This window comes from Tsuneonella sediminis (genome assembly GCF_051912845.1).
Classification (GTDB): domain Bacteria; phylum Pseudomonadota; class Alphaproteobacteria; order Sphingomonadales; family Sphingomonadaceae; genus Tsuneonella; species Tsuneonella sediminis.
Genome location: NZ_JBNCBU010000001.1, coordinates 166132 through 277007, shown reverse-complemented (window position 1 = coordinate 277007; position 110876 = coordinate 166132). Strand labels below are relative to the sequence as shown.

Here is a 110876-nt window from a genome sequence, read left to right as displayed (position 1 = left end):
GGATCGCCGAGGAAGCCGGTCATTTCGATTTCGACGCGGTCGCGCGCTCGATCGCCGACAAGCTGGAGGCGCGGCATCCGCACATCTTCGCCGACGCCGAGGCACCGGGCGCGGATCGCGATGCGCGGTGGGAGGCGATCAAGGCAGCCGAACGCGCGGACAGGGGCGCGACGAGTGCACTGGATGGCGTCGCCGTCGCGCTTCCGGCCCTTATGCGGGCCGACAAGCTCCAGAAACGCGCCGCCCGCGTCGGTTTCGACTGGCCCGATCGCGAGGGGCCTGCCGCCAAGGTTGCCGAAGAGATGCGCGAACTTGCCGATGCCGGCGAGGACGAACAGTTCGAGGAAGCGGGCGACTTTCTGTTCGCGGCCGTCAACCTGGTACGGGCCTACGGGATAGCGCCCGAGGAAGCGCTGCGGTCCGCCAACGCCAAGTTCGAACGCCGCTTCAGGGCGATGGAATCGGATGCAGACGGCCATTTCCCCTCGCTCTCGCTCGAGAGCCAGGAAGCGCTCTGGCAGGGGGTCAAGGCCAGGGAAGCATCCGAACGGTCATAGGGTTTCGAACTGGCCGAGTTCCTTCGGGTTCAACCGCACGGCAAGACGCCGCAGCGGGCCGTCGGGCCCCGCACCTGCGTCGCTTTCGTCCAGAACCTCGCCGTGGGCATGGAGCCATGCGATCCGGCGCCCGGCGCTTGCCGGAAGAACAAATTCGTGAACCCGCGCGCCTTGCGTCATAAGTTCGCCGAGCCTGGTCAGCAGGGTTTCGACGCCCTCGCCCGTCTCGGCCGAGAGGGCGACTGTCATGTCGTCAGCTTCGGCAGCGGACCGCAGATCGGCGGCTTCGCTGTCTGGAAGCAGGTCGACCTTGTTCCACACCTCGAGAATGGGGATTCCGCCGCCCTCCTCTCTCTCGGTCACGCCGAGATCCCCCAGCACTTCGAGTACCTGCGTTTTCTGGGCCTGGCTCGAGGGGTTGGCGATGTCGCGGACGTGCAGAATAAGGTCGGCGCCGGTAACTTCCTCGAGCGTGGCACGGAAGGCGGCGACGAGCTGGGTCGGAAGGTCGGATATGAAGCCGACGGTATCGGACAGGATCGCCTTTTCTACCCCCGGCAGCGAAATCGCGCGCATGGTGGGATCGAGCGTTGCGAAGAGAAGATCCTCTGCCATCACATCCGCCCCGGTCAGGCGGTTGAACAGCGTCGACTTCCCGGCATTGGTGTAGCCCACTAGTGCAATGACGGGCCAGGGCGCCCTGCCCCGCCGGTCGCGATGGAGCGCACGCGTCTTGCGCACACTCTCCAGTTCCTTCCGCAGGCGCGCCATTCGCTGCCGGATCATCCGGCGGTCCGCCTCGATTTGCGTCTCGCCGGGGCCGCCGAGAAAACCGAAACCGCCGCGTTGCCGCTCAAGGTGCGTCCAGCTGCGTACGAGACGGCTCTGCTGGTAATCGAGGTGGGCCAGTTCGACCTGGAGACGTCCCTCAGCGGTTGCCGCGCGCTCGCCGAAAATCTCCAAGATCAACCCGGTGCGGTCGATCACCTTGCGCTTGAGCTTGTCTTCGAGGTTGCGCTGCTGAATCGGGCTCAGCGCACCGTCGACAACCACGAGTTCCGCCTCGTTCTGTTCGCAGGCGACAGCGATGTTTTCGACCTGTCCGGCGCCGAACAGCGTCCCGGGGCGCACTTCGCGAACGGGCACGACCTGCGCTTCTGCCACGACAATGCCGATCGCCAGGGCGAGACCGCACGCCTCCTCGAGCCGCGCCTCTGGCGCGAGATCGTGGTGACGGCCGCGGATATCGGGGCACACGACGACGGCCCGCGCCCCGCGCGAAACCTCGCCCATCAGGTTGTCATCGAAACTCAGTCGCTATCGCCTTCGAATTCATCCGACAGGTCCACCGGGCTGGCCGGCTGGATCGTCGAGACTGCGTGCTTGTATGCCAGTTGCACGTAGCCCTCGCGTTCGAGCAGCATGCTGAACAGGTCATACGCGGCGATCTTGCCCTGGAGCATCACGCCGTTGACGAGGAACATGGTGACCTGAACGCCCGCCTCGCGCACGCGGCTGAGGAAGACGTCCTGAAGCAGGCGCTGGCGCGCGTTGGAGCCCTGGCTGGAAAACTGCGCCGCATCCACCGGGTTCGACGGCATGATGGTGGATACCGCGTGCTTGTAGACGAGCTGAGACTGCCCGTCCCGCCGCAACAGGATCGAGAAGTTGTCGAACCAGGTCACGATCCCCTGCAACTTCACTCCCTTGACGAGAAACATCGTCACCGGGACCTTGTTCTTGCGGAGCAGGTTGAGGAATGCGTCCTGGAGGCTTTGCTGCTTGCCACTCGAACTCGGGCCGGAAGTTTCAGCTTCCTCGCTCGGGGGCTTGGGGCGCGCGGACAGCGTGCGGGATGTGGACACTTTACACGTCTCCTCTTGTTGGCGGCCGCTTCTGCGGTCCGCAATCTGGCGCCGTAAAAAGGACCGCCGGAATCGCTGCCGAATATGGCGTGCCCGCCTCAATTCGCAAATGCTTTTGCTGCAAGTGCGTTCCGCGCCCGCGCGTCAATCGTCGTCGCGGCGATCGCCCATGCCCAGCAGCTTGAGCTTCCGGTGAAGCGCCGAGCGTTCCATGCCGATGAAATTGGCGGTTTTCGATATGTTGCCCGAGAACCGCCTGATCTGGACTGTCAGGTACTCGCGCTCGAAACACTCGCGCGCCTCGCGCAACGGTACGCCCATGAGTGACGACGCCGCCCCTCCCCCGCCGATGCGGCTGCCGGTAACCTCGCCTGGCAGCATGTCCGCCTCGATCGTGTCGAGCTTTTCGCGCGGAGTGAGAATGATTGTCCGTTCCACCACATTGCGCATCTGGCGCACGTTGCCCGGCCAGTCGTAAGCCTGAAGCGCGGCGACGGCTTCCTGGCTGACAACCGGCGCGGGAATGCCCTGCTCGGCAGCGTAGCGAGTGAAAAAGTGCTCGGCCAGCGCGGGAATGTCGTCACGCCGCTCGGCGAGCGAGGGGATCGTCACGGGCACCACGTTCAGGCGATAGAACAAGTCCTCGCGGAAGCGCTTTTCCTCCATCTCCTTCGCCAGGTCGCGCGAGGTGGACGAGACCACGCGCACGTCGACCCCGACCTGTCGGTTACCGCCCACGCGAACAAAGCTCTGCTCGGTGAGGACGCGCAGGATCCGCGCCTGCGTCGAAAGCGGCATGTCGGCCACTTCGTCGAGGTAGAGCGTGCCGCCGTCCGCCAGTTCCAGCAAGCCCGGGCGCACAAGGCTGCCATCGGATTCCTCGCCGAACAGTTCCTGTTCGAAGCGCTCGGGCGTGATGCGCGCCGAATTGACGATCACGAAAGCGTTCTCGGCGCGAGGACTCCAGGCATGAAGCAACCGCGCGGCGACTTCCTTGCCCGCGCCCGCGGGGCCGCTGATCAGGACCCGGCTGCCGGTACTCGCCACCCGCTTGAGCGTGGCGCGAACCGCATTGATGGCAACCGAGTTCCCGGTGAATTCCTCGCCTCGGGCAAACCCTTCGCGAAGCCGCGTGTTCTCGCGCCGAAGGCGCTCCGTCTCGGTCGCCCTCTGAACCAGAAGCAGCAGCTTTTCCGCCTCGAAAGGCTTTTCGATGAAGTCCATCGCCCCGCGGCTCACCGCACTCACGGCGGTGTCGATATTGCCGTGACCGGAGAAGATGATCACCGGCAGTTCCGGTTCGCGTTTCTTGATCTCGTCGAGCACTTCGAGCCCGTCCATCGGGCTGCCGTGCAGCCAAACGTCGAGCAGGACCAGGCTGGGCCGCCGCTCGTCGACCGCGGACAGCGCAGAGGTGCTGTCCCCGGCAGTACGGCATTCGTAGCCCTCGTCGGATAGAACCCCGGCAACGAGCTCGCGGATGTCGCGTTCGTCATCGACGATGAGGATATCGAGCGCCATCAGGTCTCCGTGGATGTCATCTGAAATTTCTCATTCGGCTGCTACCGTCCCGCCCTGGGCGAGCGGATCCCGCGCGAACCGCAAGGTCACCCGCGTACCGCCCTCGGCATTCGGGACCGTTCCAAAGGTCATGTCGCCCCCATGCTCCTCGACGATCTTGTTCACGATCGCCAGCCCCAGTCCGGTCCCCTTCTCGCGCGTCGTCACGTAAGGCTCGACAATCCGCTCGCGGTCCTGCGGCAGACCGACGCCGTTGTCGTCGACGCTGACCGTCACGAACTCGGGCGTGGCCCTCATCGTCACGACGATGCGGCCGCGATAGTCCGGCTCGGCGGTACGGGCGCGGGCATCGATCGCCTCGACCGCATTCTTGAGCAAGTTCGTCATCGCCTGGCCGATCTGGTGCCGGTCGGCGGCGATCGTCAGCGGGGCGTCCGCGGAGGCCGAAAATGCAAAATCGATGGCTGGATGAGCCACTTCCTGGAGGAACAGAGCCTGCTTGACGAGGTCCTGCGCGTCCTCGGGACGGAACACCGGCTTGGGCAAGCGCGCGAAACTGGAGAACTCGTCGACCATCTTGCGCAGGTCGCCGACCTGACGGACGATCGTATCGGTAAGCTCGTCGAACAGCTCGCCATCGCTTTCTATCTGCTTGCGGTAGCGACGCTTGAGCCGTTCGGTCGCCAGCTGGATCGGGGTAAGCGGATTCTTGATCTCGTGCGCGATGCGTCGCGCAACATCGGACCACGCGGCCTGCCGCTGGTCGAGAATCTGGCGGGTGATGTCCTCGAAGGTGATCACCCTGCCGTCCGGCGCATCGGCGACCTTGACCGCGAGCGTCAGCAATTCCCCGCCCTTGGTCCAGTTGACGATACCGCTCGCCAGGCGCGCGTCGGCAAGGTTGGCGAGCTGGGGCGCAACATCGGACAGCGGCACGGCCGCGGGAACAGGCCCCTTCTCTCCCAGCAGCAGCTCCTGTGCTGAACTGTTCATCAGCAGCACCCGCCCTTCTCGGTCGAGCGTGACGATCCCGGCGGAAATCGATTCCACGACCGCTTCGATGAACGCGCGCCGCTCGTCGAGCTGGCGGTTGGCGCCGAGCAGCGCGGCGGTCTGTTGCTCGATCTGCCCCGCCATGCGGTTGAATGCGCGGTTGAGCATGCCGATCTCGTCCGAGCCGGTTCGCCCCTCGACGCGCACGAAATCGCCCGCGCCGATCCTGCGTGCAGCTCCGACCAGTTCGGTCAGGGGTTCGACCTGCCGGTCGGCGAACCGCAGCGCGAACCACACGGCGAGCCCGACCAGCGCGAGGCTGACGAAGAACAGCGCCAGGTTGAAGCGCAGTTGCAGCGCGCGCGCCCGCTTGGTCAGAACATCGTACGCGCCCACCACCGACTGCGCGGTCGACCACTGGCTGAAGCCGAGCGATTCGGTGTTCCGGGCATTGTAGAGGTAGATCCCAGTCTTTGGGTCGATCGGCGCAAGGGCCTCGATCCGCATCGGGTTGCCGCTGACGACCACCGGCTCCCCGCTCGTCAGACGGCGGGCGGCGGCCTGGGCGAACATCGCGGGCTGGTTGCCCTCGTTGAGATCGAACACCGCGGCGATCCGCATCGATCCGTCGGGTACACGCTGGAGAATGGCGGATTCGTTGATCTCGCGCTGTTTCACCTGAAGAAAATAGATATCGGCGAGGTCGGGATCGGTCAGTTTGAACGTCTGCAGATAGTATTGCATGTCGCTGGCCATCGCGACCGTCTGGTTGGCCACCTGGACCTGGTTCTGTTCGTAATATCCGCGCGCAAGGTTGTTCGCGTTCTGCATCAGGCCGCGCGAATTATCCGAGAACCAGAAATCGACGCCGGATTGAAACAGGAACGCAGCGAACGTGGCGACCAACAGCGTCGGCACGGCGGCGACCACGGAAAAGAAGAACACCAGCCGCACGTGCATTCGCGCGGTAGTGCCGGCCGCCCGCCGCAGCGCGAGCCTCCTCCCGAGGAGCACGAGAAGCGCCATTGCCGGGAGTAGCGTGGCGATCAGCAGGCCCGCGACCTTGCGCGACGGCAGCAACTGTCCATCGGGCGGCGCGCTGGCAAAGGTGTACCAGGTCGTCCAGACCATCGCGCCGAACACCACCGCAGCGACGACTTCCAGGATCAGATAGAAATTGGCCTTGCGGCTGGCGACGACGAAGCGCCGCCACCATCGCGGACTGCGACGAAGGGTGACGTCGGTCGTTCGCTGATCCGCGAGTGCCATCGTGGCCGGGTTACAACGGCACTGTTGCAAATTTGCAAGTCAAATCGGACGAAACGTCTCAGTTCTGCGAACTGGAGCGGTCCGGTTCGATCCGGAGGTCGTTCAGTCGCTTTCTTAAGGTGTTCCGGTTTATCCCGAGCAGCCGCGCGGCGCGTAACTGGTTCCCGCCGGTCTTGTCGAGGGCGTGAGTGAGGAGCGGCCGCTCGAACTCGGCAAGGGCATCATGGTAAAGCTGCCCCTCGCGGCAGGGTACCACCCGGAGCCATTCCTCCAGCGCCCCGGCAAAACCATGGCCGGCAGGTGTGCCGGTCGCCGGTTCCGGCTTGCCCAGAACGGACTCGACGGTAGCGGCGTCGATGGTTTCATCGCGCGCCATCAAGGACAGCCGATAGACCGCGTTGCGCAGTTCGCGAACGTTGCCGCGCCAATCGAACTTTTCGAGCAGCGCTATCCCGCTCGCATCAATTCGCCGCCGGGGCAGCCCCTCGCCAACCGCCTGTCCGAGAAAATGCCGTGCCAGCGCCTCGATGTCGTCGCGCCGTTCTCGCAAGGGAGGCAACTCGATCGGCACGACGTTGAGCCGGTAGAAAAGATCCTCGCGGAACGTGCCGGCGGCAATCATCGGCGCGAGGTCGCGGTTGGTCGCCGCGACGATGCGAACGTCGACGGCGATTTCCTGCCGTCCGCCCACTCGGCGGATCCGACCCGACTGGAGCGCTCGCAACAGGCGGGTCTGCGCCTCGATCGGCATGTCGCCTATCTCATCCAGGAACAGCGTGCCGCCGTTCGCCTGCTCGAACTTGCCGATGGCCTGCGCAATCGCGCCGGTAAAGGCTCCCTTTTCGTGTCCGAAGAGCTCGCTCTCGATGAGGTCGTGGGGAATGGCGGCGGCGTTGACAGCAACGAACGGCCCCGATTTGCGATGTCCCAGCTGGTGGATCGCCTCGGCGACGAGTTCCTTGCCAGTTCCGGATTCGCCGAGCACGAGGACGGTGAGATCGTTGCGCAGGACGCGCGTGATCATCCGGTAGACGCCCTGCATCGACTGGCTTCGTCCGACAAGCGGCAGGCCCTCTCCGGTTTCGTCGATCGGCGCGCCGCCCGGCTCGCTGCGCGGACCTGCCGCCTGCCGCACCGCACGCACGAGATCGTCGAGATCGAACGGCTTGGGAAAGTACTCGAACACGGCGAGGTCGCTTGCGCGGACCGCGGTATCGAGCGTGTTCTGCGCCGAGAGAACAATGACAGGCATGTCCGGATTCCGGTCGCTAACCCCGGGCAGGCTCGACAGGCCGTCGCCGTCGGCGAGAGCCACGTCGGTAAGCATGACGGCGTATGGACCGCGGGCGAGCAGCGCATCCCGTCCAGCGATCCCCTCGGCCCGGTCGACGTCGAAGCCCTCGTCCTCGAGGGCGGCTGTGATCACTGTCGCGATACCGGGGTCATCCTCGACCAGCAGGATGCGTTCGGCCATTTCTATCCCCGTCTCGCTACCGGCAGGTGGATGCGAAAATGCGTGCGGCCGGACCTTGCGTCGCGTTCGTGCGCGATGCGGCCATCCATGTCGTGCACCAGCCTGCGAACGAGCGCGAGTCCAAGGCCCTGCCCGCTCTTCTTGCTGCTGACGAAAGGTTCGAACACGTGATCGACCAGTTCGGGATCGATGCCCGGACCGTTGTCCGTAACGGTAAGCTCGATCGGCAGCCGGACCGAGCGGCCCGGGCGGATCGCGTTATAGATCAGCCCGCTGACATAGCGCGTTCTGACCGTGATTTGCCCATCGTCCTGTTCCGCGCACGCGTCGCGCGCGTTGACGAGAAGGTTGATCACCACCTGCTCGAGTGCGTTCTCGTTGCCCATGACCGCAGGCAGGGACGGATCGAACTCCTCCACGATCTCCACGCCGCGAAGCCCTCCCCCTCGCACCGTCCCGATCGCCCGCCGGATCGCTTCATGAAGATTGAGCGGACCGTTCGGTTCTGCCCCGCGCGCACCCAGGCGCTGCATCCGGTCGATGAGCGAGGCGATCCGCGCGACCTCGGTCGCGATGAGATCGGCGAGCGGGCGATCCCTTTCGTCGAGCTTGCGCGCGACCAACTGACCGGCGCCGCGGATCGCGGCGAGCGGGTTCTTGATCTCGTGCGCGAGGACGGCCGGCGCGCTCAATCGGCTTGCGCGGGCCTCCTCTCCCATTTCGTCCTGCCCCGCATCCGACAGCGTCACCACCCGCCAGCCGGGATGGGACGAAAGCGGCGAGACCGACAGGTTCACCCGGTGCTCGCGGCTGCCCGCCCGTATCCTCACCCCCCGGGCGACGAGCGGGACGGTTTCCTCGCGTGAATGTGCCGTGACGCGCCCGTCGTCGATCTGCACGACATCGAAGAGCGGCTGTCCGATCAGCCTGTGCGCACTTCTTCCGAGCATTTCCTCGCTCGCCGGGTTCGCCTCGACGATGGTCATTTCGGGATCGAGCAGCACTGTCGCGAAGACGAGGCCGGCCAGTTGCTCGCGCGCGCCGGGTGGCCCGCCGGATCCGCTCACGCAGCCTTCCGCAGGCGCAACGGCTCGTAGAAGCGGTCGATCTCGCCGAGCACCCGGCTCGCATCGTCGATGAAGTTGACCTTGTTGCGGAACTCGGCCGATCCATGGAGGCCCTTGGTGTACCAGCCGATGTGCTTGCGGGCCATTTTGACGCCCGTGTCCTCTCCGTAGTGATCGAGCATCGCACGGTAATGCTCGACCAGCGTCTCGTGCTGCTCGTCCAGTGCGGGATCCGACAGGGCCTCGCCCGTCTTCCACCAGTGCATGACCTGGCCGAGCAGCCAGGGGCGGCCATACGCGCCGCGGCCGATCATCAGCCCGTCGGCGCCCGACTGTTCGAGCGCCTTTGCCGCGTCCGGGATCGAGCAGATGTCGCCGTTCACGATGACCGGGATCCGCACGGCCTCCTTGACCTTGCGCACGAAAGCCCAGTCCGCCTCGCCCTTGTACATCTGGTTGCGGGTGCGGCCGTGGACGGTGATCATCCGCACTCCGAGGTCTTCCGCGATACGCGAGAGCTCGGGGGCGTTGAGGCTGTCGTGATCCCAGCCCATCCGCATCTTGACCGTGACCGGCACGTCGACCGCTTTGACGCAGGCCTTCATCAGCTCGATCGCCAGCGGGACCTCGCGCATCAGCGCGCTGCCGGCGTACTGGCCAACGACCTTGCGCACCGGGCAACCGAAATTGATATCGACGATCGCCGCGCCGCGGTCCGCCGCCAGCCTGGCCGCCTCGCCCATCGACACCGGATCGCAGCCGACGAGCTGCATCGACACCGGGTCCTCGATCGGGGCCCAGGCGGTTTTCTGGATCGATTGCCGGGTCTCCCGGATGGCTGCCTGGCTAGCGATCATCTCCGTCACGTTGAGGCCGGAACCGTACCGACGCACGAGCGCTCGGAACGGCATGTCGGTCACGCCGGTCATCGGCGCAAGGACGACAGGTGTGTCGATCGTGACCGGGCCGACCCGGATCGGCGCCATCGGCGGCGGGGAAGGAAGGGTGCTCAATTGCTGGGTGCCTAAAATTTGGGCAGCGCATAGTGGATTGATGGCCCGCACGCAAGGCGGTAGCGCGCCGCGGGCATGACAACCTCCATCGCCTTCGCAGCCATCGTCGTCGCCGCGGGACAGGGTCTGCGGGCTGGCCAGCCGCTGCCCAAGCAGTTTGCGCCGTGGCGCGGAAAGCCGGTCGTGCGCCATTCGGTCGAAGCGATGCTGGCTGCCGGCGCAGCGCCGGTCGTGGTCGCAATCCCCGAGGGGGCCGACACCCTGGCGGCCGAGGCGCTGGCCGGCCTCGACGTCCGGTTCGTTACCGGGGGGCACACCCGCCAGCGCTCTGTCGCGCGGGCGCTGGAGGCCGTCGGACACGCGGATCGCGTCCTGATCCACGACGCCGCCCGCCCCGGTCTGGCGGCAGACGTGGTCGAGCGCCTGCTTGACGCCCTGGGCACGCACCCCGGCGCGATCCCCGTTCTTCCCGTGGTCGACAGTATCGCGGTGGAGCGGGACGGGATCATGGCCGACAGCGCCGACCGCGCGGTGCTTCGCCGGGTCCAGACCCCGCAGGCCTTCCGTTTCGCCGACATCCTGGCGGCCCATCGCTCGTGGACCGGGGAGCCCGTCGCCGGCGACGATGCGCAAGTCCTCCGCGCAGCTGGCGGTAGCATTGCCATGGTCCGCGGCGATGAGAAGCTCAGGAAACTCACGTTCGCAGGAGATTTCGTGTCCGATGCCCTTCCCGTCCGGACCGGAACCGGGTTCGATGTTCACCGGCTGGTGCCGGGCGAGGAACTCTGGCTCTGCGGCATCAGGATCGAGCACCACCTGGGCCTTGCCGGCCATTCGGATGCCGACGTCGGCATCCATGCGCTGGTCGACGCGCTGCTCGGCGCGGTCGGCGCGGGCGACATCGGGCTGCACTTCCCGCCGAGCGAACCGCGATGGAAAGGCGCGCCATCGTCGCGCTTTCTCGAACACGCGGTGACGCTGGTCGGAGAGGCCGGTTACCGCGTGGGCAATCTCGACGTAACGCTGATCTGCGAAGCGCCCAAGATCGGACCGCATCGCGATGCGATGCGCCAGACGATCGCCGCACTTGCGGGGATCGATGCATGCGCGGTAAATGTGAAGGCCACTACCACCGAAGCGCTCGGTTTCACCGGTCGCGGCGAAGGGATCGCCGCCCAAGCCGTGGCTACCGTGATCCGCAACTCGTGAGGTCTTCTTGAAACGCACTTATTCCGTGATCGCCGCCACCGCGCTGGCATCGCTTGTCCCGGCGCAGGTGCAGGCGCAGACGACCGCCGCCTGCCTCACCGAGCGCGAAGTCGCGCAGATGGCGATCTATGCGGTGCCGTCGCTCGTCGAAGGCGTGCGCGGAAAATGCGCTGGAAGGCTCGCTTCGACCGGCTTCCTCGCCACGAGGGGCGATGCGTTTGCAGCGAAATACGCCGCGCTCCAGGGCGAAACCTGGCCCGTCGCCAAATCGGCGATCCTGAAGTTCGTGTCGGGATCTGCCAAGGGTCGCAATGCCGACACCCTGGCAATGGTCGCCGCCCTGCCCGACGAATCGGTCCGTCCGCTGGTCGACGGGATGATAGCGCAAAAGATCGGCGAATCGGTCCAGCCGGACCATTGCCGAAACGTGGAGCGCGGAATGCAGCTGGTCTCGGTGATGAACCCGCGCGACAGCGGCGCGATGGTCGCGTTCGTCATGGCCATCGCCAAGCCTAAGTCTTCTCCGATCTGTCCGGCTTCCTCGTGAGCGACCTGCTACCCCCCGAGATCGTCGAGCTTGCCCGCCGCGTGGTCGAACAGAACACGCGGATCGGCCGCCGGGTTGCCCTGGCCGAAAGCTGCACCGGCGGTCTCGTCGCCGCCGCGCTGACCGAAATCCCCGGTTCGTCGGCGGTGCTCGATCGCGGCTTCGTGACCTATTCCAACGACGCCAAGCAGCAGGAGCTTGAGGTCTCAAGCGAACTCATCGAGACGTTCGGCGCGGTGTCGATCGCGTGCGTCTGGGCCATGGCGCAGGGAGCGCTCAGGCACTCGAACGCCGACATCGCGGTCGCTATCAGCGGTGTCGCCGGACCGGACGGCGGAACGCCGCTGAAGCCGGTGGGCACTGTCGTGTTTGCCCGCGCCTGCCGCGAAGGGGACGGCGAACCCGAAGGCGAACTGAAGCAGTTCGAAGGGAAGAACCGAACCGAAATCCGCCGTCAGGCGACGCTCGCCGCACTCGAGCTGCTGCTGCCGTAAAGCTGGTGTGCGCGCTGCTCGAACGCAGCGACCATCTTCCGAAAGGCCCGGTCGAAGTACTGTCCCGCAAGGGCTTCGAACACGGCGTTGCGGAAGGTAAAATCGACACAGAAGTCGACTTCGCACCCGCCTCCATCGAGGGTCCGGAAGAGCCAGCGATTGTCGAGATCCTTCATTGGCCCGTCGAGGTAATGCACCTCGATCCGGTCGGGCCGTTGCTTCACCACGCGCGAAGTGAACTTCTCGCGCAGTTGTTTGAAACCGACCAGCATGTCGGCGACCATCTCGGTCTCGCTGCTTGACCTGACCCGGGTCGCGACGACCCACGGCAGGAACTCGTGGTACCGGCCGACATCGGCGACCAGGTCGAACATCTGCTCCCGCGAGTACGGAAGCCTGTGCACCTCGTGAATGCCCGGCATCAGCGGTTCTGGCGCGCCAGCTTTTCCTCGCGCGCGGCCCTCATCGCGGCGAAGTCGTCACCCGCATGATAGCTCGATCGGGTCAGCGGGCTGGAGGCGACCTGCAGGAAACCCTTCGCCCGCGCGATCGCGCCATAGGCGGCGAACGCCTTGGGGGTGACGAACTCCTCGACCTTCGCATGGCGTGGAGTTGGTTGGAGGTACTGGCCCATGGTCATGAAATCGACGTCGGCGCTGCGCATGTCGTCCATCACCTGGTGCACCTCGAGCCGCTGTTCGCCCAGGCCCAACATGATGCCCGACTTGGTGAAGATGAGCGGGTCGTGCGCCTTCACCTCTTCCAAAAGGCGCAGCGATGCATAGTAGCGCGCGCCCGGGCGGATCGTCGGATAGAGCCGAGGCACGGTCTCCAGGTTGTGGTTGTAGACGTCGGGTCCAGCCTCGCAGATTGCCTCTACCGCGGGCCGCATCTTGTTGCGGAAATCCGGAGTCAGGATCTCGATCGTGGTGTCCGGGGTTTCCCGGCGAAGCGCCTCGATCACCTTGACGAACTGTCCCGCGCCGCCGTCCGGAAGATCGTCGCGATCGACGCTCGTCACGACGATATGCTCCAGCCCCAGCTTCGCCGCGGCGATTGCCACATGCTCTGGCTCGAGCGGGTCGACGATCCGCGGCATCCCGGTCTTGACGTTGCAGAACGCGCAGGCGCGGGTGCACACATCGCCGAGGATCATGACGGTGGCGTGTTTCTTGGTCCAGCACTCGCCGATGTTCGGACATGCAGCTTCTTCGCACACAGTGTTGAGCGACAGGTCGCGCATGAGCTGGCGCGTCTCGTGGTAACCCTTGCTGACGGGCGCCTTGACGCGAATCCAGTCAGGCTTGCGCTGGCGGGCGGGCTCGTTGGCGGTCTTCGGGGCGGACGCGAGGTCGTTCATGCGGGCCCACCTAGCGATCTTGCCAGCAATTGCCAATCTGGCTAGCGCGCCGCCCATGGACGACCCGTCACTCCTTGCTCCTTTCACTTCGCCGGTCATCCTGTTTTTCATTCTCGGAGCCGTCGCATCGGCACTCCGTTCCGACCTGGCGATCCCCGAGGCGATCGCGAAGGGCCTCTCGCTCTACCTCATGGCCGCGATCGGGCTGAAGGGAGGCGTCGCGGTCTCCAAGTCGGGCATCGACGCGACGGTTGCCGCCGCGCTCGGCGCCGGCCTCGTGCTCAGCCTGTCGCTGCCGTTTCTCGCCTATGGAGCGCTTCGCGCGCTGGGTCGCCTCGACAAGATCAATGCGGGCGCGGTTGCCGCTCACTACGGATCGGTCAGCGTGGTGACCTACGTCACCGCGACCGAGCTTCTAGGCGCAGGTGGGCTCGTCGTCGCAGGGTTCATGGTCGCGGTGCTGGCGGTGATGGAAACGCCCGCGATCCTGTCGGGCCTGTTCCTCGCGCGGCGCGGGGAACGCCCCACGGGACAGAGCCGGGGCGAGATGATCCGCGAGTTGTTCCTCAATGCCTCGGTCGTGCTGCTCCTCGGCAGCTTCGCGATCGGGCTCATTACCGGGCCCGATGGCTTCGAGGAAGTGAAGCCCCTGTTTGAAAGCGGGTTCAAGGGCGTCCTGTGCCTGTTCCTGCTCGACATGGGCCTGATCGCGGCGCGCCGCCTGATCGATTCGCGCGCGCTGACTGTGCGGCTCGCCGCGCTGGCGATTGGCCTTCCGCTGGTGAACGGCACGATAGCCGTCGCGCTCGGTACACTGCTCGGTCTGTCGGTCGCCGATGCGGCGGCGCTCGGCGTCCTGGGAGCCAGTGCCAGCTATATAGCGGTGCCTGCGGCGATGCGTCTTGCCCTGCCCCAGGCCGATCCGGGCATTTACCTCACGATGTCGCTCTCGATCACTTTCCCTTTCAACGTCGTTTTCGGCATCGCGATCTACGCCGCGATGGCCCGGGCGCTTTCCGGCATGTAAGGACCCGCCATGGTCGAAACGGTCACCCGCAAGCGCCTGGAAATACTCGCGGACACGCCGCTGGTCCGCGTAGTGACCGATGCGATCGAGGAAGTCGGCATATCGGGCTGGACCGTGATCCGTGTCACCTCCGGCCGGGGCCGCGAGGGGCGCTGGCACGAAGAGCGGGTGACCGGCGCGGACAAGTCGCTCGTCCTGGCCATCGCCTCGGAGGAAAAAGCCAGCGCGTTGATCGACAGGCTTGCCCCGATTCTTACCAGTCACGGCCTGTTGCTGACGGTGGCCAACGTCCAGGTCGTTCGCGGGGAGCGCTTCTGATGCCCGAATTCGCCCAGTTGCTCGAGGGATACCGGCGGTTTCGCGAGGGTACGTTCAATGTGCAAAAGGAACGGTTCGACCGGCTCGCCAACGAGGGCCAGTCCCCCAAGCTGATGATCATCGCCTGCTCCGACAGCAGGGTCGATCCGGCGCAAATATTCGACGTCGACCCAGGCGAGATTTTCGTCGTGCGCAACGTTGCGGCACTCGTGCCCCCGTTCGAGACCACGCCCGGCCAGCACGGCGTATCCGCCGCGCTCGAATTCGCGGTCCAGTTTCTCAAGGTGAAACAGATCGTCGTCATGGGCCACGGCCGCTGCGGCGGATGCAAGGCCTCGCTAACTCGCTCGATGCACGGCGAGGAACCCGGCCGCGGCGGTTTCATCGCCGACTGGATAAAGCTGCTGGACGATGCACGCGACGAAGTCGCCGCGAAGTTCGGCATCGATGGCCGAGAGGCGGAGCGGGCGATGGAAATGGCCGCGGTCAAGGTCAGCCTTGCCAACCTGCGGACCTTTCCTTGCGTGTCCGAACGCGAGGCTGCTGGCAAGCTTCGCCTGCGCGGCGCGTTCTTCGCAATCCTCGACGGCGTGCTGCACGTGCTCGACGAGGACAGCGGCGAGTTTGCGCCTGTTGCCTAATGAGGGCGCGCTGCCCATCTAGCCGCGATGGAAAGCAACAACGAAAATCTCAGGAACATCGCGCTCCTGATCGACGCCGACAACACCCAGCCCAAGGCGATCGATCCGGTGCTGACGGTCATGGCCGAACTCGGTCAGGTCAACATACGTCGCGCCTATGGAAACTTCGCCAAGGGCAACCTTGCCAAGTGGGACACGATTACCAACCGGTACGGTATCCGGCCGCAGCAGCAGTTCGATGTCTCCAAGGGCAAGAACGCGACCGACATGGCGATGACGATCGATGCGATCGACCTTCTCTACCAGGGCAAGGTCGACGGTTTCGGGATCATGAGCTCGGACAGCGACTTCACCCCGCTGGTTACCCGGCTGCGGCAGGACGGAATCGTCGTCTACGGCTTCGGCAGCGCCAAGACCCCGCAAGCTTTCAAGTCGGTGTGCACGCGATTCATCGACATCGACCAGCTGATCAAGACCGCCGCAAGCGAAGGCAACTCGTCCGCGGATTCGGCCCAAAACCTTGCCGAGGACACCGAGCTGATCGAGTTGATCGGCGCGGCTTACAAGGAGGCGAAGCGTGACGACGAAGGGTGGGCGAAGGTCCAGCAGGTCGGTCAGATCGCCGGAAACCGTTCGAGCTTCGATGTTCGCAACTACGGCTTCAACAGCCTTTCGGCGATGTTCCGCAGTCTCGGCAACTTTAAGGTCGAGCGGCGCGACGACGGACAGCTATGGGTCAAGCGCCTGCGCTGACCAAAATCGCCCCAAAGCCCCGTCCACGAAAAAGGGCGCGCCTCGCAAGAGACGCGCCCTGTTCTTTTCGCAATCGCGCAGGACTTACGGCGTGGTCGAAGCCGCCGCACCGCCCTTCTGCTGGGCATAGACGCCCCACAGACGGGCGATCGCCGCTCGCGCGCCTTCGACCTTCGCGAAAGTCGCCTGCGCCTCGGTGGCCTTGCCCTGGTCGAGTTGCGCGATGCCGAGGCGCGTGAGCACCCGCGGGGTATCCACGCCGGGGCGCGACAGAGCCAGGGTATAGAACTCCTCGGCCTTCGCCGGCTGCTGATAGCTCAGGAACGCATCGCCCGCGGCGGTGGCCGTCGCGGCGGTGGCGCCCGAAGCCCGCGCGTCGCGCTCGAGCCCCGGCAGGTCAGCAAGGTCCGCCTTGACCCGGCCCGACGCGATCGTGCGCGCCTCGCTTACGAACACGTCGTTGCCCTTGAGCAACCCGGCTGCGATCCCGGCCTCGATGATCCGCTGGGTTTCGCCCGGCAGGCGGCGCGCGTCCGCTGCAGTGATGTAATCCGCATAGTCGCGCTCGTAGCGCAGGGCGCCGGCACGCTGGGCGAGCCGCAGCAGGTCGAGCAGTTCCTGCCCCTCGTAATCGGACAGGTTGCGCTGCACGGCAATCGCATCACCCCAGCTCGTCGCCGACGGATAGTACTGCGCATACATGGCCGCATACTTGAGCGATTCGGGCGTGAGATCCGCCTGGTAGGCCTGCGACAGGCCGCGCTTGATCCACGCTTCGGGAACGGCCTCGCCGGCAGACACCTTGCGGGCGATCGCCTTGTCGAGGATCTGCACGCCCGCCTGGGCCTGATCCTGCGCGAAATAGGTTTCCGCGATCAGCAGTTCCGCATCGCCCTTGTAGCCCGCCGCGACCGCTTGTTCAGCCCGCGCGCGAGCGGTCGCCCAGTCCTTGTCGTTGTATGCCAGCTGGGCGGCCGCGAAGGTGTTCGACGGAAGTGCCTCTGCACTGAGCTGGCCGCTGTCGAGCATCATGTCGAGTCCCTGGCGCTGCAGGCTCACCGTGTCGGTCTTGGCGCCGATGCTGTAGATCAGCTGTCCGGCCGCAAGCTTGTCGTCCGGCGTGGTCGCAGCGGCAACGAGTGCAGGGATCTGCGCGCTGAGGGAAGCGACATCGCCGTTTTCCTGCACGACCTTCGACATCGGCTGGTACGCCGCGATGAATTCCTTCGAGTACTTCGCCTTGGCCGCGGGCTGCTCCTTGCCCTTCTTCTGGGCGACGGCCGGCGTGGCGGTGGCGGTCAGGCCGACAGCTGCCGAAGTGGCGAGCGCGACCGCAAAGGCAAGCCGCGAGGGCGCGGCACGAAACTTGGGCATAGAGTGGTCTCCCATGAGTGGACTGCAGGCCCGTCAAAGGGCCTTCTGCCGGTACAACGGGCGCTAGTGGCCAATCGTGCCGGACATTGCAATGACGACTAGGGATCCGGCGCTGAACCCGCTTTGAACAGCGGTTTCAGGGTGCGCTCAGCGGTTGTGCCTGCGAGCGGTCATTCTTATGTGGAAAACGGCGCGCGAAGGCCATGCGCGCGGACTTGCAAACTGGCGGTCCCGGTCCCCTTCCCCTAGGCCGGTGACAGCCCGCCGCGCGGCAATGCGCGCCACAGAAACGGCAGACCCTTGAGCGACGATACCGAAACCCTGACACCGCCGGCCTCGCCGGAAGATTACGCCCGCGTCGACATCGTCGACGAGATGAAGACGAGCTACCTCGATTACGCGATGAGCGTGATCGTGGCGCGCGCGCTGCCCGACGTGCGCGACGGGCTGAAGCCGGTGCACCGCCGAATCCTGTTCGCCAGCAACGAGGGTGGGTTCGTCGCCGGTCGCCCTTATCGCAAGAGCGCCAAGATCGTCGGCGACGTGATGGGCAACTATCACCCGCACGGCGACAGCGCGATCTACGATGCGCTTGCCCGCATGGTGCAGCCGTGGAGCTTGCGCGTCCCTCTGATCGACGGCCAGGGCAACTTCGGATCGATGGACCCCGATCCGCCGGCGAGCATGCGCTATACCGAGGCGCGGCTCGCCCGCGTTGCGAACAGCCTGCTCGACGACCTTGACAAGGACACGGTCGATTTCGCCGACAACTACGACGGCAGCCGCAAGGAGCCGACCGTCCTCCCGGCGCGCTTCCCCAACCTCCTCGTCAACGGCGCGGGCGGCATCGCGGTCGGCATGGCGACCAACATCCCCCCGCACAATCTGGGCGAGGTGATCGACGGCTGTCTTGCGCTGATCGACGACCCGCTGATGGCGCCCGAGGCGCTGATGGAGATCATCCCGGGTCCCGATTTTCCGACCGCCCCGCTGATCCTCGGCCAGTCCGGCGCAAAGTCGGCATACCTGACCGGGCGCGGATCGATCCTCATGCGGGCGCGGCATGCCATCGAGCGGACGCGCGGCGACCGCGAATCGATCGTGTTTACCTCGATCCCCTACCAGGTCGGCAAGGCGGGCCTCGTCGAGAAGATCGCGGAAGCCGCCAAGGACAAGCGGATCGAGGGTATCGCGGACATCCGCGACGAATCGAACCGGCAGGGCGTGCGCGTGGTCATCGACCTGAAGCGCGACGCGACCGCGGAGGTCGTGCTCAACCAGATCTGGCGGCACACCCCCGCCCAAGCGAGCTTTCCGGCGAACATGCTCGCCATCCGCGGCGGCCGACCCGAGACGCTCGGCCTCAAGGACATCCTGCAGGCCTTCATCACCTTCCGCGAGGAAGTGATCACCCGGCGCACGAAGTACGAACTCGCCAAGGCACGCGAACGGGCGCACATCTTGCTCGGCCTGGTCGTGGCGGTTTCGAACCTCGACGAGGTCGTCGCGATGATCCGCGGCTCGTCGAACCCGGCGGACGCTCGCGCCAAGCTCCTCGCCAAGGAATGGAGGATTGGCGACATCGCCCAGTACATCGCGCTCGTAGAAGCGATCGAGCCGACGGACGAGCAACACGGCGGAACCTACAAGCTTTCCGAACGGCAGGTCCGCGCCATCCTGGAGCTGCGCCTGCATCGCCTGACCGCGTTGGGTCGCGACGAGATCGGGGACGAGCTCAAGGAACTGGCGGCAGCGATCGAGGAATATCTTTCTATCCTGGGCGACCGGGCGAAGCTCTACGAAGTCATGCGCGCCGAACTGCGCGAGATCCGCGACCTCTATGCCACTCCGCGTCTCAGCGAGATCGCGCCAGCGTGGGACGGTCTCGAGGACGAGGATCTTATCGAACGCGACGAGATGGTCGTTACCGTAACGCTCGACGGCTACATCAAGCGCACCCCTCTCTCGACGTTCCGGGCCCAGCACCGCGGCGGCAAGGGCCGGGCAGGAATGGCCACCAAGGAAGAGGACGCGGTGTCGAACATGTTCGTCACCAGCACCCACAACCCGGTGCTGTTCTTCTCCACCGCCGGCAAGGTCTACCGCCTCAAGGTGTGGAAGCTACCCGAGGGCGGTCCGGCGACGCGCGGGCGTCCGATCGTCAACCTGCTGCCCGCGCTCGACGACGGGGAGACGATCCGGACGGTGCTTCCGCTGCCCGAAGACGAAAGCAGCTGGGGGACGCTCAACGTCGTCTTCGCGACCGCCAAGGGCAACGTGCGGCGCAACAGCATGGATGCGTTCGCGAACATTCCGTCGAACGGCAAGTTCGCGATGAAGTTCGACGAGGACAGCGATGATCGCCTGATCGGCGTGGCATTGCTCGAGGCGGGCGACGACGTGCTCCTCGCCACGCGCGGCGGCAAGGCGATCCGCTTCGACGGCGAGGACGTGCGCGAGTTCGTCAGCCGAACCTCCACGGGGGTTCGCGGGATGCGGCTGCGCGACGGCGACGAGGTCGTTTCGCTCTCGATCCTCCACCGCGTCGGCACCGAGCAGGAGGAGCGCGAACAATATCTGCGCTTCGCCCCGTGGAAGGCGGAGAAGGACGGCGAGCCCGACCTTCCCGTCGAGCGCTTCGATGAACTGGCGGCAAAGGAGCAGTTCATCCTCACCGTTTGCGCAAACGGCTACGGCAAGGTCTCGTCCGCCTACGAGTACCGCCGTATCAACCGGGGCGGCCAGGGCGTGACCAACATCGACAACATCGAGCGCAACGGACCGGTGGTCGCGAGCTTCCCGGTCGAGGACGGCCAGCAGCTCATGCTGGTGACCGACCAGGCCAAGCTGATCCGCATGCCTATGGCTCTGCGCCATCTCCAGCCCGACCCCGATAACGCGCCGCGTGCGTTCCGGATAATCGGGCGCGGTTCGGCGGGGCTCAGGCTGTTCGATGTCGCGAAGGGCGAAACGATCGTGAGCGCCGTCCTCATCGACGAGCAGGAGGAGCCGGAGAACGAGGCGGAAGAGATGATCGCCGAGGAGCGCGCCGGACGCGACGCGCAGACGACGGCGCCCTACACCCCGCCGCAGTCGGACGACGACATCGTGGACGAGCCCGACGCGGGATGAGGATCGAGCCGTCCGGAGAGGTATGTGGCGCCGAGGTTTCCGGCATCGACCTTTCCGAACGGCTTACCCCGCAGACCGTAGCCGAAATCCGCGCAGCCTGGCTCACCCACCGGGTACTCGCGTTTCCCGGCCAGCACCTCGACGACGATGCGCTCGAACGGTTTACGCTGGCGATGGGCGGCTTTGGCGTCGATCCGTTCTTCGCACCCATCGAGGGCCGCACCCACATCGCCGCGATCCTGCGTGAGGCAGACGAAACGACACCGCTGTTCGCCGAGAACTGGCACAGCGACTGGTCTTTCCTCGCCGAACCCCCGGCGGGAACGTGCCTCGCTGCCATCGAGATTCCTCCGACAGGCGGTGACACCTTGTTTGCGGATCAGGTGGCGGCATTTGCCGCGCTCCCGGACGCGCGGAAGAACGAACTGCGCTCGCTGACGGCGATCCACTCGGCCCGGCTCGCATATGCTCCCGAGGGGTCGTACGGGACACGCGACACGGGGCGCAGCATGGCGATCCGGCCAGACGAAAGTGCGCGCGAGACGCAGCGGCACCCGCTTGTCCGGCGCCATCCCGAGACCGGCGAGGAGGCGCTCTTCAGTACGCTCGGATACATCATAGGCATCGAAGGCATGGACGACGCGGAAGGCTTCGACTTCCTGCGCGAGCTATCGGAATGGCAGGTGCGCGACGAGTTCGTCCACCGCCGCAGGTGGACGCCCGGCATGGTCGTCCTGTGGGACAACCGTTGCGTCCTTCACCGCGCCACCGGCGGCTACGAGGGATACCGGCGCGAACTGCACCGGACGACGATAGCTGCGCCGCGTCAGGCAGCGTGATCGCGACGCACCGCGCGGATCACGCCGGTGCAGATCATGAACTGACCCGCATAGTAGAGCGGCCAGACGAACCACTCGGTCAGTCCCTGGTCGAGCACGCCGCCTAGCCGAGCGAAGATCAGCAGGTCGCTCGCGACGAACAGCAGCGCGCCCGCACCCACGTGATAGCGGCTGAACCGGCTGAGCCACGCGGTCGCCGCCATCGAACCCAGCGCGAGCGCATAAATCACCGCAAGCGGGTCGCGCGTTATAAGCCAGGCCCCAAATGGCACGCCGACGACAAGCGCGATGCCGGCCGCCACCTGGGTTCGGGCCGGTCGCGGCCGCCGGTTCTTCAGATAAAGCGCAATCGCGACGAGGTGCGAGAGCAGGAACAGCCCTCCCCCCGCGATCGTATCGAGCTCCATCCCGATATCGCCCGCGGCGCCGATTCCCATGACCGCCGCGATCGCCCGCGCCGCCGTGGCCCGGCTGCGCGCCAGCGCATAGGCCGCGAGCGCGGCGACCGAAGCCCCCTTCAGCGCGATGATGTAGAGGCCGCCGATCCTGGCATCGCTCAACACCCAGAAGGCAATCGCCAGGACGATGCCGGCAAGAAGCCAGGGCCGATGGTCGACCAGCGCACCCCTTGGCATCGGCATTCCCCTCCCCGCGTTCCCGTTCGGCCGTGCTGACTGCCCTTGAACTTCCCCCCGTGCAAGCACTAGGCGCAGCGTCAATGGCGCACGACATCCACATCATCGGCGGCGGTCTCGCGGGTAGCGAGGCCGCCTGGCAACTCGGGCGGCGCGGCTTCAGGGTCCGCCTGTCCGAAATGCGCGGCAGCGGAGTGACGACGCCAGCACACCAGGGCGCGGGCCTCGCCGAACTCGTCTGTTCGAACAGCTTTCGTTCGGACGATGATGCGAAAAACGCGGTCGGGTTGCTGCACCACGAGATGCGGCGGCTCGACAGCCTCGTGATGCGCGCGGGCGAGGAGGCACGCGTTCCCGCCGGATCGGCGATGGCGGTCGATCGCGATGTGTTCTCCGCCGCGGTCGAGCGCGAGCTTGCGGCGCTGCCCGGCGTCGAGATCGTCCGTGAACGGATCGATGCCCTGCCCGCGGCGGGTCCCACGATCGTCGCCACCGGCCCCCTTACCGCCGCTTCGCTTGCCGAGAGCATCGCCGGAGCGACCGGGCAGGACAGCCTGGCTTTCTTCGACGCGATCGCCCCCATCGTGCACCGCGATTCGATCGACATGTCGGTCGCCTGGATGGCCGCGCGCTGGGACAAGGGGGGGAAGGATTACATCAACTGTCCGCTCGACAAGGAGCAGTACGAGGCCTTCGTCCAGGGTCTGCTCGACGGCGAGAAGACGACGTTTCGCGAGTGGGAAAAGGACACCCCGTATTTCGAAGGCTGCATGCCGATCGAAGTCATGGCCCAGCGCGGCCCCGAGACGCTTCGTTTCGGCCCGATGAAGCCGGTGGGGCTCGACAATCCGCACGCGGCCACGCCCGAGCATCCCAGCGGTCGCTGGCCCCACGCGGTCGTCCAGCTGCGGCAGGACAACAAGCTGGGCACGCTGTGGAACATGGTCGGTTTCCAGACGAAGCTGAAGCACGCCGAGCAGGTGCGCCTCTTCCGGACGATACCCGGCCTCGAGAAGGCAGAGTTCGCGCGCCTGGGCGGGCTGCACCGCAACACCTTCCTCAACTCGCCAATCGTGCTCGATCGCGAATTGCGGCTGCGCGGCGCGGAGCACATCCGCTTCGCCGGGCAGATCACTGGTTGCGAAGGCTACGTGGAAAGCGCCGCGGTGGGGCTGATGGCGGGGTTGATGGCCGGCGCCGAACTCGGCGGACGGCGCTGGCAGTCGCCGCCTCGCACCACCGCGCTCGGCGCGCTGCTGGCGCATATCACGGGCGACGCTGAGGCCGAGACGTACCAGCCCATGAACATCAACTTCGGGCTTTTTCCGCCGCTGGCGGACGTGGCGAAGAAAGCTCGCAAGGAAGCCTATACCGATCGCGCCAAGGCCGATCTGGGCAAGTGGATCGCCGCGCTCGAGCCGGAACCAGCCTAGCAGCGGCAGGCCGGCTTGCTCTTTGCGCGGCGGGGCGCGGTGGTCCGGAATTCGGTCATGTCGAGCTGATTATCGCCATTGGCGTCGGCACCCTCGAACCGGTCCACGGTGGCCACCGCCCACTCCTCGAAGTCCAGCAGGTTGTTGCCGTCCTTGTCGAGCTTGCGAAACGCAGTGCTGCGGGTGGAAAGCATTTCGTTGCGGCTGATGATGCGGTCGCGATTGCGATCGTAGCGGAAGAAGCGCTGCTCCTCCCGCGTGAGTTCGGTCGCTTCCGGGGGGGCAGGCCCCCTCAGGTCGCGCACATCTGCGGTCGGCAGGCTATCGGGGGTCGGGGCTTCGGGTTGGACCATGGGCGGCGGTGCGCCTTCCTCGACCGCGGCGCGGCCCTGCCACCAGAACAGTCCCACGGCGGCCAGCGCCAGCGCCAGGACCCCGCCCAGAAGCAGCCTGTTCATCCGCGCTTCTCCCTGATTCTTAGCTTCATCTCCATAGCCTAGCGGCCCGTCAAGCCAACCCGAAGCGCAACGAGCGGTGCCGCGCGTCCGGCGAGCACGGGTTCGCGCCTCGCGATCGCACGATCGGCAAGCGCACCCAGAACCGCGATGCCGCGCAGCTGCCGGGGCATCAATCCGGCCGGTTCGGTCGAAACCGCTACGGCAAACGCCTTTTCCCGTTCGGCCTCGTCGCGCGTGTGGCACGCAAAGTCTGCCAGCGCCCAGCGCCGCCCCGCCTTCGACGCGCTCTCCGCGCCACCCGATACGGCCTGCCCCTTCCGGGCCGCGGCGCCGAATGCGACCGCCCTTCCATCGGCGAATGCGGCGAGCGCCCGCTCCGACAGGGGATGCTCGCCGAGCAGTTCCTCCCATCCATCGACCAGCGCGATCAATTCGGCCTCCATCCCGGCGAGGTGTTCCCCGAGTGCAGCGAGCAGAAGATTCCCCGCCGGGCGTGCGTTGGGCGGCTCGCCCAGACGGTCACGCCACCAGGCAAGCCTGACCTGCGCGAGCACGCCCTCGCGCGCCTGCGACACCACCCGCGCGAGGTGGGCGTCGAACGCGAACACCGTCTCCCACGCCTGGCGGGTGTGCGCCGGCTGCCAGGCAAGCGCGATGCGTAGCGCCGGCTGGATCGTCTCACCGGGCCCCATCAAGTTGTCTTTCGTCGGTGCGCCTTACCAAGCCGACCGATAGGCTGTGAGGGCTGCATTTCGTTAACCCTGTCGTTTCGCACTCCGCTTACCCCCCCTGGCTATGACACCTGTGAGAAACCCTATGCGTAACGAGGATTGCTGACCATGGGAGCGATCGCCGATTGCTACAGAAGGCTGCGGAAGGATCGGAGCGGAAACGCGACGATGCTCACCGCCGTCGCGCTGCCCGCGCTGATCGGCGCCGCCGGTTACGGCGTGGACACGGCGCAGTGGTACATGGTCCAGCGCGAATTGCAGCACGCGGCCGACCAGGGCGCGATCGCCGGGGCATGGACGCTGGCCTACAAGGATACCGGCTCGACCTACGACAGCCGGGCGCGCAAGGAATTCGCCAACAACCTCGGCATTGCCAAGAAGTATGCTACGACGATTACGCCCAACGTCACCCGCGGGAACTTCCAGGGCGGGATCAACAACTCGGTAGTCCTCAACGCCGAAGTCTCGGTCATGCTTCCGTTCTCGAAGATGATGAGCACCACGCCGACGGTCATCCGCGTGGCCTCGGAAGCGGCGTTCGCGGCGGGGACCGTGCACAAGGCCTGCCTGCGGACCCTGAAGAAGGGTGCCAGCGGCACCTTCCAGGTAGGCAACGGCGCTACCGTGATCGCGAACTGCGGCGTCATCGCCATCTCGTGCGAGCCCGAGGCAATCCGGATCGACGAGAACGCGACGATCGAGATTGCGAAGATCACCGCGTGCAACACCGATGCCGCCAAGTTGCCGTCCAGCTTCACCGGCGAACTCGTGGTGGACAGCTCCATCGGCAATTTCGTCAACGAACTGTTCGGCCCCACGCCCCCGTCGGACGCTCCCAAGCCTGCGTACGATTGCAGCAAGGCCCCCAAGAAGGGAACCTATACGGTCGCGCCGGGCGTCTACGAGCAAGGGATCAAGGTCGCCTGCAGCACGATCTTCTCCCCGGGCATCTACTACGTGAAGACAGAACTCGATCTCACGCATAACGCGATCGTCAGCGGCTACGGCGTCATGTTCGTCCTGATGAACGGCGCGACCCTCAAGCTCGGGGGCAGCGGCGCGAACGGCACGGGCGCCGGTGGTACCATCAAGAGCAGCCTCAACCTGACTCCTCCCACCTACGCCAAGCTGATCGAACTCGGTTATTCCGAAGACTTCGCAAAGAAGTACGAGAACGTCCTGATCATCGCGGACAACACGACTTCGGAAACCGATCACATCATAAACGGCAACGCCAACATGCACATCCAGGGCAAGATCCACCTGCCCAAGGGCAACGTGAAGGTGAATGGCGGCGCCAAGGCGGCCGACGGGGTCTGCTTCCAGATCACCAGCTATACGCTGGACGTCTCGGGCGGCGCGTACCTGTACACGCTGTGTTCGCAGGAGGAGACCCAGTCGCTCGAGAGCACGCCCGGCGTGAGGCTGATCTCGTGATGCGCGCGCTCTCCCGGCTCTTTTCCTGCACGCGCGGGACCGCCGTGATCGAGACGGCGCTGGTCGCCCCGGTTCTGGCCATCATGGCGGTTGGCACGTTCGAGGCCGGCACGATGGTCCAGAAGCAGCAGGAACTGCAGAGCGCCGCGTCCGAGGCGGAGGCCATCATCCTTGCCGCGGCAGCGGGCTCGGGCGTCAATTCGACCCAACTCAAAGACATGCTGGCCGTTTCGACCGGCTTGCCGAAGGCCAACATCACGTTGGCCGCCAAGTTTCGGTGCAACAATGCCGACAGCCTTGTGAACAGCGCGTCGAGCTGCGGCAGCGGGCAACGCGCGTACGAGTTCGTGCAGGTCACTTTCACTTCGCGCTATACCCCGACGTGGGCATCGTTCGGGCTGGGATCGGCGTTCGACTACACCGTCACCCGCACGATCCAGGTGGGCTGAGCGATGCCGGGGTTCTTCGGCCGCCTGCTGTCGGACCGGCGCGGGGCCACGCTCGTCGAATTCGCGGTGATCGCGCCGGTACTGATCACGATGCTGCTCGGCGTCGTCCAGGTGGGGCTGTGGATCCAGGCGTACAATTCCGTCCGCAACACCGTGAACGACACCGCCCGCTTCGCGATGGTTGAATACCAGCGCGGCAACAAGATTTCGGACGAGGCAATCGAGAACCGCGCCAGCCAGATCGCGGTCGGCGCCAAGTACAATCTCGATGCGGGGCTGGTGATCCCGGCGGTGACCGCCAAGACGACGCAAGTGAACGGCATCAAGCAGCGCCGTCTGGTAATCTCCTACCAGGCGCCGGAGTTCATGCCGCTCGCCTCGGTGGTGTCACCCAACATCCAGTATGGCCGCGACATCTACCTTTACGACAAGTCGGCAGTCGTCGGCGGCACCTGATCCTAATGGGGCAGGGTCGGGAAGCCCGCACCACCGGGGCGTCCGTGCCAGACTAATCGCGATAACAGACCTTTTTCGCCGCCGCGACGATACGCGGGGCGTCGATCAGCGCGAGCTTCTCGAGGTTTGCCGCATAGGGAAGCGGAACGTCCTCGTCGCAAACCCGGAGCACGGGGGCGTCGAGGTGGTCGAAACCGTCCTCCATGCAGACCGCCATCACTTCCGATGCGATCGAGCAGGTCGGCCAGCCTTCTTCGGCGATGACCAGGCGATTGGTCTTGGCGAGCGAGGCAAGGATCGCCTCCTTGTCGAGCGGACGCAGCGTCCTGAGATCTATCACCTCCGCATCGATCCCCTCGCCCGCGAGCGTTTCGGCGGCCTCGAGCGCGAGGCCCACGCCGATCGAGTAGCTGACGATCGTCACGTCGCTGCCTTCGCGAACGATCCGCGCCTTACCGATCGGCAGGACCCAGTCGTCCACGTCGGGCACGTCGAAGCTGCGGCCGTAGACCAACTCGTTCTCGAGGAAGACCACGGGGTCCTCGCTGCGGATCGCCGCCTTGAGGAGGCCCTTGGCATCGGCCGCGTCGTACGGCGCGATGACGATAAGGCCGGGCACGCTGGCGTACCAGGGGCCATAGTTCTGGCTGTGCTGCGCGCCCACCCGGCTCGCCGCGCCGTTGGGGCCACGGAACACCACCGGACAACGCATCTGGCCGCCCGACATGTAGTTCGTCTTGGCGGCCGAGTTGATGATGTGGTCGATCGCCTGCATCGCGAAGTTGAACGTCATGAACTCGACGATCGGCCGCAGGCCGCCCATCGCGGCGCCTGATCCGATACCCGCAAACCCGTACTCGGTAATCGGCGTGTCGATGACCCGCTTGGGACCGAATTCGTCGAGCAGGCCCTGAGTCACCTTGTAGGCACCCTGGTACTGGGCGACCTCCTCGCCCATCACGAACACCCGGTCGTCGGAGCGCATTTCCTCTGCCATCGCGTCGCGGAGCGCCTCGCGCACCGTGACCGAGGTCATCGACGTGCCGTCGGGGATTTCCGGGTCGCGCGCGGGCTGCGTCGTGGGGGTCTTCGCGATCGCAGGCTCGCCCGGCTCGTCGCGCCCGACGTCCTTGCCTTCGCCCGGCACGTCCTCGACCGCGGCGGACGGTGCGGCTTTCCCAGCCGCGTCTTCGCTGCCCTCACCCTGCATCGTGGCGATCACTTCGCCCACCTTCACGTTCTCGGTACCCTCGGGAACCACGATCTTGCCGATCGTCCCTTCGTCCACGGCCTCGAACTCCATCGTCGCCTTGTCGGTTTCGATTTCTGCCAGGATGTCGCCGGCCTGGACCTCGTCGCCTTCCTTCACCAGCCAACGGGCGAGCGTGCCCTCTTCCATCGTGGGCGAAAGGGCGGGCATCTTGAGTTCGAGGGCCATCAGTAGCTCTCCACCAGGACGTCGGTGTACAATTCGCTCGGCTCCGGTTCGGGTGAATTTTCGGCGAAGTCGGCGCTTTCGGACACCTGTGCCCGAATGCGCTTGTCGATGTCCTTCAACTCATCCTCGCTCTTGCCGCGCTCGAGCAATTCCTTTTTCGCGCGCTCGATCGGGTCGTTGTGCTCGCGCTGGTCCTGCACCTCCTCGCGCGTGCGGTACTTTGCCGGGTCGGACATCGAATGGCCCCGGTAGCGGTAGGTGTTGAGTTCCATCAGCACCGGGCCGTTGCCCTCGCGCACATGGCCGAAGGCGACTTCGGCGGCCTGGCGCACCTCCAGCACGTCCATGCCGTTCACGTCCATGCCGGGAATCCGGAACGCGGTTCCGCGGCGATAGAACTCGGTCTCGGCGGAGCTGCGCGCGGTGCTGGTCCCCATCGCATACTGGTTGTTCTCGATCGCGAAGACGATCGGGAGCTTCCACAGCGACGCCATGTTCATCGTTTCGTAGACCTGGCCCTGGTTCGCCGCACCGTCGCCGAAATAGGCAAGGCACAAGCCGCCATCACCGCGGTACTGGTGAGCGAGCGCCAGCCCGCCGCCGAGCGCGACCTGCGCGCCGACGATACCGTGCCCGCCGTAGAACCTGTGCTCGGTCGAGAACATGTGCATCGACCCGCCCTTCCCCTTGCTGATCCCGGCCTCGCGCCCGGTCAGCTCGGCCATGATGACCTTGGGGTCGATCCCGTAGGCCAGCATGTGACCGTGGTCGCGGTATCCGGTGATGACGCTGTCGAGGCCTTCGGTCAGCGCCGACTGCAACCCGACGGCGACCGCCTCCTGCCCGATATAGAGATGACAGAAGCCGCCGATCAGTCCGAGCCCGTAGAGTTGCCCGGCGCGTTCCTCGAACCGGCGGATGAGCAGCATCTGCTCATACAATTCCAGAAGTTCGTCGTCCTTGGCGTTGTATCGCGGGGATTTCGCGCGCCGTTCCTGGAGTGAGTGCAGAACGAAATCGGGGTCCTGGGCCGGCGACTTCGATCCCGCCGGCTTGGCCTGGGCCTTCTTCGCGGGGGCGGTCTTGGGGGCTGTGCTCTTGCTGGCTGACTTGGCCAATGGGAGGTCCTCAGATCTGGGCTGCCGGGGAGGTAGCGGGATATGCCGAGCCTATGGCGCAAGCCCCGCGCGCGCGCAATGCACGTGCATACGAAAACCCGCTTTCCGTAACGGCTGAGGCTTAATCCGGGCGCTTGTCGGCCGGATCGAGGAGGATGACCACCTCGTCGGGATGGACGACGTTGAGGTCGCGCCGGATGAGTTCGCCGACGAAATCGGGATCCGCGTGCCTGGGGTTGAGCGCATCGACCTGCAGTTTCAGTTCATCGCGTTCGTGGGTGAGCGCCGCGATCTGCGCCTTGCGCTGATCGAGGAGCCGAAGGTTGTCACCCCACGCGAGCAACCCGCTTGGGCCGACAATCGCCAGCCCGCCCAGGACAAGAAGCAGGACGAGGGCAATCCCCTGGGTCAGCCGTTCCTTCGGCGATTCTATCCGGTGGCCCTCGCGCGTCATGGCTGCGACAGAATCACAGTTAACCCTGCGGTTCAAGCAGTTTCGGCAACGCATTGCGACATGACGTGAAAAGCCCGGGCCGACCGAATGGTCTGCCCGGGCTTCCCTGATGGACCCCGCCGACGGGGGGGCGGGTCAGATGAGGCGGGGTCTCGGGGATCCTACTCGGCCGGCGCTTCCTTGGCCTGGCGGCGGGCGGTCTTTTCGAGCTTGCCCTCGCCCATTGCCGACACCAGCAGCGATCCTTCGCCGGTGAAGTTGGCCGCGGGCACCGTTGCCGGTCCGTCGTCGGTCATGACCACCAGCTGCTGGACGCGGCCGCGGCCGTCCGCGATGACGTCGGCAACGGTTCCGATCCGGTCACCGTCGTCGTCGCTCACCGGCATGCCCGGGGCGATGTCGAAGGTGCCAGCACCCTGACCGGCAAGGCTGCCCGCGAGAGCGAGCTGCCCGGCGGCGCCGGAGAACAGGGCATTCGCGCTGCCCGACGCGGCGCCCGTCGCCGACCCGGCAACACCCGCGGCAAGACCCTGCGCCCGGCCGGCTGCGCCGCCTGCGGTTTCGACCGCCGCGTTCGCCGTGCCGCGTACGGTTCCGGCAACGCCGCCGACGGCGCCGCGCACCGCGTCCGTGCCGATGAGCTGCGCGTCGCCGCTCACCGAGCCGCTGCCCTGCGCACTGCCCGAGCCAGACCCGCCGAGGTTGCCGACAGGGGAAGCGATTGCCTGGTCCAGCGAGCCGGAACCTTCCGCCGAAGCTTTGCGATCGGCCGAAACGCGGCCCGACTTGCGATCGACCCTGGTGGTTCCTTCGGTCGCACCACGCGCCGAACCGGTCGTGCGGGTGGCGGTCTCGATCGAACGCTTAGGCAGGTTCAGCGAACCGGCACCGTTCAGAGTTCCGCCGATGGCGCCGCCAAGGCCGCCGCCACCAAGCAGCTGGGCCTGCGCGGGTGCCGCGGCAAGCAGCAGCGCGGCGGAAGTGAGGAAGATGGCTTTCATCGGTCTGATCCTTTTTCGTTTTCGCGGCGGGGAGGCTTTTCGCCGTCCCTCAAACCGAAAACGGATCGCCGGCCGGGATCCATCCATCGACCAGGAAAAAAGTTTCTTACGACCTGATAATCAACGGCATTTCCCGCACACCAGACCGCGGCCATAGGTGTCGTCGGGACCCTTGCGGCCCAGATCGACGGCTTCGTCGTCGAGCTTGCGCCGCCAGTTCTCTTCCCCGGCTGCGGCTATCCGCGCCGCAACGAGTGGGGCGGCGAACGATGTCCCCCGCAGCTTGACCATCCGCCCCCTCGCGTTCGCCCCCGCTATGTCAGCCCCTGGCGCGGCGTAGTCGAGATCCAGCGCACGACCGGCCTCGATCAGCGCGCGATTGCGCCCGTCCACGGCGGTTACGGCAACGACGCCGGGATAGCTCGCCGGATAAGCGGGCGGCGCCGCCGGGCCGTCGTTGCCGACCGCGGCTACGATCGTCACGCCCTTGCCCTGGGCAGCCTTGATCGCGCGGCCGAGCAACGGGTTGTCGGGACCGACAAGGCTCATCGTGATTACCCGCGCGCCGCCCGCGACGAGCCAGCCCAGCCCGCGCGCCACCGCGGTAGCGCTACCTCCCGCCGGGTCCCTGCCGTACACGTCGGCCACAGCGACATTGCGTACGCCTGCCCGTCGCAACAGCGAAACAACCGCACTGCCGTGATCGCTGGCCACCGGCGCACCCGCCGCGAAACCCCTGGTGGCTGATACCGCCAGGCTGGAAGTCGCCGCCCCGTCAATCACTCCCACCCGGGTCGAGATCGCTTCCGCCTGCGAGCGGCTGGCAACCATGCCGCTCGAACGTCCGGCCTGTTCGAACACGTGATCCGGGCTCCACTCGACGCCCGGCGCCACCCGCTCGATGACGGCGCCGATATCGCGCAGGCGCAAGCCTGCGGGGACGGACAGGCGGGTTACCACGATATCGAGGCCTTCGATCTCCTCTTCACCGATAGTCCCGAAGCCGAGCGTCCCCAGCGCCCGCACCGCCGTGTCGGAAGGTCCGAAAAGCAGGATTTCGCCGCGCCTGGCCGGGTAACCCTCACGATCGAGTTCGAGCACCTCCGGGTTGGCGCGGACAAGCCGGTCGAGACGCACCTCGCGCAGCTCGGCGAGCCGGCGGCCGGCATCGGCCAATACCGGCTCGGCGGACCGGGTGACCCGATCGACCACGCCCTGGACCGGAGACGTCGGCAGCGGCAGGGCGGGCAGAGCAAGCTGGGCCGCTGCGGGAGCGGCGAGCAGCAAGACTGGCAACATTATCCTGAAAATCGGCAATCGCATCGTTCACCCGCTTACTTTTTTCCGCTTAACAGGGATGGAACGAGCGGGACCATCCGTTTCATCCATGGAAACCCGCCGAACAGGAAGGCCAGAACCAATCGCCAGCGGCTTCGAAGACGAGATGGTCGCACTTCTCCCGCGCTTGCGCCGGTTCGCAAGCGGGCTGACGCGCGACCGCGCCGACGGCGACGACCTGGTGCAACTAACGGTGGAACGGGCGCTCGATTCGCGAGCGCAATGGCAGCCCGGCACGCGGCTCGACAGTTGGATGATGAGGATCATGCGGAACATCTGGATCGACGAGGGACGCAAGACGACCCGCCGGGCTCAGACCTTCGTCAGCGAGGACGCCGGTCTTTCGGTTGGCGGCGACGGGGGGCAGGAAGCTGCCGCCACACTGGGCGATGTCGGGCGCGCGATGAACCGCCTGCCCGACGACCAGCGCGAAGCGGTCATGCTGGTCCTGGTCGAAGGCTACAGATATGCCGAGGCGGCGGAGATCGTCGGGTGTCCGGTCGGCACCCTGACGTCACGTCTCGGTCGGGGGCGCGAGGCGCTGATGCAGATGCTGGGAGAAGCGGCATGATCTGCGACGCTGACACGATCCGCGCGTTCGTCGACGGCGAACTCGACGATCTCCCGGCGGCGCGGATCGCGCGCGAGGCCCAGTCCGATCCCGAGCTTGCCGCCGCCATCGATGCCGAGCGCCGCCTGCGCGACACGCTGGGCGCCCATTTCGGCGCCGTGCTGGCCGAACCAGTGCCCGAGCGGCTGTCCGCGCCGATCGAGGCAGCCCGCAAGGTCGTATCACTGGACGCGGCCCGGGAACGCCGGAGCTTTCTCAGTGCACGAACGCTGCGCTGGGCCGGCCCTGCGATGGCTGCAGCGCTGGTACTCGCAGTCGCGATTCCAGCGATCCGGCAGGGCGGGCCGACCGAGACCCGCAACGGGCTCACCTTCGCCTCGAACGAACTTGCGCAGGCGCTCGACACCCAACTCGTCGAAGACCAGCGGCAGGGCAGCGATACCCGGGTCCTGCTGAGCTTCGCCGACGCCGATGGCACGCTCTGCCGCGGGTTCGCCCGGGCCGACCTGTCGGGCATTGCCTGCCGCGAGGATGGCGGGTGGCACCTGCGCATCCAGCGCGACGGGGTCGACGTATCGGCGAACGATTACCGCCAGGCGGGATCGGTCGATTTTGCGATCATGGCCGCGGCACAGGACATGGCGGCCGGACCCGCGTTCGATGCGGCCCAGGAGCGCGCCGCCCGGGCCCAAGGGTGGCATTCCCGCTGATCCGTTGCGGAACTTCAGGGGCGGCGGCGCATATCCTTATCGATGAGGGATTCCCGATGAGCGCCGCCCAGCCGTCCATCCAGCCCCTGGAAACGCTCCAGGTGCAGCTAGTCGAAATGGGCCGCGACCTCGTCCGCGCGCTTCCCAACGTCGCCATCGCGCTGGTCGTTCTGCTAATCACCTGGCTGGTTGCCAGATTCGCGACGCGCATAGCCAGCGTGCTTATCGGGCGGTCGGCGCTTCGCCCCAGCCTCCGAAATCTTATCGATACCCTCGTGAAACTGGTCATCTGGCTGGCCGGACTGATGATCGCGCTGGTCGTTGTGATGCCCGGGTTCACGCCCGCGAGCGTGATCGCCGGCCTCGGCATCGGCGCGGTCGCGATCGGGTTTGCATTCCAGGATATCTTCGAGAACTTCCTGGCCGGCGTGCTCATCATGCTGCGCGAGAAGATGCGCATTGGCGACGTCATCGAATGCGAAGGGATCGTCGGGAAGGTCGAGCACATAACCTTGCGCGAGACGCACGTGCGAAAGCTGTCGGGCGAAGTCACGCTGGTTCCCAATTCGATCCTGTTCAAGAACCCGGTGATGATCGTGACCGACGAAAGCCAGCGAAGGCACGAACTGGTGGCCGGGGTATCGTACGACACGGATCTCGACCGGGCTGCCGAGGTCATCCGCCGCGCGGTCGAAGGCGTCGATGGCGTCGATACCGACAAGGGTGTCGACGTGTTCGCCCAGGAGTTCGGTTCGAGTTCGGTGGACTTCAAGGTGCGCTGGTGGTCGGGATCGAAACCGCGCGACATGTGGGTAAGCCGCGACAAGGTCGTCCGCGCAATCAAGCGTGCGCTCGACGACGCGGGCATCGAGATTCCCTTCCCTTACGTTACCCACACCTTCAAGGAGCGCGTTCCGGTGGGGAATGAACCCGGCGAGGCAGCCTAAGAGCGATTGTCACGGTGCGGGGGTGCCGATATGGCGCTTCGCGGAAGCGCCCGTAGCTCAGCAGGATAGAGCACCAGATTCCTAATCTGGGGGCCACAGGTTCGAATCCTGTCGGGCGCACCAGACTTCCGGCGTGAAGTGATGAGATCGGGTGGCAATCGGGCACCGGCACCTTCCCGCTTCGTTTGACCGCCGAAGTGCCAACTGAGGAAAGTCCGGTAATGGAGCGCAAGGTCCAGGCCCCCATCGAGCGGATACAGGAAAACCTGCTCGCCCGCAGCGAGCGGCGCCTGCTCACTTGGATTTGCGCGCGCATGCCCGGGTGGGTGTCGCCGGATATGCTCACGTTCATCGGCATGGCGGGCGCATTCATGGTTTTCGCCGGCTACGTGGCGAGCAATCTGGACGAGCAGTGGCTCTGGCTGGCGAACGCGGGGTACGTGGTGCAATGGTTCGGCGATTCGACCGACGGCAGCCTTGCCCGGTTCCGCAAGATCGAGCGGCCGCGTTACGGGTATTTCCTCGACCACAGTTGCGACGGACTGGCCACGACGCTCGTGGTCGCAGGGATCGGCCTCAGTCCGTTCGTAACCCTCGAGGTCGCGCTGGTGGCGCTTGCCGGATACCTCCTGCTCTCGATCCACGCCTTCCTTTCGGTACGGGTTCTGGGAGAGCTCAAGCTGTCCTACCTTAACGCGGGACCCACCGAACTGCGCTTCGTGCTGATCGGGTTGACCCTCGCAATGCTTGCCCTTGGCACGGGACCCGGACTGTTCGGCCGGATCAACGGGTTCGACCTGTTCGTCGGCGGGGTCGGATGCCTGCTCATCGCGCTGTTCGTCCTTCAGACGTGGATCACGGCAAGGCGGCTGGCGCAGGACGAACCGTCGCGCAATTCAGAGTGGCGCGGATGAGGCGCGAGCCGCTGCGGGACGTCGCGGTCAGTTGATCTTGTCGGGCGGCGCGACCGGAAACGGCAACGGCGCCACCGGCACGCCCTCCTCCTGCAGGGCCTTCGCCTCTTCGGGCGTGGCCTCGCCATGGATAACCGCGTGTTCGCGCTCACCATAATGCATGGCCCGGCTCTGCTCCGCGAAATCCGGACCCACCCATGTACTCTTCTCGAGCGCTCTTGCCTGTGCCTCGGCAAGTGCGCGCATCGCGCTGGCAACCTCCGGAGGGATGCCGTTGGCGACGGATTTTGCCGGGTGCGCCGCACCGCCCGCGTTGCCTTTTACCGGCACGGCGGGGGCCATCGGGGCCTTGGTCACCTGGCTCGAGCCGCAGTTGGGGCATGTGACCAATCCCCGCGAAATCTGGTCGGCGAAGGCATCGGACGACGCGAACCACCCCTCGAACCGGTGGCCGTCTATACAGGCAAGGTCGAACACGATCATGATGGCTTGAGATCGGGTATGTCGCGCCGGTTAGCAAGGCTGGGGATCTGTGCACGCACTTCGACAGTGCGGGCCGCGTCGATCTCCGCGAAGCCGACACCTGGCGCTTCGCCCCCCATGTCGAGCACGATATCTCCCCACGGATCGACCACGAGGCTGTGGCCATAGGTGCGCCGGCCATCGGCGTGCGAGCCGACCTGCGCGGCAGATATGACCCAGGCGCTCGCCTCGACCGCACGGGCGCGCTGCAGCAGGTGCCAGTGCGCTTCGCCAGTGGGGACGGTGAACGCGGCGGGAATGGCGATGGCATCGCACCGGCGGCGGCCGAGCGCCTCGAATATGGCCGGAAAGCGGATGTCGTAGCACACGGTGAGGCCGAGTCGCCCCACCGGGGTGCCATCAGCGGTGACAACCGTGCGGCCCGCCGCATAGGCACTCGATTCCCGCCAGGTCTCCCCGCCGGCGAGGTCGACGTCGAACATGTGGATCTTGTCGTACCGCGCGGCGATCTCTCCGGCCGGATCGACCAGCAGAGAGCGGTTGGCCCACCGCGCCGCCTCTCCCGCAACCGCGAGCGAACCCAGTGCAACCCATATCCCGTGCTGCGCCGCGGCCGCGCGGGCCGCCGCGAGGACGGGGTCGCGCTCCTCGGTCCTGATGCGCGACGCGGCGCGGGAGCGATCGCGGTCAAGCAGGCCGCTCATCTCCGGGGTGAAGAGCATGGCCGCCCCGCCCCGCGCCGCTTCGGCGATGCCATCGCAGATCGTCGCTGCGTTCGCCGCCGGGTCGATGCCCGCGGTCATCTGCAGCAGCGCAACGCGGGTCATTGCCCTTGCAGCAAATGGTCCAGCTTGCCGGACGTTTCGAGCGTTTGAAGATCGTCCGACCCGCCCACGTGCAAGTCGCCGATGAAGATCTGTGGCACCGTGCGAGCTGCGGGTGCGCGCTGCATCATCTCGTCGCGACGGGGTCCACCCATCGTGATGTCGTGCTCTGTATAGTCGACACCCTTGGCGTCCAGGAGCCGCTTGGCCCGAAAGCAATAGCCGCAGCCGAACTTGGTGTAGATCACGACTTCGGGGTGGGCCATGAACAATCCTTCGATATCAACATCTTGCCGGGTCTTGACAGCGGAGGCCCGGCTCCTATCTCGGATGCGTTCCCGTGCCGCATCGCGGGCGGGAATGCAATCGCGGCGGTCGCCGGCCATCCGGGGCCGCCCACAAGGTCAAATTGCTCACAGGAGGATTTGTTTCATGTCTCGTCTTGATTTCACCCCCTATCGCCGAACCACCGTGGGGTTCGACCGTCTGTTCGACCTGCTCGAGAGCCAGGTCCGCAACAATGCCGGCGACAACTATCCGCCGTTCAATATCGAGCGGAAGGGCGATGACGAATACCGCATCACCATCGCGGTCGCGGGCTTCAGGCCGGGCGATCTCGACATCACCGCCCAGCAGAACCTGCTGGTGGTCCAGGGCAAGAAGCGGCCCGAAGGCTCGCAGGGCGAAATGCTGCACGTGGGCATCGCCAACCGCGGGTTCGAGCGCCGGTTCGAGCTTGCCGATTTCGTCCGGGTCGACAACGCCGACCTGTCCGACGGCTTGCTGACGATCGACCTCGTGCGCGAGGTGCCCGAAGCCATGAAGCCGAAGAAGATCCACGTCGGCGGACAGCCGACGCTGGAAGTCGTCAAGGATGAAGAGAAGCGCGACGAGGACGGTGACGCGGCGAACGCTGCCTGACGCTTTCCATCGTGTCAGCGATTCGGGGGCGGACCTCGCGGTCCGCCCCCACGACGACTGAACGCCGTCTCGTGCGAAACTGACCGTCCGGGTCGCAGAAGACGATCAACTTCGCGCCAAGCTTGTCTAGACCGGACCCCCCCAAAAACACCAGAGATAACTTAGCAAATGCTAAGTTTTTCAGGAGCGCCGCCCCTAGGCCCTCCATCAGAAGTGGGCAACATATAAACGAGTTCTAATCTGCCGGCTTGTAAAAAATGACCGCATTCCGGTGTTTGGCGACAAAAAAATGCCGAAAAATCAGACCAGACGTGCCTGTTGTAACGCAGCTGCGATGAAGCCGGCAAACAGCGGGTGCGGGTCGAACGGCTTGCTCTTGAGTTCGGGGTGGAACTGGACGCCGATGAACCATGGATGGTCCGGACGTTCGACGATTTCAGGCAGGAGCCCATCCGGCGACATCCCGGAGAAGACCAGCCCGTCCTTCTCGAGCGCTTCGCGATAGGCCGCGTTGACCTCGTACCGGTGGCGGTGCCGTTCGCTGATCGTGGTCGCGCCGCCGTAGAGCGCCGACACGTGGCTGTTGCCCGACAGCGACGCTTCGTAGGCACCGAGCCGCATCGTCCCGCCGAGATCGCCCTCGGCACTGCGCTGCTGGAGGCCTTCCTTGCTCATCCACTCGGTGATGATGCCGACCACCGGTTCCTCGGTGGGGCCGAATTCGGTGGAGCTCGCGTCGTCGTGCCCCGCGGCACGGGCCCCCTCGATGCACGCCATCTGCATGCCGAGACATATACCGAGGAACGGGACCTTGCGCTCCTTGGCGAAACGAACGCTGGCGATCTTGCCCTCGCTGCCGCGCTCGCCGAACCCTCCGGGGACGAGAATGCCGTGCATGGGTTCGAGCCGAGCGGCGATTTCGTCGTCCCCCTTCTCGAACAGTTCGGCATCGATCCACCGGATGTTGACCTTGACCCGGTTTGCCATCCCGCCGTGCACCAGCGCCTCGTTCAGCGACTTGTACGCATCGGGCAGGCCGACGTACTTGCCGACGACCCCGATAGTAACCTCGCCCTCTGGGTGCTCGTAGCGATCGAGAATATCGTCCCACCGCGCCAGGTCCGGCGCAGGAGCCGCCAGCCCGAAATGGCGCAGGACTTCGTCGTCCAGCCCTTCGCGGTGATACTGAAGCGGAACAGCGTAGATGCTCGATGCGTCGAGCGCGGGGATGACGGCTTCCTTGCGCACGTTGCAGAACAGCGCGATCTTCGCGCGCTCGCTGTCCGGCAGAGGTTTCTCGCAGCGGCACAGGAGGATGTCGGGCTGAACGCCCAGCCCGGTCATCTCGCGCACTGAGTGCTGGGTTGGCTTGGTCTTCAGTTCGCCGGCCGCCGCGATGTAGGGCACCAGCGTCACGTGGACGAAACAGGTGTTGTCACGTCCGAGCTCGTTGCGAAGCTGGCGCAGTGCCTCGATGAACGGGAGGCTCTCGATGTCGCCGACGGTGCCGCCGATCTCGCACAGCACGAAATCGAGATCATCCGTATCGCTCTGCGCGAAATCCTTGATCGCGTCGGTCACGTGGGGGATCACCTGAACCGTCGCGCCGAGGTAGTCGCCGCGCCGCTCCTTGGCGATGATGTCGCGATAGACGCGGCCCGAGGTGATGTTGTCGCCCTGGTGCGCGGAGACGCCGGTAAAGCGCTCGTAATGGCCGAGATCGAGATCGGTCTCCGCCCCGTCGTCGGTCACGTAGACCTCGCCGTGCTGGTACGGGCTCATCGTTCCCGGATCGACGTTCAGATAGGGGTCGAACTTGCGGATCCGGACCCGGTATCCGCGTGCCTGCAGGAGAGCCGCGAGGCTCGCCGCCATGAGACCTTTGCCGAGCGAGGAGACCACGCCGCCGGTGATAAATATATACCGCGCCATGGGAGTCGGGCCTTAATCGTGTGTGGGGCCTGCGCGCAAGCGGCTTGATGCGGCAGCGCGCCGCAATCCCCAGCCGGATCGTCGCAAGCGGGTTAGCGGGTCACGTCGGCGAGCGGGTCATCCGCGGGGGCCGGAGCGGGCTGGACCGGGGCGGCAGGCGCGCGGTCGAGCGTCGATTCGACCGAGACGCCGGTCCCCGAGCTCTTCGCGGCGATCGCCGCGAGCACGATCGACAACACGACGAACAGGATGGCCAACCAGCGGGTCGAGCGGGTCAGAAAGTCGGCCGCACCGCGCGCGCTCATCATGCCGCTCGGCGATCCCCCGATGCCGAGGCCGCCGCCTTCCGATCGCTGGATCAGGATGATCCCGACGAGCGCGGCGGCAACGACCGCCTGGACGACGAGCAGAAACAGGAAAAGCGACATGGACGATGTATCTCGTGTTCGTGTGTTCGGCGCACTTAGGGATGCAGGAGCCGATGGGCAAGCCGGGGTACGGCTCAGGCCTCCTGCAGGTCGGCGGCGCCCATGACGATGCCGAGAAAGCTTTCGGCCGTAAGACTGGCGCCCCCGACCAGCGCGCCGCCCACCTCGTCTGCGCCGAGCAGCTCGCGCGCGTTCTCCGGCTTGACCGAGCCGCCGTAGAGAATGCGGACCATGCCGCCCTCTTCGTCTCCGTACCGTTCGACCAGCAGTGTGCGGATTGCGCAGTGCATGGCGGAAATGTCCTCGACCGTCGGAGTGCGTCCGGTGCCGATCGCCCAGATCGGTTCGTAAGCGACCGACAGCCGCTCACCAGCGCCATCGAACGGCTGGGGAAGCGAACCCTCGAGCTGGCGCACGACAAAGGCTTCCGCCCCGCCCGCATCGCGGGTGGCTTCGGTTTCACCGCAGCACACGATCAGCTTGAGGCCAGCCTCGAGCGCGGCGTCGGCCTTGGCCCGGACGAGGGCATCGCTTTCGCCGTGACCCTGGCGCCGCTCGCTGTGGCCCAGGATCACGAACTTCGCGCCCGCGTCGGCAACCATCGCCGCCGACACGTCGCCGGTGTAGGCGCCGTCGCTCTCAGGGCTGCAATCCTGCGCTCCGACGCCGATCTGCTCGGCTTCCTTGTGGACCGCGTGAATCAGGGTGTACGGCGGGGCGAGAGCAACCTCGACCTTCATCAAGCGCTGCGCCGACCGGTCGATCGCGCGCGCCTCGGCAAGCATTGCGCGCGTGCCGTTCATTTTCCAGTTTCCGACGATAAAGGGCCGCAGGGCCATGACGTGTTCCCAAGGGTGTCGTGTGATTGGCCGGGGGCCATAGACACCAACGGGCCGCGGCGCAAAGGCCCTTATTCACCGGCACCTCAAAACGACGCGGGACCTGTTGCGGCAAGGTCGCAGGGCATCTAAAGCCCCCGCGAACGGCGCGCAGCCTCCCCTGCGCGGCTGCCCACTCTGCTGTCCGGATCACCATGCTCAAGTTCTTCCGCAATATTTTCAAAACGAAGATCGGCCTAGCCGTCACCATCGCGTTCATCGGCCTGATCGGCCTCGCATTCGCGGTGGGCGACGTCGCGTCGACCGGTTCTGCCGGGGGCATCGCGGGCGACGACAGCGTCGCGGTGGTGGGCGACGACAAGATCGGCGCGCGCGAATTCAGCGAAGCGGCAACGGTCGCGGTCGATCAGGTGCGTCAGGAAAATCCGACGCTGTCGATGCAGGCTTTCGTGGAACAGGGCGGGCTCGACGACGTGCTCGACCAGTTGCTCGACCGGCGCGCGATCGCATGGTGGGGAAGCGAGCATGGGATCGCGGCGGGCAATAACCTCGTCAACAGCGAAATACGGCGCCTTCCCGCTTTCGCGGGCCCTGATGGCCAGTTCAGCGAAACGGCGTACCAGCAGGTCCTGGCGGCGAGGAAGCTTACCGACGCAACGGTCCGCCGAGATCTGGCAGAGGGTTTGCTGGCCCAGCAGGTTCTCGTGCCGGGATCGTTCGGCGCCAGGATGCCGGCGAAGGTCGCCGCCCGTTATGCCGCCCTGACCCGCGAGCGCCGCGAGGGCGCGGTCGCGATGATCCCGAGCATGGCGTTCGCACCGAAGGGCAATCCGACCCAGGCGCAGCTCGCCGCCTATTATGAAGCCAACCGCAGCCAGTTCATTCGCCCCGAGCGGCGCGTGATCCGCTACGCAGTGTTCGGCGCGGACGCACTCGGCACGATCGAACCGACTGCGGCCGAGGTCGCTGCGCGCTACAACCGGGACAGGGCCGAGAAATATGCCGGGCGCGAACTGCGCTCGTTCACGCAGCTGATCGTGCCGACCAAGGCCGCGGCCGACGCGATCGCGGCGCGCGGCGCGGGCTCGCTCGAGGCGGCGGCCCGTGACGCGGGGCTGGAAACCAGCAAGGTCGAAGCCGTCGACCGCGCGGCCTATGCGGGGTCGACATCGCAGGCGGTAGCGTCTGCCGCCTTTGCCGCAAACCGGGGAACGATCGCGAAACCGGCGCGCGGCGGGCTCGGCTATTACGTCGTGCGGGTGGACTCGATAACCGAAACCCCCGCCCGCACGCTCGCACAGGCACGGGACGAGATCGTCACCGCCCTGCGCGACGAAAAGCGCGCGCGCGGTCTTGCCGACCTTGCGTCGGAAGTCGAGAACCAGATCGACGACGGCGGCGCACTGAGCGAAATCGCCCGCTCGCTCAACGTCGAGGTGATGTCGACCAGGCCGCTGGTCGCCGACGGCCGCGTCTATGGCTCGGCCACCGAAACCGCACCCGCGGTGCTCATGCCTGCGCTATCCGCCGCATTCGAGATGGAGGAAGGTCAGCCCCAGATCGCCGCAGTGCCGGCAACCGACCAGTATCTCGTGTTCGAGACCGCGCGGATAACTCCGTCGGCAGCCGCGCCGCTTGCAGAGATCAGGGAGGATGCGGTCGAGGGATGGCGTCGCGATGCCGGGCAGAAGGCTGCGAAAGCCGCCGCCGATCGGATCGTCGCGCGGGTCGCCAAGGGGCAACCGCTCGCCGCCGCGCTCGCTGCCGAAAAGGTTTCCTTGCCGCAGGTCGACCGGATCAACATGACCCGCGGCGAACTCGTCGAGCAGGGCCAGCGCGTACCCCCGCCGCTCGCATTGCTGTTCTCGATGGCCAAGGACAGCGTCAAGCGGCTCGAGGCACCGCGCGATGCCGGGTGGTATGTCGTCACGGTCGACAGCATCGTGCCGGGCAAGATCGGAGCCGACGACCCGATCCTGGCGCAGGCCCGGGCCAGCTTGGGCCAGCTTCTTGGCCGGGAATACGGCGATGCGATGCGGGCCGCGATCCGTGCCGAGGCGGGGATCGAGAAGAACGCCGAGGCGATCGCCGCCGTGCGCAGGCAGCTCACCGGCGCGGGCGATAACTGAGGGCCGCGCGCTGAGCGGCGCCGCGCCCCTGAACGCCGAGGCGGCACGCTCGGCGCTGGCCGAGGGACGGCCGGCGCTGGTTTGGCGGCGCGTGGTCGCCGACACCGAAACCCCCGTGGGCGCGGCGCTGAAGCTGATCGAGCCAGGGCGAGGTGACTTCCTCCTCGAATCGGTCGAAGGCGGCGAGGTACGGGGCCGCTATTCGATGCTGGGCCTTGATCCCGACCTTGCGTTTCGCGCCGAGGGCGAACGGGCGGCGGTCAACCGGGCATGGCGAACCGACCGCGATCAGTTCGAACCCTTGCCGGGCGACGCGCTGTCCGAACTGCGCGCGCTGGTCGAGCGGTGCCGCATTGACGTGCCCGACGGTCTGCCGCCCGCCCTTTCGTTTCTCGTCGGCTATTTCGGATACGAGACGGTCGGTCTGGTCGAGAAGCTCCCCCGGGCGGCCGGCCCTGGGCTGGGGCTGCCCGACATGTTCTTCGCCCGCCCGACCGTGCTCTTGGTGTTCGATCGCCTTTCCGACGAACTTGTATGCCTGGCCCCCGTGTGGCCGGACGATGCGGACGCGGCTGAACTGGTGAGCCGCGCGGTCGAGCGCATCGACGAGGTTCTTCGCCGGCTGGCGCGCGCCACTCCGTCCGCCGCGCCGCCCGACAGCCTGCCCGAAATGACGCTCGAGCCGACCATGCCCGCGGAAGAATTCGCCGCGATGGTCGGGCGGGCAAAGGAATACATCGAGGCGGGCGATATCTTTCAGGTGGTGCTGTCGCAGCGCTTCACCTGCCCCTTTCCCCTGCCGCCCTTCGCACTCTACCGCGCGCTGCGGCGAATAAATCCCAGCCCTTTCCTGTATTTCCTCGATCTTCCCGGTTTCGCGGTGGTCGGCTCAAGCCCGGAGATACTCGTCCGGGTTCGCGACGGCACCGTGACCATCCGGCCGATTGCCGGGACCCGGCCCCGCGGGCGCACGCCCGAAGCCGATCGGGCCGCGCAGGAAAGTCTTCTCGCGGACGAGAAGGAACGGGCCGAGCACCTCATGCTGCTCGATCTCGGACGCAACGACGTCGGCCGGGTGGCAGCAAAGGGGACGGTGCGCGTAACCGACAGCTATACGGTCGAACGATACAGCCACGTGATGCACATCGTCAGCAACGTGATCGGCACGCTCGACCCGGCACTCGGGGCGCTCGACGCACTATTCGCCGGCTTCCCTGCCGGCACGGTGAGCGGAGCGCCCAAGATCCGGGCGTGCGAAGTCATCGCCGAACTCGAACCCGCCGCGCGCGGTCCCTACGCCGGCGGAGTCGGTTATTTCGCGCCTGACGGCACGCTGGATTCCTGCATCGTGCTGCGAACCGCGGTCGTGAAGGACGGGATAATGCACGTGCAGGCGGGCGCGGGCATCGTTGCCGACAGCGACCCGGCCTACGAACAGCGCGAGTGCGAAGCGAAGGCAGGCGCACTCATCGCCGCCGCGCGCGAGGCCGCGCGTCAGGCTATCGAACCGGGATTCGGCCAATGACGGGGCTGACCGCTCGAGCTGCCCTGCCCATCCTTCTGGCCGTGCTCTCCGCCTGCGGCGAGCAGCCGGCCGGCGAGGCAGTGACGCGGATCGACCTTGAGAACCCGGATGAGGCCCAAGCAACGGCAGCCCCGTCGGCCGCGCCGACACGGGCGGCGGCTTCCGCCTGCGAGACGGTGACGTTCGAGGACGCGCGGCTGACCCATTGCATCGCCGATCCCGCCAAGCACCGAGTCACCACTATGCTTGGCAATCCGCCCTATCGGGGCTTCAGGGCGTTCGCCGGGAGGGCGCCGGACGAGGCCGGACGCGTCGTGTTCGGCATGAACGCCGGGATGTTCGACGGGGAAGGCAAGCCGATCGGTTATTACGTCAAGGACGGCGAGCGCCTGAAGGAGCTCAATCGCAACGACGGTGCGGGCAACTTCCATCTCAAGCCCAACGGCGTGTTCTTCGGGACCGGCGGAACGTGGCGCGTGATGACCTCGGACCGCTTTTTCTCCCAGGTGGGCGATCGGCCCGGCTTCGGCACCCAGAGCGGACCCATGCTGGTGGTGGACGGCAAGCTTCACCCCGAGATCACCGATGACGGGCCGAGCCGCACGATCCGCAATGGCGTGGGCGTCGACGACGCTGGGCGCGCGCACTTCGTCATCAGCGAAGGCCCGGTCAGCTTCGGCAAGCTCGCGCGCTATTTCCGCGACACGCTCAAGACGCCGAACGCGCTTTACCTCGACGGCGGGATCTCCGCACTGTGGGACCCGGCGAGCGGCCGGCTGGATTCGCGCGGGCCGATCGGGCCGATGGTGCTGATCGAGGAGAAATCGCAATGACCGTCTCCCACCACTCCGATGCGCGCCGCACGCTCTACCCGCAGATCGAGCCCTACGAGACTGGCCACCTCGACGTCGGCGAGGGGCACTCGCTCTACTACGAACGGGTGGGCACGCCCGGCGCCAAGCCGGCCGTGTTCCTTCACGGCGGACCGGGCGGCGGGATGAGTGCCGCGCACCGTCGCCATTGGGACCCCGAACGCTACGACGTGCTGCTGTTCGACCAGCGCGGGTGCGGCAAGTCGCTGCCGTTCGCGGAGATCGAGTGCAACGACACGTGGCGCATCGTCGAGGACATCGAACGCCTGCGCCGGATGTGCGGGCACGACGCCTGGCAGGTCTTCGGGGGCAGCTGGGGTGCTACGCTCGCGCTCGCCTATGCCCAGAAATATCCCGAGCGAACCACCGAGCTGGTCCTGCGCGGCGTGTTCCTCGCCCGCGCAAAGGAACGAGACTGGCTCTACACCTATGGGGCGAGCGAGGTGATGGCGGAACAATGGGACAGTTTTTCCGGCCATATACCCGAGGCTGAACGCGCAAACCTCGTGCAGGCTTACTACGACCGGCTGACCAGCGAGGACGAAGCCGTGCGCCTCGCCGCTGCGACCGAGTGGTCGTTGTGGGAGGGCACCGTGGCGACGCTGCTCCCCAACCCAACCCTCGTTTCCGATTTCGAGGACCCGGCCAAGGCGGTTCCCTTCGCCCGCATCTGCGCGCGTTTTTTTCTCAACGATTTCTGGCTCGACGAAGCGGAACTTCTGAAGAACGTCCACAGGATCCGCGACATCCCGGGAATCATCGTCCAGGGTCGGCACGACATCTGCACTCCGCCCGCGTCGGCGTGGGATTTGCACAAGGCGTGGCCCGAGGCGGAGTTGTGGATCGTTCCGGATGCCGGCCATTCCGCTGGCGAGCCCGGCATCATCGATGGGCTGGTGCGCGCAACCGACAAGTTCGCTAGCAGGACCTGATGAGCCCCGGCCCGACAATCCTCGTCGTGGACAACTACGACAGCTTTACCTTCAACCTCGTCCATTACCTGATGGAACTGGGAGCCGAGGTGCGGGTAGAGCGCAACGACGCGCTGACGGCAGCGGAGGCGGTACGGACTGACGCGGCGGGTTTCCTGATCAGCCCCGGCCCCTGCACCCCGGACCAGGCGGGGATAAGCCTCGACCTCGTCGCCGCCTGCGCCGACGGGGGCAAGCCCCTGCTTGGAGTATGCCTCGGCCACCAGTCGATCGGGCAGCACTTCGGCGGCAGGGTCGTTCGCGGCGGACTGATGCACGGTAAGACTTCGCCGGTCAGCCACGACGGCAGCGGCGTTTTCGCGGATCTGCCTTCGCCGTTCAGCGCGACACGCTACCATTCGCTCGTGGTCGAGGAAATTCCCGCGGTACTGGCTGTCAACGCGACATCGGACGACACCCACGTCATGGGGATTCGCCACGCAGAGCTGCCGATCCACGGCGTGCAGTTCCATCCCGAATCGATTGCGACCGAGCACGGCCATGCCCTGCTGGGCAATTTCCTTGCGCTGTGCGGGCTGGAAGCAGGAGTGGCCGCATGAGAAGGCTCCCGGAAGCCGAGCCCCATCTGACCGAGGCGCAGGCCGAAGAGGTCTTCGGCGCGCTGCTCGACGGCGAAGCGAGCGAGGAGGAGATCGCCCGCTTCCTGTGCGAGTTGTCCGACCGCGGAGAGACTGCCGACGAGATCGCGGGCGCGGCGCGGGCCCTGCGCGCGCGGCTGGTCCCCGTCCGCGCGCCGGCCGATGCGATCGACGTATGCGGCACCGGGGGCGACGGGCACCACACGCTCAACGTGTCGACCGCGGTCAGCCTGGTGGTCGCCGCCGCGGGCGTGCCGGTCGCCAAGCACGGCAACCGCGCGGCAAGCAGCAAGGCGGGCGCAGCCGACACGCTCGAGGCGCTTGGCCTCGACATGGAAGCTGCGGGAAGAACCGCCGAGAAGACACTGGAAACGATCGGAATCTGTTTCCTGTTCGCCAAGAATCACCATCCCGCCATGGGGCGCATACAACCGATCCGCCAGCGGCTCGGCCGCCGGACCATATTCAACCTCATGGGACCGCTGTCGAACCCCGCAGGGGTCAGGCGACAGCTTATCGGCATCGCGCGTCCGGCCTATGTCCCGATCTACGCCGAGGCGAAGGCGCGGCTCGGCAGCGAGAGGACGCTGATCGTCTCGGGCGACGAGGGTCTTGACGAACTGAGTCTCGCCGGCGGGAACGAGATCGCCGACGTCCGGGGTCACGAATGGGAACTGCGCCGCGCGCGTGCCGCAGACGCGGGCCTGCCCACCGCGCCGATCGAGGCGATCCGGGGCGGCGACGCGGCCCACAATGCCAAGGCGTTGAGGGCGCTGCTGATGGGCGCACCCGGCCCCTATCGCGATGCCGTGCTGTTCAACGCGGGCGCAGCGCTGATGATCGCGGGCAAGGCGTCCGGTTACGCCGAGGGCGCCGAGCTGGCGGCAGAAGCCCTCGATTCGGGCCGGGCCGAACGCCTGCTCTCTGACTGGATCGATCTCGCGCGATGAACAGGCTCGACGAGATATGCGCGACAAAGCGTGAGGAGGTCGCCGCTCGCAAGGCGACGGCGACGGTTGCCGACCTTGACCGGCTCGCGAGCGAGCAGAGCGCGCCGCGCGGTTTCCGCGATGCGCTGGCATCTCGGGTGGCGGACGGCTTCGCGCTGATCGCCGAAATCAAGAAGGCTTCGCCCTCAAAAGGGCTCATCCGCGCCGATTTCCGTCCCGCCGAACATGCCGTCGCGTACGAGCAGGGCGGCGCGGCATGTCTCTCGGTGCTGACCGATGCGCCCTATTTCGAGGGTCACGAGGATTATCTCGCCGACGCGCGCAGAGCCTGCACGTTGCCGGTGCTGCGCAAGGATTTCATGATCGATCCCTGGCAGGTCGCCGAAGCGCGCAGCATCGGGGCGGATGCGATCCTGATAATCGTCGCCGCGCTGGGCGATGCGGTCATGGAGGAGATCGAGGCGGCCGCACTCGAGCGCGGCATGGACGTTCTGGTCGAGGTGCACGACGAGGCGGAGATGGAACGCGCAGCGCGTCTGCGGTCCCGGCTCATCGGGGTAAACAACCGCGATCTCAGGTCTTTCCGCACCGATCTTGGCACGACCGAAAGGCTGGCCCCGCTGGCACCGGAGGGCACGCTGCTGGTGGGCGAGAGCGGCATCGAAACGCATGCGGACTGCACGCGGCTCGCAAGGGCGGGCGTGCGGACGTTCCTGGTGGGCGAGAGCCTGATGCGGCAGGACGACGTCGCCGCTGCCACGCGCGCGCTGCTTGGTCGGCCGTGAGCTTTCCTACACCCCGCAGGGCGTGGCATAGGGGAGCGATGGCCTCGACTATCGCATTTCCAGCCCCCTGCCCTCTGCTTCCGTCGGTCGCGGCCGTTATTGCACCTGGACTGCGTGACATGTGTGACACGGACAAGCGTGAATGACACTCAGTCACCTCGACAGCAAAGGTGCCGCACGGATGGTCGATGTCGGCAAGAAGTCCGCCACGGCGCGGACCGCCACCGCCAGCGGACGGATCCGCATGAGCGCAGCCGCGCTTCGTGCCGTGCGGGACGGCAGCGGGCCCAAGGGCGATGTTCTCGCCGTGGCGCGGGTCGCTGGGATAATGGCGGCCAAGAAGACCTCCGAACTCATACCGCTATGCCACCCGCTCCCCCTTCAATCCGTGAAGCTCGACTTCACGTTCGAGGCCGATGCCGTCACCGTTGCGGCGCGGGTTTCCCTCACAGACCGGACGGGCGTTGAAATGGAAGCGTTGACAGCCGCTTGCGTCGCGCTTCTGACAATCTACGACATGGGCAAGGCGCTCGACAAGAGCATGGTGATCGAAGCTGTGCGATTGCTGGAAAAAACCGGCGGCAAGTCCGGCGACTGGCGCGCGACCGAGGCAGTTCCTGCGCGGGTTGACGAATCGCAACAAGTTTCCTAATTGTTCCGCGTTCGTTCCCGGATTGGGACGGTTTGTCGGGGATAGGCCCATGCTCACGGCCAAGCAGCGTGAACTTCTGCAATTCATCACCGTTCGCCTCGAGGAAAACGGCATCTCGCCGTCGTTCGAGGAGATGAAGGAAGCGCTCGACCTCAAGAGCAAGTCGGGTGTGCACCGGCTCATTTCCGCGCTCGAGGAGCGCGGGTTCATCCGCCGCCTGCCGAACCGCGCACGCGCGCTCGAAGTGATCCGCCAGCCCGGGGATTCGGTGGCCGCTCCCCGCAACGGACAGGCTCCGCGCGCGAACGACAATGTCGTTCCGCTCCGCACGCCGGCCGCCCCGCGGCCCGAGCCCGCGAACGACATCGTCGAACTGCCCCTGCACGGCCGGATCGCCGCGGGCATGCCGATCGAGGCGCTGGAAGGCCAAAGCACGCTGCCCGTTCCCGCCGCCCTGCTCGGCCCCGGCGAACACTACGCGCTCGAGGTTTCGGGCGACTCGATGATCGAGGCCGGTATCTTCGATGGCGATTTCGCGCTCGTGAAGCGCACCGACGTCGCCCGCGACGGAGAGATCGTAGTGGCGCTCGTCCGCGACGAGGAGGCCACGCTCAAGTTCCTGCGCCGGCAGGACGGGATGATCCGGCTCGACCCCGCGAACGGCGCTTACGAGCCGCAGCTCTACCGTGCGGCCGAGGTGAAGGTTCAGGGCAAGCTCGCAGGTTTGCTGCGCCGCTACCACTGATTCCGGCGCAGGGGGTCGCCCCCCCGCGCCGTCCACCAGGGGTGCGAACCCTGCCCGCTTGCCACCGTAGTGATCCGCCGGGCCTCGAGGTCGATGGCAAGGCCCCCGCTCTGCTGCAGGAAGCGCCGGTCGGCTTTCAGCCAGCGCGGACGGCAACTGCGGGGAAGGTAGCGGTCCGCGATGACGATGTCCGACGCCTCGCATGCCGCCGCGAGTGACCGGTCCTCGATCCGCGACCGGCTTCGTGCCAACAGCAGCAACCAGTCACGCCCGCCGCGTTCGAGCGCGATACTGCAGAAGTCCCGGCTGCATCGCGCTCCCGACCAGCGCTCGAGCGGTATCGGCACCCCCTCCTGGCCGGCGAGCTCGAGCAGGTTGTCACGGGCGAAGCCGCTCCTCCCCTCGCGCAGCACCAGCAAGCGCTCTCCCTCCCCTGCGATGCCGACATTGCGCCCGTCACTGCCGACCAGCAGGTTGGGAACCGGGGTCGCGACCAGCAGCCCGGCTGCGAGCGCCGCCGGAACCAGTCCGAGCATCCGCACCCGCCCGTGCCACAGCGCAAGCCACGCTCCACCGGCAAGGAAAAGGCTGAAGGTGCCCCACCCCATCTGGGGCATAAGCCGCACCGCCCCCGGCTGTTCGGCGGTGAACCGGGCGATCCCAAGCAGCGCTTCGAGCGATTTTCCCGCGAGCCACCAGGCCGGCGCGCCGCCGCCGAAGAGGTCGAGCACCAGTGCGAGTGCGATCGCCGGCATCGAGATGAATGACACCAGCGGAATGGCGACCACGTTTGCGAACGCACCGTAGAAGCCTGCGCGGTGAAAGTGGAACAGGACGATCGGCATCAGCGCGATCTCGATCACGAGACCCGTCAGGAGGAGGATGGCGAGGCGCCGCCCCGTCCGTGCAAACCAGCTTTCCTCGCGCGCGGCAAGGAACGCGCGCACCGGAGCCGCCTCGTGCAGCGCAACGATCGCGATCACCGCGGCGAAGCTCATCTGGAAGCTCGGTCCGACGAGAGCCTCGGGCCAGGCAACCAGCACCGCGAAAGCAGCAACCGCGACCATTCGCATCGACAAAGGCTCCCGCCCCAGCGCAAGCGCGGCGAGGACGAGCAGGGCACCGAGGCAGCTTCGCACCGTCGGTACTTCCGCCCCGGTAAGCAACGTGTAGCCGATCCCCGCAATCGCACCGATCAACGCTCCGGCCACCGGCAGTCGGACCCGCAGCACCAGCCAGGGCCACAGCGCGAGGAGGCGGATGGCGAGGAAATAGGCCGCCGCGATCACAGCGCTCACGTGCACTCCGCTGATCGACAGGAGGTGCGTGAGGCCCGAATCTCGCATCGCCTCCTCGTCGGCGATGGAGATGCCGCCACGGTCACCGCTGGCGAACGCGGCGGCGATGGCCCCTTCGGAGCCGGCGAGCCGGGAACGAACGTGGGAGGACAGCGCGCGCTGGGCGCGGGCGATGGTTCCGCCGCCAGGCGCCGCCTCGATCGTCTCGACCTCGCCCAGTACGCTGCCCGTGGCAGAGAGGCCGGCGAACCAGGCGGTCCGCGCAAAGTCGTAGGCACCCGGCACCAGGGGCGCTGCGGGAGGCATCAGGCGCGCCCGCAGCCGCACCCGAGCCCCTTCCTCGGCCCCCACCGGCAGTGCGTCCGGCGCCACGTTGACCCGCACCTTGCGGGCCATACCCGCCTCCGCATCGCGATAGGCCAACGTAAGCCTCACGCGTCCTTCTGCCGGTTGGTCTTCGCGAGCAAGGACGCGCCCGTCGATCCACTCGGTCTTGGGGTACAAGAGCGGCGGTGCCCCCACCACTTCGGAGCGGATCCAGACCAGCGTCACGCCGAACGCGATCACCAGTCCCACGGAAATCGCGGCACGGCGCAGATGCGTGCGCTCGCCGCTCTCGCGCCAGATTGCCGCGGCGGCTACGGCCACCAGCAGCGACGCGCCGGTAAGAACCAGCCAGGCTACCGGACCCGGGAGTACGAACCAGCTCGCGATCCCGACTACGAGCGCCACGGTCAGCCACGGCGCGCGATCGAACGCTGCTTCTTCGAGAAAGGCTTCCGCCCTTGCCACCCCACTGGACAAGGCGCGCGCCTTGCGCCAAGGCCGCTGCAGTGCAGCATCGGCGGGCGTTTCGCCCTCCCGGTCTTCGTCGGACAGGGGAACCAGCGGCGCTGTGCGGATCGCCATGAAGTTACTGGATAAGGACGAGAATTCGGATGGCAAGCGATAGCGCGAAGGTGGTCACACGCTTTGCTCCATCGCCGACCGGATTCCTGCACATCGGGGGCGCGCGCACCGCGCTGTTCAACTGGCTCTACGCCCGCCATCATGGCGGAAAGTATCTCCTGCGGATCGAGGACACCGACCGCGCCCGCTCGACCGAGCCGGCGATCGCGGCGATCTTCGACGGCCTGGGCTGGCTCGGCCTCGAGGGTGACGAGGAACCGACGTTCCAGTTCGCACGGTCAGACCGCCATGCCGCGGTTGCGCACGAGTTGCTGGAAAAAGGGGCGGCCTATCGCTGCTACCTGACTTCGGAGGAACTCGCTGAACGCCGCGCCACGGCGCAAGCGGAACGGCGCACGTTTCGCATCGACAGCGAATGGCGTGACGCCGACCCTTCTGCCTGGCCTGAAGACGCGCCCTATGTCGTGCGTATCAAGGCCCCGCGCGAGGGTGAGACGACCATCGGCGACGAGGTCCAGGGAACCGTTACCGTCGCCAATTCCGAAATCGACGACTTCGTCCTGCTCCGGTCGGACGGCACGCCCACCTACATGCTGGCCGTGGTGGTCGATGACCACGACATGGGCGTCACACACGTGATCCGCGGCGACGACCACCTCAACAATGCCTTCCGCCAGATCGTCATCCTGAATGCGATGGGCTGGACGGTGCCGGTATATGCGCATGTCCCGATGATCCTTGGCGCGGACGGCGCGAAGCTCTCCAAGCGTCACGGCGCGGTAGGTGTCGACGCTTACCGCGACGAGATGGGCCTGCTGCCCGAGGCTGTCTTCAATTATCTCCTCCGGCTCGGCTGGGGACACGGCGACCGTGAGGAGATCTCCCGCGAGGAGGCGATCGCACTTTTCGACCTGGCCGGCGTGGGCAAGAGTCCGAGCCGCTTCGACATCAAGAAGCTGCTCAACCTCAATGGCCATTACATTCGCGAGGCAGACGACGAGCGGCTTGCCGCGCTGGTCGCTCCGCTGATCGGAGTCCAGGCCGATGAAAAGCTGCTTGCCGAAGCCATGCCGCAGCTCAAGCTTCGCGCCAAGGACCTCCACGAACTCGCCGCGGGCGCGGCATTCCTTTTCAGGCGGCGCCCCCTTTCGCTCGACGAGAAAGCCGCAGCCCAGCTCACCGAAGACGCGCGCGTCCTCCTTGCAAGCATTTCTGCGCGTCTTCGGAACGAAAGCGACTGGACGGTGGCCGCGCTTGAGAGCAATCTGAAGGCATTCGCCGAGGAACAGGGGCTGGGACTCGGCAAGCTGGCGCAGCCCATGCGTGCGGCATTGACGGGGACGACGACATCCCCGGGGATTTTCGACGTACTGGCCCTGCTTGGCCGGGATGAAGCCCTTGCGCGGCTTGACGCGCAGGCAAGTTCCGCCAACGCGGACCACACATCTTAAGGAGACGGGACATGGCGGACAAGGCGGCGACGCTCACTTACGACAACAAGAGCATCGAGCTTCCGGTGCTCGAGGGTAGCGTAGGTCCCGAAGTTATCGACATCCGAAAGTTGTATGGCCAGACCGGCGCCTTCACCTACGACCCCGGCTACAAGTCGACCGCGAGCTGCGAAAGCGCGCTGACATACATCGACGGCGACGAGGGCGTGCTGCTCCACCGCGGTTATCCGATCGGTCAGCTCGCGGAGGATTCGAGCTTCATGGAGGTGAGCTACCTGCTCCTCAACGGCGAACTGCCGTCGCAGCAGGAGCTAGAGGACTTCAGTTACACGATCAGCCGCCACACGATGCTGCACGAACAGCTGATGACCTTCTACCGCGGGTTTCGCCGCGATGCGCACCCGATGGCGATCATGTGCGGCGTGGTCGGCGCGCTCTCGGCGTTCTATCACGACAGCACCGACATCTCGGATCCCGAACAGCGCAAGATCGCCAGCCACCGGCTGATCGCGAAGATGCCCACGATCGCGGCGATGGCGTACAAGTATTCAGTCGGCCAGCCGTTCCTCTATCCCGACAACTCACTGAGCTACACCGGCAATTTCCTGCGCATGACCTTCGGCGTTCCGGCCGAACCGTACGAGGTCAATCCGGTCGTCGAGAAAGCGATGGACCGGATCTTCATCCTCCATGCCGATCACGAGCAGAACGCCTCGACTTCGACCGTGCGGCTTGCCGGGTCATCGGGGGCAAACCCGTTTGCCTGCATCGCGGCGGGCATTGCATGCCTGTGGGGCCCTGCGCACGGCGGAGCCAACGAGGCCGCGCTCAACATGCTGCGCGAGATCGGCACGCCCGATCGCATCCCGCATTACATCGAGCGCGCGAAGGACAAGAACGACCCGTTCCGCCTGATGGGGTTCGGCCACCGCGTCTACAAGAACTATGATCCGCGGGCGACGGTCATGCAGAAGACCGTGCGCGAAGTCTTCGAATCGCTCAAGGTCACCGATCCCCTGTTCGAAACCGCCTTGCAGCTCGAAGAAATTGCGCTGAGCGATCCCTATTTCATCGAGAAGAAGCTGTTTCCCAACGTGGACTTCTATTCGGGGATCATCCTTTCGGCGATCGGCTTCCCGACGACCATGTTTACCGCGCTTTTCGCCCTTGCCCGCACCGTCGGCTGGGTGGCCCAGTGGAACGAGATGATTTCCGATCCCGGCCAGGTCATCGGTCGCCCGCGCCAGCTCTACACGGGCCCGACCGAGCGCGACTACGTCCCGATCGACCGGCGGTAAGCGGAGCGAAAGATGCGTCCATTGCGGCTGATTGCCCAGATTTTCGGCGTCGCGCTCGTCCTGTCGGGCGGATTGTGGGCGCTTCAGGGCCTTGGCCTGGTGATGTGGCCCGCAGAGAGCTTCATGCTAGCCGATCGTCAGTGGGCGCTTTACGGCACGATCACGGCGATCATCGGCGCGCTTCTGTTGTGGTGGGGAAGCCGGCGCCGCTGACGCGGTGGAGCGCCGCTCAGTCGGCGGGCGGCAACTCGAGCGTGAAGCGCGCCCCTTCTCTTGGCGTGCTGTCTACCGTCAGTTCGCCGCCCATCGCGCGCGCGAGACGGCGTGAAATATACAGCCCAAGGCCCGATCCACCGTCTCCGCCCCGCCCGAGACGCTCGAACTTGTCGAACACGCGTTCGATCTGGTCCGGCGCTATTCCCGGCCCGTCGTCGATTACCGCCGCCATTGCGCGCCCGTCGCCAGTTTCAACCTCGACACGCACCGACGATCCTTCCGGGGCATAGGCGATTGCGTTGCCCACGAGATTGAGGAGAATCTGGAGAACCCGGCGGAACTCCCCCGTCGCCGGAGCCACGACCCCGTCATCGGGCGGAACAAGCCGCATCCCTCGCTCACGCGCGCGCACCGAAAGGATCCCGACCGCGCGCCGGGCTACATCGGCAAGGTCGATCCGGTCCGGTGCGGTGCGAAAGTCCTCTGCCTCGACCACCTCGAGGTCGGAAAGGTCCTCGATCAGCGAAAGAAGGTGCTGGCCCGCGGCCGCGATATCGGCGGCGTAGTTGCTGTATTCGGGCGCCAGCGGCCCCGCCAGCCGCGAGCGGATGGTCTCTGCATTCGCGATGATCCGTGCGATTGGCTGGCGCAGAACAGGCGTCATCTCGCGTCCAAGAGAGGGAGTCGACGGTTCCGCTTCCGTGATTGGCGGAGCGGGCGCGGGAAGCGGGAAATCGGCGACGAGAAGCAGTTCGAAACCCGCGCTACCGGGGTCCGGGCGCCCGAGCGGAACGAGCGTTGCCGTCCAGGCCCGGCGTGACCCGGGAACGACGCAGCGCGCCCCGTCGACGAGCCGCCAGTGGACCGGCTGCCGAAGCGACAGGTCCGGCAGCTCGACGAATTCGGTCCACGGTGCGCCCGGCCTGCTGCGCATCGTGCGTACGAGCTGGGCCAGATCGGAAGCCGTCGTGTCGACCGTGAGCACCCCCTGCGCGGGATCGAGACGGGCCGACAGTTCCGCCACTGCACGATCGATCGCGATGCGCAACGCGGTGGCTTCCTCGTCCGAGGGTGTTGCACGCGGGGTCGAGGACCAGGCGCCGACCGCAATCGCACAACCGCCGCTTCCCGCTTCGCCTTCGGGGTCGATCTCGACCCAGGCGCGCACCGTCTCGTCGCCGTCCAGCGCCTCGATCGTCCGGGCGACCCTGAGCCCGAGCCGCCTGGCCTTGCGCACGATTTCGAGCAGGGCAGGTACCGCCACCGTGCCGGGCAGTTCGCCGCCGCAGCGACGCTGAAGTCCCGCAAGCGGCTCGTCCGCTTCGATCAAACGGTCATCCGCGTCGGTTCGTGCGCGTGCAAGGACAACCCCGTGCCCGGTCATCTCAGACCACCGTATTCTTTGCCGAGCCGCCGAGCATCGCGGCGGCGCGATCCGCCCGCAGATCCCCGAACCCTTCGGGCAACGTAGCATCGGGGTGCAGGTGCAGGAATTGCTCCTCGACCTCGCGCGGCTTCAGCCCCGCCGCGCGCAAGGACAGGGCAAGGCGCGCCTGCTGCCGTTCGTTGGTCGCGATGACGGCAAGATCCCTGTCATGCCGCGCCGATGCCGCCAGCGCGGTGAGAAAAAGCGCGACACCGGCGTGATCTACCGCAAGCGCGGCGCGTGCACCGGCACTCATTCCGGCAACCAGCCGCGCGAGCAGGCCAAGCCGGCTGGCGCTTTCGGCGTATCCTGCGCGCAGGGCATCAGTGGCTGCAGCGGCATCGGGTCCGGTCGAATCGTCGATTTCGCTGGCCCAGGTTGCGACGACCTGATGAAACAGGTCGGCAGGCAGTTCCGCCAACGACAGTTCCATTCGCCGCTGGCCCTGGGCGAAACGCGACTGCGCGGCAAGCGCGGCCATGGCGGTAGATGCGATCGACCCCTCGTCCGAAGCGATCAGGGCCTGGAGGAGCGGAGAAAGCACGGGATCGATCGCCGAACGCCGTTCGAGGCGCTCGGTCAACTGCCATTCGAGCGCCAGGGCATGGCAATGCGCCACGAGCCGCTGTTCGGCGAGCAACCGGGCGGACAGTGCCCCGTGCGCGCCCTCGTCCGGTGCCGCAAGGTCGTCGGCCCCACCGGCCCTGGCCGCGATGAGCAGCACCTGGCGCGCAATGTCGAAGACCATTCCGCGAACGCGGCTGACTATTTCGTCACTGAACAGCGAATGGTCCTGGTTGGCGAGAAGATGACCCAGCACCGGGGCTATCGTGCCGATCACGCCGTCCCCTTGCGCGAGTTCTTCGCGCAGCACGGCTTCGACGGGCGCCTCACTCGACTGCATCATCACCGCTTCGCTCATGCACCGGCCATAGCGGCCCGTGGTTAAGCCCGCGTTAGCCGCGTCGGCGGGCGGCGAACAGCCTTCCCGCCAGCCCGATGAGCGCGGTCACCGCCATCCCCGGAAGGAGCGCGCCGAACAGGCTGGCCGCGGAAAGGCCGCCAAAAACCAGGATACGGTCGCTTAGCGGGCGCATCACAGGCGCAACGTCTTCTTCCCGAAGAAGGCGCATGGCGGCAATGAGCACGAGCGCAGCGAAAGGGGCGTGCCAACCTGCGAACTCGAGAGGATTGGCGGCAATCGCCACGAGCGACGCGTCGAAAATGGCGTCGCGCACCGCCAGGAGGCGAGCGCCCCGGCCCTCTCGACTGATGCCCGAACCGGCCCGGGCAAGGCGGGAAAGCCGGACGCCGGTTTCCGACACGAGCACGCCTCCCGCAACGGCGAAAAGCCCTGCCGCCGTGCTGCCGAGGTAGCCGCCCGCGGCACCCGCCAGCGCCAGCAGGGCGCCAGCGATCGCAAGGCCGGGTGCGAGCGCTGGCCGAAGGTTAGCCCGAGCAACGAGCGAACGGGCAAGTGCATGCGCCGCCGCCTCACCCGGTTGCTCCAGTCCCGGCGCGGGCACGTAGAGCGCCTGCCAGCGGCGCTCTACGCGCTGCGCCGCTGCATTGTCGCCAAGAAGCGCCCAGCGTCCCTCATCGAGCCAGTGCTCGGGCACCTCCACGCAGCGCCCGCCCCGCTGAAGCGCGACGCGAAGAAGGCCCGCGACCGGGTCGGCATCGGGCGGCAGGTGAGCCAGCGCCTCGACCGAATCGCCCCGCGTGGCGAGCACGCCGCCCCAGGCCCGCTCGCGATCGATACGCTCGAACCCGCGCTCGATCCCGGCGGCAGCCGGCAGGACCGCAATGCCGGACCGGGCGCCCAGCGCCTGCGCCAGCCAGTCACGGTCCGGAAGCACCCCGGGCGCAAAGACGAACAGCGTGTCGGCTGCGCTCACCAGCCCCGAGAGATCCCGGGATCTGGAAACCGCGGTGAACTTGGCACTCCCCGCCTCGGCGTCCCGTTGGAGGACGGCAAGATCGGGGCCCGGGGCTTCGGCAAGACACACGACCCGCTCGCAGCCCAGCGAAAGCGCCGCCTGAAGCTGTTGCCATGCGACGGGCCGGCCGCCGACCCTCACCGGATCGGCGCCATCCTCGGCCAATGCCATCAGCGCGACCCGCACGCGCAGACCTCCCCTCAGCGAAAAGAGGGTCTTGCTAGGGCGCGGTAATCGGGTTGGCTAGAGCCGAACGGCAGGATGCCGGTCAGGCGCTGACGAACCGGTCCAGAAACTGTTCGATCCGGCGCACCACGCTGGGATCGCCGGGAGCGCCGTCGATTGCCTCGCTTGCAAGGTCGACGAGTTCGGACGCGTGAAAGCTTGCCGCCAGGCTTCTCAGGCGCTGGGCGGCAACCGCCCAGTTCCCGTCGCAGCGCGCCCTCTTGAGCAGGTCGAGGTGCCGTTCAAGGCTCTCGCGAAAGGCCTCGCGAAGCTCCGCCAGCAGCGCGGGGTCCTCTCCCGCAGCCGCCGCGATCGTCGCGTCGAAGGCTCCCTGCTCGTGGTCCATAACGCGGGTTCGTAGCAGCGAGATGATTAACACTCTGTTGAACATGACTGGAATCGTGTAGATTCCCGGCCATGAGCGGGGGACATCACATTCGGGCCGTCGGGCCCGGCAGCGGCGCTGACGCGTCTGGCGAAACCGGCGCGACGGCGGACGAACCGCTGACGCTCGACGCAAGCTGGGTCGAGGACACCCCGCACGAGGAATACTGGGACGAGGAGTCTCCCACCCGCCGGACAGGCTGGGTCGTGCCCGCAGCGGCAACGATCGCCGCGCTGGGCTGGACCGCTTTCTTCGTATTTGCGCACTGGTCGGAGGTCACGGGAGGGGTATCTCCCGCAGCGGGATCGGCACTGGTCGTCTCGTGGGCCGTGCCGGTGCTCCTCATAGTTTCGCTGGTCCTGCTCGCGCTGCGTCTGAGCACCAGTGAAGCCGCCCGGTTCACCGACGCTGCCTCGGCTCTGCGCGGCGAATCCGCGGCCCTCGAAACGCGGCTCTCCGTCGTTAATCGCGAGCTCAGCCTCGCTCGCGAGTTCCTCGCCGCGCAGAGCCGCGAACTTGAATCGCTGGGACGTATCGCGACACAGCGGATCTCCGAACACGCCGACCGACTCCAGGCGCTTGTGCGGGACAACGGGACCCAGGTCGATGCAATCGCCGGGGTGAGCCGTGCCGCGCTCGACAACATGGAGCGGCTGCGCGACGACCTGCCGGTGATCGCCAACGCGGCGCGCGACGTGTCGAACCAGATCGGCTCGGCGGGCAATACCGCGCACGACCAGCTCGAAGGCCTCGTCGCCGGGTTCAACCGGCTCAACGAGTTCGGTCAGGCAAGCGAGCGCCAGGTCGCCTCGCTCCGCGGCAAGGTCGACGATGCGCTTGCCGGTTTCGAGGCCCAGATCCATCAGCTCGAGGAGGTCGTCGGAGCGCGCTTTGCTGCCCTGCGCGAGCGAAGCGACGCCTTTCGCGCCGAGCTTGACGGCCGTGAAGTCGAAGCCCTTACCGCGATGCGCCACCGCGCCGACCGCCTGCGCGAGGAAATCGCCGGCGCGTCGCAGGCACTGGAAGCAAGCGAGGAAGAACTGCTCCGCTCGCTCCAGGCGCGGGTCACCGCCGTGCGGGAGGGCGCTGACACGGTTTCGGAGAGCCTGGCGGGGACCGAGCGCGAGGCGCTTGCCACTTGGACTGCCCGTGTGGAATCGCTCAAGACCGACCTCGAGGCGGCCATCCGCCACGTCGAATCGGTCGACAACGCGGCGAAGACCGGGGCGCAGCAGCGCCTCGCCATCATCAGCCAGGAAGCGACACTGGTCGACGCGAAGCTGACCGAATCGCACAGCCTCTTCGTCACCGAGATCGAGAAACGCCGGGCCGAAGCGGCAGCGCTGGCGAGGGAACACGCGGGCATCGTCTCCGACCTGATCGCAGAGCTCGATACAGGGCTAGCCGAACGATGCGAGGATCAAGCCGCCCGCACCCAGGCTTTCGTCGAGCAGGGCGAGGCGATCACCGCCCGGCTCGAGGAACTGTCGCGCGAGATGGCCGCAGCTGCCGAGCACGGGCGAAACGCGGAAAGCACGCTGTCTTTGGCGATCGACGCTCTCGGTGAAAGGCTAAGTGCGAGCCGCGATGCCCTTGGCGATACGGACCGCGCGGTCGCGGACCTGACCGATGCCAGCGTGCGTCTGCTGGAGCTTATCCGCGCGAGCGCCCAGCACAGCCGGGACGACCTTCCATCGGCGCTGACCGAGACCGAAACACGCCTTGCCGCGCTGGGCGAACGGGGGGAAGCGCTGGGCCTCATGCTGTCGGGCGCGGGCGAGAAGAGCCGCGAGATTTCGGACTACGTCCTCGCCGCGCAGAGAGACAGCACCGCTGCAATGGACACGCTCAAGGAGCTCCAGAACGAGGTTGCCGCAAATCACGACGCCGGCGAACGCCGCATTGCGGAGCTGCGCGCCCAGCTGGCTGATCTTGCCCGCGACAGCGAAGCCGCCACCGCCCAGGCGCAGGGCGCGCTGCGCGAAGCGATCGGAGGGCTGGAGACCGCGGCGCGGTCTGCAGTGGCGACGATCGAGGCCGATGCCGGCGATAGAGTGAAAGCGGTCGCCGAGCGGATCGCCGTGGACACGAACCAGGCGCTCGACCGGGCGCTGCGCGAACGCCTGGGTTCGGCAATTGCCGAACTGGAGGACACCGCGAACCAGGCGGCGGGCACGGGACGCGAGGCGGCGATGCAGCTCCGCGACCAGCTCGCCAAGGTCAACGAGCTTACCGCGAACCTCGAAAGCCGCGTGGCGCTCGCCCGCCAACGGGCCGAGGAACAGGTCGACGGCGATTTCTCGCGCCGCGTCGCGCTGATCACCGAGAGCCTCAATTCCAACGCGATCGACATCGCCCGCGCGCTGTCGGCGGATGTGACCGACACCGCATGGACCAGCTACCTGCGCGGTGACCGGGGCATATTCACCCGCCGGGCGGTGCGCCTGCTCGAGCCGGCAGAAGCCCGCGACATCGCCGAACTCTACGACGGGGACGGGGATTTCCGCGAACACGTCAATCGCTACATCCACGACTTCGAGGGCATGTTGCGCACGATGTTGTCGACCCGCGACGGGCACGCCATCGGGGTGACCTTGCTCAGCAGTGACATGGGCAAGCTTTACGTCGCGCTCGCGCAAGCGATCGAGCGGCTGCGCGACTGACCGGTCAGGCCGCTCCGGTCTCGATGCCGAACGTGGCGGGGGTGATCCATCCGTTCACGTAATTCGCCACCCACAGCGCGGTGAGCACCGCGGCAAGCACGGTCGCGCGCAGCACGATCTTGCCGGGCTGGAAGTTGGCCGGCGCGCTGTCGGCCTGACCGGGGATCTTTTCGATCCCCAGTTCCTCGTGCGTCTTGACCCCGAACGGCAGCAGGACGAACGCGCAGGCCACCCAGAACAATACGTAGATTGCCAGAACCGAAGTCCAGTTCATGCCGCTTCGCCCGGGATGATCACGCGGACTTGCGGCCGCTTGCCGCTCCATCGGCCAGCCGCCCGGCGGGCGGCCAGCCGGGCGGCCTCGACCAGCGATTCGCGATCGCGCGCCGCGGGGCCCCGCAATTTGCCGAGTGCGTCGGCGACGTCGCGTTCGGCATCGGCGACGAAGGCGGCGTAATCCTCGTCAAGCGGCAAACCCACGCCTTCGACGAATACCCCGCCCTTCGGTCCCACGACCACGATCACGACGCCCTCGCGGGCAATGCGCCGGCGCATGACGATGGCGTCGCCGTCGGCAGGGGCGATGATGTCTCCGTCGAGCACAAGGCGCCCGCTTCGAACCTCGGCCAGCTTGCCCGGTTTTCCGGGAGCGAGCCGCACGATGTCCCCGTTGCCCTGCACGACCGCATGCGGAATCCCGTTCGCCCTGCCGAGCCGCGCCTGCTCGGCCATGTGCCGCATCTCGCCGTGGACGGGCACGAGGATCTCGGGCCGCAGCCAGGCGTAGAGCGCCTCCAACTCGGGCCGGCCCGGGTGCCCCGATACGTGGATCAGGCTCTGCCGGTCGGTCACCATGACGATCCCGCGCTTCGCCAGCAGGTTCTGCACCCGTCCCACGGCCAGTTCGTTGCCCGGGATCTGCCGGCTGGAAAAGAGCACGACGTCGCCAGCAGACAGTTCGATCGGGTGGTTTTCCTCGGCAATGCGGGCCAGTGCCGCGCGCGGCTCCCCCTGACCGCCCGTGGCGAGGATCAGCACCTCTCCTCGGGGCAGGCCCATCGCGGTGTCGAAGTCGACGGTTTCGGGAAAATCCGACAGGTAGCCGTTATCCTGCGCCACTTCGATGATGCGGTCGAGCGAGCGGCCGGCGATGCACAGCTTGCGGCCCGTGGCTTCGGCCACCGCGCCCAGCGTGTGCAGACGCGCGACGTTGCTGGCGAACGTCGTCACCAAAACCCGGCGCCCGTCCCACCGGGCAACCTCTTCGTGTAGCGCGCGGTAGACCGCGCCTTCCGATCCGCTTTCGGCCGGGTTGAAGACATTGGTCGAATCGCAAACAAGGGCGAGGACACCCTCATCGCCGAGTTCGCACAGTTCCTCCTCGGTGGTCGGCTGTCCGATGATCGGTTCCTCGTCGAGTTTCCAGTCCCCGGTGTGGAAAACGCGTCCGAATGGCGTGTCGATCAGCAGCGCGTGGCCCTCGGCGATCGAGTGGGCGAGCGGGACGTACGAGACGCCGAACGGCCCGAGGTCGAACCGCTCGAGATCCTCGACCACGTTGAGTTCCACGTTGTCGGCCAGGCCCGCTTCCTCGAGCTTGCGCCGGACGAGATCGGCGGTGAACGGCGTCGCATAGAGGGGCACACCGAGGTCGGCCGCGAAATACGGCACCGCACCGATATGGTCCTCGTGCGCGTGGGTGAGGACGATCCCCTCGAGCGCGTCGGCTCGCTCCTCGATGAATTCCAGATCGGCAAAGACAAGATCGACACCCGGATATTCGTTACCGCTGAAGGTCATTCCCAGATCGACCATCAGCCACCGGCCCCGGCAGCCGTAGAGATTGACGTTCATCCCGATTTCGCCCGAACCGCCAAGGGCAAGGAACAGCAGTTCGTCCTCGGGAGTGAAATCCTTTTTCAAGTCAGTTCGCCCTTTGCAGTGCGCGCTCGGCAAGAATCGCGAGACCCTCGAGCGTTAGATCGGCATCGACCGCGTCGAAAATGTCGGTGTGCTCGTCGAACAGGATCGCCAACCCCCCTGTGGCGACGACACGCGCAGGGCGGCCGATTTCCGCGCGCATGCGGGCGATGAGGCCTTCCATCATCGCGACGTACCCCCAGAACACCCCGATCAGCATCTGATCTTCGGTATTGGTCCCGATCACGCTTTGCGAGCGCGGTGCCTCGATCGCGATGCGCGGAAGCTTGGCGGTGTTGCCGACCAGCGCGTCGAGCGAGAGGTTGAGGCCCGGACAGATGATCCCGCCCTTGTAGGCGCCGGTGAAATCGACGGCATCGAACGTCGTCGCGGTGCCGAAATCGACTATGATCAGGTCGCCCTCGTACTTCTCGTGCGCGGCGATAGTGTTCAGAGCCCGATCGGCGCCGAGCGAACTGGGCTGATCGACATCGACCGAGATACCGTACGCCGCAGCCCCCTCGCCCGCGATCAGCGGCGTGAGATCGAAGTATTTCTCCGCAAGAACCGTCAGGTTGTGGATCGACCGGGGCACGACCGACCCGACGATGATCTGGGTCACGTCCTCGCGCCTTACACCCTCGATCGCGAGCAGCTGGAGCAGCCAGACCGCGTATTCATCGCCGGTCCGGCGGGGATCGGTGGCGATGCGCCAGCGTGCTCTGATGTCCCTCCCGTCGAACAGGGCGAAAACCACGTTTGTGTTGCCGACATCGGCGGCGAGCAGCATGGCAATATCCTTCAGCCGAGCATCACGTCGCCGGCGTGGATAGAGCGCATCCGCCCGTCTTCCAAGCGCAGCAGAAGCGAACCGCCTTCGTCGAGGCCAGCGAATGCACCGCGAACGATCATTCCGCCCGGCTCGTGCACGCTCAGCGGGCTGCCGACCGGCACGGCCGCCGACTGCCAGCGCCGCAGCAGCGGCTCGATCCCCGCCGAGCGCCAGCGTTCGAGTTCGCGGTCGAACACCGCCGAAAGAGTCCTGGCAAACAGGTCGCGGTCCGGGACCGGACCCAGGGCTGCCAGCGCAATGGTTTCGCGGTCGCCGATCCGGGGCGCTCCCGCAAGGTTCACGCCGATCCCGACGATCACCACGTCACTTTCGCGCTCGAGCAGAATACCCGCGACCTTCGCCCGCCCAACGAGAAGATCGTTGGGCCACTTGAGCGCGAGCCGCGACGGGTCGCCCAGAAGGGGGACGACCGTTTCGTAAAGCGCGATCCCGGCGAGAAGTGACAGTGTGGGCGCTGGCGGATCGTTCGGCCCGGGCCGCACCACGGTCGAGCCCATGAAATTGCCCGCGCCGTCGAACCACTCGCGTCCCTGACGCCCACGCCCGGCAGTCTGGCGATCGGCAACCAGCCAATCACCTTCCGCTACGCGCCCGCCTCCGCGGATCGCCGCGACCAGGTCCGCGTTCGTCGAGCCGGTTTCGGCGACGAATTCGATCAAGCTGCGAGGAACAGCGCGGCGGCGGCTGTGTCCGCCAGGGCGCCGAGCCATCCGGTCATCAGATAGCCGAGGGGCGAGATGAACACCGTGCTGACGATCAGCAGCGTCCAGTGTGCCCAGTCGTTCCGGCCCTGGACCTTGCCCGCAGGTTCATCGAAGAACATGACCTTGCCGACCTTCAGGTAATAGAACGCGCCGATGACGCTTGCCGCGATGGCGATCGCCGCGAGCGCAACCATTCCGGCGTCGACCGCAGCCTTGAACACGACCAGCTTGCCCCAGAAACCGAACAGCGGCGGTATGCCTGCAAGGCTGAGCATGAGCAGCAACAGGCACCACGCGATAAGCGGGCTGGTGCGGCTGAGCCCGGCCATATCGGCGATCGATTCGACCTGGTTTCCGTCCGCGTCGCGCAGCATGAGCACAGCGACGAAGCTGCCGACCGACATTGCCACGTAGATCGCGAGATAGACGAGCATCGCGCTCGCCCCTTCTGCGGTCGCGGCGGCGAGGCCGACGAGGATGAATCCGACGTTGTTGATCGAAGAATAGGCCAGAAGCCGCTTAATGTTGTCCTGCCCGATCGCACCGAGAGCGCCGACCACGATCGACGCGAGGGCAGCGAACGTCACCACCTGGCGCCAGGCCTCTGCATGGTCGCCGAACGCATCAAGCGACACCCGCATGAGCAGCGACACCGCCGCCACCTTGGGAGCGGTTGCGAAGAACGTCGTAACCGGCGTCGGCGCGCCTTCGTAGACATCGGGCGTCCACATGTGGAACGGCACGGCGGCGATCTTGAACGCGAGACCGGCGAGCACAAATATCAGCCCGAACAGCGCACCGGTCGACAGGCCGCCCGAAAGCGCCGCGCGGATGCCCTCGAAGCTGGTCGTTCCGGCAAAACCGTAGGTCAGGCTCATGCCGTAGAGCAGGATTCCGCTGGCGAGTGCGCCGAGCACGAAATACTTGAGGCCCGCCTCTTCCGAACGGCTGTCGGTGCGCAGGAACGCCGCAAGCACGTATGCTGCGAGGCTGTTCATCTCGAGCCCGATGTAGAGCGCAATGAGGTCGCTCGCCGACACCATGATGCCCATGCCGAGAACCGCAAACACGATCAGGACCGGATATTCGGCGCGCATCGCGCCCCAGCGGTCGAAAAAGCGCGGAGCGATCATCAGCGCGGCGGCGGCGGCGGCATAGATCAGCAGCTTGCTGAAGGCCGCGAAGGCATCGACGCGAAGCTGGCCGAAAAATGCCTGCGTGTCCGCGCCCATGTCACCATTGCACAGGACCGGCACGGTGAAGGCGGCGGCTGCCGCGAGCACGAACACGGCCGCAATGGAGATTGCGCGGCTCGCCTTGTCACCCAGCCACGCAGCTGCGAGCAGCAGCAGCAGCCCGCCGACCGAGAGAATCTCTTCGGGAATTATCAGAGCGAGGGAATGCTGGAGGTCCATCAGTGGCCCTCCCCTTCGGCAGCACCCGCAGCGTGGGGCATCGCGTTCGCCGCCTCCGTGCGCACCTGCTCCGGCCGGGGCGGCGCGAGCTTGCTATCGAACATGGGCTTGGCCCGGGCGACCCGCGCGTCGAGCGCGGCAATGTCCTTGCGCATCGGGGCGAGGAAACTTTCCGGATAGACGCCCATCCACAGCACTGCGGCGGCGATCGGGCCGAGCATGAGCCATTCGCGGGCATTGAGGTCGGGCATGGCAGCCGCGTCGGCGTTCCTCTGCACGCCGAATGCCACGCGCCAGTAGAGGTAAAGCATGTACGCCGCGCCGAGGATGATGCCGGTGGTGCAGACCAGCGTCACGAAAGTCGAGACCTGGTAGATACCGGCCAGGCTCAGGAACTCTCCGACGAAGCCGCTCGTGCCGGGCAGACCGATGCTGGCCATCGTGAACAGCATGAAGAACAGCGCGTATTGCGGCATGTTGATCGAAAGGCCGCCGTAACGGTCGATCTCGCGCGTATGCAGCCGGTCGTAGATCACGCCGACGCAGAGGAACAGCGCGCCCGACACGAGCCCGTGGCTCAGCATAACGATCATCGCGCCTTCGAGGCCCTGGACGTTGAAGGCGAACAGGCCGACGGTGACGATCGCCATGTGGGCCACCGAGGAATAGGCGATCAGCTTCTTCATGTCGTGCTGGACCAGCGCGATGAGCGAGGTGACCACTACCGCGATCATCGACAGCGCGAAGATCAGCCAGGCAAGCTGCGCGCTCGCCTCGGGGAACATCGGCAGGCTGAAGCGGATGAACCCGTACCCGCCCATCTTCAGCAGGACGCCGGCGAGGATGACCGAGCCCGCGGTGGGTGCCTGGACGTGCGCGTCCGGCAGCCAGGTGTGCACGGGCCACATCGGCATCTTGACCGCGAAGCTCGCGAAGAAGGCAAGGAACAGCCAGGTCTGCGCCGCGACCGGGAAATCGTACTGCATCAGCGTCGGGATGTCGGTGGTCCCCGCCTCGCCGATCATCCATAGCATCGCCACCAGCATCAGCACCGAGCCGAGAAGGGTGTAGAGGAAGAACTTGTAGCTGGCGTAGATGCGGTCCTTGCCCCCCCAGATGCCGATGATCAGGTACATCGGGATCAGGCCGGCCTCGAAGAAGATGTAGAACAGCAGGAGGTCCTGTGCGGCGAAAACGCCGATCATCAGCAGTTCCATGAACAGGAACGCCGCCATGTATTCGCCGACGCGCTCTTCGATCGATTCCCAGCTGGCGAGAATGCAGATCGGCATCAGGAAGACGCTAAGCACGATCAGCAGCAGCGCGATGCCATCGATGCCGAGAGCATAGCTGAACCCAGCGAAAAGCTCGGCACGTTCGGTGAACTGCCACTGCGCGCCGCCGACATCGTAGCTCGCCCACAGCACGATGCCGAGCGCGAGGTCGATCAGCGTGGCGGCAAGCGCGACCATCCGCGCCGCCTTCGCCTCGAGGAAGAAGCACGCCAGACCGCCGACGAGCGGCACGAGGAGCATCAGCGAAAGGATCGGAAAAGCCCCCATCACAGAAGAACCCAGGTAATCGCGGCGACGAGGCCGACCAGCATCCAGAGGGCGTAGGTGTTTAGAAAGCCCGACTGGAGGCGCCTCGCGCCCACGGTCCCCTGCGCGACCGCCCATGCTGCACCGTCAGGCCCGAAGCGGTCGATTATCCCTTCGTCGCCCACCTTCCAGAACTTGCGGCCCAGCCAGAACGCGGGACGGACGAACAGGACCGTGTAGAGCTGGTCGAAATACCACTTGTGGTAGACGAAACGGTACACCGGGCCGAGTTGCTCGGCGACCAGGCCGGGGAACCGGGTGTTGCGGATATAGCCGTACCAGGCGATCACGAAGCCCAGCACCATCACGATGAACGCGGCGTACTTCACGAGCCAGGGCACGGCGTGCATGGCGTGGATCAGGTCGGCGTTGTAGAAGATCGAGCCGCCCCAGAATCCCTCGCTGTCGAGGAAAGCGGGTGCGAAGACCTGGCCTGCGGCGATCGCGCCGATCGACAGAAGACCCAGCGGGATCAGCATCGACAGCGGACTCTCGTGCGGATGATAGCCGCCCGTTCCCTCGCCATGACGCGGGTCCGGAACATGGTGCGCGGCATCGTGACCGGAATCTTCCTGGGCAGGCGGGTTGGCCTCGTCCGGTTCATCGTGCCCGTGGTGGACAGCATGCCGGATATGCTCGCTCTCGGCCCAGCGGGGCTTGCCGAAGAACGTCAGGAAGACGAGGCGCCAGCTGTAGAAACTGGTCAGCAGCGCGGCGAAAACGCCCATCCAGAAGGCGAACCCGGCCACTTCCGTTCCGCGCGCATAGGCCACCTCGATGATGGCATCCTTCGACCAGAACCCGGCAAAGCCGACGTGCAGGTCGTAGATGCCGAACCCGGTGATCGCGAGCGTGCCCGCCATCATCGCCCAGAACGTCAGCGGGATGTGCTTACGAAGGGCGCCGTAGTAGCGCATGTCCTGTTCGTGGTGCATCGCGTGGATCACGCTGCCCGCGCCGAGGAACAGCAGCGCCTTGAAGAAGGCGTGCGTGAACAGGTGGAACATCGCCGCACCGTAGGCGCCCACGCCGGCAGCGAAGAACATGTACCCGAGCTGCGAACAGGTCGAATAGGCGATCACGCGCTTGATATCCCACTGCGTCGTGCCGACAGTCGCCGCAAAGATGCAGGTCGCCGCGCCGATGAAGGTGACGAATCCGAGCGCGATCGGCGCCGCCTCGAACATCGGGGAAAGCCGGCAGACCATGAACACGCCCGCGGTCACCATGGTGGCGGCATGGATTAGCGCGGACACGGGGGTCGGCCCCTCCATGGCGTCGGGAAGCCAGGTGTGAAGACCCAGCTGCGCCGACTTGCCCATCGCCCCGATGAACAGAAGGATGCAGAGTACGTCCATCGTGTCGACGCGGTATCCGAGGAAGCCGATCGTGCTCCCCGCCATGCCCGGCGCGGCGGCGAGGATCTCCGGGATCGAAACGGTGCCGAACACAAGGAAGGTGCCGAAGATGCCGAGCATGAAGCCGAGGTCGCCCACGCGGTTGACCACGAAGGCCTTGATCGCCGCGGCATTGGCGCTGGGCTTCCGGAACCAGAAGCCGATGAGCAGGTAGCTGGCGAGACCCACCCCTTCCCAGCCGAAGAACATCTGGACGAGGTTGTCAGCCGTCACCAGCATCAGCATCGCGAAGGTGAACAGGCTGAGGTAGGCGAAGAACCGCGGCTGGTCCGGGTCCTCCTCCATGTAGCCCCAGCTATAGAGATGGACGAGCGCCGAAACGGTCGTGATGACCACCAGCATCACCGCCGTGAGGGTGTCGACCCGCAGCGCCCAGTCGAAGCTCATCGTGCCCGACTGCACCCATTGCAGGACAGGCACGACCATCGGATCGTACGAACCACCAAGGAACCCGAGGAAGATCGGCCAGGACAGGGCGGCGGAAAGGAACAGCGCGCCGGTCGTGATCGACTTGACGATCGTGTTGCCGAGGGCACGGTTGCCGAGCCCGCCGACGATGGCAGCGAGCAGCGGCCCGAATACGATGATGAGAATGGGATGCACGGGTTCGCCTATCCCTTGAGCCGGTCGACGCTGTCGACCGCGATGGTGCCGCGGCCGCGGAAGTATATGACGAGAATGGCGAGGCCGATGGCCGCCTCCCCTGCAGCGACCGTCAGCACGAACATCGCGAAGATCTGCCCCGTCAGGTCGCCCAGCGCGGTGCTGAACGCGACGAGGTTGATGTTGACCGCGAGCAGGATGAGCTCGATCGACATCAGGATCACGATCACGTTCTTCCGGTTCAGAAAGATGCCGAGAACGCCGAGCACGAACAGGACCGTGCCGACGACAATATAGTGTTCAAGGCCAATCACAGCTGCACCCCCTGCCCGATTTCGGGCTTCACGTTGCGGGTCGCCTCGCCCGGCCGGCGGCGGACCTGCCGGCCGATGTTCTGCGGCCGGGTATCCTTGCGGTCGCGGTGCGTAAGGACGATCGCTCCGACCATCGCGACGAGCAGGATGATTCCCGCCGCCTCGAACAGGAAGAGGTACTGGCTGTACAGGACCTGCCCCAGCGCGGCGATGTTGCTGTCGGCGATCGTAGCGACCTGGTCCGCGGTGCCGGGCGCCAGATCGATCCGTCCAGCCTGGTAGGCGCCGATGCCGAATACCAGTTCCGCCAGCAGCACGAGCGCGATCAGCAGGCCGAGAGGGAAGTTCCTGACGAACCCGGCGCGCAGCTCGGCGAAATCGATGTCGAGCATCATGACCACGAACAGGAACAGCACGGCGACCGCCCCGACGTAGACAATCACCAGCAGCATCGCGATGAATTCCGCGCCCGCGAGCACCATGAGGCCGGCCGCGTTGAAGAACGCGAGGATCAGCCACAGCACCGAGTGGACCGGGTTGCGCGCGCTGATCACGAGTACCGCGGAAGCGATCGTGAGGGCGGCGAACAGGTAGAAGGCGGCGGTCTGGATCATGGTCGCGCGCGGCCCCTATCGGTAGGGCGCATCGGCTTCAAGGTTCGCGGCCAGCGCCCGCTCCCACTTGTCCCCGTTGGCCAGCAGTTTCGCCTTGTCGTAGAGCAGTTCCTCGCGCGTTTCGGTCGCGTATTCGAAGTTCGGCCCCTCGACGATGGCATCCACCGGGCAGGCTTCCTGGCAGAAGCCGCAGTAGATGCACTTGGTCATGTCGATGTCGTAACGCGTCGTACGGCGGCTGCCGTCCTCGCGCGGTTCGCTCTCGATCGTGATGGCCTGCGCGGGGCAAACCGCCTCGCACAGCTTGCACGCGATGCAGCGCTCCTCGCCGTTGGGATAGCGGCGCAGCGCATGCTCGCCGCGAAAGCGCGGGGAAAGCGGGTTCTTCTCGAACGGGTAGTTGATCGTCGCCTTGGGCTTGAAGAAGTACTTCAGCGTGAGGGCATGCGCCTTCACGAACTCCCACAGGGTGAACGACTTGACGAGATGGGCAAGGCTCATGCCAGGCCTCCGTAGCGGGTAATCATCAGCCACCCCGAGACGAGGACCACGAACAGCAGCGAGAGCGGCAGGAACACCTTCCATCCCAGCCGCATGAGCTGGTCGTAGCGGTACCGCGGTACCGTCGCCTTCACCCAGCTGAAGATGAAGAAGAAAAACAGGATCTTGGCGAACAGCCAGAAGATCGCGGTAAGGCCCTCGGTGAAGAGGAAATCGTAGAGGATCGGAATGTCGAGCGGCGGCAACCATCCGCCCCAGAACAGGATCGCGTTGAGCGCGCACATCAGCAGCACGTTGGCGTATTCGCCAAGCCAGAACAGCGCGAAACTCATCGAGGAATATTCGGTCTGGTAGCCCGCGACGAGCTCGCTCTCCGCCTCGGTCAGGTCAAACGGCGCACGCGCGGTTTCGGCGAGCGCACTGATCAGGAACATCACCCACAGCGGAAACAGCAACGGGTTGGCGACGAACCCGTTGATCAGACCGAAGACGTGCCCCTGCTGCGCATAGATGATCCCGTTCATGTTGAACGTGCCCGCCCACAGCACCACGCAGATCAGGATGAACCCGATCGAGACCTCGTACGAGATCATCTGCGCCGCCGCGCGCATCGCGGAAAAGAACGGGTACTTCGAGTTCGACGCCCATCCGCTCATCACCACGCCGTAAACGCCGAGACTGCTGATCGCGAGAATGTAGAGCAGCCCGACGTTGACGTCGGCAAGCACCGCGCCGGGACCGAACGGCACCACCGCCCACGCCATCAACGCGACGGTGAAGGTCACGATCGGCGCGATCAGGAAGATGCCCTTGTTCGCCGCACTCGGGATGATGGTTTCCTGCAGGAACACCTTCAACCCGTCGGCGAAACTCTGGAGCAGGCCGAACGGACCGACGACGTTGGGTCCGCGCCGCAGCGCCATCGCCGCCCAGATCTTGCGGTCCGCATAGATGATCATCGCCACCGCCAGCATCAGCGGCAACGCGATGAGCAGAATGCCCGCGATGGTCGCGAGGAACCACGCCCACTCGTACGACAAGCCCCAGTTGACGAAGGTCTCGGTCATTCCGCGGCCTCCCGCACGTCCTCGCCGTGGAGCAATTCGGCCGAGCAATGCTGCATGACCACGCTCGCGCGGGCGATGGGGTTCGTGAGGTAGAAGTCCTTGATCGGATAGGAAATCGTGCCGCTGGCCCTGCCATTCCCTGCTTTCGGCAGAGCGCCAAAGCCGGCCAGGCCCTCGACCCCCAGTGCGGGGACTTCGGCGACCATCGCGGACTGCAGTTCGGCGAAACTGTCGAACCCGACAGTAACTCCCAGCGCGTCGGCAAGCGCGCGCAGGATAGTCCAGTCCTCGCGCGCGTCACCGGGGGCGAACACGGCCTTCTCGGCGAACTGGACCCGGCCCTCGGTGTTGACGTAGGTGCCGTCCTTCTCGGCGTAGCTTGCACCAGGGAGGATCACGTCGGCCGCGTGCGCGCCCTTGTCGCCATGGTGGCCGATGTAGACCTTGAGGCTGCCGCCGAACGCCGACCAATCCACCTCGTCCGCGCCGAGCGCCAGCACCACTTTAGGCGCCGCCGCAGCGATATCCGCAATGCCGCCGTCCTGCGCGTAACCGAGCATCAGGCCGCCCATCCGCGAGGCCGCCATGTGCAAAACGTTGAACCCGTTCCAGCCATCGCGCTGCACCGGCAGCGCCATTGCCGCATCCAGCGCGCCCGCCGCGAGGCCCGCGCCCCCGACTATGACCGCAGGACGATCGGCCTTTTCCAGCGCCTCGGTCACGTGACCCGGCAGGTCGTGAAGCATGCCTGCATCGTCGCCGAGGAACTCGGCGGGATAGGTCGTCTCCCACTGCGGGCCGATCACGAACACCTTTGCCCCGCGCTTGACCGCCTTGCGCAGGCGGACGTTGACCAGCGGCGCTTCCCAGCGGACCATGCTGCCGACGATCAGGATCGCGTCGGCGGTCTCGATCCCGGCGAACGTGGAATTGAAGTTGACCGCGGCGAGGTTGGCGGCCGGGTAGCGCATCCCGGTCTGCCGTCCCTCGAGCAGGTCGCTGCCGAGCGCGTTGACCAGCTTCTTCGCAGCGAACATGGTTTCGCAGTCGACCAGATCGCCCGCGATCGCGGCGATCGAACCCTTCGGCTTGGCCTTGGCGATCGTCTTGAAAGCTTCGTCCCAGCTCGCTGCCTCCAGCTTGCCCTTGCGGCGGATCCAGACCTTGTCGAGGCGGCGGCGGGTCAGCCCGTCGACCATGTAGCGGCCCTTGTCGGACAGCCATTCCTCGTTGACGTCGTCGTTGATGCGCGGAAGCGCGCGGAGCACCTCGCGACCGCGGCTGTCGAGGCGGATGTTCGCCCCCACCGCGTCAGACACGTCGATCGACAGCGTCTTCTTCAATTCCCAGGGCCGCGCCTCGAACGCGTAAGGTCGCGAAGTCAGCGCGCCTACCGGGCACAGGTCGATCACGTTGGCGCTGAGCTCGTGCTTCGCAGCCTGCTCGAGGTAGGTGGTGATCTGCATGTTCTCGCCGCGATAGAGCGCGCCGATTTCGTCGACGCCGGCGATTTCCTCTGAGAAACGCACGCAGCGGGTGCAATGGATGCACCGGGTCATGATCGTCTTGATCAGCGGCCCCATGTACTTCTCGGTCACCGCGCGCTTGTTCTCGTGATAGCGCGAGGCGCCGCGGCCGTACATCAGGCTCTGGTCCTGCAGGTCGCACTCGCCGCCCTGGTCGCAGATCGGGCAGTCGAGCGGGTGGTTGATGAGGAGGAACTCCATCACTCCCTCGCGCGCCGTCTTGACCATCAGGCTGTCGGTGCGGATTTCCTGCCCCTCGGTGGCGGGCAGCGCACAGCTCGCCTGAGGTTTGGGCGGCCCGGGCTTCACCTCGACGAGACACATCCGGCAGTTGCCGGCGATGCTCAGTCGCTCGTGGTAGCAGAACCGCGGAATTTCCTTCCCCGCAAGCTCGCACGCCTGCAGCACGGTCGCCCCGTTGGGGACCTCGATTTCCTGACCGTCGACGGTGACCTTGGGCATCAGGCGTCCTTGGCTGCTTCGACCGAGCGGAATGCGGCGGTCGCCAGCATCGCGCGCAGCCCGGCGGGATTGATCGAAAGGGGCTTGGTCGCCTCGGCCGCCTTGGCGCACAGCCCCATCACGGCCGACACCTGGCCAAGCGCCGCGGCTTCCTCGGCACTGTCGCGCGCGGTGGCGAAAAGGGCGGCGACCTCGTTGGGGGCCGAGCGAACAGTGCAGACCGCGACCTTGTCGGTGAACGAAAAGGCTTTCGTCTCCGGTCCCGTCGCCGCCCGCGCAAGGCGCGCGACGAGCGTATCACCCGGCTGCTCGAGCAGCGCTTCGGCCATCTCGCCCGCGAACAGAAGACCGCCCGCGCGCAGCTGACCCTGGAAGCGGACGCAATCGCGGCTCTCGCGCGACAGCGTCATGAGCGCGCGCTGGTAGGCGGGCGAGGTGAAATCCATCGTCAGCACCCGCGTCGCCTCGCCGGTGCTGCCACGCGCAACGCAGCCCGCCCATTGTTCGAGCGCGACACGCGACGCGCGGGTATTGGCACCGGATGAAGCATCCTTTGCCGAGGCTGGCACGGCCAAGGAAAGCGCTGCGACGATGGTGATCAGCGTCCTCATTCGGCGGCCTCCGCCATGTTGCCGGCTTCCGCGATGCGGCGCTCGATCTCTGGCCGGAAGTGCTTGATCAGGCCCTGGATCGGCCAGGCGGCCGCATCACCAAGCGCGCAGATCGTGTGGCCTTCGACCTGCTTGGTCACCTGGTGCAACATGTCGATCTCCTCGACATGCGCGTCGCCGGTGCGCAGACGCTCCATCACGCGCCACATCCAGCCCACGCCTTCACGGCACGGGGTGCACTGGCCGCAGCTCTCGTGCTTGTAGAAATAGCTGATCCGGCTGATCGCGCGGACGATGTCGGTCGACTTGTCCATCACGATTGCCGCCGCGGTGCCGAGGCCGCTGCCGACTTCCTTCAGCCCGTCGAAGTCCATCGGGCAGTCCCAGATCTGGTCCGCCGGAACCAGCGGGACCGACGAGCCACCCGGGATAACCGCGAGCAGGTTGTCGCGCCCGCCGATGATGCCTCCGCAATGCTTTTCGATCAGTTCGCCGAACGGAATGCTCATGGCTTCCTCGACGACGCAGGGCTTGTTCACGTGGCCGCTGATCTGGAACAGCTTGGTGCCCGCGTTGTTCGGCCGGCCGAAGCTGGCGAACCACGATGCGCCGCGCCGCAGGATTGTGGGGACGACCGCGATGCTTTCGACGTTGTTGACCGTGGTCGGGCAGCCATAGAGGCCCGCGCCGGCGGGGAACGGAGGCTTCAGACGCGGCTGGCCCTTCTTGCCCTCAAGGCTCTCGATCATCGCGGTCTCTTCGCCGCAGATGTATGCGCCCGCGCCGCGGTGGACGAAGACGTCGAAATCGTAACCCGAACCGGCCGCGTTCTTGCCGAGCAACCCGGCGTTATAGGCTTCGGCCACCGCGCTGAAGAGCGTCTCGGCCTCGCGGATGAATTCGCCGCGGATATAGATGTATGCGGCCCGCGCGCGCATCGCGTAACCGGCGACCAGCGCGCCCTCGATCAGCTTGTGCGGATCGTGGCGGATGATCTCGCGGTCCTTGCATGAACCGGGCTCGGATTCGTCGGCGTTGATGACGAGGAAGCTCGGCCGTCCGTCCTTGCTCTCCTTGGGCATGAACGACCACTTCATGCCGGTCGGGAAACCCGCCCCGCCGCGCCCGCGCAGGCCCGATTCCTTGATCTCGTCGATGATCGCGTCCTGCCCGACGCTCATCAGCTTCCGGGTGTCGTCCCAGTCGCCGCGCGCCTGCGCCGCCTTGAGGCCCCAGTCCTGGTAGCCGTAGAGGTTGGTGAAAATCCGGTCCTTGTCAGCGAGCATTGCCGTCGCCTCCGGTCATTTTGCCCTGCTGCCGAAGCGCTACGAACAGCGCGATGGCGGCGACGACCAGCGGCGCCCCGATCAGCCACATTTCGCGCGCGAGGAGCACTATCCCCACGATCAGTGCCATTGCCGGAACCAGGTAAAGCAGCACGCGCATCAGCCCATCCCACCGCTGGTAATGAACCACACGGCTGCAATCAGGATAAGCGCGATCGCGCCAAACTTGACGATGCCCATCAACACCTTCCAAGCGATGAAGATCAGGACAAGCGCGATGATGATCGTCACGATGTCCATCACCATTCGCCCCGGTAATCGTGGTTTTCGGTCACCATCTGCCTGAGGGTGGTCGGGCCGCCTACCGGCTCGACAGTGTGGCGCTCGGGATCCTGCGTGCCTTCCTTCGGCGTCTCGCCGCGCTCGAGCGCGTCGAGAACCGCGTCGAGGCGCTCAGGAGTCAGGTCCTCGTAGTTGCCGTCGTTGATCTGGACCATCGGGGCGCTGGCGCAGTTGCCCATGCACTCGACCTCGGTCAGCGTCCACAGCCCGTCGCCGGTGGTATAACCCTTCTTCATCCCGCGCTTGTAGCAGGCGGCGAGGATGTCGTCCGAGCCGCGCAGCATGCACGGCGTGGTGCCGCAGACCTGCACGTGAAAACGACCAACCGGCGCGATGTTGTACATCGTGTAGAACGTCGCGACCTCGAGCACGCGGATCACCGGCATGTCGAGCTGGGCGGCGACGAACTCGATCACCGGCAGCGGCAGCCAGCCTTGCGTGTTCGTCTCCGCGCCGACCTGCCGCTGGGCAAGGTCGAGCAGCGGCATCACCGCCGAGCGCTGCCGCCCTTCGGGATAGCGCGCGACGATCTCCTTCGCCTTGTCCGCGTTCTCGGCGGTCCAGGCGAACGAACCCCACCGCTCGCGCAGTTCGGGCGTATCGGGTGCGGGGGCGCGGTCAGCCATGGATCACGGGCTCAGACAAAAGGTTTGCACGGCGGCGTTGGACCGCTGGACGAAGAAATCCCCACCAGATGGCGTTGTAAGCCGCACCGGAATACAGCGCGAATTCATCGCTCCAGAAACGCCAATCGGGAAGCTCGATAAATCGCGCGGTAATGGCACAGCCCAGCGCAAACCATACGATCCCCGCCACGGAGATCGTTCGCTTGTGGCGTTCGAAAAATCCGATGAGCGTATCGATCACCGGTCGCACTCCCCGAACACCACGTCGATTGCGCCGAGGATTGCCGTCGCGTCGGGCAGCATGTGGCCTTTGGACATGAAGTCCATCGCCTGCAGGTGGCTGAACGCGGTCGGGCGGATCTTGCAGCGGTAAGGTTTGTTAGACCCGTCCGACACGAGGTAGACGCCGAACTCGCCCTTGGGGCTTTCGGTGGCGACGTAGACCTCGCCCGCGGGGACGTGGAAGCCTTCAGTATAGAGCTTGAAGTGGTGGATCAGCGCTTCCATAGACTGCTTCATCTCGGCGCGCTTGGGCGGGACCACCTTGCGGTCGTCGCTGGCGATCGGGCCTTCGGGCATCTCGGCGAGGCACTGCTTCATGATGCGGGCGGACTGGCGCACTTCCTCGACCCGGACCATGAACCGGTCGTAACAGTCGGAGTTGGTGCCGACCGGGATCTCGAAATCCATCCGGTCATAGACGTCGTAGGGCTGGCTCTTCCTGAGGTCCCACGGAATGCCCGCGGCACGGATCATCGGGCCGGAGAAGCCCCAGGCGACCGCGTCGTTCTTGCTCACCACGGCAATGTCCACGTTGCGCTGCTTGAAGATGCGGTTGTCGACCACGAGGCTCATCGCGTCCTCGAACAGGCGCGGCAGACGGGTGTCGAGCCAGTCGGCGAGGTCGGTCAGCACCTTGAGCGGCACGTCCTCGTGGACGCCGCCGGGGCGGAACCAAGCGCTGTGCATGCGGGCTCCCGAGATAGCCTCGAAGAAGTTCATGCAGTCTTCGCGGATCTCGAACATCCACAGGTTCGGCGTCATCGCGCCGACGTCCATCACGTGGCTGCCGAGATTGAGCATGTGGTTCGAGATGCGCGTCAGCTCGGCGAACAGCACCCGCAGGTACTGCGCGCGGATCGGCACCTCGATGTTGAGCAGCTTCTCGATCGCAAGGACGTAGCTGTGCTCCATGCACAGCGGGCTGCAGTAGTCGAGCCGGTCGAAGTACGGCAGCGCCTGCAAGTAGGTCTTGTGCTCGATCAGCTTCTCGGTGCCGCGGTGGAGAAGCCCGACGTGCGGATCGATCCGTTCGATGATCTCGCCGTCGAGTTCCATGACCATGCGCAGTACGCCGTGTGCGGCGGGGTGCTGCGGCCCGAAGTTGATCGTGTAGTTGGTGATGACGTCGTCGCCGGTGGTCGGCGAGTGTTCGAGTTGCATGCTCATGCGGTGCAGCTCCAGATGCCGGGAGAGAACGTCGTCTCGCCCTGGGGTCCCGCGACCTTGAGCCCCGCGGTCCATTCGTTGCGTCCGCCCTTGGCCTGCGGCGCCCCTTCGGCGCGCAGGACCGAGACGGTGTAACCCGCGCCGGTCAGCGTCGGTCCGCTTTCGACGACCTGCGTGCCGCCGGCCGCCGTGCCCGGAAGCACGACCTGCTGGCCGTCGATCACCAGCACGCCGCGGCCGGTCGGATTGGTCCCCTCGCCCGCGCCCACCACGAGCAGCGAACGGCCCTGGTAGATAAAAGAGCATCCGCCGGCGATTGCACCCAGCGCTTTGGGCGCATCGTTGCTGAGGGGGGTCAACTGCGCCGCGCCCGTAGGGGCGACGACGGGCTGAGCGTTGATCTCCGCCACCGACGGGACGGCGCCGGGCGCTGCCTCGACGCCTGCACGCTTCGCGAAATCGTCGGCGCTTTCGCCGGCCGGTGCGTCGGGCGACCTCGAGCAAGCCGCGAGCGCCAGGATCGCGGACAAGGCCAGCGCGCGGTTCATTCGGCGTCGCCCTTCTTCTTGCGCGGGGCGCGCTTCTTCGGTTCGGTAGCGGGTTTCGTATCGCGGGCGGTCGCCTTGCGCGGCTTGCGCGCCGGGCGTCTCTCGGTCGGTTCGGGCGCGCCGGGCTCGGCGGTACCGGTGTCCGCGGGGACGGGCTCGCCCTCGCCGTTCTCGCCGATTCCCTCGGCCACGTGCTCCGCCGCCTTTGCGTCGGTCCTTGCGCCTGCACCCGTGTCGGCGGGCTTGTCGGTGGTCTGCGGCTCGTTCACCGGCGGGGTCGCGGCCTTCTCGTCGCCGGGGAGGACGTAATCCGCCCCCTCCCATGGACTCATGAAGTCGAACTGGCGCAGGTCCTGCGGCAGGTCGACCGGTTCGTAGACGACGCGCTTCTCGTCTTCGGAATAGCGCAACTCGGTGTAGCCGGTGAGCGGGAAGTCCTTGCGGAAGGGATGTCCTTCGAACCCGTAGTCGGTGAGGATGCGCCTGAGGTCCGTATTGCCGGCAAACAGCACGCCGTACATGTCGAACACCTCGCGCTCGAGCCAGCCGGCGTTGGGCCACAGCGTCGTCACCGTCGGCACCGGGGTGTCCTCGGCCGCGGTCACCTTGACCATGACGCGGTGGTTCTTCGTCAGGCTGAGCAGCATGTAGACGACCTCGAACCGCTCCGCACGGCCCGGATAGTCGACGCCGGCGATCTCCATCAGCTGCTGGTAATCGTGACCGTCGCGCAGCAGACGCAGCGCGTCCTCGACCGAATCTCGCGCGACGGTGAGCAGGATTTCGCCATGCTCCTCGCGGGCCGAAACGAGCATGCCGCCGAGCGCGGCCGAAAGCGTCTCGCGCACGCCCTCGTTCGAGGCGATCCTCGGTGCCGGGTGATAGACAGCCGCCATCAGCGCGAGCCCCTCATCGCTCGATCGTCCCTTCGCGGCGGATCTTTCGCTGGAGCTGCATCACGCCGTAGAGCAGCGCCTCGGCCGTCGGCGGGCAACCGGGGACATAGATGTCGACCGGCACGATCCGGTCGCAGCCGCGCACCACCGAATAGCTGTAGTGATAATAGCCGCCGCCGTTTGCGCACGAGCCCATCGAGATGACGTACTTGGGGTCCGACATCTGGTCGTAGACCTTGCGCAGCGCGGGGGCCATCTTGTTGCAGAGGGTCCCGGCCACGATCATCACGTCCGACTGGCGCGGAGAGGCGCGCGGCGCGACGCCGAAGCGCTCCATGTCGTAGCGCGGCATGTTGACGTGGATCATCTCGACCGCGCAGCAGGCGAGACCGAAGGTCATCCACCACAGCGAGCCCGTGCGCGCCCACTGGAACAGCTCCTCGGTCGAGGTGACGAGAAAGCCCTTGTTGTCGAGCTCGGTCGACAACGCGTTGAAATAGCCCGATTCCGGGTCCTTGTGCTGCTGGTGCAGCATCCAGTTCCGGGCCCCATCCGGTGCCGTCGTCGCGCCCGGATTGGCAAGCCGATGGTCGAGCGAGGGCTGGCGATCTACTCCCATTCCAGCGCTCCCTTCTTCCACGCATAGGCAAGTCCGACCGCGAGTTCGCCCAGGAATATCATCATGGTTATCCAGCCCGGCCAGCCGGTCATGTCGAGGCTGACCGCCCAGGGGAACAGGAACGCCGCCTCGAGGTCGAAGATGATGAACAGGATCGCGACGAGGTAGAACCGCACGTCGAACTGGCTGCGCGGGTCCTCGAACGCGGGAAAGCCGCACTCGTATTCGCTCAGCTTTTCCGCATTGGGATTGTGCGTTCCGGTCAGGCGGGCGACGCCCATCGGCAGGAACACGAACAGCACCGAAAGCCCCAGGGCGATGCCCAGGAAGATCAGGATCGGCAGGTATTGCGACAGGTCGACCAAGAGTGATTCCCAGCGGAGGGGGCTAATTCAGGCGTGCCTCTAGATGCCACACCCCGGGCGTGCAAGGGTTCGAGGGTCGCATTTCCCGTTTGAGCGAATTCGCGACGTCTCGAGGCCATAGGGCACGGCCGAGCCGGCGGAATGAGCCGGGCTGCGAACCGAGCCAGCTTGCAGGTCCCTGCGCCTAGCGAGGGGTCAACAGACGCCTTTCTCTATTGCCACCGATGCGCAGGGTGTGATCGCCCGGGAGAGCATGCGCCACCCTTCACCGGTGCGAACGAAAGTCGCGATGTACTTCATCGGCGGAAGCTTGCCGAAGGGTTCCATCGCGGCATCACCCTGCATCTTGCCCATGACGAGCGCGGTATCGCCGACGATCATGGCCTCGGTCTCGACATTGTCGAGATTACCCACGACCGTCCCAAGCCCCTTGATGACCATCGCCTTGTCTTCCAAGCGGCCGCCGGGCGCGAGGACGCGAAGATCGTTCACGGTCAGGTCGCTAAAGGCCTTCGCATCTTTGTCCCGTACCGCCTGCAGTACGGCTTCGTTTGTCTGCAGAACCGCCAGTTCCTCAGTGGAATGTTGCGGCTGACCGGCTTCGGCGCCCGCTGGAACCTCGGGCGCGACAAGCGCGGTTACCGCGAACAGCGGGGCGAGAAGGACTGGTCTCATCGGCCTGCTCCATTCTGTGCTGCAAGGAGGCTATCACCGGTGACAAGGTATGAAAAGTCGGGCCCCGCCGGCCGGCCGAAACGCGCTGGCCGCCTTCCGTGCTACTTGCCAAACGAATGGGGATCGTCACTCACTTCATCATCGAGCGGATCGCCTTTTCGGTGGCGGGTCCGTAAGGCGGCTTGAAACCGCCGAGTTTCGCCACGTCGATCTTCGGCTGGGTATAGACGCTGCGCGCGTGGCTGAACTCGCGGAAGCCCTCGACCCCGTGATAGCTGCCCATCCCCGACGGTCCGACGCCGCCGAACGGCAAATCCTCCATCGATACGTGGAAGACCACGTCGTTCACCGTCACCCCCCCGCTGATCGTGCGGGTGAGCACTTTCTCGCGTTCGCCGGAATCGTCGCCGAAGTAATAGAGGCCCAGCGGGCGATCGTGCGCGTTTACGTAGTCGATTGCCTCGTCGATCTGGCGATAGGTCTTCACCGGCAGGACCGGTCCGAAGATCTCCTCCTGCATCGCCGCCATGTCGTCGGTAACGTTGCGCAAGATCGTCAGCGGCATCTTGCGGGTGTTCGAATTCGAGAAGTCCTCGCCGCCCGGATTGACCTCAATCACCTCGGCCCCCTTCTCGCGCGCGTCGGACACAAGGCCCTGCAACCGTTCGAAGTGCCGGTCGGAAACGACGCTGGCGTAGTCCTCGTTGCCGAGCAGCGTCGGGTACATCTCGTGCACACCGAGCTGGACTGCGGCCACCGCGCCCTCCTCGATCTCTTCGGGCACGTAAAGATAATCGGGGGCAAGGCAGATCTGGCCCGCGTTCATCATCTTGCCCATCGCGATCCGCTCGCCCGCCTTCTTGAGGTCCGCGTCGCGGCCGAGGAACACCGGGCTCTTGCCGCCGAGTTCCAGCGTGACCGGCACAAGATTCCTCGCGGCGGCCTCCATCACCTTGCGTCCCGTGGCAGTCGATCCGGTGAACACGAGGTGGTCGAACGGCAGCTCACTGAAGGCGTGGGCGACCTCGGGGCCGCCGGTCACCACGACGCATTCCTCGGCGGCGAACCGCTTGTCGACCAGCTTCGCCATCAGTTCGCTCGTGCGCTCGGTGAACTCGCTTGGCTTGATCATCGCCCGGTTGCCCGCCGCGAAGACCTGCATCAGCGGCCCGAAGCTGAGATTCACGGGGAAATTCCACGGCGAGAGGATGCCGATCACGCCTTTCGGTTCGAAGCGCAACTCGGCCTTCGCGCCGAGCAGACCGAGCGGGAACTGCACCCTGCGCCTCTCGGGCTTCGCCCACCCCGCGAGGTTCTTCAGGCAGTACTTTCCGAACCCGATCGTCCCGGCGATGTCGGTGATCATCGACTGCTGGATGCTGCGGCTGCCGAAATCGGCGCTCATCGCGCGGCAGAGTTCGTCGGCGCTGTCGCGCAGCAGCGCCATCGCCCGCTCGATCCGGTCGCGGCGGATGGACAGGTCTTCCGGCCGCGCCTGCGTGAAGGCGGCGCGCTGGCGGGCCAGCAAGTCCTTGAGTTCGGTCGTGCGGTCGTCGGACATCGGGCGCTCCTCAAGCGTTGCTGTTTGCCACCGGTCTCGGGGATAAACCGGTGGTTGGCAAGGCGCATGGAGATAGCGCTGTCCTACACAGCCTGACCCGTGCGAAGCCCGCCAGATGACCCATTCGTGCCTCGCCTTGTCCGCTTGCCCCGTCCGATCGAAGGTCATCCGCTTTTTTGTTCCAGGACTGTGTGACAGGTGTGACATGGGCCCGGCGTGGGGTTTTGGCGGAGCCAAGACTCGCTTGTTTGCCTTTGCCGCACTGCAGCACTAGATCGCCTGCAACACGAACACAGAAAGGCCCGCCATGCCCACGTTCTCCGAAGCCGATCCCGTCGTCATCCTTTCCTACGCGCGCACTCCGATGGGCGGCATGCAGGGCGCGCTGTCGGACGTTTCGGCCACCGACCTCGGCGCGACGGCAGTCAAGGCCGCGGTGGAACGGGCCGGGATTGACGGCGAGGACATCGAACGGATCTACATGGGCTGCGTGCTGCCCGCCGGCCTCGGCCAGGCGCCGGCGCGCCAGGCGGCGATCAAGGCCGGGTTGCCCAAGTCGGTCCAGGCGACCACCGTCAACAAGGTCTGCGGCAGCGGCATGCAGACGATCATCATGGCGTCCGAGGCTCTTGCGAGCGGGAGCATGGACGTCGCCGTCGCGGGCGGCATGGAGAGCATGACCAATGCGCCCTACCTGCTCAAGAAGCATCGCTCCGGCGCCCGGATCGGTCACGACACCGCTTACGACCACATGTTCCTAGATGGGCTTGAGGACGCCTACGACGCGGGCCGCGCGATGGGCACCTTCGCGCAGGACACCGCGAACGAGTATCAGCTCACCCGCGAGAACATGGACGACTATTCGGTCGAGTCGCTCCGCCGCGCGAACGAGGCGATCCAGTCTGGCGCCTTCGCCGAAGAGATCGTTCCGGTGACGGTGACCACCCGCAAGGGCGAGACGACCATCGATACCGACGAGCAGCCGCCCAAGGGCAACCCCGAGAAACTGCGCCAGCTGCGCGCCGCCTTCGCCAAGGACGGCACGATCACCGCCGCCTCGTCGAGCTCGATCAGCGACGGCGCCGCGGCGGTCGTGCTGGCGCGCGAGAGCGTGGCAAAGGACAAGGGCGCGGCGCCGGTGGCGAAGATCGTCGCCATGGCTGCCCACGCGCAGGAGCCCAAGGATTTCACCACCGCGCCCGTCGGCGCGATCGAGAAGGTCCTCGACAAGGCCGGCTGGTCGATCGGCGATGTCGACCTTTTCGAGGTGAACGAGGCGTTCGCCTGTGTCGCGATGTTCGCGATGAAAGACCTCGGCATCCCGCACGACAGGATCAACGTCCACGGCGGAGCGACCGCGCTCGGTCACCCGATCGGCGCCAGCGGCACGCGCATCGTCGTCACGCTCCTCAACGCCCTCAAGCAGAAGGGCCTCAAGCGCGGCGTGGCCTCGCTGTGCATCGGCGGCGGCGAGGCAACTGCGGTCGCGGTGGAGCTTATCTAACACGATTCGCGATTCACCTGCCCTGTGCTATGGACGTTGCCGGGTCGCTCTCACTGAGGGGGATGCTCATGCGAATGCTTGTAATTGCGGCGGCTTCGGTCGCTCTTGCGGCCTGCAATCAGTCGGAACCGGCGCCTGAAGCCACCACCGAGGCGGCCCCTGCCGAACCTGCACCGATGGCAACCGTTGCCAACGGTTCGCCCGCCGGCACCTACGAGGTCACCAACCCTGACGGCACCGTCATGACGGCAACGCTGAACGCGGACGGCACCTATTCCGACACCGATGCGGATGGGAAGGTGATCGAGGAAGGAACCTGGGCTGTAACCGGCGGGAAGACCTGCTTCACCCCTTCGACCGAAGGCGCGAAGCCGATGTGCTACACCGAAACGCCGCCCGCGGCGGACGGATCTTTCACGGCGACGCCCGATGAGGGGGATCCGGTAATGGTTAAACCGAAGGCGGACGGCACCGCCGCGATGTAGTCGCCTGGCGAACGGGGGGAGTGGCGACTCCCCCCTCTTCGTGTTGCTAGCTGCCGGCACCCCACAAGCGGTCGGCGCGCACGTATCCCGCGCGGCCCGCGACATCGAAAACGCACCATCCGCCTTCGCACTCGCCAAGCTTGCCAACTACACCGGGTTCGGCGTTCCACCTGAGTTTCGCACCTGCCGAAGGAGCAGCCCGGATTGCCGCGAGGCCGTCCCCCACGACGATCGCGCCGCGATCCTTGCTGAGAAGGTTCGCGGTCACCCAACCCTCGTCGCCCGCTGGATCCCGCACCAGTCGCCAGCCTTCGTGAACGCGGATCACCTTCAGCGGCAGACCCGCGCGGCTGTAGACCCAGCGTATCGGGAAATCGCGGCCCGGCCCTGCTCGCATGTTGAGCCTTTCCGCCTTGATGGTCGCCCAGTACGGCACCTCGCGGTTCTGAGCGCTCGCGGGCGCGGCGAGAAGAACGACGGCCAGGATGACGAAAAATCGCATGACGACACCGCGTTAGCGCGTAATGCCGCATGTCATCAAGCGAGCAGCGCTTGACCGTCGCGCCCCCTTGCCGATAGCCCGACGGCGATGACCGACCGTCCAGAGCCGCGCCGCACCTCGAAACCCCGGGTCGTGGTGACGCGCCACCTGCTTCCTTCGGTGGAAAGCCGAATGAGCGAGCTGTTCGAAACGACGCTCAACCTTGCCGACGTTCCAATGAGCCGCGACGAGCTCGCCGCCGCGATGCGGGATGCCGACGTGCTCGTGCCAACCGTCACGGACCGGATCGACGCGGCGCTGATCGAACAGGCCGGGCCCCGGTTCGGCCTCATCGCGAGCTTTGGCGCGGGGGTCGACCATATCGACCTCGCCGCCGCCCGCGCGCGGCGGATCATTGTCACGAACACGCCCGGCGTGTTCACCGACGACACCGCCGACCTCACGATGGCCCTGATCATCGGCGTTCCCCGTCGTCTTCGCGAAGGCACGTCGCTGATCCGGCGCGGCGAATGGACCGGATGGGCACCGAGTGCGCTTCTGGGGCGCAAGCTGGCGGGCAAGATCCTCGGCATCGTCGGGATGGGCCGGATCGGCCAGGCGGTCGCTTTCCGGGCCCGCGCCTTCGGTCTCGACATTCGCTACCACAACCGGCGGCGCCTGCCCCAGGCGGCCGAAGCGATGTTCGGAGCGACCTGGGTCGACAGTCTAGACGAACTCCTTTCCCAATCCGACATCGTAACCCTGCACTGTCCCTCGGCTCCCGGGAACAGGGGCATGATCGATGCCGGGCGCATCGCGGCGATGAGACAGGGGACGATCATCATCAACACCGCCCGGGCCGACCTGATCGATTACGACGCGATGATCGAGGCGCTCGAAAGCGGGCATCTCGGGGGAGCGGGACTCGACGTGTTTCCGGAGGAGCCGCGGGTCGATGAGCGAATCGTTGCGCTCCCCAACGTCATCGCGCAGCCGCACATCGGCAGCGCCACGATCGAGGGACGCGGACAAGCCGGCGAAAAGGTCATCGCCAACATCCGTTTCTGGGCTGACGGCCACCGTCCCCCCGACCAGGTGCTGGAAGGCCTGGTCTAGACTCAGTCCCCGGTAAGAATCCGCTCGACGAGCTGTTTCACCGTCGGGGTGAAGTTGTTCGAATAGAACGGATCCTCCTTGAACCGGTACGCGGCATGCCCGGCGAAGGCGAGATTCTCGTCCGGGTCGCCCCCGTGGGCAATGTCCTGCAAAGTCTTCTGGATGCAGAAACTGCGCGGGTCCGCGAGACGACCGGTCGTGTGGTTGTCGTGATCCTTCCAGCTCGAGAACTGGCAGTGCGACAGGCATCCCATGCAGCCCTGCTGGTCGGCGCGGATCTGGTCGGCGCTTTCGGGGGTCACGAAGACCACCGTGTCGTCAGGGGTCTTGAGCGCCTCGGTGAAACCCTCGTGGATCCACGCCAGCGCCTTGCGCTGGTCGCCGGGATGAACCCAGAAATATTTCGCCTTGCCGTGGTCGAGCAGGGGTACGGTACCTTCGACCTCGTCGCGCTTGAAGATCGGGATCTGGCGCTCCGAACGATGCATGAGATCGTAGAGAAACGGGGTCTTCACCGCGCTGGAGTAGAACCCGGTGGGCGAGAACTTGTGAAGCAGAACGTCGCCCGGTTCGACCGTGCGGAGCATCTCCTTCCACACCTGGGGGATCGGACTTTCCTGCGTGAGCAGCGGCCGCGTGCCGAACTGAAAGACGATCTTGCCGAGCTCGGGATTGTCGATCCAGTCGTTCCACTCGCGCAGGAACCAGACCCCGCCCGCCATTACGATCGCAGTATCCTCGGAAACCCCCTCGGCCCGCATCGTCTCGCGCAGGGCCTTCACCCTGGGATAGGGGTCCTCGGGCTTCGTCGGGTCCTCGGCGTTGGACAGACCATTGTGCCCGCCCGCCAGCCACGGGTCCTCGTAGACGACCGCCGCCATCAGCTCGGGAACCTTCGAATAGCTCCGCTTCCACAGCGCGCGAAACGCACGTGCCGAACTGACGATCGGCAGGTAATGCACGTTGAACCGGGCGGCGATCTCGGCAAGCTTGTAGGGCATGCCCGCGCCGCAGGTGACCCCGGTGACGAGTCCTCTGCAATTTTCGAGCACGCCTTCGAGCACGCGCTGCGCGCCGCCCATTTCCCACAGGACGTTGATGTTGATCGCGCCCTGCCCGCCAGCGATCTCGTGCGCACGCCTGACCTGTTCGGTCGCGCCGTCGATCGCATATCGAACGAGCTGCTCGAACCGTTCGACCCGGGTCGCTTGCGGATAGACCTGCGGGACCGGGTTTCCATCGACGTCGTAACTGTCGGCGTTGACGGCACTGACCGTGCCGATCCCGCCCGCCGCCGCCCACGCGCCGGAACTTGCGTGATTGGTCGCCGAGACGCCCTTGCCGCCTTCGACCAGCGGCCAGACTTCGCGACCGCCGTAAAGAATGGGTTGCAACCCCTTGAATGCCATCGGCTTTAGCTACCTCTCAGGAGCGTTAATTGGCAGCGGCGCCGTTGCGCCCTGCATCATGCCGGCAGGGCTTGATCGCCGCCGGTTCGGGCCTCGTAGCGGCTCGCTTGAACTGTGCATAGTACCCGGCAAGTTCGGGAGCGTCCTTGAACTGGTCAAGCTTGAACCCCACCCGCTCGAATTCGCAACTCAGCAACAACGGATCGATCCCGTGCTGACCGGCAGGCCGGTCGACATCGACGACCACGACGAGCCCGCCTTCCCGCAGCGACGGCCAAAGCCGCCAGAGAAACGCATAGGGTTCCTGGACCTCGTGATACATATGCACCATGAACACGCGATCGAAGCTATTTTCGGGCAGTTTCGGGTCGTCCGGAGTGCCCAGGCGGATCGACACGTTCTCGAGCCGCTCGCGCTCGACCCGCTGGCCCAGGCGGTCCAGCGCCGCCCGGTCGATGTCTTCCGCGAGAACCCGCCCCTTGCGGCCCACGCGTTCGGCCAGGCGCACGGTGTAATAGCCCTCGCCCGCGCCAATGTCGGCGACAGTCATCCCCGGCGCGATCTCGGCAAGGTCCATCACCTTTTTCGCCTCGCCCACGCTGTCGCGCTGGTTCTCGCTGGAAAACTGCGTGCCCGCCGCGGCGGCAACTTCCCGGTGCGGGCGAGGAAAGTCGCGCGCCGTGTCGGGACGGGCGGTGTCGGCATCCGCCCAACGGCACGCCCCGAGCGCGAGGACGGCAAGCACTAGCATCGCGCGCCCCGACATCAGTCGGCGTCCTCGACCTCGACCGCCTCGCCGGTCACACGCTGGGCCAGCGCCGCCGAAATGAAAGGATCGAGCGCCCCGTCGAGGACGTCGTCCGGCGTCGGCGAAGTGTGCCCGGTGCGCAGGTCCTTGACCATCTGATACGGCTGGAGAACGTAGCTGCGGATCTGGTGGCCCCAGCCGATGTCGGTCTTTGACGCGTGCTCGGCAGAAGCGGCTTCTTCGCGCTTGCGCATTTCCTCCTCGAACAGCCGCGCCTTCAGCATGTTCATCGCGATCTCGCGGTTCTTGTGCTGGCTGCGGTCGATCTGGCTGGCGACGATGATCCCGCTGGGCACGTGCGTGATGCGCACCGCCGAGTCGGTCGTGTTCACGTGCTGGCCGCCCGCGCCCGAGGCACGATAGGTGTCGATCTTGAGGTCGGCCGGGTTCACTTCGATGTCGATGTTGTCGTCGATCACCGGATATACCCAGACCGAGCTGAAGCTCGTGTGCCGGCGCGCGCTCGAATCGTAGGGACTGATCCTTACGAGGCGATGCACGCCGCTTTCCGTCTTGGCATAGCCATAGGCGTTTTCGCCCTTGATCAGGAGCGTCGCGCTCTTGATTCCGGCCTGGTCGCCCGAATGGTAGTCGACGAGGTCGACCTTGAAACCCTTGCGCTCGGCCCAGCGGGTATACATCCGCTGCAGCATTTCGGCCCAGTCCTGGCTTTCGGTGCCGCCTGCGCCGGCGTGGATTTCGAGGTAGGTGTCGTTCGAATCCGCCTCGCCCGACAGCAGCGCCTGAACCTTGTCCGCGTCGGCCCGCTCGGCAAGCCGGGCGAGCGTGGCAAGCCCCTCGCCCTCGATCTCGGCATCCCCCTCCGCCTCGCCCATTTCCACGAACTCGATCGCGTCGGCCATTTCCGCGGAGATTTCGTTGACGGTGCCGATCGCGCTCTCGAGGCGGCGACGTTCGCGCATCACAGCCTCTGCCTCCTTGGGATCGTCCCACAGCCTGGGGTCCTCGACGCGGGCGTTGAGTTCGTCGAGGCGGCGAAGCGCGCGATCCCAGTCGAGCGACTGCCGCACGAGCGACAGCGCTGCCTGGATACGGTCGATATGGGCCTGCCCTTCGGCACGCATGAGTTTACATCTCCAGAAGGAATCGGCCGCCGCTTAGCCGACGGGATGGGCAAGCGAAAGGGAGGCCCGTCAGCGCTTGGCGTTCGCCCGCAATTTCTTGACCGCGTTGAGGGTCAGGCGGACATGGTCCTTGTAGTCGAGGTCGGAGTGGACGAACACGATCTTGCCCGACTTGTCGATGACATAGCTGGTGCGGTCGGTGACGCCGGTGCTCTTGCCATCCCTGACGAGGTCGACGTCGTAGGCCGCGACGATCTTCGGGGTCGCCGACCCCACCGCAAACTTGTTGCGGCACGCTTCGGTCGAGAACAGCCGCAGCGTATCGATGTCGTCGTTCGACATCCCGACTATCGTCGCCCCGTACTTGGCGAATTCGCCCGAAGCCTCGGCAAAGGCGTGCGCCTCGAGCGTGCAGCCATGAGTGAACGCCTTGGGATAGAAATAGAGCACGACCGGCCCCTTCCTGAGCGTACGGGACAGGTCGAAACGGAAGGGCTTGCCGGCCTTTGCCGCCTGGGTCGTGAACGCGGGCGCTTTCGCCCCGGCCGGCAGGCTGGCCGCAGCGGGACCTGCGATCAGCGCCAGCGCGGCGGCAAGGGAGGTTAGTGTCTTCATCGTTCGGGTCCTCTCGGGTCGGCGGTCAGTATATACCACCTTGCTCCTCGACGAAATCGCCGGGGCGCTCCTCGCTCCTCCGAGCGCCCGTGTTCGACGCCGCAGCCTGCCGACCGCGACGAATCATCTCGAGGATCTCGTTGCGCTTGGCGGCGATCTCGTCCTGCCGGGTCGCCCGCGGAGGCTCAGTGTCTGGCTTGAATGCCTCCCAGATCACCGCAGCCTTCGGATCGTTCGTCGGCCAGGCGTCGAACACGCGCTTGCCGCTCTGGCGGTCGATCCGCACCATCCGCACGCCCGCGGGGGCGACCAACGGATCGTCGGACCAGCGGTCGCGTGTCGCCTTCACGAAATCCATCATCATCGGCGCCGCGGTGTTACCGCCCTGTACCCAGCCGCCGAGATTGCGCGGCTTGTCGAAGCCGATGTACATTCCCGCAATAAGGTCCTGGCTACCGCCCACGAACCACGCGTTGGTGGGGCCGCTGGTGGTGCCGGTCTTGCCGAACAACGGCAGTTCGAGCGCGCGCAGCCGCACAGCGGTGCCGCGCTGGACAACACCTTCGAGCATGTGGATCACCTGGTAGGCCGTCCGCGCGTCCATTACCTGCCGGCCGGTCGGCGCCAGTCGCGGCATTCCCTTGCCGTCCCATTCCGCCATGTTGCACCCGGAGCATTCGCGCCTGTCCGCGCGCCAGATCACCTTGCCACTGCGGTCCTGGACGTAATCGATGAGCGTGGGCTCGTGCATCCGCCCGAAGTTCGCCAGCGTGGCATAGGCATTGACCATCCGCTGCACGGTCGTGTCCCCCGCACCAAGCGCGAATGCCGGGTAATTCTCGTACTTGCCGATTCCCAGTTTCTCGAAAGTGCGGGTGACGTTCGGCATGCCCGCTTCCATCGCGATGTGAACGGTCATGAGGTTGCGGCTCTGCTCGAGCCCCCAGCGCATAGTGTGCACGCCTCCGCCTCCGCCTCCGAAGTTGCGGAAACATTTCTCGCCGAGCGCTGCTCCCTGGTAGAAGCAATAGGCCTGGTCCGGCACTTCGCTTGCCGGGGTCATGCCCTGATCGAGACCGGTCGCATAGACGAACGGCTTGATCGTCGATCCCGGCTGCCTGAGCGCCTGGGTCGCGCGATTGAAATCCGACAGGCGGCTGTCGAACCCGCCCTGCATGGCGACTACGCGGCCGGTTGCCGGCTCCTCGACGAGAAAGCCACCGGATACCTCGGGCACAGTGCGCACGACGTACCCCCTGCCATTCGGAGCGGCAGCGATCACGTGGCCTGCCTTCAGTCCATCGGGCAGACCCGACAATGGGGCCGTTTCTCCGCTCGAAAAGCCGATGGTCGCGTTTGCGCCCTCGCGGCGCGTCACGACGCCGACGCGCCAGTCCTTGTAGTTGATGCCGAGGGGCGAAGCGGCAAGCTGCGATTGCCAGGTGTCATCCGACACGTCGATCGTCGCCAGTGGGCCCGACCAACCCTTTCCGGCGCTGTAGCGCAGGATACCGCCGCGCAGGGCGTCGCGCGCCGCGGCCTGGAGTTCGGGATCCAGCGAGGTGCGAACCCACAGGCCGCCCGCGTATACGCTGTTCTTGCCGTCCTCGGCCGTTTCACCGAACTTCTCGATCAGCTCGCGCCGCACTTCCTCGAGGAAGTAGCCTGCGTCGACCGACGGCACGGCCGATCTTGCCGGCTTGAGCCCCAGCGGTCGCCGCTTCGCTGCAGCGCCCTGCGCGGCCGTAATGAAATCGTTCCTGACCATCTGGTCGAGGACGAAATTGCGCCGCTCGATCGCGAGCGCCTCGTTCTTCTTGCGGCCGTAGCGTTCCGGCGCCTTGGGCAGGATCGCGAGGAACGCCATTTCGTGGAGGTCGAGGTCGCCGACGTCCTTGTCGAAGTATGCGCGGCTCGCCGCCTGCACACCGAAGCTGCGCCGGCCGAGAGGAATCTCGTTCAGATAGAGCTCGAGAATCTGCGGCTTGGTCAGCACGCCCTCGATCCGCTGCGCGAGGATCATTTCCTTGAGCTTGCGGGTGATCGAATACTCGTCGCCAAGCAGGATGTTCTTGGCGACCTGCTGCGTGATCGTCGAGCCGCCGACCGCGCGCTCGCCAGACCCGAACTTGGTCGCGTAATCGATCGCTGCACCGATGGTGCCGGTGATGTCGACCCCGCCGTGGGTAAAGAACGTCTTGTCCTCGGCAGCGAGGAAGGATTCGATCAGTTCTTTGGGAAAATCGGCATACTGGAGCTGCACGCGTCGTTCGCGCGCGTAGGAGTGCACGATTTCTCCGTCACGGCCGCGTACGATCGTGGGCAAAGGGGGCTGGTAATCGACGAGCGTCTCCGCGTCGGGCAGACCGCTCGACAGGACGGCCCAGCCTGCCATGAAAACGACGAGGCCGGCTGCGACAAGGCTCGACACCCAGCGGAACCAGCGTTTTTCGCGCCAGTTTTCGCGAAACCATGCAGCGACGCCGTGCGCATCCCTGCGAATGCGATAACGGAAATGCTCGAGGGTGGTCGTTTCGGCCATGATCGCCGGGCGCCTTAGCACGGCGTTTCCGCGGCGCGCCAGTGGCTAGGTCAGGCCTCGCCCGAGGTCCGCGCGAAGTAGATGCGGATTGCCCGTGCGAGCACTCTTGCGAACTCTGCCCGCCCCCCGGGGGAAGCCATTCTCGCCGCCTCTTCCGGATCGGAGATGAAGCCCGCCTCGTACAATACGCTCGGGACATCGGGCGCGCGAAGCACGGCAAGCGCAGCCGAACGCCGCGGTTGCGGATGGAAGCGAAGCACGCCTTCGCCCTCCCGCGCGATGATGCGGGCGAACTCCGCGCTGTCGGCCTGGCTGCGCCGTTGCGACAGCTCGACGAGGATCGCGCTGACGTTGTCGTTCTTATCGTCCAGTGGGACGCCGTTCACCGTGTCGGCGCTGTTCTCTCGGGCGGCAAAGCGCGCTGCGGCCTGGCTCGAGGCCTCGTCCGACAGGGTATAGATGCTCGCGCCGGTCACGCCATCGACAGTGCCGGATGAATCGGCATGGATCGACAGGAACAGGTCCGCGCCGAGCGAACGCGCAATCGCGAACCGCTCCCCCAGAACTAGAAAGCGGTCGTCCTCGCGGGTCAGCGCGACACGGATGCCGCCGTCGCGCACAAGCTCGTCCCGCAGCGCGGTGGCAAGACCGAGCACGATTTCCTTTTCGCGCAAACCCCCGGCGCTTGCGCCGGGATCGTGCCCGCCGTGGCCGGCGTCAATGACGACAAGGGGGCGGGACTTGTCCTGCGGGCCATGGATCTTCGGAAGATCCGGCGCTTCGCCTTGCGCGGGAATTTCGAAGCGCAGGACATAATTTCGGCCAAGCACCGGTACAGGCAGCGTCAGGCCGAGCGCCAGGAGCGCTCCGAAAAGCGCCAATGGCGCGAGAAATACCAGCCAGAGTTGCGTGCGCAGCGACATCAGCCGGGATGGTTAGGGACATGTCGCGCGAGCGCAATATGGTTGCTAGGCAAAACCCACGGTGCTAGCAGGTGCCGCAACCGGTCCACCGGACACGCGCCGCCCGGCCGCGCCCCTGCGCAGCCGCCGGCAGGTCCGGTCCGGCGTTCTTTTTGCCGGGTTTTTTGTCCGGCCGACTACCAGGTTGATGCAAGCGATGAGCCTTCCCTCCCCGCAGATCCCGTTGCCGCTGCAAGGCGGCGCACGGATCGCGGCGGGCCGGGCCGCGCACGAACCGCGCACGCGCATCCTTGCAGACACATCACCCCGGCCTGCCGCAATCCAGCGTGCAGGCCGGTCCGCATTGGCCGACGGACGGCATCCGGCCGACGGCATATCACCAACAGTTCGCGCGCGCCTTCACCCTACCGGTCCTGACCGGTCCGCAGCGGCGCGCGCACGGAGAATTACTAATGGCCACGCGCATGCTCATCGACGCGCGCCACCCGGAAGAGACCCGGGTCGCGGTACTGCAGGGTAACCGGATCGAGGAATTCGATTTCGAATCTGCCGAACACAAGCAGATCAAGGGCAATATCTATCTGGCGAAGGTGACCCGGGTCGAGCCGTCGCTTCAGGCGGCGTTCGTAGACTTCGGGGGGAACCGGCACGGTTTCCTCGCCTTCAGCGAAATTCATCCCGACTATTATCAGATCCCCAAGGAAGACCGCGAGCGGCTTCTGGCCGAAGAGGCCGAGGCCGCCGAGGAAGAAGCCAAGCTTCGTGCCGAGGAGGAAGAAGAAGGCCACTCGCCCGGCGACGAATACGACGCCGAGGACGAGACCGGCGAGTCCTTCGTCGAGGAAATCGCCGAGGATGGGGTCGAGGAGATCGACACATCCGAAAAGGACGACGTCGCGACGATCGAGGACGGACAGGTCGAGAACGGCGACGACCAGGATGGAGACGGCGATTCCGACGAGGACGAGCGACCGAGGGGACGCGGTCGCGGCCGGGGCCGCCGCCAGGGCAAGGGTCCTGCGCGCAGCCGCGCCAAGGAAGTCGACGAGGTTCGCGCCAAGCGGATGGCGCTGCGCCGTCGTTACAAGATCCAGGACGTCATCCAGCGGCGTCAGGTCCTGCTGGTCCAGGTGGTCAAGGAGGAGCGGGGCAACAAGGGCGCGGCGCTGACGACCTATCTCAGCCTCGCGGGCCGCTATTGCGTGCTCATGCCCAATTCGAGCCACGGCGGCGGCATCAGTCGCAAGATCAGCTCTGCCGCTGATCGGAAGCGGCTGAAGACCATCGTCAGCGACCTTTCGCTGCCCAAGTCGATGGGACTGATCGTCCGGACCGCCGGGCTCTCGCGCACCAAGCCCGAGATCAAGCGGGACTTCGACTATCTCGCCCGGCTGTGGGACGAGATCCGCGAGAACACCCTCAAATCCGTCGCACCGGCGCTGATCCACTCGGACAGCGACCTTATCAAGCGCGCTATCCGCGATATCTACAACAAGGAAATCGAGGAAGTCGTCGTCGAGGGCGAGGCTGGCTACAAGTCGGCCAAGGAGTTCATGAAGCTCCTGATGCCCAGCCATGCGCGGCGGGTGAAGGCGTACAGCGACCCGGTGCCGCTGTTCCAGCGCTACGGCGCCGAGGACCAGTTGCGCGCGATGTACGATCCGATGGTCCAGCTCAAGAGCGGCGGCTACCTCGTGATCAATCCGACCGAGGCACTGGTGTCGATCGACATCAACTCGGGGCGCTCGACCAAGGAACACGGGATCGAGCAGACCGCGCTCGCCACCAACCTCGAAGCGGCGCGCGAGATCGCCCGCCAGTTGCGCCTGCGCGACATGGCGGGACTCGTCGTCATCGACTTCATCGACATGGAGTACAGCTCCAACATCCGTAAGGTCGAGAAGTGCATGAAGGAGGCGCTCAAGAACGATCGCGCGCGCATCCAGGTCGGCCGCATTTCGGGCTTCGGCCTGATGGAAATGAGCCGCCAGCGGTTGCGGACCGGGGTCCTTGAGGCGACCACCCGCGAATGCCCGCATTGCGACGGTACCGGGCTCGTCCGCACCGCCTCGTCGGCAGGCCTGTCAGCGCTCCGTCTGATCGAGGACGAAGCGGCCAAGGCCAAGGGCACCACGATCACGCTCTACGCCTCAACCGAGGCGGCTGTGTACCTGCTCAACTCGAAGCGGGCGGATCTGGCCGAAATCGAGGATCGGTACGGAGTCACGGTGGAAGTTCTGCCCGAGGGTGAGGACGAGGGCGCCAAGATGCGCGTCGCCAGCAGCGGACCCCGCCCGACCAGCGCCCCCAAGTTCGCGCCGATCGTCGAAGACGTCGAAGAGGAGCAGGTCGAGGACGAGTACGACGACAGCGAGGACGAGGAAGAGACCGATCGCGGCGGACGCGACCGGCGCGACGACGAGGACGATCGTGGCGAGCGCAAGCGTCGTCGCCGCAGGGGCGGCCGCAATCGTCGCGAGCGCGGCGACGGTGAAGCGTCGGGCGAAGCCGAGCCAGGTGACGATGCCGAAGACACCGGCGAAAATCGCGACGCCGAATCAGCCGACGATAGCGACGAAGGCCGGCCCAAGAAGCGCCGCCGGCGGGGCGGACGCCGCAGGCGGGGCCGCGGCAAGGGCGAAGGCGATTCTGCGGTGACGGCGGACGACGCCGCCGAACTCGATAAGGCGGTCGGCGAATCCGTTGACGAAAGCATCTCGGTCGTGGCTGCCCCCGAGGGCGCACCGCAGACCGCAGAGGCAGCCGCGGACGAGCCGCCTGCAAAGCCCAAGCGCACCCGCAAGAAAAAGGCCGAGACCGAGGTTCCCGCCGAAGGCGGCGTCGCAGAGGTCGAAACGGCGGCTGAAGAACAGCCGGCCAAGCCCAGGCGCACCCGGAAGAAGAAGGCCGATACAGCGGCAGAAGCGCCCGCGCCCGCGGCCCCTGCTTCCGAGGATGCGCCTCCCGAGGAAACGCAGACCAAGCCCAAGCGCGCCCGCGCGAAGAAGGCTAAAGTCGAGGAACCGGCCAGCGCGGACCCCGTGACCGCACCGGCTGACGAACCGCACGCCGCGAACGACGCCGACGGCGGCAACGACGACCCCAAGCCGGCAAAACGCGGCGGTTGGTGGCAGCGTACCTTCGGCGAATAGCTGCTGGCCTGAATTCACCGGGTTGCCGCCGGCCACTCCGGAATATCCGGAGGGCCGGCGGTGGTTTTCGTATCGTTGTGGCTCGAATTCCCGCCGTCAGATCCCCGGCAGGCGCGCCACTCCCCACTCCGTCCATCCCAGGACCTTTGGCGCCTTGGGCAAGTAGCCTTGACCGAGCGGTTCGACCGCCAATCCGCCTCCGCGCAGCGCAGCACCTACTAGGCGGGTCAGGTGGCAGTTGCCCGCAAGCGGTCTCCATCCAGGTTCGATGCGCTCCTGCCACAGCGCCACCACGGGTTCAGGCGCGCAGCCATGCTCGAGGTAAAGCAATTTTCCGTCCGCCTTGAGTACTCGCCGCATCTCCGCAATCGCCTGGCCGTGATCGGCAACCGAGCAGAGCGTAAAGGTGCATACCACGGTGTCGAAGTCCGAGGCGGCAAAGGGAGTGTCCTCTTGCCGTGCTGGGCCGAAGGTCCGCCGCCATGCCCTTGTCGCGGGCCGAGGCACGAGCCCTTTCAAGGAGCGGTTCGCTGGGATCGAAACCCGCGAACGCGGTCATGCGGGACGTGTCGTAGAAACGCTGGTTGAGGCCGCCGCCGCATCCCACCTCAAGCACGCTGCCCGCAGCGAGCGGGACCACTCCTGCACGCAGACGCTCGACCGGCTTCTGACCGCAGGCCAGCATCACCACTCGTGGCATCACGTGGACGTCGTACCATCTGCGCAGTCCCAAACACACCTCTGCCGTTCGCGCTCGACCCTCTTATGATCGTAGCGCTGGCGCACGAGCAGGCAATCGGGCAAATGCCCGCGCGGTGACTCAGCCTGTTCCCGCCCTTGTACTCGCCGGTTCGCGTCCCGGACGCGATCCGCTGCTTGTGGGCACGAGCCTGCCGAGCAAGGCCCTTTTGCCGGTGGCGGGCCAACCCATGCTCGCGCATGTTCTCGCAGCTCTTGGTGCGTCGCCGTCAGTGGGTGCCGTCACTGTCGTTGCCCAGGACACTGCGTCGTTGGCAAGGGACCCTGCTGTCGCCGCACGGGCGGGCGAAGTTCGCTGGCGCGATTCGGCAGGTTCGATCGCCGATGCGGTCGTTCATGCGGTGAAAGAGAGCGAAGGCGCCCTGTTCGTCACGACCGCCGACAACGTGCTTCTGACCCCGGATATCGTCGAGCAGTTCCTTTCCGCGAGCGAAGGTTTCGACGTCGCGGTTGGCCTCGTCGAGCGCAGCTCGGTTGCCCGTGCCGGCCATTCGACCCGGCGCACCTGGCTGAGGTTTCGCGGCGGTGCGTGGTCGGGAGCGAACCTGTTCCGGCTGGGCGGGCCGCAGGTCATCCCGCTGGTCGATTTCTGGCGCGCGCTCGAGCAGGATCGCAAGAAGGGCCGCAAGCTCATAGGCGCATTCGGGCCGGGATTGCTCATTGGCGCGGCGCTGCGGCTGATCTCGATCGAGGGTTTCGCTCGGCGGATCGCGGGACGCTTCGGTCTGACGGCCAAGGCGGTCGCGATCGAGGCCGCGGAAGCCTGCATCGATGCCGACAAGCCTTCCGACATTCCGGTCATCGAGGCAATTCTCGCCGCCCGTCAGGCCGAAGCAAGCGCCTCGTCGACCGCTGCCAGCGCAAGCGCCAGTTCTTCTTCGTAAGGCATCGTCGCGTCGAGATCGACGATCCTTGCCCCGTTGAACCTGAGCCGCGAGACGGTTGCGACCTTGCGTGCGATCAGCGCGCGGACATGATCCGGCTTTCGCGCCATGACGGTATCGACATCGACATTGAGACGGACCACCAGGGTCGGCACCCAGATGGCCATGCCGGCGTAGAGCGCGCGTTCCCGTTGCTGCAGATCTGATATCGCTGCATCGGGCGCGCTTGCGGCCATGATTGGACCGTCGTGAAGTCCGGGCACCTCGAGCTGCGGATAACGGTCGGTGACGATGGTCACGCCCTCGCGCCGCCGTTCAAGCAGCGCGTCGAACCGCGCGCGCCGCTTGCGCGACCGCCGCAGCGCGTAGCGCGCGGCAAGCACGCCGGGAATGGTGTCTTCGGGGTCCCTCAGTCGGTCGGCGATTCGCTCGAGATAGCGCTGGAGCGGCGCGCCGATCAGCGGCCAGCGTCCGATTGCCCTGCCCTGCTCCCCCGAGCCGAGGCCGAGATAGCCCATCTCTGCCGGGCGGTGCTTCGCGATATGCTTCAGTATGTCCGCGGCAAGCGTGGACTTGCCCGAGCCGTCGCTGCCGACGACCGCGATAAGCGGCGCGAGCGGCTCTTCGGGCGGGAGCGAGCCCGTCACGCTGTCAGCTCAGTTCCTTGAAGAATCCGGCCATCTTGAGTCCGCCGATGACGAAGCGGACCACCACCAGCGCGCCGTAGGCGGCCACCCACGGTCCGGTCAGTGCGGCGACGTCGAAGCCCGTACGGGCCCACCAGGTAAGGAACACCGCGGTCGCCAGCAGGAACAGCTTGTTCTGCTCGCGCCAGATCATGCGCTTCCACCAGAACGGATACTTGGGGCTCACCCAGCCATGCAGGCGCGGGAGAAGCGACGGAACGTCTCTCGCCCACTCCGCGTGCGGCGCGCCGAACTTCTCGCGGAGAAATTCCTCCTCGTAGGTCGAGATGCGCTCGTAGATCAGCACCGCGACGAGAAATACCAGCGCGCCGAACACCCAGCTTCCCGACAGCATCGCGAGACCGGTGAAGTTCACGATCCGGCCGACATAGAGCGGATTGCGCACCAGGCTGTAGGGGCCGGTGGTGTTGAGCTCGCTCGCCTCGGCGGCGACTTTTGCGCGGCCAGAGGTGCCGAGCGCCGCCCAGCCGCTGGTGAATACGCGGATGAGCGCGCCCGCGCTCGCCACCGCGAGCGATATCCAGAACCACGTGCGGTCGCCTGCCTCGGTCGAGAAAGGTCCCATGTCGCGAGTCAGAAAAGCGATCAGCGTTGCGATCGCGATGATGATGTAGATGTAGGTGCCGCGAATGAAGAACAGGCGCTTGCCGCTGCGGGCGAGTTCGTGCTGGTACATGGGAAATCGTATCTCGCGTGGAGCCGCCGGGATGGCGGAAGGCGGGCGTGAACCGGCGCGCCCTTAGCGGGCGGGCCCCTGTCGCGTCAATGGACCGGCGTTCCGGGGGGGACTAGCCGGAGCCGCCGCGCCACTTTGCCCAGCGACGCCCGGTCGTCGAGCGGCAATGTCAGCCGGAGCGAACTCCAGATCGCTGCAACGGCGATCAACAGGATCGTGGGGATCGCGGCCTCATCAGGCAAGGCCGACGCCACTTCGGCGGCGATTCCCCCGATCACGGCGACCGCGGCGACTTTCAGCGCCACGATCGGAAAGCGCCGGTCGAACGGATGAAGCCTTTCGGTGATGAACAGCTGGACCAGCGGAATCGTCGCCATGACCACGAACCCGATCGCCATCGCCAGCGTGATCCCGGTCAGCGGGTCGAGGGGCCCGATTATCTCGCGCCCGGCAAGCACCGCCACAGCGACCCCGAAGACGCTGGCCGTGATTTGGTGCTTGTAGTGCGCAATTACCTGCAGAACCGGTAGCGAAATGCCCAGCGTGGCTTCGAATGCCCGGCCGAAAACCAGGATCACGACCGCCGCCTGGGCGATGTCGGCCTGTTTTCCGAACAGGCTGAGGATCGAATACCGCCCGCCCGCGATGACCGCGGCAAGGGGAAACGCGATCGCGACGATGACACGTACCGCGTAGCTGTAGATCGCCTCGACCTGCGCGCGATCGGTCCGCTCGGCGCTCGCGGTCAGAGGGGCCATGACATAGACGAACGCGATCCGCACGAGCTGGACGACGCTCGACAGCTTTCGCGCAATGGTGAACAGGCCGGACGCGCGCGCGCCTGCCGCACCCGGCAGCAACTGGTTGAGGATCAGGGTGGGCGAATCGCTGAAGATGCGGGCGACGACGTTCGACGGCAGTATCGACAGACCCGCCCAGAAAGTGTGCCGTGCGCATTCGCCCCACCAGTCGCCTTTCAGCAGAAGGTCGAGCCGGTAGTATCGACGCAGCAGCCGCACGCACAGGATGGCCGTCGCAATCAGCGAGAGGATGTGCGCGACGAACAGGCCGAAGAGCCCGTATCCCGCGAGGAAAAACAGGCCGGCAAGAACGAGCCGGATGATCTGCTCCCAGACGATCCGCAGACGGATCTCGGCACCGAACACCATGCGCGCCCGAAGGGCCGAGGTGGCGATCTCGACAAAGGCCCATAGCGGCAGTGTCCACACGAAGGTGCGTACGGCGGGGATCAGGAGGTGTTCGTCCTCCACCGCGACGTTGAGCAGCGGAGCCAGCATCGGCGCATAGATCGATATCAGCGCTGCCACCACGACGCACGGGCCCACACCGAACAGGAGCGCGGTGCGCAATGCTTCGATCGCTTCGGCATCCGACGCCGACTTGGGCACGGTACGTTGCATGGCGGTCGTCATGCCCAGATCGAACACGTTCTCGATCAGGTTTACCGTTGCCCACATCACCGCGTACATGCCGTACCCGGCGAGGCCGAACATGAGAACGTAGAGCGGCTGCGCCACGATCTCGACAACCGCGCCCATCCGGGCGAGGATCGTCGAACCCAGGCCGCGCGCGACGCGGCGACTGTCGACGGTCTCGGCGGCGGTTTCGGGAGGGGCGGCGCTCTGGCTCATTTTGCAGCGCGCCCCTAGTGGCAAATGCATGGCAAGGGAAGCGCGCCACGACAGTCGGCAGCGCGCAGCAGAGAGGCGTCCGCCCTTGCCCTCCTCCAGCGAGGCGCTAGATGGGATTCACGTATCCGTTGCAGGACCTCGCGCGTCATGGCCACTTTCACCCTTCCGAAAAACTCGAAGATCACCGGCAAGGGCCGCAACCATGCCGCGGCGAGCGGTGGGCGGATCAGGAAGTTCAAGATCTACCGGTTCGATCCGGACAGCGGTGAAAACCCGCGCTACGACACGTTCGAGATCGATCTCGACGATTGCGGGCCGATGGTCCTCGACGCGCTGATCAAGATCAAGAACGAGATCGATCCGACGCTTACCTTCCGCCGCTCGTGCCGCGAGGGCATCTGCGGATCCTGCGCGATGAACATGGACGGCAGGAATGGCCTCGCCTGCACCACCGCGATCGAGGACCTGAAGGGCGAAGTGCGCATCACCCCCCTTCCCGCGATGGAAGTGATCAAGGACCTGGTCCCCGATTTCAGCCATTTCTACGCCCAGTACGCGAGCATACGTCCGTGGCTGCAAACCGTCAGCCCCACCCCGAGCGGCAAGGAACGGCTGCAGACCCCTGAACAGCGCGAGAAGCTCGACGGGCTGTACGAGTGTATCCTGTGCGCCTGCTGTTCCACCGCCTGCCCGAGCTACTGGTGGAATTCGGACAAGTTCCTTGGACCCGCCATCCTGCTCCAGGCCTACCGCTGGCTTGCCGACAGCCGCGACGAGATGACGGGCGAACGGCTCGATGCGCTCGAGGACCCGTTCAGGCTCTATCGCTGCCACACGATCATGAACTGTTCGAACGTGTGCCCCAAGGGTCTCAGCCCGGCCAAGGCCATCGCCGAGATCAAGAAGATGGAAGCCGAACGGCACATCTGACGCGTGGCGTTGCGAGACGAGGTTTTCGAGCACGGCCCCGACCCGGACAACCCGGGGTGGCGGCACTGGAACCTCAAGGACCAGTCGCTGTTCAACGGCGCGGTGATGGGAAAGCTCGTCACCCGGGTCGACGACGACGGTCGCAGCCGGCTGCGCATGTTTCCTGAACGTCGCCACGAAAACCTGCAGGGCATGATCCACGGCGCGGTTACGCTCGCGCTGATCGACATTTCGCTATTCACCACCATGCACACGATCGGCACGGGCAACGCGGGTCCATCGGTGACGATCGAGTTGTCGACCCAGTTCGTCGGCGCGGGCGACCCGCGACGGCCGCTCGACGCAGTGTGCCAGATCGTACGCGAAACCGGCAGCCTGGTGTTCGTGCGCGGCGAGGTCGTGCAGGACGAAGACGCGGTCGCCTCGTTCTCGGGCATAGTGCGCAAGATGAAGCCTCGGCCGTCGAGGTGAGCGGCCTCATCGCCCGGTACGAACGGTTGATCGCGGCGGGTGAACTGAGGCCCGATCCAGACCAGCGCCGCGCCGCCGAGCGGTTGGCCGTGCTGGAACGCGAGCTCGAGACCGAACGACCAGGCGGCTTGTTCTCCCAGCTGTTCGCCCGCAAGAGCGCCCCGCCCCGAGGCGTCTACATGTGGGGAGGCGTCGGGCGCGGCAAATCGATGATGATGGACCTGTTTGTGGACACGCTGGCAATCACCGCGAAGCGCCGGGTCCATTTCCACGCCTTCATGCTCGAGGTCGACGCGATGATCCGCGAGGAGCGTGCGCGTGAAACCGGCGATCCCATCGCACCGGTCGCCGCGCGTATCGGACAGGACGTGCGCTGCCTGGCGTTCGACGAGATGGTCGTCACCAACACCGCCGATGCGGCCATCATGGGGCGGTTGTTCACCGCCCTGGTCGTCGACGAGGGGGTCACCGTCGTCACCACCAGCAACCGTCCGCCACGCGACCTATACAAGGACGGGCTCAACCGATCGTTGTTCCTCCCCTTCATCGCAATGGTAGAGGAAAAGCTCGACGTCATTCCGTTGGACGGACCGGTCGATTACCGGCTCGACCGCCTGGCAGGAATCGAGACCTGGCACAGCCCGCTGGGTGCAGAATCCACCGCGCAGGTCCGCGAAGCGTTCTTCCGCCTCACCGATTACAGGCCCGAGGATGCCGACAACGTGCCGAGCGCCGAACTCGATCTCGGGGGCGGACGCTCGCTCCATGTACCCAAGAGCCTCAAGGGTGTGGCGGTCTTCAGCTTCAGGCGTCTTTGCGGCGAAAACCGCGGCGCTGCCGATTTCCTGGCGATCGCGCGCGCGTACCACACCGTGATTCTCGTCGGCGTGCCGAGGATGGGGCCCGACAACCGCAACGAAGCGATCCGCTTCACAAAGCTGATCGACGCGCTCTACGAGCACAACGTGAAGCTGTTCGTCACCGCGGCCACCGAACCCGACGATCTCTACCGGCAGGGCGACGGCGCCTTCGAATTCGTTCGCACGGTGAGCCGGCTCGAGGAAATGCGCAGCGCGGATTACATGGCGCACGGTCACGGCGTGGACGGTTGAACCGGCCGGCCGCAGACCCAATCTAGGCACTATTCCGGCGCTAACACCCCGCCGAGGCAGGCCATCGTAATGATCGACATCCGACCGCACGACACTCTCGCGCACCGCAGCCACGGCTGGCTCGACACCCGCTTTCATTTCAGCTTTGCCGATTACCACGATCCCGACCGCATGGGCTGGGGACATCTGCGTGTATGGAACGACGACCACATCGCCGCGAAAAGCGGCTTTCCGCCCCACCCGCATCGCGACATGGAAATCGTGACCTTCGTTCATTCGGGCGCGATTAGTCACCAGGATTCGCTAGGCAACCGCGGGCGCACGGTCGCGGGCGACGTACAGGTGATGAGCGCGGGCACCGGCATCACCCATGCGGAATACAATCTCGAGGACGAGCCGACGACGCTGTTCCAGCTGTGGATAATCCCCGATCGCCCGGGCGATAAGCCCAACTGGGGAACGCGGGAATTTCCGCGCGGCGACCGGTCGGGCAACTGGACCGTGCTGGCAAGCGGCACGCCCGAGGCGGACGACGCGCTTCCGATCAGGGCCGACGCCAGGGTCATGGCAGCCACGCTCGCGGCCGGCGAAACAATCCGCTTCGCTGCCGACCCGGCGCGGCATCAGTATCTGGTTGCGGTCGAGGGACGCTACCGGGTGAACGGCAAGGAGGCCGCCGCGCGGGATGGCGTGGCGATCACCGGCGAAGACGCGATCGAGGTCGAAGCGATCGAGGATGCCGAACTCGTGCTCGTCGATTCCCGCTAGCTGCTGGCACTAGGCGATCCGTAGCGCTGCCAGCGAGCGGTCGAGCATCAGCAGCTGCCACAGCAGACGCGAATGGTCGGACCGTCCCGCGATGTGCGCTTCGGCGATCTCTGCGATCCGGTCTCCGTCGAACCATCCGGTTCGGGCAAGGGCCGCTCCCCGGCCGATGCTGCGTGCCTCGCCTGCCAGAGGCCCGCGGAGCCACTGGGCGATCGGCACGACGAAGCCCTGCTTGGGCCGATAGAGCACCTCTTCGGGCAAGAACCGCTCCATGGCGTGCTTAAGCAGCCATTTGCCCTGTCCGGCCCTGATCCGCAGCCGCTCGGGCAATTCGGCCGCAAATTCGACGAGGCGGTGATCGAGCAGCGGCTCTCGCGCCTCGAGACTGACAGCCATGCTGGTTCGATCAATCTTCGTCAGGATGTCGCCCGGCAACCAGAACTTGAGGTCTGCGTACTGCGCCCGGTCGAGGCCTGACCGCGCAGGTGCCGCCTTCATCAGGTCGATCAGGGGCTGCTCGGCCCGATAATCGCCTAGTTCACCGCGCATCCCGGCGGTGTAGAGCCCAGCCCGCAGTTCGGGCGGGGTAACCGCCAGCGCCAGCGCATATCCGTCCTCGCCGCTCGCCGCGAGCGACCGGAAGGTAGTTCGTGCGCGGAAGGGGCGCGGGGCCCAGTCCGCCTGGGGCCACAAAGCGCCGAGCGCGCCGAATGTCGCTTGTCGGAAGCGCGCGGGAAGCAGCGCCCGGGCCCTTTCCTCGTTCGCGTGAAATCGCTGGCGCCGGTACCCTGCGAAGGCCTCGTCCGCCCCGTCGCCCGACAATGCCACCGTAACGGTTTCCCGGGCCAGTTGGCAGACCCGCCAGGTCGGCAAGGCAGAGGCATCGGCAAACGGCTCGTCGAACATCGCGGCAAGGCGCCCGATCTCCGCGAAATCGTCGCTCGCGACCACTCGCTCACGATGGTCGGTCCGGTATCGCCGGGCTACCGTGCGGGCATGGCTGGTCTCGTCAAGCGCAGCTTCGTCGAACCCGATCGAACAGGTTCGCACCGGATCGCGCGATCCTTCCGTCATCAACGCGACCACGCTCGAGCTGTCGACCCCGCCAGACAGGAACGCGCCGAGGGGCACGTCAGCCACCATGCGGCTCGACACTGCCTCGCGCAGCCGGAACAGCAATTCCGCCTCGAGATCGCGGATGCTCTCGCCGCGTCTTTCCAGGAAACTCACGTCCCACCAGCGTGTCGGTGCGGCGGGCGGCGCGTCGTGCCGCAGCAGTCGGTAGTGCCCGGCAGGCAGTTTTTCGACGCCCTTCAGCAATGACCGGTGATCAGGCACGTATCCCCAGGCAAGGTAATCCTCGACCGCAAGCGGGTCGACCTCGCGCCGCAGCAGGGGATGCGCCAGCAGGCCCTTCAGCTCGGATGCGAAGGCGAGGCTCCCGTCGCTGAGCTGCGCGGTGAAGAGCGGCTTCACCCCCAGCCGGTCCCGCGCCAGGCACAGGGTCTTCTTGTCGAGGTCGTACAAGGCGAAGGCGAACATGCCGTGTAGCCGCGCCAGGCAATCCGGCCCCCACTTCTGCCAGGCGGCGAGGATCGTTTCGGTATCACCTTCCGTACGGAAGCGCGCCCCGACCTGTTCGAGCTCGCGGCGCAGCTCGCGGAAATTGTAGATCTCGCCGTTGAAGACGATCATCGCCCGGCCGTCGGCGCTCGCCATCGGTTGCGGCGAGCCGGCCAGGTCGATGATCGAGAGCCGCCGGTGCCCCAGCGCGACGCCCGGCGCGTTCCACACCCCTTCGCCGTCGGGCCCCCGGTGCGCGAGGACGTCGGTCATCGCCCTTACCCGCGCCGGGTCGACCGGCTTGGGCGTACCGCAGTGGAATATTCCCGCAATTCCGCACATCGGCGGGGTGCCTAGACCACGAGGCCGAGCGCGGCAAAGACGATCGCGGCCAGAACGATCGCGGAAATGGCGGTATTGGCAGGGACCGCGTGTCGCTCGAACCGGATCAGAGGATGGATTGCGGCACCGGCTGCGGTGAGCCCTGCGTCGGCGGGATCGCGATCGAAGAACTTCCAGGCCGCGCCAAGGACCCCGGCAATGACAATGGCGAAGAAGATCCACCCGTAGACGATGTGGTCGAAGCCCGCGGCACGTTCCGCGCCGATCCACTGCGCGATGAAGATCGTCCCCCACGCCCGCAGGCCGTTGGCGAGTACGGAGATCACCGCCCCCCCCGCGACCAGCACGATGCGCGCCCGCCACGTGCTGAAACCGGTCCACGCGGCTAGCGAGGTGATCGCGACCATGGCCATGAGAAACTTCACGCCCGAACATTCCTCGGCGACGAGGAACCTGCCCCCGGGAGTGTCGATGGTGAGCCCATCGATCACCGCGGGCACGCCCGAAAGGTGCGTCAGCGCGACGGCCAGCCTTGCTGTCACATGCTGGAGCGCGGGAACGATCTCATCACCGAACGGGACGAGGAACCCGGCATACGCCAGCGGAAAGGCCAGGACGAGGGCGGTGCGCAAGCCGAGCAAGCCGATCGCGGCGCCCTGGAATGCCATGACGGTCCCGATTTGCGCGACCAGGTTCACGTCGGCCACGCGGCCGGCCAGGCACAGCCCGAGGCCCCCGGCTAACCAGGCCAGTCCGGGCCACCACGCGTCCGGAACGATCCTCGTCAGCTCGTCCCGCCGCAACCAGACCAGCCAGCCGAGGATCGGGGGCACCAGCAAGATGTGGTGATAGGTATCGATGTCCCACCATTGGTGCGCCATCTCGCGCCACTCGGGATAGGTCAGACCGAACAGCGCGCCCCAGACGGCCGCGAGACGGGTCAGGCCCGCGTTCCGGGCAGAACGCGCGGAAACCGGGATTGCGTTGGCAACCTCAGGCCGCATCGCGGGTTCCATTTCCCTCCTGCAACAATTGGGTGAGCGGGGCGAGTGCAGCTTCCCAACCCTTCTCCTCGACGACGAAGCGGCGGGCCGCTGCCCCGATCCTGCGCGCGCGCGGTCCGTCGGCGAGCAGTTCGACGACCGTGCGCGAGAAACCCTCGTCGGTGTCCGCAATCGAGTAGTGCAGCCCATCGACGGCACCGATTCCGGTGGCGGCCGCGCCGGACAGGACGACCGCTCTCGCCATCGCCATCGCCTCGAGGACCTTGTTCTGCACGCCCCGCGCGATCGAGAGCGGCGCCAGCACGACGTCGGCCGAAGCCAGGAACGGCCGGACATCGGGGACTTCGCCCCAGACCCGCGTACCGTTGACGCCGTCGAGCGCGAGAACCTCTGCCGACGGCGCACGCCCGACGACGTGGAAGCGGGCATGCGGGTGATGCTCGCGCACAAGCGGCATGATGAAGCGCGCCGCGCGGACAGCCGCGGCGACGTTGGGCGGGTAATCCATCTGCCCGGTGAAAACCATCTGTGCCCCCGCCGCGGCGGCCAGCTGCGGATGGCCTGCAACGGCCAGCGGGTCGAACAGCTCCGTGTCGATACCGTTTCCGACCGCGCGAATGTCGGCCAGCGGAAGGGCCACCCGGCCCCGCAGCAGGTCGGCCTCGGCCGCGCTTACCAGAAGGGTCGTGTCCGCGCGGGCGACGAGCCGCGCCTCTTCCGCCGCGAGCAGGCGCGCCTCGCGCGCATCGATCCAGCCGCGCGCCCCGCCCCGGTCGCGGGCATAGGCCTCGAACTTGGCCGAATCGACGTCGCACAGGTCGATGATGACCCGTCCCGCGAAGTCATCGGGGATGTATTGCCCCATCTGGCCCGAGAACACGAAGATCGCCTCGATCGGACGGTCGGCCAGCGTGCGGCCGATCCAGCGCCTGAGTTCGGCGCTTTCGAACGCCGTCAGGCTCACCGGCTTGCCGGCCAGCATGGCGCGCGCTCCCGCAAGGGCAAGGTTCGGCGGACGGCGCGCGAGACAATGGGTCCGCGCGATACCGGCGAGCCGCGGCTCAGCGGCAAAATCGGCCCGGGTTTCTCCCAGCGTCGCGACGTGGACCGGCCCCAGTGAAGCAAGCGTCTTGAGCAGGTGATGCGACCGGATCTTGTCGCCCCGATCCGGCGGGAACGGAATCCGGTGCGCGATGAAAAGCGTCTCGCCCATCAACCCAGCCCGCGCGCGATCGTCGGCCCCAGGCGGTTTGCGACGGCGAGTGGCATCCGTTTCCACAGCGCGATCTTGGCGGAGTGAGCGGTACTCGTCGGGTCGACATCGCGCGCTTCCGCCCCCTGGGCGGACCAGGTCGCATATGCCAGCGGACGAGGCTCGAAACCCCAGTTCTTCTTGTAGGCGTAGGCCCCGCTGCCGACTTTCGAGCGCCCGAAATCGAAGGTATCGCAGCCACGCTCGCGCGCGTGGCGCATCAGTTCGAAATACATCCGCTCGTTGGCGCGGGAAGCACGCGCTGCGAACGTGCCGCCGCCCCAGTACGGCATCGCCGCCCCGCGATGATAGAGGCTGAGCACGCTGGCGACCGGTTCGCCCCGGAGGCGCAGCGTGAGGATGTCGGCGTCGAACGCATCGAGGACCGCGTCGAACAGCAAACGCGGGAAGACGGGCGTGCCCAAGTTGCGCACGCTGGTCGCATAGACCCGGTAGTGCGCGGACCGGTGGATACCGCATTTCCCGATCTCCACCGCGAAGTCCGTCGCCAGTCCCTTGCGCACTTCGGCTCGCTGCTTGCGGGGGATTGCGAGCAGTTGCGCCTCGTCGTCTGCCGCAAGCGGCGCTGCGAATCCCGCGTGACTGGTTGCATGGTGCGCCCAGTCACCGGGTGCCGCGCCCCCCCGCAGT

General features: G+C 66.2%; 110 protein-coding genes and 1 tRNA gene (2 of these 111 only partly in view). 42 read left to right on the top strand and 69 right to left on the bottom strand.

Translation table 11 applies throughout. From position 1 onward, the window contains the following. Nucleotides 1–557, top strand: the 3' portion of a protein-coding gene (mazG, locus tag ACPV3N_RS01405; RefSeq protein ID WP_440113617.1) for a nucleoside triphosphate pyrophosphohydrolase. It extends 214 nt beyond the left edge of the window; only the last 557 of its 771 coding nucleotides appear in the window; the start codon falls outside the window, past its left edge; its stop codon occupies nucleotides 555–557. Here the strand turns inward: mazG and hflX are convergent. From hflX to dusB, 7 genes are all read right to left on the bottom strand, one after another. Further along, entirely contained in the window at nucleotides 552–1850 is a 1299-nt protein-coding gene (gene hflX / locus ACPV3N_RS01400) for a GTPase HflX (RefSeq protein ID WP_440113614.1), read from the bottom strand. The two genes, mazG and hflX, sit on opposite strands and share 6 nt — an antisense overlap. 17 nt (nucleotides 1851–1867) lie before the next feature. Beyond that, complete coding sequence (gene hfq / locus ACPV3N_RS01395) at nucleotides 1868–2422, bottom strand: RNA chaperone Hfq (protein WP_440113611.1); 555 nt, start codon at nucleotides 2420–2422, stop codon at nucleotides 1868–1870. Nucleotides 2423–2566: 144 nt separating this feature from the next. Next, nucleotides 2567–3943: a nitrogen assimilation response regulator NtrX gene (gene ntrX / locus ACPV3N_RS01390; RefSeq protein ID WP_440113608.1), complete on the bottom strand. Its 1377-nt coding sequence runs from the start codon at nucleotides 3941–3943 to the stop codon at nucleotides 2567–2569. 30 nt (nucleotides 3944–3973) lie between these two features. Continuing rightward, nucleotides 3974–6205 carry a sensor histidine kinase gene (locus ACPV3N_RS01385; RefSeq protein WP_440113605.1) on the bottom strand — a complete coding sequence of 744 codons (2232 nt, stop codon included), beginning with the start codon at nucleotides 6203–6205 and terminating at the stop codon, nucleotides 3974–3976. Nucleotides 6206–6263: 58 nt separating this feature from the next. Continuing rightward, on the bottom strand, nucleotides 6264–7679 hold the full coding sequence (locus tag ACPV3N_RS01380) for a sigma-54-dependent transcriptional regulator (RefSeq protein ID WP_440113602.1): 1416 nt from the start codon (nucleotides 7677–7679) through the stop codon (nucleotides 6264–6266). A 2-nt stretch (nucleotides 7680–7681) separates the two neighbouring features. Then, nucleotides 7682–8746, bottom strand: coding sequence for a two-component system sensor histidine kinase NtrB (locus tag ACPV3N_RS01375; protein WP_440113599.1), 1065 nt, complete (start codon nucleotides 8744–8746; stop codon nucleotides 7682–7684). Further along, nucleotides 8743–9759, bottom strand: a complete 1017-nt coding sequence (gene dusB, locus ACPV3N_RS01370; protein ID WP_440113596.1) for a tRNA dihydrouridine synthase DusB — start codon at nucleotides 9757–9759, stop codon at nucleotides 8743–8745. Before dusB ends, ACPV3N_RS01375 begins: the two co-directional genes overlap by 4 nt. A 75-nt stretch (nucleotides 9760–9834) precedes the next feature. On the opposite strand from dusB, the gene ACPV3N_RS01365 reads away from it, so the two are divergent. Genes ACPV3N_RS01365 through ACPV3N_RS01355 form a run of 3 tightly spaced genes read left to right on the top strand, consistent with a single transcriptional unit; the run spans nucleotide 9835 to nucleotide 12009 of the window. Continuing rightward, on the top strand, nucleotides 9835–10968 hold the full coding sequence (locus tag ACPV3N_RS01365; RefSeq protein ID WP_440113593.1) for a bifunctional 2-C-methyl-D-erythritol 4-phosphate cytidylyltransferase/2-C-methyl-D-erythritol 2,4-cyclodiphosphate synthase: 1134 nt from the start codon (nucleotides 9835–9837) through the stop codon (nucleotides 10966–10968). A 25-nt stretch (nucleotides 10969–10993) separates the two neighbouring features. Beyond that, a complete protein-coding gene (locus ACPV3N_RS01360; protein ID WP_440113591.1) occupies nucleotides 10994–11515 on the top strand; it encodes a hypothetical protein in 522 nt (173 codons plus the stop codon). Next, nucleotides 11512–12009, top strand: a complete 498-nt coding sequence (locus ACPV3N_RS01355) for a CinA family protein (protein ID WP_440113588.1) — start codon at nucleotides 11512–11514, stop codon at nucleotides 12007–12009. The genes ACPV3N_RS01360 and ACPV3N_RS01355 overlap by 4 nt, the downstream gene beginning before the upstream one ends. Here the strand turns inward: ACPV3N_RS01355 and ACPV3N_RS01350 are convergent. Both ACPV3N_RS01350 and lipA read right to left on the bottom strand, forming a co-directional pair. Beyond that, nucleotides 11970–12431 (bottom strand): type II toxin-antitoxin system RatA family toxin, encoded by a 462-nt coding sequence (locus ACPV3N_RS01350; RefSeq protein WP_440113585.1) that lies wholly within the window; start codon nucleotides 12429–12431, stop codon nucleotides 11970–11972. The genes ACPV3N_RS01355 and ACPV3N_RS01350 overlap by 40 nt on opposite strands. Next, nucleotides 12431–13369, bottom strand: coding sequence for a lipoyl synthase (lipA, locus tag ACPV3N_RS01345; protein ID WP_440113583.1), 939 nt, complete (start codon nucleotides 13367–13369; stop codon nucleotides 12431–12433). The genes ACPV3N_RS01350 and lipA overlap by 1 nt, the downstream gene beginning before the upstream one ends. Nucleotides 13370–13424: 55 nt before the next feature. Between lipA and ACPV3N_RS01340 the strand changes: the two genes are divergently transcribed. From ACPV3N_RS01340 to ACPV3N_RS01325, 4 genes are read left to right on the top strand one after another with little or no spacing between them, the layout of a single operon-like run. Continuing rightward, nucleotides 13425–14396 carry a sodium-dependent bicarbonate transport family permease gene (locus ACPV3N_RS01340; RefSeq protein ID WP_440113580.1) on the top strand — a complete coding sequence of 324 codons (972 nt, stop codon included), beginning with the start codon at nucleotides 13425–13427 and terminating at the stop codon, nucleotides 14394–14396. Between the two features lie 9 nt (nucleotides 14397–14405). Continuing rightward, nucleotides 14406–14714 carry a DUF190 domain-containing protein gene (locus ACPV3N_RS01335; protein WP_440113577.1) on the top strand — a complete coding sequence of 103 codons (309 nt, stop codon included), beginning with the start codon at nucleotides 14406–14408 and terminating at the stop codon, nucleotides 14712–14714. Then, the gene (locus ACPV3N_RS01330; protein WP_440113574.1) at nucleotides 14714–15355 is read left to right on the top strand and encodes a carbonic anhydrase; all 642 of its coding nucleotides are present in this window, start codon (nucleotides 14714–14716) and stop codon (nucleotides 15353–15355) included. The genes ACPV3N_RS01335 and ACPV3N_RS01330 overlap by 1 nt, the downstream gene beginning before the upstream one ends. Before the next feature lie 27 nt (nucleotides 15356–15382). Next, entirely contained in the window at nucleotides 15383–16108 is a 726-nt protein-coding gene (locus ACPV3N_RS01325) for an NYN domain-containing protein (RefSeq protein ID WP_440113571.1), read from the top strand. Between the two features lie 84 nt (nucleotides 16109–16192). Here ACPV3N_RS01325 and ACPV3N_RS01320 read toward each other — a convergent pair whose 3' ends face one another. After that, nucleotides 16193–17482: a hypothetical protein gene (locus tag ACPV3N_RS01320; RefSeq protein WP_440113569.1), complete on the bottom strand. Its 1290-nt coding sequence runs from the start codon at nucleotides 17480–17482 to the stop codon at nucleotides 16193–16195. Nucleotides 17483–17782: 300 nt separating this feature from the next. Here ACPV3N_RS01320 and gyrA point away from each other — a divergent pair, with 300 nt between their 5' ends. Together gyrA and ACPV3N_RS01310 are read left to right on the top strand one after the other, a co-directional pair. Next, on the top strand, nucleotides 17783–20614 hold the full coding sequence (gene gyrA / locus ACPV3N_RS01315) for a DNA gyrase subunit A (protein ID WP_440113566.1): 2832 nt from the start codon (nucleotides 17783–17785) through the stop codon (nucleotides 20612–20614). Beyond that, nucleotides 20611–21453 carry a TauD/TfdA dioxygenase family protein gene (locus ACPV3N_RS01310; protein ID WP_440113563.1) on the top strand — a complete coding sequence of 281 codons (843 nt, stop codon included), beginning with the start codon at nucleotides 20611–20613 and terminating at the stop codon, nucleotides 21451–21453. The genes gyrA and ACPV3N_RS01310 overlap by 4 nt, the downstream gene beginning before the upstream one ends. Here the strand turns inward: ACPV3N_RS01310 and ACPV3N_RS01305 are convergent. Further along, nucleotides 21441–22088, bottom strand: coding sequence for a lysoplasmalogenase family protein (locus ACPV3N_RS01305; protein ID WP_440113560.1), 648 nt, complete (start codon nucleotides 22086–22088; stop codon nucleotides 21441–21443). The genes ACPV3N_RS01310 and ACPV3N_RS01305 overlap by 13 nt on opposite strands. A gap of 83 nt (nucleotides 22089–22171) precedes the next feature. On the opposite strand from ACPV3N_RS01305, the gene trmFO reads away from it, so the two are divergent. Next, entirely contained in the window at nucleotides 22172–23521 is a 1350-nt protein-coding gene (gene trmFO, locus ACPV3N_RS01300) for a methylenetetrahydrofolate--tRNA-(uracil(54)-C(5))-methyltransferase (FADH(2)-oxidizing) TrmFO (protein WP_440113557.1), read from the top strand. On the opposite strand, the gene ACPV3N_RS01295 is transcribed toward trmFO, so the two are convergent. Together ACPV3N_RS01295 and ACPV3N_RS01290 are read right to left on the bottom strand one after the other, a co-directional pair. Continuing rightward, nucleotides 23518–23979 (bottom strand): EF-hand domain-containing protein, encoded by a 462-nt coding sequence (locus ACPV3N_RS01295; RefSeq protein WP_440113554.1) that lies wholly within the window; start codon nucleotides 23977–23979, stop codon nucleotides 23518–23520. The genes trmFO and ACPV3N_RS01295 overlap by 4 nt on opposite strands. Before the next feature lie 38 nt (nucleotides 23980–24017). Further along, a complete protein-coding gene (locus ACPV3N_RS01290; protein WP_440113551.1) occupies nucleotides 24018–24671 on the bottom strand; it encodes a hypothetical protein in 654 nt (217 codons plus the stop codon). Between the two features lie 207 nt (nucleotides 24672–24878). Here ACPV3N_RS01290 and ACPV3N_RS01285 point away from each other — a divergent pair, with 207 nt between their 5' ends. The 3 genes from ACPV3N_RS01285 to ACPV3N_RS01275 are packed head-to-tail and all read left to right on the top strand — an operon-like array spanning nucleotide 24879 to nucleotide 27052. After that, nucleotides 24879–26147: a pilus assembly protein TadG-related protein gene (locus ACPV3N_RS01285; protein WP_440113548.1), complete on the top strand. Its 1269-nt coding sequence runs from the start codon at nucleotides 24879–24881 to the stop codon at nucleotides 26145–26147. Continuing rightward, nucleotides 26147–26596: a TadE/TadG family type IV pilus assembly protein gene (locus ACPV3N_RS01280; RefSeq protein WP_440113545.1), complete on the top strand. Its 450-nt coding sequence runs from the start codon at nucleotides 26147–26149 to the stop codon at nucleotides 26594–26596. The genes ACPV3N_RS01285 and ACPV3N_RS01280 overlap by 1 nt, the downstream gene beginning before the upstream one ends. A gap of 3 nt (nucleotides 26597–26599) precedes the next feature. Further along, the gene (locus ACPV3N_RS01275; protein WP_440113542.1) at nucleotides 26600–27052 is read left to right on the top strand and encodes a TadE/TadG family type IV pilus assembly protein; all 453 of its coding nucleotides are present in this window, start codon (nucleotides 26600–26602) and stop codon (nucleotides 27050–27052) included. Between the two features lie 52 nt (nucleotides 27053–27104). On the opposite strand, the gene ACPV3N_RS01270 is transcribed toward ACPV3N_RS01275, so the two are convergent. The 5 genes from ACPV3N_RS01270 to ACPV3N_RS01250 form a co-directional block, all read right to left on the bottom strand. Continuing rightward, nucleotides 27105–28490: a pyruvate dehydrogenase complex E1 component subunit beta gene (locus ACPV3N_RS01270; protein WP_440113539.1), complete on the bottom strand. Its 1386-nt coding sequence runs from the start codon at nucleotides 28488–28490 to the stop codon at nucleotides 27105–27107. Further along, nucleotides 28490–29500 carry a pyruvate dehydrogenase (acetyl-transferring) E1 component subunit alpha gene (gene pdhA / locus ACPV3N_RS01265; RefSeq protein ID WP_440117389.1) on the bottom strand — a complete coding sequence of 337 codons (1011 nt, stop codon included), beginning with the start codon at nucleotides 29498–29500 and terminating at the stop codon, nucleotides 28490–28492. Before pdhA ends, ACPV3N_RS01270 begins: the two co-directional genes overlap by 1 nt. 229 nt (nucleotides 29501–29729) lie before the next feature. Further along, entirely contained in the window at nucleotides 29730–30062 is a 333-nt protein-coding gene (locus tag ACPV3N_RS01260) for an FtsB family cell division protein (RefSeq protein WP_440113537.1), read from the bottom strand. A gap of 161 nt (nucleotides 30063–30223) precedes the next feature. Beyond that, nucleotides 30224–31063 carry a hypothetical protein gene (locus ACPV3N_RS01255; protein ID WP_440113534.1) on the bottom strand — a complete coding sequence of 280 codons (840 nt, stop codon included), beginning with the start codon at nucleotides 31061–31063 and terminating at the stop codon, nucleotides 30224–30226. Nucleotides 31064–31183: 120 nt separating this feature from the next. Next, nucleotides 31184–32362, bottom strand: coding sequence for a S8 family serine peptidase (locus ACPV3N_RS01250; protein ID WP_440113531.1), 1179 nt, complete (start codon nucleotides 32360–32362; stop codon nucleotides 31184–31186). 145 nt (nucleotides 32363–32507) lie between these two features. Between ACPV3N_RS01250 and ACPV3N_RS01245 the strand changes: the two genes are divergently transcribed. The 5 genes from ACPV3N_RS01245 to ACPV3N_RS01225 all read left to right on the top strand — a co-directional run bounded on the left by ACPV3N_RS01245 (nucleotide 32508) and on the right by ACPV3N_RS01225 (nucleotide 35543). Continuing rightward, nucleotides 32508–32972, top strand: coding sequence for an RNA polymerase sigma factor (locus tag ACPV3N_RS01245; protein WP_440113529.1), 465 nt, complete (start codon nucleotides 32508–32510; stop codon nucleotides 32970–32972). Continuing rightward, the gene (locus tag ACPV3N_RS01240) at nucleotides 32969–33682 is read left to right on the top strand and encodes an anti-sigma factor family protein (RefSeq protein ID WP_440113526.1); all 714 of its coding nucleotides are present in this window, start codon (nucleotides 32969–32971) and stop codon (nucleotides 33680–33682) included. The genes ACPV3N_RS01245 and ACPV3N_RS01240 overlap by 4 nt, the downstream gene beginning before the upstream one ends. Before the next feature lie 56 nt (nucleotides 33683–33738). Further along, nucleotides 33739–34629 carry a mechanosensitive ion channel family protein gene (locus ACPV3N_RS01235; RefSeq protein WP_440113523.1) on the top strand — a complete coding sequence of 297 codons (891 nt, stop codon included), beginning with the start codon at nucleotides 33739–33741 and terminating at the stop codon, nucleotides 34627–34629. A 46-nt stretch (nucleotides 34630–34675) separates the two neighbouring features. Continuing rightward, nucleotides 34676–34752, top strand: a tRNA-Arg gene (locus ACPV3N_RS01230). Between the two features lie 98 nt (nucleotides 34753–34850). Beyond that, nucleotides 34851–35543, top strand: a complete 693-nt coding sequence (locus ACPV3N_RS01225; RefSeq protein WP_440113520.1) for a CDP-alcohol phosphatidyltransferase family protein — start codon at nucleotides 34851–34853, stop codon at nucleotides 35541–35543. Nucleotides 35544–35570: 27 nt separating this feature from the next. Here ACPV3N_RS01225 and ACPV3N_RS01220 read toward each other — a convergent pair whose 3' ends face one another. From ACPV3N_RS01220 to grxC, 3 genes are read right to left on the bottom strand one after another with little or no spacing between them, the layout of a single operon-like run. Beyond that, nucleotides 35571–36026: a DUF1178 family protein gene (locus ACPV3N_RS01220; RefSeq protein WP_440113517.1), complete on the bottom strand. Its 456-nt coding sequence runs from the start codon at nucleotides 36024–36026 to the stop codon at nucleotides 35571–35573. Further along, entirely contained in the window at nucleotides 36023–36853 is an 831-nt protein-coding gene (locus tag ACPV3N_RS01215; RefSeq protein ID WP_440113514.1) for a carbon-nitrogen hydrolase family protein, read from the bottom strand. Before ACPV3N_RS01215 ends, ACPV3N_RS01220 begins: the two co-directional genes overlap by 4 nt. After that, nucleotides 36850–37116 carry a glutaredoxin 3 gene (gene grxC, locus ACPV3N_RS01210; RefSeq protein WP_440117387.1) on the bottom strand — a complete coding sequence of 89 codons (267 nt, stop codon included), beginning with the start codon at nucleotides 37114–37116 and terminating at the stop codon, nucleotides 36850–36852. Before grxC ends, ACPV3N_RS01215 begins: the two co-directional genes overlap by 4 nt. Before the next feature lie 166 nt (nucleotides 37117–37282). On the opposite strand from grxC, the gene ACPV3N_RS01205 reads away from it, so the two are divergent. After that, the gene (locus tag ACPV3N_RS01205) at nucleotides 37283–37771 is read left to right on the top strand and encodes an Hsp20 family protein (RefSeq protein ID WP_440113511.1); all 489 of its coding nucleotides are present in this window, start codon (nucleotides 37283–37285) and stop codon (nucleotides 37769–37771) included. Nucleotides 37772–38071: 300 nt separating this feature from the next. Here the strand turns inward: ACPV3N_RS01205 and pyrG are convergent, their stop codons facing one another. The 3 genes from pyrG to tpiA all read right to left on the bottom strand — a co-directional run bounded on the left by pyrG (nucleotide 38072) and on the right by tpiA (nucleotide 40970). After that, a complete protein-coding gene (gene pyrG / locus ACPV3N_RS01200) occupies nucleotides 38072–39703 on the bottom strand; it encodes a CTP synthase (RefSeq protein ID WP_440113508.1) in 1632 nt (543 codons plus the stop codon). A gap of 92 nt (nucleotides 39704–39795) precedes the next feature. Next, nucleotides 39796–40131: a preprotein translocase subunit SecG gene (gene secG, locus ACPV3N_RS01195; protein ID WP_440113506.1), complete on the bottom strand. Its 336-nt coding sequence runs from the start codon at nucleotides 40129–40131 to the stop codon at nucleotides 39796–39798. Nucleotides 40132–40205: 74 nt separating this feature from the next. Next, nucleotides 40206–40970: a triose-phosphate isomerase gene (tpiA, locus tag ACPV3N_RS01190; protein WP_440113503.1), complete on the bottom strand. Its 765-nt coding sequence runs from the start codon at nucleotides 40968–40970 to the stop codon at nucleotides 40206–40208. A 194-nt stretch (nucleotides 40971–41164) separates the two neighbouring features. Between tpiA and ACPV3N_RS01185 the strand changes: the two genes are divergently transcribed. The 9 genes from ACPV3N_RS01185 (at nucleotide 41165) to lexA (ending at nucleotide 50198) form a co-directional block, all read left to right on the top strand. Next, complete coding sequence (locus tag ACPV3N_RS01185; RefSeq protein WP_440113500.1) at nucleotides 41165–43099, top strand: peptidylprolyl isomerase; 1935 nt, start codon at nucleotides 41165–41167, stop codon at nucleotides 43097–43099. A gap of 28 nt (nucleotides 43100–43127) precedes the next feature. Then, nucleotides 43128–44624 carry an anthranilate synthase component I gene (gene trpE, locus ACPV3N_RS01180; protein ID WP_440117385.1) on the top strand — a complete coding sequence of 499 codons (1497 nt, stop codon included), beginning with the start codon at nucleotides 43128–43130 and terminating at the stop codon, nucleotides 44622–44624. Next, entirely contained in the window at nucleotides 44621–45457 is an 837-nt protein-coding gene (locus ACPV3N_RS01175) for a phosphodiester glycosidase family protein (protein ID WP_440113497.1), read from the top strand. Before trpE ends, ACPV3N_RS01175 begins: the two co-directional genes overlap by 4 nt. Next, nucleotides 45454–46428 carry a prolyl aminopeptidase gene (gene pip, locus ACPV3N_RS01170; RefSeq protein WP_440113494.1) on the top strand — a complete coding sequence of 325 codons (975 nt, stop codon included), beginning with the start codon at nucleotides 45454–45456 and terminating at the stop codon, nucleotides 46426–46428. The genes ACPV3N_RS01175 and pip overlap by 4 nt, the downstream gene beginning before the upstream one ends. Beyond that, complete coding sequence (locus ACPV3N_RS01165) at nucleotides 46428–47027, top strand: anthranilate synthase component II (RefSeq protein ID WP_440113491.1); 600 nt, start codon at nucleotides 46428–46430, stop codon at nucleotides 47025–47027. The genes pip and ACPV3N_RS01165 overlap by 1 nt, the downstream gene beginning before the upstream one ends. Beyond that, the gene (trpD, locus tag ACPV3N_RS01160) at nucleotides 47024–48016 is read left to right on the top strand and encodes an anthranilate phosphoribosyltransferase (protein WP_440113489.1); all 993 of its coding nucleotides are present in this window, start codon (nucleotides 47024–47026) and stop codon (nucleotides 48014–48016) included. The genes ACPV3N_RS01165 and trpD overlap by 4 nt, the downstream gene beginning before the upstream one ends. After that, nucleotides 48013–48801: an indole-3-glycerol phosphate synthase TrpC gene (gene trpC / locus ACPV3N_RS01155; protein ID WP_440113487.1), complete on the top strand. Its 789-nt coding sequence runs from the start codon at nucleotides 48013–48015 to the stop codon at nucleotides 48799–48801. The genes trpD and trpC overlap by 4 nt, the downstream gene beginning before the upstream one ends. A 142-nt stretch (nucleotides 48802–48943) precedes the next feature. Beyond that, the gene (moaC, locus tag ACPV3N_RS01150; RefSeq protein WP_440113485.1) at nucleotides 48944–49453 is read left to right on the top strand and encodes a cyclic pyranopterin monophosphate synthase MoaC; all 510 of its coding nucleotides are present in this window, start codon (nucleotides 48944–48946) and stop codon (nucleotides 49451–49453) included. 49 nt (nucleotides 49454–49502) lie between these two features. Next, nucleotides 49503–50198 (top strand): transcriptional repressor LexA, encoded by a 696-nt coding sequence (gene lexA, locus ACPV3N_RS01145; protein WP_440113482.1) that lies wholly within the window; start codon nucleotides 49503–49505, stop codon nucleotides 50196–50198. On the opposite strand, the gene ACPV3N_RS01140 is transcribed toward lexA, so the two are convergent. Further along, a complete protein-coding gene (locus tag ACPV3N_RS01140) occupies nucleotides 50189–52405 on the bottom strand; it encodes a ComEC/Rec2 family competence protein (RefSeq protein WP_440113479.1) in 2217 nt (738 codons plus the stop codon). The two genes, lexA and ACPV3N_RS01140, sit on opposite strands and share 10 nt — an antisense overlap. Nucleotides 52406–52434: 29 nt before the next feature. Between ACPV3N_RS01140 and gltX the strand changes: the two genes are divergently transcribed. The 3 genes from gltX to ACPV3N_RS01125 are packed head-to-tail and all read left to right on the top strand — an operon-like array spanning nucleotide 52435 to nucleotide 55367. Beyond that, entirely contained in the window at nucleotides 52435–53856 is a 1422-nt protein-coding gene (gene gltX / locus ACPV3N_RS01135; protein WP_440113476.1) for a glutamate--tRNA ligase, read from the top strand. Between the two features lie 11 nt (nucleotides 53857–53867). Next, nucleotides 53868–55154, top strand: a complete 1287-nt coding sequence (locus ACPV3N_RS01130) for a citrate synthase (RefSeq protein WP_440113473.1) — start codon at nucleotides 53868–53870, stop codon at nucleotides 55152–55154. A gap of 12 nt (nucleotides 55155–55166) precedes the next feature. Then, nucleotides 55167–55367, top strand: coding sequence for a hypothetical protein (locus tag ACPV3N_RS01125; RefSeq protein ID WP_440113470.1), 201 nt, complete (start codon nucleotides 55167–55169; stop codon nucleotides 55365–55367). A gap of 16 nt (nucleotides 55368–55383) precedes the next feature. Here the strand turns inward: ACPV3N_RS01125 and ACPV3N_RS01120 are convergent, their stop codons facing one another. The 4 genes from ACPV3N_RS01120 to ACPV3N_RS01105 all read right to left on the bottom strand — a co-directional run bounded on the left by ACPV3N_RS01120 (nucleotide 55384) and on the right by ACPV3N_RS01105 (nucleotide 59307). Further along, nucleotides 55384–56754 carry a sensor histidine kinase gene (locus ACPV3N_RS01120; protein ID WP_440113467.1) on the bottom strand — a complete coding sequence of 457 codons (1371 nt, stop codon included), beginning with the start codon at nucleotides 56752–56754 and terminating at the stop codon, nucleotides 55384–55386. Nucleotide 56755: 1 nt separating this feature from the next. Next, a complete protein-coding gene (locus ACPV3N_RS01115) occupies nucleotides 56756–57718 on the bottom strand; it encodes a hypothetical protein (protein WP_440113464.1) in 963 nt (320 codons plus the stop codon). A 34-nt stretch (nucleotides 57719–57752) separates the two neighbouring features. Then, the gene (locus ACPV3N_RS01110) at nucleotides 57753–58922 is read right to left on the bottom strand and encodes a hypothetical protein (RefSeq protein ID WP_440113461.1); all 1170 of its coding nucleotides are present in this window, start codon (nucleotides 58920–58922) and stop codon (nucleotides 57753–57755) included. Nucleotides 58923–59004: 82 nt separating this feature from the next. Further along, nucleotides 59005–59307 (bottom strand): Hpt domain-containing protein, encoded by a 303-nt coding sequence (locus tag ACPV3N_RS01105; protein ID WP_440113458.1) that lies wholly within the window; start codon nucleotides 59305–59307, stop codon nucleotides 59005–59007. Nucleotides 59308–59378: 71 nt separating this feature from the next. Between ACPV3N_RS01105 and ACPV3N_RS01100 the strand changes: the two genes are divergently transcribed. Continuing rightward, complete coding sequence (locus ACPV3N_RS01100) at nucleotides 59379–62009, top strand: coiled-coil domain-containing protein (protein WP_440113455.1); 2631 nt, start codon at nucleotides 59379–59381, stop codon at nucleotides 62007–62009. 4 nt (nucleotides 62010–62013) lie between these two features. Here ACPV3N_RS01100 and ACPV3N_RS01095 read toward each other — a convergent pair whose 3' ends face one another. The 25 genes from ACPV3N_RS01095 to ACPV3N_RS00975 form a co-directional block, all read right to left on the bottom strand. After that, nucleotides 62014–62283 (bottom strand): DUF1467 family protein, encoded by a 270-nt coding sequence (locus ACPV3N_RS01095; protein WP_440113452.1) that lies wholly within the window; start codon nucleotides 62281–62283, stop codon nucleotides 62014–62016. Then, nucleotides 62280–63932: a ribonuclease J gene (locus tag ACPV3N_RS01090; protein WP_440113449.1), complete on the bottom strand. Its 1653-nt coding sequence runs from the start codon at nucleotides 63930–63932 to the stop codon at nucleotides 62280–62282. The genes ACPV3N_RS01095 and ACPV3N_RS01090 overlap by 4 nt, the downstream gene beginning before the upstream one ends. A gap of 1 nt (nucleotide 63933) precedes the next feature. Then, complete coding sequence (locus tag ACPV3N_RS01085) at nucleotides 63934–64719, bottom strand: type III pantothenate kinase (RefSeq protein WP_440113446.1); 786 nt, start codon at nucleotides 64717–64719, stop codon at nucleotides 63934–63936. 11 nt (nucleotides 64720–64730) lie between these two features. Then, nucleotides 64731–65441: a biotin--[acetyl-CoA-carboxylase] ligase gene (locus tag ACPV3N_RS01080; RefSeq protein WP_440113443.1), complete on the bottom strand. Its 711-nt coding sequence runs from the start codon at nucleotides 65439–65441 to the stop codon at nucleotides 64731–64733. Continuing rightward, a complete protein-coding gene (nuoN, locus tag ACPV3N_RS01075) occupies nucleotides 65438–66901 on the bottom strand; it encodes an NADH-quinone oxidoreductase subunit NuoN (protein ID WP_440113441.1) in 1464 nt (487 codons plus the stop codon). Before nuoN ends, ACPV3N_RS01080 begins: the two co-directional genes overlap by 4 nt. Beyond that, the gene (locus ACPV3N_RS01070; RefSeq protein ID WP_440113438.1) at nucleotides 66901–68463 is read right to left on the bottom strand and encodes an NADH-quinone oxidoreductase subunit M; all 1563 of its coding nucleotides are present in this window, start codon (nucleotides 68461–68463) and stop codon (nucleotides 66901–66903) included. Before ACPV3N_RS01070 ends, nuoN begins: the two co-directional genes overlap by 1 nt. Further along, complete coding sequence (nuoL, locus tag ACPV3N_RS01065; RefSeq protein ID WP_440113435.1) at nucleotides 68463–70523, bottom strand: NADH-quinone oxidoreductase subunit L; 2061 nt, start codon at nucleotides 70521–70523, stop codon at nucleotides 68463–68465. Before nuoL ends, ACPV3N_RS01070 begins: the two co-directional genes overlap by 1 nt. Before the next feature lie 8 nt (nucleotides 70524–70531). Further along, nucleotides 70532–70837, bottom strand: coding sequence for an NADH-quinone oxidoreductase subunit NuoK (nuoK, locus tag ACPV3N_RS01060; protein WP_440113432.1), 306 nt, complete (start codon nucleotides 70835–70837; stop codon nucleotides 70532–70534). Next, nucleotides 70834–71451 (bottom strand): NADH-quinone oxidoreductase subunit J, encoded by a 618-nt coding sequence (locus ACPV3N_RS01055; RefSeq protein WP_440113429.1) that lies wholly within the window; start codon nucleotides 71449–71451, stop codon nucleotides 70834–70836. The genes nuoK and ACPV3N_RS01055 overlap by 4 nt, the downstream gene beginning before the upstream one ends. A 15-nt stretch (nucleotides 71452–71466) precedes the next feature. Beyond that, the gene (gene nuoI / locus ACPV3N_RS01050; protein ID WP_259961584.1) at nucleotides 71467–71952 is read right to left on the bottom strand and encodes an NADH-quinone oxidoreductase subunit NuoI; all 486 of its coding nucleotides are present in this window, start codon (nucleotides 71950–71952) and stop codon (nucleotides 71467–71469) included. Next, on the bottom strand, nucleotides 71949–73019 hold the full coding sequence (gene nuoH / locus ACPV3N_RS01045) for an NADH-quinone oxidoreductase subunit NuoH (protein WP_440113425.1): 1071 nt from the start codon (nucleotides 73017–73019) through the stop codon (nucleotides 71949–71951). The genes nuoI and nuoH overlap by 4 nt, the downstream gene beginning before the upstream one ends. Beyond that, nucleotides 73016–75007, bottom strand: a complete 1992-nt coding sequence (nuoG, locus tag ACPV3N_RS01040; RefSeq protein WP_440113422.1) for an NADH-quinone oxidoreductase subunit NuoG — start codon at nucleotides 75005–75007, stop codon at nucleotides 73016–73018. Before nuoG ends, nuoH begins: the two co-directional genes overlap by 4 nt. Then, the gene (locus tag ACPV3N_RS01035) at nucleotides 75007–75618 is read right to left on the bottom strand and encodes a hypothetical protein (RefSeq protein WP_440113419.1); all 612 of its coding nucleotides are present in this window, start codon (nucleotides 75616–75618) and stop codon (nucleotides 75007–75009) included. Before ACPV3N_RS01035 ends, nuoG begins: the two co-directional genes overlap by 1 nt. Continuing rightward, nucleotides 75615–76904 carry an NADH-quinone oxidoreductase subunit NuoF gene (nuoF, locus tag ACPV3N_RS01030; RefSeq protein ID WP_440113416.1) on the bottom strand — a complete coding sequence of 430 codons (1290 nt, stop codon included), beginning with the start codon at nucleotides 76902–76904 and terminating at the stop codon, nucleotides 75615–75617. Before nuoF ends, ACPV3N_RS01035 begins: the two co-directional genes overlap by 4 nt. Further along, the gene (locus tag ACPV3N_RS01025) at nucleotides 76894–77064 is read right to left on the bottom strand and encodes a hypothetical protein (protein WP_440113413.1); all 171 of its coding nucleotides are present in this window, start codon (nucleotides 77062–77064) and stop codon (nucleotides 76894–76896) included. The genes nuoF and ACPV3N_RS01025 overlap by 11 nt, the downstream gene beginning before the upstream one ends. Continuing rightward, on the bottom strand, nucleotides 77064–77204 hold the full coding sequence (locus ACPV3N_RS01020; RefSeq protein ID WP_440113410.1) for a hypothetical protein: 141 nt from the start codon (nucleotides 77202–77204) through the stop codon (nucleotides 77064–77066). The genes ACPV3N_RS01025 and ACPV3N_RS01020 overlap by 1 nt, the downstream gene beginning before the upstream one ends. Further along, the gene (locus tag ACPV3N_RS01015; RefSeq protein WP_440113407.1) at nucleotides 77204–77872 is read right to left on the bottom strand and encodes a complex I 24 kDa subunit family protein; all 669 of its coding nucleotides are present in this window, start codon (nucleotides 77870–77872) and stop codon (nucleotides 77204–77206) included. Before ACPV3N_RS01015 ends, ACPV3N_RS01020 begins: the two co-directional genes overlap by 1 nt. Then, a complete protein-coding gene (locus ACPV3N_RS01010; protein WP_440113405.1) occupies nucleotides 77865–78113 on the bottom strand; it encodes a hypothetical protein in 249 nt (82 codons plus the stop codon). The genes ACPV3N_RS01015 and ACPV3N_RS01010 overlap by 8 nt, the downstream gene beginning before the upstream one ends. Continuing rightward, nucleotides 78110–79321 carry an NADH-quinone oxidoreductase subunit D gene (locus ACPV3N_RS01005; protein WP_440113402.1) on the bottom strand — a complete coding sequence of 404 codons (1212 nt, stop codon included), beginning with the start codon at nucleotides 79319–79321 and terminating at the stop codon, nucleotides 78110–78112. Before ACPV3N_RS01005 ends, ACPV3N_RS01010 begins: the two co-directional genes overlap by 4 nt. Further along, nucleotides 79318–79869, bottom strand: a complete 552-nt coding sequence (locus ACPV3N_RS01000) for a hypothetical protein (protein ID WP_440113400.1) — start codon at nucleotides 79867–79869, stop codon at nucleotides 79318–79320. The genes ACPV3N_RS01005 and ACPV3N_RS01000 overlap by 4 nt, the downstream gene beginning before the upstream one ends. Beyond that, nucleotides 79866–80765: an NADH-quinone oxidoreductase subunit C gene (locus ACPV3N_RS00995; protein ID WP_440113397.1), complete on the bottom strand. Its 900-nt coding sequence runs from the start codon at nucleotides 80763–80765 to the stop codon at nucleotides 79866–79868. Before ACPV3N_RS00995 ends, ACPV3N_RS01000 begins: the two co-directional genes overlap by 4 nt. Before the next feature lie 13 nt (nucleotides 80766–80778). Next, nucleotides 80779–81300 carry a NuoB/complex I 20 kDa subunit family protein gene (locus ACPV3N_RS00990; RefSeq protein WP_440117383.1) on the bottom strand — a complete coding sequence of 174 codons (522 nt, stop codon included), beginning with the start codon at nucleotides 81298–81300 and terminating at the stop codon, nucleotides 80779–80781. Nucleotides 81301–81374: 74 nt separating this feature from the next. Then, complete coding sequence (locus ACPV3N_RS00985; protein WP_440113394.1) at nucleotides 81375–81749, bottom strand: NADH-quinone oxidoreductase subunit A; 375 nt, start codon at nucleotides 81747–81749, stop codon at nucleotides 81375–81377. Between the two features lie 195 nt (nucleotides 81750–81944). Next, nucleotides 81945–82424, bottom strand: a complete 480-nt coding sequence (locus ACPV3N_RS00980; RefSeq protein ID WP_440113391.1) for a nuclear transport factor 2 family protein — start codon at nucleotides 82422–82424, stop codon at nucleotides 81945–81947. A gap of 130 nt (nucleotides 82425–82554) precedes the next feature. Next, a complete protein-coding gene (locus tag ACPV3N_RS00975) occupies nucleotides 82555–83985 on the bottom strand; it encodes a coniferyl aldehyde dehydrogenase (RefSeq protein ID WP_440113388.1) in 1431 nt (476 codons plus the stop codon). A gap of 307 nt (nucleotides 83986–84292) precedes the next feature. Here ACPV3N_RS00975 and ACPV3N_RS00970 point away from each other — a divergent pair, with 307 nt between their 5' ends. Continuing rightward, nucleotides 84293–85489: an acetyl-CoA C-acyltransferase gene (locus ACPV3N_RS00970; RefSeq protein WP_440113386.1), complete on the top strand. Its 1197-nt coding sequence runs from the start codon at nucleotides 84293–84295 to the stop codon at nucleotides 85487–85489. Between the two features lie 176 nt (nucleotides 85490–85665). Then, nucleotides 85666–85974, top strand: coding sequence for a hypothetical protein (locus ACPV3N_RS00965; RefSeq protein ID WP_440113383.1), 309 nt, complete (start codon nucleotides 85666–85668; stop codon nucleotides 85972–85974). A gap of 46 nt (nucleotides 85975–86020) precedes the next feature. Here ACPV3N_RS00965 and ACPV3N_RS00960 read toward each other — a convergent pair whose 3' ends face one another. Beyond that, complete coding sequence (locus ACPV3N_RS00960; RefSeq protein ID WP_440113380.1) at nucleotides 86021–86476, bottom strand: SH3 domain-containing protein; 456 nt, start codon at nucleotides 86474–86476, stop codon at nucleotides 86021–86023. A gap of 87 nt (nucleotides 86477–86563) precedes the next feature. Here ACPV3N_RS00960 and ACPV3N_RS00955 point away from each other — a divergent pair, with 87 nt between their 5' ends. Beyond that, nucleotides 86564–87571 carry a 2-hydroxyacid dehydrogenase gene (locus tag ACPV3N_RS00955; RefSeq protein ID WP_440113377.1) on the top strand — a complete coding sequence of 336 codons (1008 nt, stop codon included), beginning with the start codon at nucleotides 86564–86566 and terminating at the stop codon, nucleotides 87569–87571. 2 nt (nucleotides 87572–87573) lie between these two features. Here ACPV3N_RS00955 and ACPV3N_RS00950 read toward each other — a convergent pair whose 3' ends face one another. The 6 genes from ACPV3N_RS00950 to ACPV3N_RS00925 all read right to left on the bottom strand — a co-directional run bounded on the left by ACPV3N_RS00950 (nucleotide 87574) and on the right by ACPV3N_RS00925 (nucleotide 94953). Beyond that, nucleotides 87574–88980, bottom strand: a complete 1407-nt coding sequence (locus ACPV3N_RS00950) for an NAD(P)H-dependent flavin oxidoreductase (RefSeq protein WP_440113374.1) — start codon at nucleotides 88978–88980, stop codon at nucleotides 87574–87576. Between the two features lie 25 nt (nucleotides 88981–89005). Beyond that, nucleotides 89006–89746: a class I SAM-dependent methyltransferase gene (locus ACPV3N_RS00945; protein WP_440113371.1), complete on the bottom strand. Its 741-nt coding sequence runs from the start codon at nucleotides 89744–89746 to the stop codon at nucleotides 89006–89008. Further along, on the bottom strand, nucleotides 89746–90873 hold the full coding sequence (prfB, locus tag ACPV3N_RS00940; protein ID WP_440113368.1) for a peptide chain release factor 2: 1128 nt from the start codon (nucleotides 90871–90873) through the stop codon (nucleotides 89746–89748). The genes ACPV3N_RS00945 and prfB overlap by 1 nt, the downstream gene beginning before the upstream one ends. A 69-nt stretch (nucleotides 90874–90942) precedes the next feature. Next, on the bottom strand, nucleotides 90943–91488 hold the full coding sequence (locus tag ACPV3N_RS00935) for a peroxiredoxin (protein ID WP_440113365.1): 546 nt from the start codon (nucleotides 91486–91488) through the stop codon (nucleotides 90943–90945). A gap of 25 nt (nucleotides 91489–91513) precedes the next feature. Then, a complete protein-coding gene (locus tag ACPV3N_RS00930) occupies nucleotides 91514–94030 on the bottom strand; it encodes a penicillin-binding protein 1A (protein WP_440113362.1) in 2517 nt (838 codons plus the stop codon). A gap of 50 nt (nucleotides 94031–94080) precedes the next feature. After that, nucleotides 94081–94953, bottom strand: coding sequence for an N-acetylmuramoyl-L-alanine amidase family protein (locus tag ACPV3N_RS00925; protein ID WP_440113359.1), 873 nt, complete (start codon nucleotides 94951–94953; stop codon nucleotides 94081–94083). Between the two features lie 452 nt (nucleotides 94954–95405). Here ACPV3N_RS00925 and ACPV3N_RS00920 point away from each other — a divergent pair, with 452 nt between their 5' ends. Further along, complete coding sequence (locus ACPV3N_RS00920; protein ID WP_440113356.1) at nucleotides 95406–98105, top strand: Rne/Rng family ribonuclease; 2700 nt, start codon at nucleotides 95406–95408, stop codon at nucleotides 98103–98105. Nucleotides 98106–98201: 96 nt separating this feature from the next. Here ACPV3N_RS00920 and ACPV3N_RS00915 read toward each other — a convergent pair whose 3' ends face one another. Then, the gene (locus tag ACPV3N_RS00915; protein ID WP_440113353.1) at nucleotides 98202–98522 is read right to left on the bottom strand and encodes a methyltransferase domain-containing protein; all 321 of its coding nucleotides are present in this window, start codon (nucleotides 98520–98522) and stop codon (nucleotides 98202–98204) included. Between the two features lie 398 nt (nucleotides 98523–98920). On the opposite strand from ACPV3N_RS00915, the gene mobA reads away from it, so the two are divergent. Continuing rightward, a complete protein-coding gene (gene mobA, locus ACPV3N_RS00910) occupies nucleotides 98921–99748 on the top strand; it encodes a molybdenum cofactor guanylyltransferase (RefSeq protein ID WP_440113350.1) in 828 nt (275 codons plus the stop codon). Here mobA and ACPV3N_RS00905 read toward each other — a convergent pair. The 3 genes from ACPV3N_RS00905 to ACPV3N_RS00895 all read right to left on the bottom strand — a co-directional run bounded on the left by ACPV3N_RS00905 (nucleotide 99688) and on the right by ACPV3N_RS00895 (nucleotide 102783). After that, nucleotides 99688–100395, bottom strand: a complete 708-nt coding sequence (locus ACPV3N_RS00905) for a nucleoside/nucleotide kinase family protein (protein ID WP_440113347.1) — start codon at nucleotides 100393–100395, stop codon at nucleotides 99688–99690. The genes mobA and ACPV3N_RS00905 overlap by 61 nt on opposite strands. A 4-nt stretch (nucleotides 100396–100399) precedes the next feature. Beyond that, the gene (locus ACPV3N_RS00900) at nucleotides 100400–101131 is read right to left on the bottom strand and encodes a methyltransferase family protein (RefSeq protein ID WP_440113344.1); all 732 of its coding nucleotides are present in this window, start codon (nucleotides 101129–101131) and stop codon (nucleotides 100400–100402) included. An 86-nt stretch (nucleotides 101132–101217) separates the two neighbouring features. Next, a complete protein-coding gene (locus ACPV3N_RS00895; RefSeq protein WP_440113342.1) occupies nucleotides 101218–102783 on the bottom strand; it encodes an oligosaccharide flippase family protein in 1566 nt (521 codons plus the stop codon). A 147-nt stretch (nucleotides 102784–102930) separates the two neighbouring features. Here ACPV3N_RS00895 and ACPV3N_RS00890 point away from each other — a divergent pair, with 147 nt between their 5' ends. The 4 genes from ACPV3N_RS00890 (at nucleotide 102931) to ACPV3N_RS00875 (ending at nucleotide 106064) form a co-directional block, all read left to right on the top strand. Continuing rightward, nucleotides 102931–103713 (top strand): succinate dehydrogenase iron-sulfur subunit, encoded by a 783-nt coding sequence (locus ACPV3N_RS00890; RefSeq protein WP_440113339.1) that lies wholly within the window; start codon nucleotides 102931–102933, stop codon nucleotides 103711–103713. A gap of 3 nt (nucleotides 103714–103716) precedes the next feature. Next, a complete protein-coding gene (locus ACPV3N_RS00885; RefSeq protein ID WP_440113336.1) occupies nucleotides 103717–104184 on the top strand; it encodes a PaaI family thioesterase in 468 nt (155 codons plus the stop codon). Then, nucleotides 104181–105296, top strand: a complete 1116-nt coding sequence (zapE, locus tag ACPV3N_RS00880) for a cell division protein ZapE (protein ID WP_440113333.1) — start codon at nucleotides 104181–104183, stop codon at nucleotides 105294–105296. Before ACPV3N_RS00885 ends, zapE begins: the two co-directional genes overlap by 4 nt. A gap of 69 nt (nucleotides 105297–105365) precedes the next feature. After that, nucleotides 105366–106064: a pirin family protein gene (locus tag ACPV3N_RS00875; protein ID WP_440113330.1), complete on the top strand. Its 699-nt coding sequence runs from the start codon at nucleotides 105366–105368 to the stop codon at nucleotides 106062–106064. A 9-nt stretch (nucleotides 106065–106073) separates the two neighbouring features. Here the strand turns inward: ACPV3N_RS00875 and ACPV3N_RS00870 are convergent, their stop codons facing one another. The 4 genes in view from ACPV3N_RS00870 to ACPV3N_RS00855 are tightly spaced (at most 11 nt apart) and all read right to left on the bottom strand, a layout consistent with a single transcriptional unit that may run on beyond the window. Then, nucleotides 106074–107969, bottom strand: a complete 1896-nt coding sequence (locus ACPV3N_RS00870) for an XrtA/PEP-CTERM system amidotransferase (RefSeq protein WP_440113327.1) — start codon at nucleotides 107967–107969, stop codon at nucleotides 106074–106076. A gap of 11 nt (nucleotides 107970–107980) precedes the next feature. Continuing rightward, nucleotides 107981–108973, bottom strand: a complete 993-nt coding sequence (gene xrtA / locus ACPV3N_RS00865) for an exosortase A (RefSeq protein WP_440113324.1) — start codon at nucleotides 108971–108973, stop codon at nucleotides 107981–107983. Next, nucleotides 108963–110186, bottom strand: coding sequence for a TIGR03087 family PEP-CTERM/XrtA system glycosyltransferase (locus tag ACPV3N_RS00860; RefSeq protein ID WP_440113321.1), 1224 nt, complete (start codon nucleotides 110184–110186; stop codon nucleotides 108963–108965). Before ACPV3N_RS00860 ends, xrtA begins: the two co-directional genes overlap by 11 nt. After that, nucleotides 110186–110876: the 3' portion of a FemAB family XrtA/PEP-CTERM system-associated protein gene (locus ACPV3N_RS00855; protein WP_440113319.1), read on the bottom strand. 368 nt of this gene lie beyond the right edge of the window; 691 of the gene's 1059 nt are visible here — the last part of the coding sequence; its start codon lies off the right edge, out of view — the gene reads right to left on this strand; the stop codon is at nucleotides 110186–110188. Before ACPV3N_RS00855 ends, ACPV3N_RS00860 begins: the two co-directional genes overlap by 1 nt.

Excerpts from the sequence above, each read along its gene's own strand:
- ACPV3N_RS00895 (WP_440113342.1), bottom strand. The coding sequence starts at position 102,783 with ATGAGCCAGAGCGCCGCCCCTCCCGAAACCGCCGCCGAGACCGTCGAC.
- trpD (WP_440113489.1), top strand. The coding sequence starts at position 47,024 with ATGAGAAGGCTCCCGGAAGCCGAGCCCCATCTGACCGAGGCGCAGGCC.
- ACPV3N_RS01000 (WP_440113400.1), bottom strand. The coding sequence starts at position 79,869 with ATGAACCGCGCGCTGGCCTTGTCCGCGATCCTGGCGCTCGCGGCTTGC.
- ACPV3N_RS00935 (WP_440113365.1), bottom strand. The coding sequence starts at position 91,488 with ATGAAGACACTAACCTCCCTTGCCGCCGCGCTGGCGCTGATCGCAGGT.
- ACPV3N_RS00900 (WP_440113344.1), bottom strand. The coding sequence starts at position 101,131 with ATGTACCAGCACGAACTCGCCCGCAGCGGCAAGCGCCTGTTCTTCATT.
- ACPV3N_RS01280 (WP_440113545.1), top strand. The coding sequence starts at position 26,147 with ATGCGCGCGCTCTCCCGGCTCTTTTCCTGCACGCGCGGGACCGCCGTG.
- ACPV3N_RS01240 (WP_440113526.1), top strand. The coding sequence starts at position 32,969 with ATGATCTGCGACGCTGACACGATCCGCGCGTTCGTCGACGGCGAACTC.
- ACPV3N_RS00945 (WP_440113371.1), bottom strand. The coding sequence starts at position 89,746 with ATGTCGGGGCGCGCGATGCTAGTGCTTGCCGTCCTCGCGCTCGGGGCG.
- ACPV3N_RS01175 (WP_440113497.1), top strand. The coding sequence starts at position 44,621 with ATGACGGGGCTGACCGCTCGAGCTGCCCTGCCCATCCTTCTGGCCGTG.
- lipA (WP_440113583.1), bottom strand. The coding sequence starts at position 13,369 with ATGAACGACCTCGCGTCCGCCCCGAAGACCGCCAACGAGCCCGCCCGC.
- ACPV3N_RS01320 (WP_440113569.1), bottom strand. The coding sequence starts at position 17,482 with ATGCCCAAGTTTCGTGCCGCGCCCTCGCGGCTTGCCTTTGCGGTCGCG.
- ACPV3N_RS01035 (WP_440113419.1), bottom strand. The coding sequence starts at position 75,618 with ATGAGGACGCTGATCACCATCGTCGCAGCGCTTTCCTTGGCCGTGCCA.
- ACPV3N_RS01130 (WP_440113473.1), top strand. The coding sequence starts at position 53,868 with ATGGCGGACAAGGCGGCGACGCTCACTTACGACAACAAGAGCATCGAG.
- ACPV3N_RS00870 (WP_440113327.1), bottom strand. The coding sequence starts at position 107,969 with ATGTGCGGAATTGCGGGAATATTCCACTGCGGTACGCCCAAGCCGGTC.
- ACPV3N_RS01120 (WP_440113467.1), bottom strand. The coding sequence starts at position 56,754 with ATGACCGGGCACGGGGTTGTCCTTGCACGCGCACGAACCGACGCGGAT.
- lexA (WP_440113482.1), top strand. The coding sequence starts at position 49,503 with ATGCTCACGGCCAAGCAGCGTGAACTTCTGCAATTCATCACCGTTCGC.
- ACPV3N_RS01350 (WP_440113585.1), bottom strand. The coding sequence starts at position 12,431 with ATGCCGGGCATTCACGAGGTGCACAGGCTTCCGTACTCGCGGGAGCAG.
- ACPV3N_RS01365 (WP_440113593.1), top strand. The coding sequence starts at position 9,835 with ATGACAACCTCCATCGCCTTCGCAGCCATCGTCGTCGCCGCGGGACAG.
- ACPV3N_RS00965 (WP_440113383.1), top strand. The coding sequence starts at position 85,666 with ATGGCAACCGTTGCCAACGGTTCGCCCGCCGGCACCTACGAGGTCACC.
- ntrX (WP_440113608.1), bottom strand. The coding sequence starts at position 3,943 with ATGGCGCTCGATATCCTCATCGTCGATGACGAACGCGACATCCGCGAG.
- nuoI (WP_259961584.1), bottom strand. The coding sequence starts at position 71,952 with ATGAGCCTTGCCCATCTCGTCAAGTCGTTCACCCTGTGGGAGTTCGTG.
- ACPV3N_RS01115 (WP_440113464.1), bottom strand. The coding sequence starts at position 57,718 with ATGAGCGAAGCGGTGATGATGCAGTCGAGTGAGGCGCCCGTCGAAGCC.
- ACPV3N_RS01220 (WP_440113517.1), bottom strand. The coding sequence starts at position 36,026 with ATGATCGTGTTCGACCTTGCCTGTATAGACGGCCACCGGTTCGAGGGG.
- ACPV3N_RS00920 (WP_440113356.1), top strand. The coding sequence starts at position 95,406 with ATGGCCACGCGCATGCTCATCGACGCGCGCCACCCGGAAGAGACCCGG.
- ACPV3N_RS01005 (WP_440113402.1), bottom strand. The coding sequence starts at position 79,321 with ATGAGCATGCAACTCGAACACTCGCCGACCACCGGCGACGACGTCATC.
- ACPV3N_RS01025 (WP_440113413.1), bottom strand. The coding sequence starts at position 77,064 with ATGCGCGTGCTGCTTTACCTGGTTCCGGCAATGGCACTGATCGTGGGG.
- ACPV3N_RS01295 (WP_440113554.1), bottom strand. The coding sequence starts at position 23,979 with ATGAACAGGCTGCTTCTGGGCGGGGTCCTGGCGCTGGCGCTGGCCGCC.
- ACPV3N_RS00995 (WP_440113397.1), bottom strand. The coding sequence starts at position 80,765 with ATGGCGGCTGTCTATCACCCGGCACCGAGGATCGCCTCGAACGAGGGC.
- gltX (WP_440113476.1), top strand. The coding sequence starts at position 52,435 with ATGGCAAGCGATAGCGCGAAGGTGGTCACACGCTTTGCTCCATCGCCG.
- ACPV3N_RS00860 (WP_440113321.1), bottom strand. The coding sequence starts at position 110,186 with ATGGGCGAGACGCTTTTCATCGCGCACCGGATTCCGTTCCCGCCGGAT.
- ACPV3N_RS01310 (WP_440113563.1), top strand. The coding sequence starts at position 20,611 with ATGAGGATCGAGCCGTCCGGAGAGGTATGTGGCGCCGAGGTTTCCGGC.
- trpC (WP_440113487.1), top strand. The coding sequence starts at position 48,013 with ATGAACAGGCTCGACGAGATATGCGCGACAAAGCGTGAGGAGGTCGCC.
- prfB (WP_440113368.1), bottom strand. The coding sequence starts at position 90,873 with ATGCGTGCCGAAGGGCAGGCCCATATCGACCGTATCCAGGCAGCGCTG.
- ACPV3N_RS00990 (WP_440117383.1), bottom strand. The coding sequence starts at position 81,300 with ATGCTGCACCAGCAGCACAAGGACCCGGAATCGGGCTATTTCAACGCG.
- ACPV3N_RS00970 (WP_440113386.1), top strand. The coding sequence starts at position 84,293 with ATGCCCACGTTCTCCGAAGCCGATCCCGTCGTCATCCTTTCCTACGCG.
- ACPV3N_RS01205 (WP_440113511.1), top strand. The coding sequence starts at position 37,283 with ATGTCTCGTCTTGATTTCACCCCCTATCGCCGAACCACCGTGGGGTTC.
- ACPV3N_RS01165 (WP_440113491.1), top strand. The coding sequence starts at position 46,428 with ATGAGCCCCGGCCCGACAATCCTCGTCGTGGACAACTACGACAGCTTT.
- ACPV3N_RS01385 (WP_440113605.1), bottom strand. The coding sequence starts at position 6,205 with ATGGCACTCGCGGATCAGCGAACGACCGACGTCACCCTTCGTCGCAGT.
- ACPV3N_RS01335 (WP_440113577.1), top strand. The coding sequence starts at position 14,406 with ATGGTCGAAACGGTCACCCGCAAGCGCCTGGAAATACTCGCGGACACG.
- ACPV3N_RS01285 (WP_440113548.1), top strand. The coding sequence starts at position 24,879 with ATGCTCACCGCCGTCGCGCTGCCCGCGCTGATCGGCGCCGCCGGTTAC.
- grxC (WP_440117387.1), bottom strand. The coding sequence starts at position 37,116 with ATGGCCCACCCCGAAGTCGTGATCTACACCAAGTTCGGCTGCGGCTAT.
- xrtA (WP_440113324.1), bottom strand. The coding sequence starts at position 108,973 with ATGCGGCCTGAGGTTGCCAACGCAATCCCGGTTTCCGCGCGTTCTGCC.
- hflX (WP_440113614.1), bottom strand. The coding sequence starts at position 1,850 with ATGGGCGAGGTTTCGCGCGGGGCGCGGGCCGTCGTCGTGTGCCCCGAT.
- ACPV3N_RS00950 (WP_440113374.1), bottom strand. The coding sequence starts at position 88,980 with ATGGCATTCAAGGGGTTGCAACCCATTCTTTACGGCGGTCGCGAAGTC.
- ACPV3N_RS01015 (WP_440113407.1), bottom strand. The coding sequence starts at position 77,872 with ATGGCTGACCGCGCCCCCGCACCCGATACGCCCGAACTGCGCGAGCGG.
- ACPV3N_RS01095 (WP_440113452.1), bottom strand. The coding sequence starts at position 62,283 with ATGAACTGGACTTCGGTTCTGGCAATCTACGTATTGTTCTGGGTGGCC.
- ACPV3N_RS01100 (WP_440113455.1), top strand. The coding sequence starts at position 59,379 with ATGAGCGGGGGACATCACATTCGGGCCGTCGGGCCCGGCAGCGGCGCT.
- pyrG (WP_440113508.1), bottom strand. The coding sequence starts at position 39,703 with ATGGCGCGGTATATATTTATCACCGGCGGCGTGGTCTCCTCGCTCGGC.
- ACPV3N_RS01070 (WP_440113438.1), bottom strand. The coding sequence starts at position 68,463 with ATGGGGGCTTTTCCGATCCTTTCGCTGATGCTCCTCGTGCCGCTCGTC.
- ACPV3N_RS01340 (WP_440113580.1), top strand. The coding sequence starts at position 13,425 with ATGGACGACCCGTCACTCCTTGCTCCTTTCACTTCGCCGGTCATCCTG.
- tpiA (WP_440113503.1), bottom strand. The coding sequence starts at position 40,970 with ATGGCCCTGCGGCCCTTTATCGTCGGAAACTGGAAAATGAACGGCACG.
- ACPV3N_RS01275 (WP_440113542.1), top strand. The coding sequence starts at position 26,600 with ATGCCGGGGTTCTTCGGCCGCCTGCTGTCGGACCGGCGCGGGGCCACG.
- ACPV3N_RS01125 (WP_440113470.1), top strand. The coding sequence starts at position 55,167 with ATGCGTCCATTGCGGCTGATTGCCCAGATTTTCGGCGTCGCGCTCGTC.
- ACPV3N_RS00955 (WP_440113377.1), top strand. The coding sequence starts at position 86,564 with ATGACCGACCGTCCAGAGCCGCGCCGCACCTCGAAACCCCGGGTCGTG.
- secG (WP_440113506.1), bottom strand. The coding sequence starts at position 40,131 with ATGTCGCTTTTCCTGTTTCTGCTCGTCGTCCAGGCGGTCGTTGCCGCC.
- ACPV3N_RS01380 (WP_440113602.1), bottom strand. The coding sequence starts at position 7,679 with ATGGCCGAACGCATCCTGCTGGTCGAGGATGACCCCGGTATCGCGACA.
- nuoN (WP_440113441.1), bottom strand. The coding sequence starts at position 66,901 with ATGGACCTCCAGCATTCCCTCGCTCTGATAATTCCCGAAGAGATTCTC.
- moaC (WP_440113485.1), top strand. The coding sequence starts at position 48,944 with ATGACACTCAGTCACCTCGACAGCAAAGGTGCCGCACGGATGGTCGAT.
- ACPV3N_RS01290 (WP_440113551.1), bottom strand. The coding sequence starts at position 24,671 with ATGGGGCCCGGTGAGACGATCCAGCCGGCGCTACGCATCGCGCTTGCC.
- ACPV3N_RS01215 (WP_440113514.1), bottom strand. The coding sequence starts at position 36,853 with ATGACCCGCGTTGCGCTGCTGCAGATGACCGCGGGCATCGACCCGGCG.
- ACPV3N_RS01260 (WP_440113537.1), bottom strand. The coding sequence starts at position 30,062 with ATGACGCGCGAGGGCCACCGGATAGAATCGCCGAAGGAACGGCTGACC.
- ACPV3N_RS01270 (WP_440113539.1), bottom strand. The coding sequence starts at position 28,490 with ATGGCCCTCGAACTCAAGATGCCCGCCCTTTCGCCCACGATGGAAGAG.
- ACPV3N_RS01330 (WP_440113574.1), top strand. The coding sequence starts at position 14,714 with ATGCCCGAATTCGCCCAGTTGCTCGAGGGATACCGGCGGTTTCGCGAG.
- ACPV3N_RS01245 (WP_440113529.1), top strand. The coding sequence starts at position 32,508 with ATGGTCGCACTTCTCCCGCGCTTGCGCCGGTTCGCAAGCGGGCTGACG.
- ACPV3N_RS01325 (WP_440113571.1), top strand. The coding sequence starts at position 15,383 with ATGGAAAGCAACAACGAAAATCTCAGGAACATCGCGCTCCTGATCGAC.
- ACPV3N_RS01055 (WP_440113429.1), bottom strand. The coding sequence starts at position 71,451 with ATGATCCAGACCGCCGCCTTCTACCTGTTCGCCGCCCTCACGATCGCT.
- ACPV3N_RS01140 (WP_440113479.1), bottom strand. The coding sequence starts at position 52,405 with ATGGCGATCCGCACAGCGCCGCTGGTTCCCCTGTCCGACGAAGACCGG.
- pip (WP_440113494.1), top strand. The coding sequence starts at position 45,454 with ATGACCGTCTCCCACCACTCCGATGCGCGCCGCACGCTCTACCCGCAG.
- ACPV3N_RS00890 (WP_440113339.1), top strand. The coding sequence starts at position 102,931 with ATGGCCACTTTCACCCTTCCGAAAAACTCGAAGATCACCGGCAAGGGC.
- nuoF (WP_440113416.1), bottom strand. The coding sequence starts at position 76,904 with ATGCTCGCTGACAAGGACCGGATTTTCACCAACCTCTACGGCTACCAG.
- ACPV3N_RS01235 (WP_440113523.1), top strand. The coding sequence starts at position 33,739 with ATGAGCGCCGCCCAGCCGTCCATCCAGCCCCTGGAAACGCTCCAGGTG.
- ACPV3N_RS00925 (WP_440113359.1), bottom strand. The coding sequence starts at position 94,953 with ATGTCGCTGCGCACGCAACTCTGGCTGGTATTTCTCGCGCCATTGGCG.
- ACPV3N_RS01185 (WP_440113500.1), top strand. The coding sequence starts at position 41,165 with ATGCTCAAGTTCTTCCGCAATATTTTCAAAACGAAGATCGGCCTAGCC.
- ACPV3N_RS00980 (WP_440113391.1), bottom strand. The coding sequence starts at position 82,424 with ATGAGACCAGTCCTTCTCGCCCCGCTGTTCGCGGTAACCGCGCTTGTC.
- ACPV3N_RS01105 (WP_440113458.1), bottom strand. The coding sequence starts at position 59,307 with ATGGACCACGAGCAGGGAGCCTTCGACGCGACGATCGCGGCGGCTGCG.
- ACPV3N_RS01020 (WP_440113410.1), bottom strand. The coding sequence starts at position 77,204 with ATGGACATCGTGACGATCATCATCGCGCTTGTCCTGATCTTCATCGCT.
- ACPV3N_RS01305 (WP_440113560.1), bottom strand. The coding sequence starts at position 22,088 with ATGCCAAGGGGTGCGCTGGTCGACCATCGGCCCTGGCTTCTTGCCGGC.
- ACPV3N_RS00875 (WP_440113330.1), top strand. The coding sequence starts at position 105,366 with ATGATCGACATCCGACCGCACGACACTCTCGCGCACCGCAGCCACGGC.
- nuoH (WP_440113425.1), bottom strand. The coding sequence starts at position 73,019 with ATGACCGAGACCTTCGTCAACTGGGGCTTGTCGTACGAGTGGGCGTGG.
- ACPV3N_RS00930 (WP_440113362.1), bottom strand. The coding sequence starts at position 94,030 with ATGGCCGAAACGACCACCCTCGAGCATTTCCGTTATCGCATTCGCAGG.
- ACPV3N_RS01255 (WP_440113534.1), bottom strand. The coding sequence starts at position 31,063 with ATGAAAGCCATCTTCCTCACTTCCGCCGCGCTGCTGCTTGCCGCGGCA.
- ACPV3N_RS00975 (WP_440113388.1), bottom strand. The coding sequence starts at position 83,985 with ATGTCCGACGACCGCACGACCGAACTCAAGGACTTGCTGGCCCGCCAG.
- ACPV3N_RS00960 (WP_440113380.1), bottom strand. The coding sequence starts at position 86,476 with ATGCGATTTTTCGTCATCCTGGCCGTCGTTCTTCTCGCCGCGCCCGCG.
- ACPV3N_RS01225 (WP_440113520.1), top strand. The coding sequence starts at position 34,851 with ATGGAGCGCAAGGTCCAGGCCCCCATCGAGCGGATACAGGAAAACCTG.
- nuoG (WP_440113422.1), bottom strand. The coding sequence starts at position 75,007 with ATGCCCAAGGTCACCGTCGACGGTCAGGAAATCGAGGTCCCCAACGGG.
- ACPV3N_RS01085 (WP_440113446.1), bottom strand. The coding sequence starts at position 64,719 with ATGCTGCTCGCCGCCGATGTCGGCAACACAAACGTGGTTTTCGCCCTG.
- ACPV3N_RS01250 (WP_440113531.1), bottom strand. The coding sequence starts at position 32,362 with ATGTTGCCAGTCTTGCTGCTCGCCGCTCCCGCAGCGGCCCAGCTTGCT.
- trmFO (WP_440113557.1), top strand. The coding sequence starts at position 22,172 with ATGGCGCACGACATCCACATCATCGGCGGCGGTCTCGCGGGTAGCGAG.